At 60.2% G+C, this 115,343-nt stretch carries 98 protein-coding genes, 1 tRNA gene, 3 pseudogenes and 1 riboswitch (1 of these 103 only partly in view); of the genes and pseudogenes, 50 read left to right on the top strand and 52 right to left on the bottom strand.

The window, feature by feature from the left end:
• Positions 1–7: 7 nt before the first annotated feature.
• The 3 genes from KQ659_RS10950 to KQ659_RS10940 all read right to left on the bottom strand — a co-directional run bounded on the left by KQ659_RS10950 (position 8) and on the right by KQ659_RS10940 (position 2,390).
• Positions 8–367, bottom strand: coding sequence for a hypothetical protein (locus tag KQ659_RS10950; protein ID WP_216688762.1), 360 nt, complete (start codon positions 365–367; stop codon positions 8–10).
• Between the two features lie 60 nt (positions 368–427).
• Positions 428–1,744 (bottom strand): DASH family cryptochrome, encoded by a 1,317-nt coding sequence (locus KQ659_RS10945; RefSeq protein WP_216688763.1) that lies wholly within the window; start codon positions 1,742–1,744, stop codon positions 428–430.
• Positions 1,745–1,820: 76 nt separating this feature from the next.
• On the bottom strand, positions 1,821–2,390 hold the full coding sequence (locus KQ659_RS10940) for a hypothetical protein (protein ID WP_216688764.1): 570 nt from the start codon (positions 2,388–2,390) through the stop codon (positions 1,821–1,823).
• Between the two features lie 31 nt (positions 2,391–2,421).
• Between KQ659_RS10940 and KQ659_RS10935 the strand changes: the two genes are divergently transcribed.
• Positions 2,422–2,904, top strand: coding sequence for a hypothetical protein (locus KQ659_RS10935; protein ID WP_226929938.1), 483 nt, complete (start codon positions 2,422–2,424; stop codon positions 2,902–2,904).
• Positions 2,905–2,980: 76 nt separating this feature from the next.
• Positions 2,981–6,592 carry a DEAD/DEAH box helicase gene (locus tag KQ659_RS10930; protein ID WP_216688766.1) on the top strand — a complete coding sequence of 1,204 codons (3,612 nt, stop codon included), beginning with the start codon at positions 2,981–2,983 and terminating at the stop codon, positions 6,590–6,592.
• A gap of 88 nt (positions 6,593–6,680) precedes the next feature.
• On the opposite strand, the gene KQ659_RS10925 is transcribed toward KQ659_RS10930, so the two are convergent.
• The 3 genes from KQ659_RS10925 to KQ659_RS10910 all read right to left on the bottom strand — a co-directional run bounded on the left by KQ659_RS10925 (position 6,681) and on the right by KQ659_RS10910 (position 10,017).
• A complete protein-coding gene (locus KQ659_RS10925; protein ID WP_216688767.1) occupies positions 6,681–7,598 on the bottom strand; it encodes an FKBP-type peptidyl-prolyl cis-trans isomerase in 918 nt (305 codons plus the stop codon).
• A 75-nt stretch (positions 7,599–7,673) separates the two neighbouring features.
• Positions 7,674–8,984 (bottom strand): DUF2809 domain-containing protein, encoded by a 1,311-nt coding sequence (locus KQ659_RS21815; RefSeq protein ID WP_216688768.1) that lies wholly within the window; start codon positions 8,982–8,984, stop codon positions 7,674–7,676.
• Between the two features lie 31 nt (positions 8,985–9,015).
• The gene (locus KQ659_RS10910; protein WP_226915530.1) at positions 9,016–10,017 is read right to left on the bottom strand and encodes an IS701 family transposase; all 1,002 of its coding nucleotides are present in this window, start codon (positions 10,015–10,017) and stop codon (positions 9,016–9,018) included.
• A gap of 174 nt (positions 10,018–10,191) precedes the next feature.
• On the opposite strand from KQ659_RS10910, the gene KQ659_RS10905 reads away from it, so the two are divergent.
• On the top strand, positions 10,192–10,884 hold the full coding sequence (locus tag KQ659_RS10905) for a hypothetical protein (protein ID WP_216688769.1): 693 nt from the start codon (positions 10,192–10,194) through the stop codon (positions 10,882–10,884).
• On the opposite strand, the gene KQ659_RS10900 is transcribed toward KQ659_RS10905, so the two are convergent.
• A complete protein-coding gene (locus KQ659_RS10900; RefSeq protein ID WP_216688770.1) occupies positions 10,874–13,192 on the bottom strand; it encodes an efflux RND transporter permease subunit in 2,319 nt (772 codons plus the stop codon). The genes KQ659_RS10905 and KQ659_RS10900 overlap by 11 nt on opposite strands.
• 176 nt (positions 13,193–13,368) lie before the next feature.
• Between KQ659_RS10900 and KQ659_RS10895 the strand changes: the two genes are divergently transcribed.
• From KQ659_RS10895 to KQ659_RS10870, 6 genes are all read left to right on the top strand, one after another.
• Entirely contained in the window at positions 13,369–13,581 is a 213-nt protein-coding gene (locus KQ659_RS10895) for a hypothetical protein (protein ID WP_216688771.1), read from the top strand.
• Positions 13,582–13,697: 116 nt separating this feature from the next.
• Complete coding sequence (locus KQ659_RS10890; protein ID WP_216688772.1) at positions 13,698–14,801, top strand: type I restriction endonuclease; 1,104 nt, start codon at positions 13,698–13,700, stop codon at positions 14,799–14,801.
• 386 nt (positions 14,802–15,187) lie between these two features.
• Entirely contained in the window at positions 15,188–16,693 is a 1,506-nt protein-coding gene (locus KQ659_RS10885) for a cryptochrome/photolyase family protein (RefSeq protein WP_216688773.1), read from the top strand.
• 79 nt (positions 16,694–16,772) lie between these two features.
• Positions 16,773–17,567: a thymidylate synthase gene (locus KQ659_RS10880; RefSeq protein ID WP_216688774.1), complete on the top strand. Its 795-nt coding sequence runs from the start codon at positions 16,773–16,775 to the stop codon at positions 17,565–17,567.
• Between the two features lie 26 nt (positions 17,568–17,593).
• Positions 17,594–18,088, top strand: a complete 495-nt coding sequence (locus KQ659_RS10875) for a hypothetical protein (protein WP_216688775.1) — start codon at positions 17,594–17,596, stop codon at positions 18,086–18,088.
• A 131-nt stretch (positions 18,089–18,219) separates the two neighbouring features.
• Positions 18,220–18,654, top strand: a complete 435-nt coding sequence (locus KQ659_RS10870) for an energy transducer TonB (protein WP_216688776.1) — start codon at positions 18,220–18,222, stop codon at positions 18,652–18,654.
• On the opposite strand, the gene KQ659_RS10865 is transcribed toward KQ659_RS10870, so the two are convergent.
• From KQ659_RS10865 to KQ659_RS10840, 6 genes and pseudogenes are all read right to left on the bottom strand, one after another.
• Positions 18,644–19,462 carry an aminotransferase class IV gene (locus tag KQ659_RS10865; protein ID WP_216688777.1) on the bottom strand — a complete coding sequence of 273 codons (819 nt, stop codon included), beginning with the start codon at positions 19,460–19,462 and terminating at the stop codon, positions 18,644–18,646. The two genes, KQ659_RS10870 and KQ659_RS10865, sit on opposite strands and share 11 nt — an antisense overlap.
• Positions 19,463–19,548: 86 nt before the next feature.
• Positions 19,549–20,208: a T9SS type A sorting domain-containing protein gene (locus KQ659_RS10860; RefSeq protein ID WP_216688778.1), complete on the bottom strand. Its 660-nt coding sequence runs from the start codon at positions 20,206–20,208 to the stop codon at positions 19,549–19,551.
• 38 nt (positions 20,209–20,246) lie between these two features.
• Positions 20,247–20,968, bottom strand: a pseudogene (locus KQ659_RS10855) (IS5 family transposase); the annotation flags it as partial.
• Positions 20,969–21,009: 41 nt separating this feature from the next.
• Complete coding sequence (locus KQ659_RS10850; protein ID WP_226929937.1) at positions 21,010–22,800, bottom strand: delta-60 repeat domain-containing protein; 1,791 nt, start codon at positions 22,798–22,800, stop codon at positions 21,010–21,012.
• A 630-nt stretch (positions 22,801–23,430) separates the two neighbouring features.
• Positions 23,431–24,558, bottom strand: coding sequence for a DNA-processing protein DprA (gene dprA, locus KQ659_RS10845; RefSeq protein WP_216688780.1), 1,128 nt, complete (start codon positions 24,556–24,558; stop codon positions 23,431–23,433).
• Positions 24,559–24,567: 9 nt separating this feature from the next.
• Positions 24,568–24,921, bottom strand: coding sequence for a MerR family transcriptional regulator (locus KQ659_RS10840; protein ID WP_216688781.1), 354 nt, complete (start codon positions 24,919–24,921; stop codon positions 24,568–24,570).
• Between the two features lie 82 nt (positions 24,922–25,003).
• On the opposite strand from KQ659_RS10840, the gene alaS reads away from it, so the two are divergent.
• From alaS to KQ659_RS10805, 7 genes are all read left to right on the top strand, one after another.
• Positions 25,004–27,682, top strand: a complete 2,679-nt coding sequence (gene alaS, locus KQ659_RS10835) for an alanine--tRNA ligase (protein WP_216688782.1) — start codon at positions 25,004–25,006, stop codon at positions 27,680–27,682.
• A 23-nt stretch (positions 27,683–27,705) separates the two neighbouring features.
• Entirely contained in the window at positions 27,706–28,518 is an 813-nt protein-coding gene (locus KQ659_RS10830) for an energy transducer TonB (protein ID WP_216688783.1), read from the top strand.
• 46 nt (positions 28,519–28,564) lie between these two features.
• A complete protein-coding gene (locus KQ659_RS10825) occupies positions 28,565–29,491 on the top strand; it encodes an SPFH domain-containing protein (RefSeq protein WP_216688784.1) in 927 nt (308 codons plus the stop codon).
• Positions 29,492–29,822: 331 nt separating this feature from the next.
• A complete protein-coding gene (locus KQ659_RS10820) occupies positions 29,823–30,377 on the top strand; it encodes an energy transducer TonB (RefSeq protein WP_226929935.1) in 555 nt (184 codons plus the stop codon).
• A 331-nt stretch (positions 30,378–30,708) separates the two neighbouring features.
• The gene (locus KQ659_RS10815) at positions 30,709–31,557 is read left to right on the top strand and encodes an energy transducer TonB (protein WP_216688786.1); all 849 of its coding nucleotides are present in this window, start codon (positions 30,709–30,711) and stop codon (positions 31,555–31,557) included.
• Positions 31,558–31,686: 129 nt separating this feature from the next.
• Positions 31,687–33,141 carry an Asp-tRNA(Asn)/Glu-tRNA(Gln) amidotransferase subunit GatB gene (gatB, locus tag KQ659_RS10810; RefSeq protein ID WP_216688787.1) on the top strand — a complete coding sequence of 485 codons (1,455 nt, stop codon included), beginning with the start codon at positions 31,687–31,689 and terminating at the stop codon, positions 33,139–33,141.
• A 126-nt stretch (positions 33,142–33,267) separates the two neighbouring features.
• Positions 33,268–34,389: a TlpA disulfide reductase family protein gene (locus tag KQ659_RS10805; protein WP_216688788.1), complete on the top strand. Its 1,122-nt coding sequence runs from the start codon at positions 33,268–33,270 to the stop codon at positions 34,387–34,389.
• A gap of 175 nt (positions 34,390–34,564) precedes the next feature.
• Here the strand turns inward: KQ659_RS10805 and KQ659_RS10800 are convergent, their stop codons facing one another.
• The 5 genes from KQ659_RS10800 to KQ659_RS10780 form a co-directional block, all read right to left on the bottom strand.
• Positions 34,565–35,296, bottom strand: coding sequence for a hypothetical protein (locus KQ659_RS10800; protein ID WP_216688789.1), 732 nt, complete (start codon positions 35,294–35,296; stop codon positions 34,565–34,567).
• Between the two features lie 51 nt (positions 35,297–35,347).
• Positions 35,348–35,866, bottom strand: coding sequence for an acyl-CoA thioesterase (locus KQ659_RS10795; RefSeq protein WP_216688790.1), 519 nt, complete (start codon positions 35,864–35,866; stop codon positions 35,348–35,350).
• Positions 35,867–36,018: 152 nt separating this feature from the next.
• Positions 36,019–38,238, bottom strand: a complete 2,220-nt coding sequence (locus KQ659_RS10790; RefSeq protein WP_216688791.1) for a M43 family zinc metalloprotease — start codon at positions 38,236–38,238, stop codon at positions 36,019–36,021.
• A gap of 156 nt (positions 38,239–38,394) precedes the next feature.
• Positions 38,395–40,611, bottom strand: coding sequence for a M43 family zinc metalloprotease (locus KQ659_RS10785; protein WP_216688792.1), 2,217 nt, complete (start codon positions 40,609–40,611; stop codon positions 38,395–38,397).
• A gap of 141 nt (positions 40,612–40,752) precedes the next feature.
• Positions 40,753–41,415, bottom strand: a complete 663-nt coding sequence (locus tag KQ659_RS10780; protein WP_216690690.1) for a protein-L-isoaspartate(D-aspartate) O-methyltransferase — start codon at positions 41,413–41,415, stop codon at positions 40,753–40,755.
• A 159-nt stretch (positions 41,416–41,574) separates the two neighbouring features.
• Here KQ659_RS10780 and KQ659_RS10775 point away from each other — a divergent pair, with 159 nt between their 5' ends.
• Complete coding sequence (locus tag KQ659_RS10775; RefSeq protein ID WP_226915562.1) at positions 41,575–42,996, top strand: sugar transferase; 1,422 nt, start codon at positions 41,575–41,577, stop codon at positions 42,994–42,996.
• 15 nt (positions 42,997–43,011) lie between these two features.
• Here the strand turns inward: KQ659_RS10775 and KQ659_RS10770 are convergent, their stop codons facing one another.
• Positions 43,012–43,452: a transposase family protein gene (locus tag KQ659_RS10770; RefSeq protein WP_216679188.1), complete on the bottom strand. Its 441-nt coding sequence runs from the start codon at positions 43,450–43,452 to the stop codon at positions 43,012–43,014.
• On the bottom strand, positions 43,449–43,952 hold the full coding sequence (locus KQ659_RS10765) for a transposase family protein (protein WP_216679189.1): 504 nt from the start codon (positions 43,950–43,952) through the stop codon (positions 43,449–43,451). Before KQ659_RS10765 ends, KQ659_RS10770 begins: the two co-directional genes overlap by 4 nt.
• Before the next feature lie 221 nt (positions 43,953–44,173).
• Between KQ659_RS10765 and mnmA the strand changes: the two genes are divergently transcribed.
• The 5 genes from mnmA (at position 44,174) to KQ659_RS10740 (ending at position 49,208) form a co-directional block, all read left to right on the top strand.
• On the top strand, positions 44,174–45,328 hold the full coding sequence (gene mnmA / locus KQ659_RS10760) for a tRNA 2-thiouridine(34) synthase MnmA (protein ID WP_216690692.1): 1,155 nt from the start codon (positions 44,174–44,176) through the stop codon (positions 45,326–45,328).
• A gap of 134 nt (positions 45,329–45,462) precedes the next feature.
• The gene (locus KQ659_RS10755) at positions 45,463–46,272 is read left to right on the top strand and encodes a hypothetical protein (protein WP_216688793.1); all 810 of its coding nucleotides are present in this window, start codon (positions 45,463–45,465) and stop codon (positions 46,270–46,272) included.
• Between the two features lie 45 nt (positions 46,273–46,317).
• Entirely contained in the window at positions 46,318–48,015 is a 1,698-nt protein-coding gene (locus KQ659_RS10750; RefSeq protein WP_216688794.1) for a S8 family serine peptidase, read from the top strand.
• 143 nt (positions 48,016–48,158) lie between these two features.
• Entirely contained in the window at positions 48,159–48,482 is a 324-nt protein-coding gene (locus KQ659_RS10745; protein WP_216688795.1) for a hypothetical protein, read from the top strand.
• A 135-nt stretch (positions 48,483–48,617) separates the two neighbouring features.
• Positions 48,618–49,208: a riboflavin synthase gene (locus KQ659_RS10740; protein WP_216688796.1), complete on the top strand. Its 591-nt coding sequence runs from the start codon at positions 48,618–48,620 to the stop codon at positions 49,206–49,208.
• 110 nt (positions 49,209–49,318) lie between these two features.
• On the opposite strand, the gene KQ659_RS10735 is transcribed toward KQ659_RS10740, so the two are convergent.
• The 3 genes from KQ659_RS10735 to hemF are packed head-to-tail and all read right to left on the bottom strand — an operon-like array spanning position 49,319 to position 51,431.
• Positions 49,319–49,930: a flavodoxin family protein gene (locus KQ659_RS10735; protein WP_216688797.1), complete on the bottom strand. Its 612-nt coding sequence runs from the start codon at positions 49,928–49,930 to the stop codon at positions 49,319–49,321.
• 12 nt (positions 49,931–49,942) lie between these two features.
• The gene (locus tag KQ659_RS10730; protein ID WP_216688798.1) at positions 49,943–50,521 is read right to left on the bottom strand and encodes a phosphatase PAP2 family protein; all 579 of its coding nucleotides are present in this window, start codon (positions 50,519–50,521) and stop codon (positions 49,943–49,945) included.
• Entirely contained in the window at positions 50,514–51,431 is a 918-nt protein-coding gene (gene hemF, locus KQ659_RS10725) for an oxygen-dependent coproporphyrinogen oxidase (RefSeq protein ID WP_216688799.1), read from the bottom strand. Before hemF ends, KQ659_RS10730 begins: the two co-directional genes overlap by 8 nt.
• Before the next feature lie 177 nt (positions 51,432–51,608).
• Here hemF and KQ659_RS10720 point away from each other — a divergent pair, with 177 nt between their 5' ends.
• On the top strand, positions 51,609–53,801 hold the full coding sequence (locus tag KQ659_RS10720) for an alpha-ketoacid dehydrogenase subunit alpha/beta (protein ID WP_216688800.1): 2,193 nt from the start codon (positions 51,609–51,611) through the stop codon (positions 53,799–53,801).
• A gap of 129 nt (positions 53,802–53,930) precedes the next feature.
• On the opposite strand, the gene tamL is transcribed toward KQ659_RS10720, so the two are convergent.
• On the bottom strand, positions 53,931–56,555 hold the full coding sequence (tamL, locus tag KQ659_RS10715) for a translocation and assembly module lipoprotein TamL (RefSeq protein WP_216688801.1): 2,625 nt from the start codon (positions 56,553–56,555) through the stop codon (positions 53,931–53,933).
• 56 nt (positions 56,556–56,611) lie between these two features.
• On the opposite strand from tamL, the gene KQ659_RS10710 reads away from it, so the two are divergent.
• A complete protein-coding gene (locus KQ659_RS10710) occupies positions 56,612–57,370 on the top strand; it encodes an RNA methyltransferase (protein WP_216688802.1) in 759 nt (252 codons plus the stop codon).
• 210 nt (positions 57,371–57,580) lie between these two features.
• Here the strand turns inward: KQ659_RS10710 and KQ659_RS10705 are convergent, their stop codons facing one another.
• From KQ659_RS10705 to KQ659_RS10680, 6 genes and pseudogenes are all read right to left on the bottom strand, one after another.
• The gene (locus KQ659_RS10705; RefSeq protein ID WP_332875083.1) at positions 57,581–57,952 is read right to left on the bottom strand and encodes a transposase family protein; all 372 of its coding nucleotides are present in this window, start codon (positions 57,950–57,952) and stop codon (positions 57,581–57,583) included.
• Between the two features lie 7 nt (positions 57,953–57,959).
• A pseudogene (locus KQ659_RS10700) lies at positions 57,960–59,230 on the bottom strand (ISLre2-like element ISRsl1 family transposase).
• A gap of 99 nt (positions 59,231–59,329) precedes the next feature.
• Positions 59,330–59,821 (bottom strand): transposase family protein, encoded by a 492-nt coding sequence (locus tag KQ659_RS10695; RefSeq protein ID WP_216688804.1) that lies wholly within the window; start codon positions 59,819–59,821, stop codon positions 59,330–59,332.
• Between the two features lie 269 nt (positions 59,822–60,090).
• The gene (locus tag KQ659_RS10690; protein ID WP_216688805.1) at positions 60,091–61,245 is read right to left on the bottom strand and encodes an outer membrane beta-barrel protein; all 1,155 of its coding nucleotides are present in this window, start codon (positions 61,243–61,245) and stop codon (positions 60,091–60,093) included.
• 24 nt (positions 61,246–61,269) lie between these two features.
• A complete protein-coding gene (locus KQ659_RS10685; protein WP_216688806.1) occupies positions 61,270–62,382 on the bottom strand; it encodes a hypothetical protein in 1,113 nt (370 codons plus the stop codon).
• 4 nt (positions 62,383–62,386) lie between these two features.
• Positions 62,387–62,947 carry an RNA polymerase sigma factor gene (locus KQ659_RS10680; protein ID WP_216688807.1) on the bottom strand — a complete coding sequence of 187 codons (561 nt, stop codon included), beginning with the start codon at positions 62,945–62,947 and terminating at the stop codon, positions 62,387–62,389.
• Positions 62,948–63,326: 379 nt separating this feature from the next.
• On the opposite strand from KQ659_RS10680, the gene KQ659_RS10675 reads away from it, so the two are divergent.
• Positions 63,327–63,617 carry a hypothetical protein gene (locus tag KQ659_RS10675; protein WP_216688808.1) on the top strand — a complete coding sequence of 97 codons (291 nt, stop codon included), beginning with the start codon at positions 63,327–63,329 and terminating at the stop codon, positions 63,615–63,617.
• A 6-nt stretch (positions 63,618–63,623) separates the two neighbouring features.
• Here the strand turns inward: KQ659_RS10675 and KQ659_RS10670 are convergent, their stop codons facing one another.
• The 4 genes from KQ659_RS10670 to KQ659_RS10655 form a co-directional block, all read right to left on the bottom strand.
• Entirely contained in the window at positions 63,624–64,907 is a 1,284-nt protein-coding gene (locus tag KQ659_RS10670; RefSeq protein ID WP_226915563.1) for a voltage-gated chloride channel family protein, read from the bottom strand.
• A gap of 48 nt (positions 64,908–64,955) precedes the next feature.
• Positions 64,956–65,029: riboswitch (Fluoride riboswitch) on the bottom strand.
• A gap of 106 nt (positions 65,030–65,135) precedes the next feature.
• Positions 65,136–66,707: a hypothetical protein gene (locus tag KQ659_RS10665; RefSeq protein ID WP_216688809.1), complete on the bottom strand. Its 1,572-nt coding sequence runs from the start codon at positions 66,705–66,707 to the stop codon at positions 65,136–65,138.
• A gap of 321 nt (positions 66,708–67,028) precedes the next feature.
• The gene (locus KQ659_RS10660) at positions 67,029–67,388 is read right to left on the bottom strand and encodes a CoA-binding protein (RefSeq protein WP_216688810.1); all 360 of its coding nucleotides are present in this window, start codon (positions 67,386–67,388) and stop codon (positions 67,029–67,031) included.
• Positions 67,389–67,523: 135 nt separating this feature from the next.
• The gene (locus KQ659_RS10655; RefSeq protein WP_216688811.1) at positions 67,524–69,095 is read right to left on the bottom strand and encodes an NAD(P)/FAD-dependent oxidoreductase; all 1,572 of its coding nucleotides are present in this window, start codon (positions 69,093–69,095) and stop codon (positions 67,524–67,526) included.
• Between the two features lie 151 nt (positions 69,096–69,246).
• Here KQ659_RS10655 and KQ659_RS10650 point away from each other — a divergent pair, with 151 nt between their 5' ends.
• Positions 69,247–69,807, top strand: a complete 561-nt coding sequence (locus KQ659_RS10650; protein WP_226915564.1) for an MFS transporter — start codon at positions 69,247–69,249, stop codon at positions 69,805–69,807.
• A gap of 18 nt (positions 69,808–69,825) precedes the next feature.
• On the top strand, positions 69,826–70,566 hold the full coding sequence (locus KQ659_RS10645; protein WP_226929933.1) for an MFS transporter: 741 nt from the start codon (positions 69,826–69,828) through the stop codon (positions 70,564–70,566).
• 79 nt (positions 70,567–70,645) lie between these two features.
• Here KQ659_RS10645 and KQ659_RS10640 read toward each other — a convergent pair whose 3' ends face one another.
• Positions 70,646–71,332 (bottom strand): tetratricopeptide repeat protein, encoded by a 687-nt coding sequence (locus KQ659_RS10640; protein WP_216688812.1) that lies wholly within the window; start codon positions 71,330–71,332, stop codon positions 70,646–70,648.
• Positions 71,333–71,358: 26 nt separating this feature from the next.
• Positions 71,359–72,351, bottom strand: coding sequence for a tryptophan 2,3-dioxygenase family protein (locus tag KQ659_RS10635; RefSeq protein ID WP_216688813.1), 993 nt, complete (start codon positions 72,349–72,351; stop codon positions 71,359–71,361).
• Positions 72,352–72,622: 271 nt separating this feature from the next.
• Between KQ659_RS10635 and sdaAB the strand changes: the two genes are divergently transcribed.
• From sdaAB to KQ659_RS10600, 7 genes are all read left to right on the top strand, one after another.
• Positions 72,623–73,303: an L-serine ammonia-lyase, iron-sulfur-dependent subunit beta gene (gene sdaAB / locus KQ659_RS10630; protein WP_168672885.1), complete on the top strand. Its 681-nt coding sequence runs from the start codon at positions 72,623–72,625 to the stop codon at positions 73,301–73,303.
• A 73-nt stretch (positions 73,304–73,376) separates the two neighbouring features.
• Positions 73,377–74,924, top strand: coding sequence for a TolC family protein (locus KQ659_RS10625; protein ID WP_216688814.1), 1,548 nt, complete (start codon positions 73,377–73,379; stop codon positions 74,922–74,924).
• Positions 74,925–75,013: 89 nt separating this feature from the next.
• On the top strand, positions 75,014–76,420 hold the full coding sequence (locus KQ659_RS10620) for an efflux RND transporter periplasmic adaptor subunit (RefSeq protein WP_216688815.1): 1,407 nt from the start codon (positions 75,014–75,016) through the stop codon (positions 76,418–76,420).
• Between the two features lie 236 nt (positions 76,421–76,656).
• Complete coding sequence (locus KQ659_RS10615) at positions 76,657–77,646, top strand: NAD(P)H-dependent glycerol-3-phosphate dehydrogenase (protein ID WP_226915566.1); 990 nt, start codon at positions 76,657–76,659, stop codon at positions 77,644–77,646.
• 35 nt (positions 77,647–77,681) lie between these two features.
• The gene (locus KQ659_RS10610) at positions 77,682–78,092 is read left to right on the top strand and encodes a DUF4259 domain-containing protein (protein ID WP_216688816.1); all 411 of its coding nucleotides are present in this window, start codon (positions 77,682–77,684) and stop codon (positions 78,090–78,092) included.
• Positions 78,089–78,961 (top strand): glycosyltransferase family protein, encoded by an 873-nt coding sequence (locus KQ659_RS10605; RefSeq protein WP_216688817.1) that lies wholly within the window; start codon positions 78,089–78,091, stop codon positions 78,959–78,961. Before KQ659_RS10610 ends, KQ659_RS10605 begins: the two co-directional genes overlap by 4 nt.
• 4 nt (positions 78,962–78,965) lie before the next feature.
• Complete coding sequence (locus tag KQ659_RS10600) at positions 78,966–79,397, top strand: EamA family transporter (RefSeq protein WP_216688818.1); 432 nt, start codon at positions 78,966–78,968, stop codon at positions 79,395–79,397.
• A 67-nt stretch (positions 79,398–79,464) separates the two neighbouring features.
• Here the strand turns inward: KQ659_RS10600 and KQ659_RS10595 are convergent, their stop codons facing one another.
• From KQ659_RS10595 to pdxH, 4 genes are all read right to left on the bottom strand, one after another.
• Entirely contained in the window at positions 79,465–81,231 is a 1,767-nt protein-coding gene (locus tag KQ659_RS10595; RefSeq protein ID WP_216688819.1) for a hypothetical protein, read from the bottom strand.
• Positions 81,232–81,287: 56 nt separating this feature from the next.
• Positions 81,288–81,878, bottom strand: a complete 591-nt coding sequence (locus tag KQ659_RS10590; protein ID WP_216688820.1) for a Maf family nucleotide pyrophosphatase — start codon at positions 81,876–81,878, stop codon at positions 81,288–81,290.
• The gene (locus KQ659_RS10585) at positions 81,875–83,203 is read right to left on the bottom strand and encodes a DUF1015 domain-containing protein (protein WP_216688821.1); all 1,329 of its coding nucleotides are present in this window, start codon (positions 83,201–83,203) and stop codon (positions 81,875–81,877) included. The genes KQ659_RS10590 and KQ659_RS10585 overlap by 4 nt, the downstream gene beginning before the upstream one ends.
• A 120-nt stretch (positions 83,204–83,323) precedes the next feature.
• Positions 83,324–83,977, bottom strand: coding sequence for a pyridoxamine 5'-phosphate oxidase (pdxH, locus tag KQ659_RS10580; RefSeq protein WP_216688822.1), 654 nt, complete (start codon positions 83,975–83,977; stop codon positions 83,324–83,326).
• Positions 83,978–84,205: 228 nt separating this feature from the next.
• Between pdxH and KQ659_RS10575 the strand changes: the two genes are divergently transcribed.
• From KQ659_RS10575 to KQ659_RS22115, 6 genes and pseudogenes are all read left to right on the top strand, one after another.
• Positions 84,206–84,760 carry a YqgE/AlgH family protein gene (locus KQ659_RS10575; RefSeq protein ID WP_216688823.1) on the top strand — a complete coding sequence of 185 codons (555 nt, stop codon included), beginning with the start codon at positions 84,206–84,208 and terminating at the stop codon, positions 84,758–84,760.
• A gap of 89 nt (positions 84,761–84,849) precedes the next feature.
• Entirely contained in the window at positions 84,850–87,309 is a 2,460-nt protein-coding gene (locus KQ659_RS10570; RefSeq protein WP_216688824.1) for a DUF349 domain-containing protein, read from the top strand.
• A 121-nt stretch (positions 87,310–87,430) separates the two neighbouring features.
• Positions 87,431–87,503 (top strand) — tRNA-Thr (locus KQ659_RS10565).
• Positions 87,504–87,643: 140 nt separating this feature from the next.
• On the top strand, positions 87,644–88,771 hold the full coding sequence (locus tag KQ659_RS10560) for a hypothetical protein (RefSeq protein ID WP_216688825.1): 1,128 nt from the start codon (positions 87,644–87,646) through the stop codon (positions 88,769–88,771).
• A 669-nt stretch (positions 88,772–89,440) separates the two neighbouring features.
• Entirely contained in the window at positions 89,441–90,442 is a 1,002-nt protein-coding gene (locus KQ659_RS10555; RefSeq protein ID WP_216688827.1) for a cysteine hydrolase family protein, read from the top strand.
• 85 nt (positions 90,443–90,527) lie between these two features.
• Positions 90,528–90,770: pseudogene (locus KQ659_RS22115) on the top strand (SDR family NAD(P)-dependent oxidoreductase); the annotation flags it as partial.
• A 57-nt stretch (positions 90,771–90,827) separates the two neighbouring features.
• Here KQ659_RS22115 and KQ659_RS10545 read toward each other — a convergent pair.
• A complete protein-coding gene (locus tag KQ659_RS10545) occupies positions 90,828–91,283 on the bottom strand; it encodes a GNAT family N-acetyltransferase (RefSeq protein ID WP_216688828.1) in 456 nt (151 codons plus the stop codon).
• Positions 91,284–92,040: 757 nt separating this feature from the next.
• Complete coding sequence (locus KQ659_RS10540; protein WP_216688830.1) at positions 92,041–92,409, bottom strand: hypothetical protein; 369 nt, start codon at positions 92,407–92,409, stop codon at positions 92,041–92,043.
• A gap of 129 nt (positions 92,410–92,538) precedes the next feature.
• Between KQ659_RS10540 and KQ659_RS10535 the strand changes: the two genes are divergently transcribed.
• On the top strand, positions 92,539–92,748 hold the full coding sequence (locus KQ659_RS10535; RefSeq protein ID WP_216688831.1) for a hypothetical protein: 210 nt from the start codon (positions 92,539–92,541) through the stop codon (positions 92,746–92,748).
• Positions 92,749–92,837: 89 nt separating this feature from the next.
• Here the strand turns inward: KQ659_RS10535 and KQ659_RS10530 are convergent, their stop codons facing one another.
• On the bottom strand, positions 92,838–93,662 hold the full coding sequence (locus tag KQ659_RS10530; protein WP_216688832.1) for a phosphatase PAP2 family protein: 825 nt from the start codon (positions 93,660–93,662) through the stop codon (positions 92,838–92,840).
• A 362-nt stretch (positions 93,663–94,024) separates the two neighbouring features.
• On the opposite strand from KQ659_RS10530, the gene KQ659_RS10525 reads away from it, so the two are divergent.
• The 5 genes from KQ659_RS10525 to KQ659_RS10505 all read left to right on the top strand — a co-directional run bounded on the left by KQ659_RS10525 (position 94,025) and on the right by KQ659_RS10505 (position 100,067).
• Positions 94,025–94,828, top strand: coding sequence for a DUF547 domain-containing protein (locus KQ659_RS10525; RefSeq protein WP_216688833.1), 804 nt, complete (start codon positions 94,025–94,027; stop codon positions 94,826–94,828).
• A 69-nt stretch (positions 94,829–94,897) separates the two neighbouring features.
• On the top strand, positions 94,898–95,557 hold the full coding sequence (locus KQ659_RS10520) for an HD domain-containing protein (protein WP_226929932.1): 660 nt from the start codon (positions 94,898–94,900) through the stop codon (positions 95,555–95,557).
• 67 nt (positions 95,558–95,624) lie between these two features.
• A complete protein-coding gene (locus KQ659_RS10515) occupies positions 95,625–95,855 on the top strand; it encodes a hypothetical protein (RefSeq protein ID WP_216688834.1) in 231 nt (76 codons plus the stop codon).
• A gap of 224 nt (positions 95,856–96,079) precedes the next feature.
• On the top strand, positions 96,080–98,725 hold the full coding sequence (gene gyrA / locus KQ659_RS10510; RefSeq protein ID WP_216688835.1) for a DNA gyrase subunit A: 2,646 nt from the start codon (positions 96,080–96,082) through the stop codon (positions 98,723–98,725).
• A 184-nt stretch (positions 98,726–98,909) separates the two neighbouring features.
• Complete coding sequence (locus KQ659_RS10505; RefSeq protein WP_216688836.1) at positions 98,910–100,067, top strand: tetratricopeptide repeat protein; 1,158 nt, start codon at positions 98,910–98,912, stop codon at positions 100,065–100,067.
• A 221-nt stretch (positions 100,068–100,288) separates the two neighbouring features.
• On the opposite strand, the gene KQ659_RS10500 is transcribed toward KQ659_RS10505, so the two are convergent.
• A complete protein-coding gene (locus KQ659_RS10500) occupies positions 100,289–101,119 on the bottom strand; it encodes an IS5 family transposase (protein ID WP_216678791.1) in 831 nt (276 codons plus the stop codon).
• 619 nt (positions 101,120–101,738) lie between these two features.
• On the opposite strand from KQ659_RS10500, the gene KQ659_RS22110 reads away from it, so the two are divergent.
• A complete protein-coding gene (locus tag KQ659_RS22110; RefSeq protein ID WP_216688837.1) occupies positions 101,739–101,900 on the top strand; it encodes a hypothetical protein in 162 nt (53 codons plus the stop codon).
• Between the two features lie 649 nt (positions 101,901–102,549).
• Positions 102,550–103,608 (top strand): hypothetical protein, encoded by a 1,059-nt coding sequence (locus KQ659_RS10490; protein WP_226929930.1) that lies wholly within the window; start codon positions 102,550–102,552, stop codon positions 103,606–103,608.
• 1,000 nt (positions 103,609–104,608) lie between these two features.
• Here KQ659_RS10490 and hisIE read toward each other — a convergent pair.
• From hisIE to hisG, 7 genes are all read right to left on the bottom strand, one after another.
• Entirely contained in the window at positions 104,609–105,277 is a 669-nt protein-coding gene (hisIE, locus tag KQ659_RS10485) for a bifunctional phosphoribosyl-AMP cyclohydrolase/phosphoribosyl-ATP diphosphatase HisIE (RefSeq protein ID WP_216688839.1), read from the bottom strand.
• 35 nt (positions 105,278–105,312) lie between these two features.
• Positions 105,313–106,068: an imidazole glycerol phosphate synthase subunit HisF gene (gene hisF / locus KQ659_RS10480; RefSeq protein WP_216688840.1), complete on the bottom strand. Its 756-nt coding sequence runs from the start codon at positions 106,066–106,068 to the stop codon at positions 105,313–105,315.
• A 39-nt stretch (positions 106,069–106,107) separates the two neighbouring features.
• Positions 106,108–106,824 carry a 1-(5-phosphoribosyl)-5-[(5-phosphoribosylamino)methylideneamino]imidazole-4-carboxamide isomerase gene (locus KQ659_RS10475; RefSeq protein ID WP_216688841.1) on the bottom strand — a complete coding sequence of 239 codons (717 nt, stop codon included), beginning with the start codon at positions 106,822–106,824 and terminating at the stop codon, positions 106,108–106,110.
• A 32-nt stretch (positions 106,825–106,856) separates the two neighbouring features.
• A complete protein-coding gene (gene hisH / locus KQ659_RS10470) occupies positions 106,857–107,444 on the bottom strand; it encodes an imidazole glycerol phosphate synthase subunit HisH (protein WP_216688842.1) in 588 nt (195 codons plus the stop codon).
• Positions 107,445–107,525: 81 nt separating this feature from the next.
• Positions 107,526–108,632, bottom strand: coding sequence for a bifunctional histidinol-phosphatase/imidazoleglycerol-phosphate dehydratase HisB (gene hisB / locus KQ659_RS10465; RefSeq protein ID WP_216688843.1), 1,107 nt, complete (start codon positions 108,630–108,632; stop codon positions 107,526–107,528).
• A gap of 48 nt (positions 108,633–108,680) precedes the next feature.
• The gene (gene hisD, locus KQ659_RS21810; protein WP_332875064.1) at positions 108,681–111,080 is read right to left on the bottom strand and encodes a histidinol dehydrogenase; all 2,400 of its coding nucleotides are present in this window, start codon (positions 111,078–111,080) and stop codon (positions 108,681–108,683) included.
• An 11-nt stretch (positions 111,081–111,091) separates the two neighbouring features.
• Entirely contained in the window at positions 111,092–111,943 is an 852-nt protein-coding gene (gene hisG / locus KQ659_RS10450) for an ATP phosphoribosyltransferase (protein ID WP_216688844.1), read from the bottom strand.
• A gap of 442 nt (positions 111,944–112,385) precedes the next feature.
• On the opposite strand from hisG, the gene KQ659_RS10445 reads away from it, so the two are divergent.
• Positions 112,386–112,952 (top strand): Crp/Fnr family transcriptional regulator, encoded by a 567-nt coding sequence (locus tag KQ659_RS10445; protein ID WP_216688845.1) that lies wholly within the window; start codon positions 112,386–112,388, stop codon positions 112,950–112,952.
• 93 nt (positions 112,953–113,045) lie between these two features.
• Complete coding sequence (locus KQ659_RS10440) at positions 113,046–113,762, top strand: sterol desaturase family protein (protein WP_216688846.1); 717 nt, start codon at positions 113,046–113,048, stop codon at positions 113,760–113,762.
• Positions 113,763–113,774: 12 nt separating this feature from the next.
• On the opposite strand, the gene KQ659_RS10435 is transcribed toward KQ659_RS10440, so the two are convergent.
• On the bottom strand, positions 113,775–115,343 hold the 3' portion of the coding sequence (locus KQ659_RS10435) for a TonB-dependent receptor (protein WP_216688847.1). It continues 1,035 nt past the right edge of the window; only the last 1,569 of its 2,604 coding nucleotides appear in the window; its start codon lies beyond the right edge, outside the window; the stop codon is at positions 113,775–113,777.

Raw genomic sequence — 115,343 nt, 5'->3', positions numbered from 1 at the left:
CTTCAGGCTATTGAAAAAAGTCGTCCGGGTCGGCCTGGCTCAGGTACTTGCGCAGCTGCGGCAGCGTGCCGAAATAGGGGAGTACGCAGGCCAGAAACTGGTCGGCCAGGGCCGGGCTGCTGACGTAGGCCACGAAGGCGGTGCCGCTTTCGGTGAACTCCATCTCATCGAGCAGGGCGGGGCAATGCTCTTCCACGATGGTTTCGAGGTGCTCAGCCCAGGAAGCGGCCGTACCGCCGAAGCCGAAATGCTGAAATAGGGCGTAATAGTCCTCCAGCCCGCCCACATCGGCAAAAATCAATACTTGGTACTCGGGCGAAACGGGCACGGGGGCGGCCGTTAGTTGAAAAGGAAACGTTGCGGACATGGGCCAAAGGTACGGCCGGGCGTAGCGCCGCCTTGGTGTAGTGCAGGCGAACAGTCCGCACTACAAGCGCCAAGTGCGCACGTAACGGCCCTGCGGGTCGTAGCGCCGGGCCTGCTGGGGTACGTCGAAGGCCGTGTCGCGCACGTCGGTGCCGGTCCCGGCGATGTACTTCCAGTTGCCCCAGTTCGAAGCTGCGTCGTGGTCGATGAGCTGGTGCTCGAACCAGGCCGCCCCCCAGCGCCAGTCCTGGTGCAGGTCGTGAATGAGGTAGCTCGCCACGTTTTGCCGTCCCCGGTTGCTCATGAAGCCGGTGGATGCCAGCTCGCGCATGTTGGCATCCACAAAGGCATTGCCGGTACGGCCGGCGGCCCAGTTGGCAAACACGGTTTTGTCGGACTGAGCGGGCTTGGGCAGCTGGTCGCGCAGGCCGCGCCAACGGAAGAAATCCGGCCCGGCGCGGTGCGCCAGCAGGCGGAAGTAGTCGCGCCACAGCAGCTCCAGCCGCAGCTGCATGGCTCCTTTGCTGCGCGCGCCGTGGGTGGCATCGTACCCATCAATGGCCGCCCAAATCTGGCGGGCCGAAAGGCTCCCGTTGGCCAGCCAGGGCGAAAACTTGGTGCTGAAGGCCTCGCCCAGCATTTCATTCCGTGTGTCATCGTAGCGGCCAATGAGGTGGCGCGCTACCGCGTAGTCGTGCAGGCGGGCCAGGCCGGCGGTTTCGCCCCCGCCCAGCGCGGGCAGGGCCGAGCGGTGGTCGGGCAGGTGCCGCGCCGATGCCGGCAGGCCCAGCGCGGCGGCTAGCGCATCGGCAGTGGGCAACGGCGTGGGTACGAAGCCCGACGGCAATGGTGGCAGCTGGCGCGGTGCGGGCAGCGGCGGCCGTACCCGCACTTTCGCAGCCACATCAAACCGAAACTTGCTGAACGAGAGCGGCAGCCGCCCAATGGGAATAGGTAGGTCATCGGGGTGCAGCAGTGTCAGGGTTTCAAAACAGCGCAGGGACACTTGCGGGCCAAGGGCGGCGCGAAGGGCTTCTTCGGCCTCTTCCTCCTCGGTGGTGTGCTCGGTGCTGGCGTGCACGGCCCCCGCGTTCAGCTGCCGGGCTAAGGCGGGCAGCACTTCTTCGGGGCGGCCCACCGCGAAGTGAATGGCGGAGCCCAGCGCGGCGTAGCGCTGCCGCAGGTCGGCCAGGGTTTCGAGCAGGAAGGCGAGCCGGTGCGAGCCGGTGCGTGGCAGGCCCAGGTAGGCATCAGAACCCAGCGATACCGGGTCGAAGCAATACACGGGCAGTAGGGCGGTGGTGCCGGCCGGTAGCGCGGCCAGCGCCTCATTGTCGTGCAGGCGCAGGTCGTTGCGCAGCCAGTAGAGAACAGTCATGCAGGTTTTTGGGCGAGTGTAGTAGGCTAACACGCAACGCGGGCAGACTTCCCGCTGGCCCGCAAAAAACCTTGGGCTACCGGCGCCGGCGCAGTGCCACCACCATGCCCACGCAGGCCAGCGCCAGCCCCGCAATCAGGGCGTCGCGCACGAAATGGCCCTGCTTGGCCTCGGCTACTTCGGCTTCGAGGTCGCGCATTTTAGCCAGCTGCTGCTTTTCGCGCTGGCGCATGTTTTCGGTTTCGTTGGTGAGCTCCGAGAGGCGCTGGGCGGTGAGGTTGCGGTCGTCGCGCGAGCTGGTTTCGAGGTGGGTAGTGGTGGCGGCCAGGCGCACGGAATTGGTCTGGGCCGCCTGTGCAGTGCGGTTGAGCACGTCCACAATCTGCTGGTCCTTGTCCACGATGCCCTGCAGGGCATCCACCACTTCCTGGAGGTCTTTTTTGGAGGGCTTATTGCCGAACAGGCTATGGCGCTGGGCGCTGGCCTCGCGGTAGCGGTCGGTCAGGGATTTACGCTCGGCCAGCAGGCCGGGGAGGGGCGAATCGGCGGTGATGGCTGGCGTCTGGGCGGCCGTGGCCAACCCGCACAGCAGCCCGCCACTCAGGGCCAGGGCGCGAAAAACGGGGCGGGCGGCGGATATTTGCAAACTGTCAACCCAGGAAAAGAAGTGCGTACGCATGAATAAAAAACAACAAATGATAAAAGGTAGCCTCCTGATGTTCGGGGTGCTGAGCCTGTGGAGTTGCGAAACGGCCCGGCCAAAAACGCCGCCCACCTACGGCGGCGCTGTATCGCAGGGCCTGTACGAAAAAGGGGGCAGCGGCGTACTGCCCTTCCTGATTCAGGCCATCAGCCAGGACGCAACCTACGGCTTTACGGCAAACAACCCGGTGCGGGTGGGAGGCGGCCGCGAAGCCGGCCTGCGCAACCAGCAGCGCTACCTCAATGCCCTGCTCGGGCCCCGGGGCGAAACGCTTAAGTATGAGCACGAAGGCAGTTGCTGCGCTTTCAAAATTGCCGAAGTCGGCATCGACAACGAAGGCCAGCTCGACGTGTATTCGCTGACGTGGAAAGGCCAGCAGCAGCCCCTCAAGCTCTATCTGAATATGTACGAGGAAGGCACACTGACAGCGCCCGTGGGCCTGAGCACCGCCCGCTAACCCGGCCCGCAGCGGGCCAGCCGGACCCAGAAAACCGCTACTTTTACAGGCCCGGCCGCAAATTCTCTACCTCCTGATGCCCACCCGCTACTACTCCCGCCTCGCCGCCCTGGCCGCCGACCCCGCCGCTGCGCCCGCTGACCAGCTCCCCAAGCTGCGCAAGCTGCTCGAAGCCGTGCTGCGCGACGACTGCAAGGCCCGGGAGTCCCCGTTCATCGACCTCAGCCAGGCCATCGGTCAGGCCGCCCACACGCACGAGCTGCCCGCCGCCCTGCGCCAGCAGCTCCAGGCCCTGCGCCTGGCCGCCAACCTGGTGGTGCACGAAAGCTACCCCGGTACGCCCGCAGAAGTCGCCAGTGGCTTTGCAGCCGTGGCGGCGCTGGTGCTGCACCTCACCGGTGCGGCCTACGCCGGCCCCGCGCTACCCCAGCCCCTGGCCGAAGCCGCCAACGGGCCCGCCGAAACCGTTGAGATAGCCACCGCTGCCCATATTCCCGAGGCTGCTGCCAGCACTACCTGGCGCGTGCGGGTGCTGCACGCCGACCTAGCCACCGGTACCCTCACCGTCGAAATGGCCGCGCCCGCCGATGGCCGCCCCGCCGGCCCCTTCGGCCTGGTGCTGCCCGCCGCCTACGAAAACGTGCTGCTGCTGGCCGCCACGCTGCATCCCACGCTGCACCTCATCGGCCCGGTGCTGCTGGCCGATGGCAGCGTGCGCGCCCGCCGCGTGGTGCTGGAACCCGACTACCTCATCAGCGTCACCACCATTGCCGAGTGCGCCCAGCGCGACGGCACCATCCCCGAATGGGCGCTGCTGAATGCGTTTTTGCCCGATGAAACCTCGCGCCCGCTGGTGCTCGGAAACCTGGTGAACCTGCTGCTGGATGAGGAAGTAAGCCACGCGGGGAGGAATGAAGAAATAAGAATTAAGCACGAAGAAGCTGCCCGCAAACAGCAGCTGGAGCGACTGGCGAAGCTGGCCGGCCACGATAGTGCTACCGCCTTGCCGGAAGCCGTCGATGCTCCCCAATTCGAGCTTACTGCTGATAATGAGCAGCTGACAGCCAAGGACTTCGACCTGGAAGCCTTCTTTAAGGGCCGGCTTTTTCGCTCGGCACCGCTCTCGCTCAGCACGCTGCCCGAGTTCCAGACCCGCACCGGCGTGCCCGAGCTGCTGAACGACCTGCGCCGCCATCACCGCACCCTGCGCGAAACCCGCGCCCTGGGCTTTGTGGCTGCCAGCCGCACCGGCTACCAGCAGGAACCCCTGCGTCTGGCCGACTGCTTCCTCGAACCCACCTTTCTGTCGGCCACCTACGGCCTACAGGGCCGGCTCGATTTGCTGCACGAAAGTAGCACCGGCTACGACCTCATTGAGCTCAAAAGCTCGACCAAAGTACCCCACGCCGAGCCCTGGACCAACCACGCCGCCCAGGCCCAGCTCTACCGTTTGCTGCTCGAATCGGTGTTTGGGGCCGATGGGGAAACGGCCGGCCGGGGCCGCACCAGCATTTTGTACTCCAACGCGGCCAGCGGCCAGCCCGCCGTGCGCCGCGTCGACCAGGACCAGGACCTGATTGACCGCCTGCTGTCAGCCCGCAACCAGCTCGTGGGCACCGAATTGCAGCTGGCCCGCGCCACCGGTCCCCGCCAAACAGCCGTGCTGCTGGCCCCCGTGCTGCACCCCAACCTCATGGCCTTGCCGTCCTTCGGCAAAGCCAAGGCCGAAAAAGTAGCCAACGCCTGGGCCGCCGCCGACCCCGTGGAGCGCGCCTACTGCCTGGAGCTGGCCCGCTTTTCGGCCCGCGAAATGCGCCTCACCCTGCTCGGCGACGAAGCCCGCCCCGGCGATGCCGGCGGCCAGGCCGGCCTCTGGCTGCTGCCCCAGGCCCGCAAGTATCAAAATTTCAGCCTGCTCGATGATTTGGAACTCATCGAAGACCACAGCGGCGCCCCCGATGATGCCCGCAACGGCCTCGGCCCGCACCTCATTTTCCAACGCCTCGCCGGTGGCCGCGAAGTAAACTTCCGGGCCGGTGATACGCTCATTCTTTACCCGCGTAGAAAAGCTGTTAGCTCCTTAGGTAACGAAGCTAATAGCCAGCAGCTATTAGCTAATAGCTTAACGGTTCTCGATGCTCAGGTAGTCAAAGTCGTGCTGGCCGAAGACCTCGGGGCCGATGGCCGCGTGGTGCTCAGCGTGCGCAACCGCCGCATGGCCCCGCGCTACCTGCTGGGCCACTCGCACTGGGCGCTGGAGCCCGATACTTACGACACCTTCCGGCGCGAATGGGCCGGCCTTTCGTCCTTCCTTGGCCTGAGCTCCGAGCGGCGGAAGCGCCTGCTGGCCCGCACCGGCCCGCGCGAGCCCGAGGACTGGAACCCCGCCGCCGCGCCCGCTACCACGGCCACCGAAGTGGTGGCCCGCGCCCTGGCCGCGCCCGACTGGTTTGTGCTCTGCGGCCCGCCCGGCACTGGCAAAACCCGCAGTGTGCTGCGTGAGCTGGCCGAAAAACTTTACAAAGAAGATAAGCAGGTGCTGCTGGCGGCCTATACCAACCGCGCCGTGGACGAAATCTGCGAGCAGCTGGTCGATGCGGGCCTGCCGTTTATTCGGGTGGGCTCGCGGCTGGGCACCTCGCCGCAGTACCGGCCGTACCTGCTCGATGCCATGATTGCCGACTGCGCCAGCCGCCAGACCGTGCGCGCCCGCCTCACGGGTACGCCGTTCTACGTGGGCACGGTGGCCAGCCTGCTGGGCAAGCCCGAGCTGTTCATGCTCAAGCAGTTCGATGTGGCCGTGGTGGACGAGGCCAGCCAGGTGCTGGAATCGCCGATGCTGGCCCTGCTGGCCAAGGTGAAGAAGTTCATCCTGATTGGCGACCACCGCCAGCTGCCCGCCGTGGTGGCCCAGGAGCCCGAAACCAGCGCCGTAGCCGCCGAGGTGGCCGATTTACTGCGCGAAAACCTCGGCCTCACCAACCTGCGCAATTCCTACTTCGAGCGCCTGTTCCGGCGGGCCGAAGCCAACTGGCCGCACGCCCACGGCACCCTCGCCGACCAGTACCGGATGCACGAAGAGCTGGCCGTGCTCGTCAACCAGGACTTTTATGAAGGCCAGCTGCGTTGCCCAATGCCCTGGCAGGCCGCGCCGCTCGACCGCGCCGCCTGGCCCGCCGCTGCCGATGATTTTACCGCTGCGCTCCGCCGCCAGCGCGTGGTTTTTGTACCCACCCTGCGTCAGCCCGAGGACTTGTCCATGAAGGAATCGGCCCAGGAAGCCGAGCTGGCCGCTCGCGCCGCCGCCTACGTGGCCCAAGGCTACGGCCTGGCTTTCAACCCCGAAACCACGCTCGGCATCATCGCCATCTACCGCAACCAGGCGGCGCGCATCCGGGCCCGGCTGGCCCAGCTGGCCGTGGAGTTGAGCCTGCCGGCCCTGGCCCAAATCAGCGTCGATACCGTGGAGCGCTACCAGGGCAGCCAGCGCGAGGTCATCATCGTGAGCTTCTGCTGCCACCACGAGCACCAACTGGAGCTCATGGTGTCGCCCGACGAAACCGGGCAGGTCGACCGCAAGCTCAACGTGGCCCTCACCCGCGCCCGCCAGCAGTTGGTGCTGCTCGGCAACGCGGAAATGCTGAGCCGCGCCCCCCACCACGCGGCCCTGCTGGCCCGGGTGCGGTAGCGCGGCTCCGCGTTCTTTTTTCGTTCTATCGCCAGATTGCGGGAGTGAATGACCCCACTGAGGCTGTCGTTCACCCCCGCAATCTGAATTACTTGATGTCTACCACTTCCACCTCAAAGCGCAGGGCCGTATTGGGCCCGATGGTGGAAGCGCCCTGCACCCCGTAGGCCAGCGCCGAGGGCAGCAGCAGCTCGGCCTTGTCGCCTTTGTGCATCAGGGCAATGCCTTCTTCGAAGCCCGTAATCAGCTGGCCGCGCCCAAAAGTGAAGCTCAGCGGCGTGTTGCCGTTGAGGGAAGAGGCGTCGAACACCGTGCCGGTCGCATCCATCAAATGCCCGGTATAGAGCACCGTTACCGTGTTGCCAATGGCTGGCCGCACCGCATTGGCGTTGGTCGTAACGGGCAAAAAGTAGAGCCCGGAGGCCTGTTTTTGAGCAGTGGTGATGTTTTTGGTAGTCAGGTAGCTCTTAATCAGGTTGTCATCGTACGTCGGTACGTCCACTACCTCCACCTCGAAGCGCAGTACTGAGTTTGCCGGAATGCTGCCCCTTTCCGTCGAGCCATAGCCCCGCGCGGAAGGAATCAGGAACTCCGCCTTATCTCCAACGTGCATCAACGAAACACCCTCATCGAAGCCCGGGATAATTTGGCCAACCCCTTGCACGAAGGTCAGCAGCGGGTTGCTGTGCTTGGAAGAAGCATCGAACACCGTGCCGGCCGCATCCAGCAAATGGCCGGTGTAGAGCACCGCTACCGACGAGCCGGAGGTGACTTTGGGTGCCGCCGTATTCGTTCTAATGGGCAGAAAGTACACGCCGGAAGGCTGTTTCTGAGCAGTTGTGATGTTGTTGGTGGCCAGGTATTGGGTGATAATGTCCTGGTCGATGCCGCTGTAGTCCTTCATCGCGGGGTCGTCTTTCTTGCACGCGGTGGTAAACAAGCCAGCCGAGGCCAGCAGGGTGATGAAGAAAAGGCGCGTTAGTACGGCGGAAAAATAAGGTTTCATAGGCTGATTTTTGGAGTAAAAATAACGCATTAATGGTCGGCACAACACGGGATAGTTTTTCGGTGTTCGTGTTTTTTAGCGCGGCAAAGCGGCGGGCTGCCGTCGTCTCTGCCGGCAGATTGGGCCGATTAGGCGCTCAATGCCCAGCATCAGCCCTATTCCCAGCGTGTAGGCCAGCAGGTCGGCCCACTCAAAATGGCTGCCCAGCACGATGCGTGTCAGCCGCCAGTGTTGCCAGCCCAGCCAGGCAGGCAGCATTGCATATTGCAGTGATTCAATCAAATAGGATATAAGCAGAACGCCCAGCGCCACTTTCTTCGGCGGGGCGGAAAGCAGGCCCCGGGCAAGACAATAGAGAAAAATGGTGGCCAGAAAATCGCCGGCGTACGGCCGGATGATTTTATCGTGTGCAAACAGGGCGATAAGAATTTCCAGCAGGAATAATAAGCTGGCGACCAATAAATAGTGCTTTTGGATGCGAATCATGGGCTGGGTACAAGGCTGGTGCCGTACCATTTGAGCGGGCTGCCGACGAACAGCCAGCAGCCCGCCTGGTCGGATAGTCGCTAAGTGCACCGGGCAGCGGCGGGTGGGTTGGAATGCCACCGCTGGTTCGGCCAGCGCCACCGGCGCGGCATCCAGGGCCTGAATCCGGGCCCGATACGCCGCTGGCAGCATGGCATTCCGGGTCCACTGGCTCACCCGCCAGTGCCGCGTATGGCGGTAGAAAGCCACGGCTGGGGCTATATAAAAGCCGGCGGGCAGCTGCAAGAGCTGCCGTACTCCGGCCGGTGCCACCAGGCCCTGCACCAGGCGTAGCAGGTGATAGCGCGGGCCGCCCAGGTGCCTGCGGTATTGCACGTACAAGTCGGCGGTGTAGTGGCTGGCGGCTGTGTCGCGGGCAAGGTGCTGCTGGCGGGCCACCCGCCATTCCGGGTAGGATGTGGGCAAATCGGGCACGCCCATGCGCTGCCCCACGCGGCAGAACACCGTCACAATTTCCTCGCGCTCGGCATCGGTCATGGGCCGTTCCAGCACTTCAAACGCCCGCATGGAATAGCCGATGAGCATAAACAGCACGTCGCGGTAGGCCCAGGCCGGGATGGCCTGGCCGCGCCGCGCCTCCACAGCCGCGTGGATGGCGGCAATGCTGTCGATGGCCCGCTCGGCCCCGGCCCGGTCAGCAAACACGATGCGGCGGGCATAGTCAACCGTGGAAAAGAGCCGCGCCAGCGGGTCGGCGGGCAGGCGGCCGGTGAAGTAGAGCCAGTCCACGGCCTTGTTGAGCGCGAACTCGGCCGCTGCCCCGGCAAAGATGAACAGCACCGTATCGGCCGTACCCCAGATGCGGCGCACGATGGAATTGGGGGCTACGAAGTGATTCATATCGTATTTCTAATAGGACTTACGCACTCGACTATACAAGTGCTTGAATGATTGGCTTTTGGAGCAGCTGCCGCAGGTAGGGTGCCCATTGCTGTTGGTGCGCCTGATAAATAGTTTGCCCCATGCGGCGGGCGTGTTGACGCAGCGATACCCAGGCCAAGTAACAACAGGCCAAGTGGTTGCGTTGCGCCATCTCCTTTCGGCACTGGCACTTCTCTGACCCCGTCAACTGTTTGAAGCTGCGGTGAAACTCCTCGACCTGCCAACGCACCTGCACGGCTTCAATCACCATTTCGCGGGTCAGATGAGCAGCCAAGTGGTTGGTAATAACCCATTCAATGTCGCCGTTCGTGGCCACTAGCTTGAAGAGTTTTACGCCAAAGGGCACTTCTTTCAGGCGCACTTCCACGCCCTGACTCCAACCGCCGGGCGGCGGCTCCAGCGTAGTCAGGCCTTGGTAGCCGCTTTCTTTGGCCAGGCTCACCAACCGGTTGCTTTTCAGGGTCGTGAAAAACGTCCAACCGGCACGATGAATGCGTTTCAAATTCGTGCTGCCCGCATACCAGGAATCAAATAAAATGGTGCGTGCCAGTAGTTTGCCCTCCGCCACAACCTGGTCAAACATGGCCAGAAAATGGTCGTTTTTCGTCTGTTCGTCTTGGTCGGGCGCGTAGATGCGGTAATCCAGGGGGAGGAAATCCCCGGCTTCGCCGCTGCTATGCACCAAATTGACCAGCCCAATGCCGGTGACCATGCCGTGCACGTTGCCCGAATACTGCCGCTTGGCCAGGGCGATAAAGCGGCTGTAGCGTTTGTCTTGTACGCTGTCGTCGACGAGCAGAAAAGCCTCCGGCGAATCGTGGAGCAAGGGCTGAACTAATTCGCGCAACTGGTTGACTGGCAGTGTGCTCATGCGCAAAAATCGATTCACCTGGTCGTGGCTTACATCGGGCAGATGGGCGGCCAAATGCGTGCAGGTGTAGTTCGTGGGCGTACTGAGCAGGTACTCGCTGTAAGCGGTTTGGGTCAGCATGAGCGGGCGGTTTTGCTTAAAGTACCCCAAAATGCGTAAGTCCTATCTAAACAACTCCACTAAAAAACAAGTGTGAAAAGTCTGATTGTGTGAAGGATTGGTTTGAGAATGATGTGGCCTACGCATATTTTTGAGTATTCCTTTTCATACAGGCAAGCCAACCGTCCGCAACCTATGAAGCGCACTTTCCCCTCGCTGCTATGTGCCGCTGCCATTTTATGTGCTGGTTGCAAAAAAGATGAAATTGCGGAGCCTGCTTGCAATGACCATTGTACCACCATTAGCGGCCGCTTCACTACCGATAACCGGACTGCACCCATCGCCGGCCTCCCGGTGCAGATAATCTGGGTGAAGTGGGCCGGCGCATTTTCGGCCAAAACCCGCACTAAGGCTCACGCAACCACGAATGGCCAAGGCGATTACCGGCTCAATTTCTATCTTCAGGACGATGAACTGACAGACGGATATTTTGAAATTGTCTATTCAGCCGATGCTGGCAAATACGTGGTGGGACGCGACCAGATAGGGGCCTCGTGGCTTGAACTAAGCCGTGATACGACAATCATCAGTAATTGGCTGCTGCCGCGCAAAGCCTTCGTGCATCCCGTCATCACAAACGCGGCGCAGATTATAGGGGACTATTGGGGGGAGTATTCCTTTGCAACGGGCAGTTACCAGAGAGGCAGTCGCTTCACGTACGGCGTGGTGTTTACCTTCAATCATTTGCCTGTTTCCGATATTGAGGTAGCGGCCAACCAGCCCGTTGACTTGAAAACGTACAAGCAGGTGAACGGCCAATTGGTGACCGTGCACGACACCGTCAGGCTGGCACCGGGTGCTACTTATGAGCACCGCGTTACCTATTAAGCAGGTCCGGTAGCGGTTGTTTTGCCGTCGCCACCTTCGGCCGCTTGTAGAAATACAGTATCAGCAGGGGCAGGAGCGTCAGCTCGGCCACCACGCCGAAGAGCAGCGTGAGGCCAATGAGCAGGCCGACGTAGAACGTGCCGTCGAACTTCGAGAACAGCAGCGTGGAGAACCCGCCCACCAAAATCAGCGAGGTGGTGATAACGGCTTTGCCGGCCAGCAGGTACGTGTAGCGCACGGCCTTGAAAATATCCGGCTCCTTACCCAGCGTAAGTCGTAGCTTGCTGATAAAGTGAATGGTATCGTCAACCGCAATGCCGAAGGCGATGGTGAAAATGATACTCGTGCTCACCTTCATGTTCACGCCGGCCAGGCCCATCACGCCGGCCACGATGATGATGGGCAGCAGGTTGGGAATGAGCACCACCAGGGTCATGCGGAAGGATTTGAACAGCGCCAGCACAATGAGCGTGACCATGGCAATGTCGATGGCCATGCCCTGAATCATGTTGAGCGTCAGGTTCTCGTTGTTCTTGTCGATAAGGTTGGACGAGCCCGTGAGGCGGGTGCGTAGCACGGTGGTGTCGGTGCTGGTGCGCAGGTAGCGGCGCAGGGCAGCGTTCAGCTTATCGGCCCGGATGCTGCCCACGTCGGCCATGCGGCCGGTGAGGCGGCCGGCCGAGCCATCGGGTAGGGCCAGGGCGCTGAATTCAGGCTTTTTGCGGAACTGGCGGAGCTTGCTGCGCAGGCTTTTCAGCTCGAGCGTATCGGTAGGGAGGCGGTATTCGGCCAGGCCGCCACCATTTAAGGCCTTCCGCACTGATTTCACCAGCGTGACGGGCGAGGCGGCGAAGCGCAGGCCGTAGGTACTGGCCAGGTAGCCTTCGATTTGCTCGGTCTGGCGCAGCACGGCCAGGTCGTAGATATCGCGGCCGGGGGCTGGTTTCAGCTCCAGCTCAAAGGGCCGCACGCCGGCAAACTGCCGGTCGAAAAAAGCAAAATCCTGCCGCACGGGGTCGCTCTTGGAAAGGTCATCGAGCAGCGAGGAATTGATGTGCACCCGCGTGGCCAGCCCGATGGAAACCGCCAGCACCAGCCCGCTCACCGTGAAAATCAGCCGCCGCCGTACCAGCACCTGCCGGAACAGGCGAGAGAGCACGCCGTCCCAGCTGTGGCCCTGGCGGCGCGGCTCGCGCAACTGGGGCTTGCCCAGCAGCACCAGCATGGCCGGCAGCAGCGTGAAGCTGAGGATGAAGGCCAGAATAACGGCCACGCCCGTGAACAGCCCGAAGTTGTGAATGGGCCGGATGGTGCTGGTCATCAGCGTAAAAAAGCCCAGGCTGGTGGTGAGCGCCGATAGCCCCGACCCAAACCCTGATTCCTTGATGGTGATGCGCAGGGCATCCCTCTTGCTGGCCCCGTAGCCCAGCTCGCTCACGTAGCGGCTGATAATGTGGATGGTATCGCTCATGCCCACCACGAAGAGCATGAGCGGGAGCAGAGCCGTCATTAAATCGATGGTGACGCCAAACGCCGCCATGATGGCCAGGCCCCACGAAATGGCCCCCAGCACCACCACCAGCGGCAGCACCACGCCCCACCACGTTCGGAACGTGAGCCAGAGCAGCCCGGTGACGAGCAGTACCGACAGCGACATGAACACCACCAGCTCCCACTTCAGCCTATCCACAAACACGGACTGGGCCACTATGCGGCCCGCGAAATGCACCTGCGCGTCGGGAATGTGCAGGCGGGCCAGGCCGCTGCGCAGGGCCGTGAAGAGGGAGTCGCCGGGCGGCTTTTCGAGGTCGGGGGTGAGCTGAAGCACCAGCGTCAGGGCGCGGGCATCGGGGCTGAACACGTTACCGATGAGGCCCGGCGTGCGATAAATCAGGGTAGAGTCGGCGGCGCGGCGGGCGGGGTCGGCGCGGTAGGTTTCGGGGTGCAGGTAGGGCACGCTGAACACGCCGAGGCCCTCGACTACGGTGTTGGCCAGGGTGGTGGGAGAGGTGACGTGCCGCACGTCCTTTTGCCGGGCGGCCAGGCGGGTCAGGGAATCGACCTGGGCCAGGAAAGCGGGGTCGAACACGGTGCGGCCGGCGGGGGCTTCCACGCCCAGCAGTAGGTAGTCGTTGTCGTTGCCGAAGCGCTGGGTGTAGCCCTGGTAGTAGTCCAGGTCGGGGTCGCCGGCGGGGTAGAAGTCGTTGAAATTGTAGTTGAACCGCAGCTGGGCAACGAAGAACGCGCTCAGGGCCGTGAGCAGGCCCAATGCGAGCAGGGTGATGTGGGCGTAGCGGCGAAGGGACATCGGTGGGCCTCGCGCCCCGGCCCCGCCGGGCGGGACCCAGGCGGGCGGCAACTAGTGAGCAACAGGAGAAAAAACTTCCACCCGCCCCGCCCTTGAAAACAGGCGGCGGGTGTGTATCTTAGGGTTGAAAACCGTGCGTTTTCCCTTTTTGTTTCCCTCACCCCATTTCGTTTTCCATGAAAAAGACCCTGCTTGCCCTCGCCCTGTTTGCCTTCGCCGGCAGCACCGCTTTTGCCCAAGAAGGCCCAGCCAAAGCCGAAAAGAAAAATAAGAAAGAAGCTTGCGCCATGAAAGGCGGCATGGCCGCCGGCTCGTCGTGCTGCATGAAAGGCGCCAAAACCGCCGCCGTGAAGCCCGTCGCCAAGCCGGTGGCTGTCGTTAAGCTGTAGTTGCTGTCGGCTTCGGCCGCCGCTGACTAATAAAAAAGCCGCCTCGGGAACGAGGCGGCTTTTTTATTAGTCAGAAATTCATAAGTTTACCCACTTTTCTATCAACCCCTAAGTTCATGGAGCTTATTGACCAACTAACCAATCTGGCATCGCGTGCCCAGAAGCAGATTGCGCATATTCAGACCGAAGAAGCCACAAAAACGGCGTTGGTAATGCCATTCATCAATGCCCTCGGCTACAACGTATTTGACCCCACGGAAGTAGTGCCGGAGTTTATTTGTGACATTGGCACGAAGAAGGGGGAGAAGATTGATTATGCCATCATGCGCGATGGCAAGCCAATCATTCTAATTGAGTGCAAGCACGTTGGCAGCGACCTCAATATCAATCATGCCAGCCAGCTGTTTCGGTACTTCCACGTAACGGAAGCGCGGATTGCTATTCTTACCAATGGTCTTGTTTATCGGTTATTCACCGATTTGGAACAGGCCAACAAAATGGATGAGCGGCCTTTTTTGGAATTCGACCTCGCCAGCTTCAATGAAAACGATGTTGCTGAAATCAAAAAACTCAGCAAAGCTAGTTTCAATATTGAGGACATGCTTTTTGCCGCATACAACCTCAAATACATGCGGGCTTTTAAAAAATACTTCGATGAGCAATTCACTCAGCCTTCGGCCGATTTTATAAATTTCGTGTCGAAGCAAGTGTACGAGGGCGTGTTGACACCCAAACTCAAAGAGCAATTCAGTATTTTGGTGCACCGTTCGTTCCATCAGTTTCTGAATGATAAAATAGCTATGCGGTTGCGGTCAGCGATGATTGATACCAGTGGACAGAGCTTATTGGTGAACGATGTGCCAGCAGCACCGATAGTGCAAACGACTATTAGCGCTGACACCGACGGCAAGGAAAAGGACATTGAAACTACCGTTGAGGAAACGGAAGGATTCATGATTGTGCGGGCCATCCTGCGCAAAACTGTTCAAGTGAATCGGGTGGTGATGCGGGACGTGCAATCGTACTGTGGCATTTTGTTGGACGATAACAATCGCAAGCCCATTTGCCGGCTTCATTTCAACAGCAGCAAAAAGTATGTAACGCTGTTTGATATTGAAGGAGGTGAGCGAGTTGACATCACCTCGCTGGACGACTTATACGGCATGGCTTCCCGCATTCGAGCCGCTGTGCAAAAGCACGAAACGAAAGTGGCTGTTTAGTATAACATCCATCGAAGCTGTTTAGAAAGTCCCCGAACGGTCATGCTGCGCTGCGCGCAGCATGACCGTTCGGGGACTTTCTAATAGGACTTACGCACTTCAAAAGCTATGTAACCTGAAAATCAACGACTTGCATTCAAGACGCATATTTGTTATATTGCTGTTTTTCAGTTTGTTAGTGTTTCAACTGCGTAAGTCCTATCTAAACAACTCCATCATTTTCCACACAAAGCAAAGCTGCTCAATCGGGCAGCTTTCTTTGTTTTTGGGATTTTCATTCCATGCGCCAACATCCACGGCGACCCCGGCTCCACGCACGGCCACCAATGGCGCTTCTGAACCATCGCCCCGAAGGTTTGTAGCAATAGGGCCAATAACGTTGCTATATGTCTCTCTCGCCGGCCGAAACCCTCCTGCTTTTCCCCCATCAACTCTACGACGAGCACCCGGCTCTGCAACCCAGCCGCCCGGTGGTGCTCCTTGAAGAACCCCTGTTTTTCACCCACTTTCGGTTTCATCAGCAGAAGCTGGTGCTGCACCGGGCCAGTATGCAGGCCTACTGGCGGCGGCTGGAAGCGCGCGGGTTTACCTGCCAGTACGTGGAGGCGCGGCAGCCCGCCGCCGATGTGCGCCAGTGGATTGCCCAGGCCTCGGCCGCCGGATTGCGCGAGCTGCACGTCATCGACCCGGTGGACGACTGGCTGAGCCGGGGCATCTCAAAGGCGGCCCAACTGGCCGGAATCGACCTTACGGTGCATCCTAACCCCAATTTCCTGAATGAGCGGGCGGACGGTGATGCTTTTTTCGCGGGGCGTAAGAAGTATTTCCAGACCGATTTCTACGTGGCCCAACGCAAGCAGCGCCGCCTGCTGCTGGAACCCGACGGGCAGCCCACCGGCGGCAAATGGACGTTTGATACCGACAACCGCGAGAAGTTTCCCAAAACCGAAACCGTGCCCGCGCTGCCCTGGCCCGCGCCCACGGCCGAGGTGAGCGAGGCTATTACTTACGTTGAAACCCACTTTGCGGACCACTACGGCCGGGCCGCCGATTTCCGCTACCCCACCACCCACGAAGCCGCCCAGGCCTGGCTGGCTAATTTTCTGGCGCACCGGCTGGCCAAGTTTGGCGTGTACGAAGATGCCCAGGTGGCCCGCGAGCCGGTGCTCTACCACGCCCTGCTCACGCCCATGCTGAACATTGGTCTGCTCAACCCGCAGCAGATTATTGATGCGACGCTCGCCCACGCCGCCCGCCACGACGTGCCCCTGAACTCGCTGGAAGGCTTTCTGCGGCAGATAGTGGGCTGGCGCGAGTTCATCCGCCTCGTGTATGAGCGGGAGGGGCGCAAGCAGCGCACCCGCAACTTCTGGGGCTTCGAGCGCCGGATTCCGCCCGCGTTCTGGACCGGCACCACGGGTATCGGGCCGGTCGATATCGTGATAAAGAAAGTGCTGGCCGGTGCCTACAACCACCACATCGAGCGGCTGATGGTGATAGGCAACTTCATGCTGATCTGCGAGTTCGACCCCGACGAAGTGCACCGCTGGTTTATGGAAATGTACATCGATGCCTACGATTGGGTGATGGTGCCCAACGTGTACGGCATGACCCAATTTGCCGATGGCGGCCTGATGACCACCAAGCCGTACATCAGCGGTAGCAACTACCTGCTGAAGATGGGCGACTGGCCCAAGGGCGACTGGCAGGCCACCTGGGACGGCCTGTTCTGGCGCTTCATGCACGTCAACCGCGACTTTTTTACCACTAATCCCCGGCTGGGTATGCTGGTGAAGATGTTCGACAAGATGAGCGAAGCAAAGCGGGACGCCCACTTAGCCCATGCGGAGGCCTTTCTGGCGCAATTGGACGCCTGGAACGAAGAATCGTAGCGCAAAAAAATGACTAAGTAGGAGCCGGCCGGCATTCGCCCGCCGTCCGCCCCCGTCCGCGTTTTATCTTTGCCTCCCCATGATTCAATACCAAGCCCTCCTCCGCCAGATTCTCGATACCGGCACTCTTAAGACGGACCGAACTGACACTTGCACAATGTCTATTTTTGGGCATCAAATGCGGTTCAATCTGGCTGACGGCTTCCCGCTGGTCACTACCAAGAAGGTACACCTTAAAAGTATCATCCATGAACTACTCTGGTTTTTGAAAGGAGATACCAACATTGCCTATTTGCAGCAGAATGGCGTAAAAATTTGGAATGAATGGGCCGATGCCAATGGTGACCTCGGCCCCGTGTACGGTTACCAGTGGCGCTCCTGGCCCGACGGTCACGGCGGTCACATCGACCAGATTTCGCAGATTATTCAGCAGCTCCGCACCAATCCCGACTCGCGCCGCATGGTAGTTTCGGCCTGGAACGTGGCCGACCTGCCGGCCATGAAACTGCCCGCTTGCCACGCCCTGTTCCAGTTTTACGTAGCCGATGGCAAGCTCTCGTGCCAGCTCTACCAGCGCTCGGCCGACGTGTTTCTGGGCGTGCCGTTCAACATTGCCAGCTATGCGCTGCTCACCCTCATGGTGGCCCAGGTAGTGGGCCTGCAACCCGGCGAGTTCATCTGGACCGGCGGCGACACCCACCTCTACAGCAACCACCTGGAGCAGGCCCGCCTACAGCTGGAGCGCGAGCCCAAACCGCTGCCCCGGATGCTGATAAACCCCGACGTAACGGATATTTTCGGCTTTCAATATGAGGACTTCAAGCTGGAGAATTATGAGCCCTGGCCGGCGATAAAAGCGCCGGTAGCCGTATAGGCGGCATGAGAAACCGCGCGCTAAGGTTGGCATGGCTGGGTAGCGCGCTGTTGGCGGCCGGCACGGCGCATGCCCAATACGCCGCGCCGGGCTTTCCCATGCTGCCGCAGGGCCGCCTGCCCGTGACCAAAGCGGTAGCGAAGCTACAGTCGCCCATTCTGCCCCGTTTCTGGCACGAAGCCGACCCGGGCAAGCTGGCGGCGGGCCGCACGCAGTTTTTCGAATTTGTATCGGAACACGCCAAATTTCCGGAGGCCGCCCGGCCCACGCCCAACCATCCCGAAGTCCCGCTGCCCACCGGCCGGCTGCTGGTGCGCGTACTGGTGCGGCCCGACGGCTCGGTGCGCCAGCCGCCGCGTATCACCAAGCGCGAGCTGGCGCTGCCCGAAAGCGCTTACCCGCCTAGTGCCATTCAGGCCCTCGACGCGGAGGCGCAACGGGTGCTCGGGGCTTTGCGGTTCGTACGGTCTAAGTCGGTGCAGGATTCGCTGGTGGTACCCATACGGTTTATCGCGCAGTGAGCGTTAGGAGTTTAGGCGCGGCCTCGAATGGCAGTGAAATATATCTGATTAAGCTACTGTTACTTTTTTGTCTGATTTGGAGCTTTACTGTGCAGGCGCAGAGCAGCGGCAACTCATATTCTGCGCCGGGAATGCCGCTGCATTTGCAGCACGGCGTGCCAGTAGTGCCAGCGCGGTCCATAAGGAAGACAGCCGCTGCAGAACGACTCCATTCGGTGCCGAAAGCTTCACCCATACTAGCTCGTTTTTGGCACGAAACAGATTCGGGAGCCCGGCAGGCAGGATATGCTCAGTTTATTCGTACGATTCAGCATCTGACCAAGTACCCGGTTCCGGCGCTACGTGCTCAGACGGAAGGGCGCATTTTTGTCAGGGCCATCATTTCGGCCGATGGAATACCGGCAAAAATTGAGGTCGTTAAGCGAAATATGACTGCCGGAGCTTCTGAAGAATCATTGAGTTTGTTGGATGCGGAATCAATACGAGTGATTAAGTCGATGAAATTTGAACCTAAAGCCAACGGGGCCGACACGGTTACTGTGCCAATGGGGTACTTTATTCAGTAGCCTGACCCAAATTCATCAAAATGGTAATCAGTCCATTGTGAATAGGTTTGTAGGCTGTGCCAGCTACTGAATGTACTATTCTCACCGCCGCCACATTAGCCGTGAAAACGGCGTCGGCGGCCAATAGCTCTTCTCTAAAAAACAACCCTTCCCGGCACTCCATACCCGCCGCCCGCGCTGCCCGCAGCACCTGCGCCCGGCGCACGCCCGCCACGCAGCCCGTTTCGAGCGAAGGCGTAAACAGCACCTCATCTTTCAGCCAAAAAATAGCCGCCGCGCCCGCCTCTGCCACATGCCCGGCCGCATCGCAGAGGATGATTTCATCGAGCCCGCGCTGCTGCCGTTCGTGCGCGGCCCGCACGTAGAGCCACGACTGCGGGCCTTTGCAAAAGCTTAGCGGCGAATGAATAGAGTGGTTTTCGACGGCAAAATCAGCATTCGCGATGGCTGAGTCCTCAGGCAAGAAAGCTTCGGCGGTGGCCAGCCATTCGGCGGCGTCGGTGGTGGGGGTGTAGCGGCCGCCGCCGGTGCGCCAAAGCTGCAGGCGCAGGCGGGCGGCGGGTAGCTGGTTGGCGGTAGCGAGGCGGGTCAGGGTCGCTTCTAACGCTTCGGGGGTGGCCAGGGCGGCGGGCAGCGTGAGGTACAGGGCGGCGGCGGCCTGTTGCATGCGGGTGTGGTGGTCGGCGGCGAGGTGCAGGCGGCCTTCGGCAAAAATCAGGGTTTCGAAAAAGCCATCGCCAAAAGCCAGGCCGCGGTTGGGCAGGGGCAGGGTGGCGGTGGGCAGCAGGATATCATTCAACAAGAGCATAGGTGCAAGGTAGGACAGCTGCTGCCCGGACACAAAAAAGGGCAAACCTGCAGGTTTGCCCTTTTTTCAAAGAAGCCTATTGGCAATTACTGCACCTGAATGCGGCGCGTAACTGCTCCTTCGGGGTAGCTCACGCGCAACAGGTACGTACCGGTAGGCAAGCCTTCGAGGGCCAGCGTGGCCGGGGCCGCGCCGCTGATGGGTTGATGGCGTACGGTGCGGCCGAGCACATCGAGCAGGTCGAGGGCCTGCGGATGCGAGCTGCCATCGGGAGCCACGGTAAGCGTGCCATGGGCAGGCACGGGCCAGGCTAAAGTACGGTCGGCTAAAGCCTTAGGAGCAGCCGCGTGCAGCACGTTGGTAGCAACGATGCGAGCTGCCGCAATGCTTGGTGCTCCGCTCAGGCTGGAAAACGTACCGCCCGCCACAATGGCGCCATCAGGCTGCACCAGCAGCGTGTTTACGGTGCTGTTAGGTGTAGCAGTGGCCGCGTACGTGCCATCGGCGGCACCAGTGCTGAGCAACCGGGCCAGGTTGCTGGGCAAATTTGCACTAGAGAAGCTGCCGCCTAGCAAAATACGATTATTGGGCTGCAGCAGCACCGAGTAGATGGTGCCAGTAGAAGTAGGGGGCACAAAGCCGGCATCGAGGGTGCCGCCGGGGTTCAGGCGGACAATATTGGCACGGGCAGTACCGGCATAGGCCGTAAAGCTGCCACCTACCAGCACGTTGCCATCGGGCTGCACGGCTAGAGCGTGAGGACAATAAAAGATTTATTTATTTATCTAAGCCAATCTAGCGTAGCACCAATATACCAAAAGGCGAGGAAGGAAACGGCGGTTTTTTCGTAGCGGGTGGCCAGGCGGCGGTATTGCTTGAGGCGGCCAAAAAAGCGCTCGACTTTGTTGCGGTCGCGGTAGGTTTCTTCGTCCATTGCCAAGGGTTCTACCCGGTTGGGATGGCTGGGAATGACGGCTTCGATGCCCCTTTCGGTGCAATAGGCGCGGGTTGCGTCGCTGTCGTAAGCCGTGTCGGCCAGCACTTTGCCCGGCTGCAGGTCCGCCAGCAAGGGCAGCGCCTGCGGGCTGTCGCCCGCCTGGCCTTCGGTCGCAATCAGCCGCACGGCGTTGCCCAGCGACTCCACGCAGGCGTGAATTTTGGTGCCGATGCCCCCGCGGCTGCGTCCGAGGCACTCGGTGGCGGCGTTACTTTTTTTTGGCCCGCTGAATGCTGGTGCGCCCGCACGACGGTCGAATCGAGCATGACCCAGTCCAGTTCGGGGGCTTGCAGGGCCTGGAAGGCCCGCTCCCAAACCCCTTTGGTCGCCATGCGCCGGAAGCGCTTGCACACGGTGTTGAATTTGCCGAAGCGTTCGGGCAGGTCGGCCCACGGGCAACCGGTGCGCATTATCCACACGACCGCGTTGAAAAACAAGCGGTTGTCTTTGCCCGTTACCCCGCAATCCGTGGCTTTACCCGACAAAAGGGGACTCACCGCCAGCCATTGAGCATCGCTAATCTCATGTCTTCTCATAAATAATTTCTTCGTTATAAACGATTGCCAAAGCAAAGGTAATTGTCCTCACGCTCTAGGCTGCGAAGCGTAGCGCTGGTACTTGTGAAGGCGCTACCGGTGAAACTTGCATCGATTGCGCCGGTGCTCTCGAGGCGCACCAATGTCCGAATGGCAGTTGTGCCGCCTGCCGGAATCGCCGAGCCGGCAACCAGCAGCTTGCCGTCGGGTTGCTGGGCCATGGCCTGAAAGGCCGTCAGACGTCCCGAGCCGGTGGTGTTCAGCACAAAGGAATTATCGGGCGCACCGGTGGGCATTAGCCGAAACAGGCCCTGCGTATTAGCGGGTGCACCATTGAGGCTATAAGCTGACCCACCAACCAGAATGCGGCCATCGGCCTGCAGCAGCAGCCGGGTGAGGGTGCTGCCAGTCAGGCTGGGGGCAGTGAAGGTATTATCGGGGATGCCCGTGGCCAGGAAGCGTTGGACCGAAGCACGCGTAGCCGCCACAATACGTCCATCGGGCTGCAATGCGAGGTCAACAACGGGAGTAGAGATGCCCACCGAAGAGCTGAAAGTTGCGTCCAGCGTTCCGTTTACATTCAGGCGAGCCATGCTCCGGCTGACCTGGCCCCCGACCTCGTAAAATGAGCCCCCAATCACGAGTTTACCATCCGGCTGGCGCACCACGGCAGCTGCGATGCCATTATTTTGGAAAATGGGTTGAAAAGCCGGGTCAACTGCACCGGTGCTGGTGAGTTGCAGTAATTGCCGGTCTGTTACGCCATTAAAACTGGTAAAGGAGCCCCCGACCAGAATATTGTTGTTGGCCAGTACCCTCACGGTGCGGGAATTGCCGTTGGGGCCGGTGCCCATCTGGAAAGTGGCATCGACCGTGCCGTTGGGGTTGAGGCGGGCCAGCGACGGCAGAGTCGAGGCATTGATAGGAGCACTCAGTACCAGAATCTTCCCATCGGACTGCAGCGCAAAAGGCGAGGCAAAGCCGGAGTAGATGTAATTAGGGTACGGTGCGGTAGGCGTATACGCGAAGGTGTTGTCGAGGCTGCCATCGGGCATGAGGCGCAACAAGTTATCGTAGCTGCCACCGGCTACCAGAATCCGGCCATCGGCCTGCACGGCTATTTGGGCCGCTTCTTCGTTGGTACGCAGGGCGGCCGCAAAAGTGGGGTCGAAGCTACCGTCGGTGTTCAGCCGTGCAAGTCCATTAGCTGGATTTCCGTTATAGCTGAAAAAATAGCCGTTGATGAGAATTTTACCGGTGGGTAAAACCGTGATACCCTCAATTTCATCAGTGCTACCGCTGCCAGCATTAAAGGTGGCATCAACTGTCCCTGAGGCGTTGAGCCGCACGATGTTGCCTGTAGTAACGCCATTGAAAGCACTAAACGAGCCCACTACAATGAATTGGCCATTGGCAAGCTGGGCCGCATGGTTAATGTTCCCTCCCGCCGGGCCAGTGCCTGCATCAAAGGTGGCGTCGGCCGTACCGGTTGCGTTCAGGCGTAGTAGCCCGGTGCGTGTCACGCCATTGGCTATTATCGGGTTGCCAACTCCTAAGTAAGAAACCAGCATCAATTGTCCATTGCTAAGCGCCTCTACGCCGCGAGTAGTCACTCCCGTACCCAGGTTCTGCTGAAATGCTGCATCCAGCGTACCATTGGTATTTAAGCGCACTACGGAGCTCGTAGTAGTGCCATTGACCCGGCTGTAAGCGCCCGATACAACGAGCTTGCCATCGGCCTGCTGCAATGACGAGTACACATCACCGGAATTGTAAATACCTGCTGGCGTAAATACAGGGTCCACGGTTTGGGCTGTCACCGGCTGCCATAATAGAGCCATTGCACCAAATGCGTAGTTAGCGTTGCTATAGTTGAGCTAATATTCACAACGCATTGACCAATAAAATGCTTTGAACAAGGCAAGTTATGAGGAGGCTGTTGTAACTATTTGAGCAGCCAGTAAATCATTTCACTGAATCCTGGCGCTGGAAAGGGCCTTCCGATTCAGCAATCGACACATGTTTTTTTAAGCTCAACCATAGCAACGCTAACTACGCATTTGGTGCAATGACCCTATATAATTTATTGAGCAGTTTATAGACTCGATTAAGGTTAAGTAGATGGGGTTGTTTAGAAAGTCACAAAAGGTACTCAACCGGTCATGCAGCGCGCAGCGCAGCATCTTGCTCGCCTCGTTGAACGGGCCTGACGATGCGAGCAAGATGCTGCGCTGCGCGCTGCATGACCGTTCGGGGACTTTCTAAACAGCTTCGATGAATTGTATTGAAGCTGTTTAGAAAGTCGGGTCTTTTGCGGGTCTATCATTCTGAGCGCGGCGAAGGACTTTCTTACACTTAAATGAGGCTATGCAGCCGCGATAAGGTCCTTCGCCACGCTCAGGATGCCCATAATATTGACTTTCTAAGAAGCTTTATTACACCAACGCAAACTTCTTGCCCGGCAGCGCCCGCACCACGCCCCGAAACTCCAGCCCCAGCAGCAGCGAAGCCACGGCGTGAATGGCCAGCTGGGCTTTCCAGGCCAGGTCGTCCATCTGGGCTTCGCGGCCCGTGGCCGCAGCCAACACGCTGATGAGGGCAAATTCCTCGACCGTAAAGTCATCGGCCGAGTAAGAAGGCGCCGGCTTAAACTTGCCGGACTGGTGCAGGGCCGCGTCCCAGTTCAGGAGCTGCTCCAAATCGAGCGGCTCCTGATAAAGCGCTGCTTTGTTGCTCTTGATAAGGGTATTGCAGCCTTCGGAGGCGGCCGAGCCCAGATTGCCGGGCACGGCCAGCACGTCGCGGTCGTAGCTCAGGGCCAGCTCGGCGGTGATGAGGGCGCCGCCCTTTATGGCCGCTTCCACTACCACCGTGCCATCGGATAGCCCGGCAATGATGCGGTTGCGGGCCGGGAAGTTGTAGCGGTCGGGCGGCGTACCGAATGGGAATTCGGTGAGCAGGCCGCCCTGCTCTCGCATTTTTTCGGCCGTTTTGCGGTGCGCGGCGGGATAAATAATATCGAGTCCGGTGGCCATCACGCCCACGGTATCCAGGCCTTCCTGCAGGGCAGCGCGGTGGGCCATGATGTCAATTCCGTAGGCCAGGCCGCTGACTACCAGTGGCTGATGGGGCAGCAGTCCTCTCACGATGCGCTCAGTTTGCTCGCGCCCGTAGTCGGTGGCCTGGCGGGTGCCCACGAGGGCCACAATTTTTGGCGCGTTTAGGTCGGCCGTGCCCTGGTAGTAGAGGATGGCGGGCGCATCGGCAATCTGCTTGAGGCGGCTGGGGAAGCGCTTGCTGGTGTAGAACAGAATTTCTACGCCTTCTTTTTCGGCCTTTCGCAAGTCCATTTCGGCCTTGCGGAAGGCTGCTTCGCGTGCATTGCCTGTGAGGATAGCCACGGTGGCCGCGCCCACACCAGGAATGCGGCGCAACTTGCCCGGCGGCATGGTAAGCACGGTTTTGGCCGCGCCTCCGTAGCTCATCAATTGCCGCGTGAGCTGTGGGCCAATGCCGGGTAGCAGCGTGAGGGCCAGCTCGTGGAAAAGGGTGTCGTTGGTCATCGGGTAACCTTACTCGGGCCGGGCCACGTCGAGCTCCTTCTTCAAACTCACCAGAAAGGCCCGCACCTTTTCCAGGCTCTGCACCACATCAATCTTCTCCTTCAGCTGCGGGCCTTTTTGCTTGAGCATGTCGCGGGCACCAGGAATGGTGTAGCCGCGCTCCTTCACAAGGTGGTAGATGGTACGGAAAATCTCAATATCCTGCGGCGTGTAGAGGCGGTTGCCCTTCTTGCTGCGGCGGGGATGCAGCTCGTCGAATTCGGTTTCCCAGAAGCGCACCAGCGACTCGGCCACCTTAAACTGGGCGGCGACCTCGCCAATGGTAAAGTACTGTTTCTCGATGCTGCGCTCTTTATACGGCATATGGCTACCTTTGCTATTCAGCCGAAAAGTACCTAAAAAAACCGCATCTGCCGCTATTTCGGCCGCTGTGCTCCTCCATAATATGTCACTTCCCACCGCTTCCCACGTCCGCCAGCAGTTTTTGGACTTCTTCGCTTCCAAAGGCCACCACATTGTGCCATCGGCCCCGATTGTAGTGAAGGACGACCCCACGCTGCTGTTTATCAACTCGGGCATGGCTCCGTTCAAGGACTATTTCCTGGGCAATAAGCCTGCTCCTTATAAGCGCATCGCTGATACGCAGAAGTGCCTGCGCGTGAGTGGTAAGCACAACGACCTGGAGGAAGTAGGCTACGATACGTATCACCACACCATGTTCGAGATGCTCGGCAACTGGTCGTTTGGCGATTACTTCAAAACCGATGCTATTGCCTGGGCCTGGGAGCTGCTCACTGACGTTTATAAGCTTGACAAAGACCGGCTTTATGTAACCTATTTCGAAGGCGATGAGGGTGATAAGCTCGCCGCTGATTCGGAAACGCAAAATCTTTGGCGGCAATACACCACCGACGACCGGATTTTGCCCGGCAATAAGAAGGACAACTTCTGGGAGATGGGCGAGACTGGCCCCTGCGGCCCCTGTACCGAAATTCACATCGACCTGCGCTCCGATGAGGAGCGGGCGGCCACGCCCGGCCGCGACCTTGTGAACGCCGACCACCCGCAGGTAGTGGAGGTGTGGAACAACGTATTCATGGAGTTTCAGCGCCTGGCCGATAAGAGCCTGGTGAAGCTGCCGGCCCAGCACGTTGATACCGGCATGGGCTTCGAGCGGCTGATGATGGCGGTGTCGGGCGTGAAGTCTAACTACGATACCGACGTTTTTCAGCCCCTCATTCAGTTCATTGCCAAGGAAGTAGGGGTGGAGTACCACGGCACGGCCCCGGCTAAAGTGACCGACCAGCCGACCACCGAAAATGAGAAAACCGACATCGCTATTCGGGTAATTGCCGACCACATCCGTACCATCGCCTTCACCATTGCCGACGGTCAGCTGCCCAGCAACGTGAAGGCCGGCTACGTCATTCGCCGCATTCTGCGCCGGGCCGTGCGCTATTCCTTCTCGTCGTTGAATCAAAAGCAGCCCTTCCTGTTCAAGCTCGTACCCGTGCTGGCCGAGCAGATGCGCAACATCTTCCCCGAGCTGAAAGCCCAGACGGCTTTCGTGCAGCGCGTGATTGAGGAGGAGGAAATTGCCTTCCTGAAAACGCTGGAAACCGGCCTGCGCCGCCTCGACGCGCTGGAAGAAGCAGCCCGCGCCAACGGCGGCATTATCGACGGTAAAACCGCCTTCGAGCTGTCCGATACGTTCGGCTTCCCGCTCGATCTCACCGCCCTCATCGCCCGCGAAAAAGGCCTGACCGTGGACGAGGAAGGCTTCCAGAAGGAGCTGGCCCAGCAGAAAAACCGCAGCCGCAATGCCCAGGAAACCGAGCAGAGCGACTGGGTAACGGTGGCCGATTCGGAGGAGCAGCCCGCCTTCGTGGGCTACGATTTGGACGAGGCCCCGGCCCGCATCCTGCGCTACCGCAAGACCACCGCCAAGGGCAAAACCGAGTATCAGCTGGTGCTCGACCAAACTGCCTTCTACGCCGAAAGCGGCGGGCAAATTGGCGATACCGGCTACCTCGAATCGCCGCTGAGCAAGGTGCGCGTGATTGATACGAAGAAGGAAAACGACCTCATCGTGCACACCGTGCTGGAGCTGCCGCAGGACCTGACGGCCGATTTCCTGACCATCCCCGACGCTGCCCGCCGCACCCAGATTCGCCAGAACCACTCGGCCACGCACCTGCTGCAGGCCGCCCTGCGCGAGGTGCTGGGCAGCCACGTACAGCAGAAAGGCTCGCTGGTGAACGAGAAGCTGCTGCGCTTCGACTTCTCGCACTTCACGAAAGTGACCGAGGCCCAGCTGCGCGAGATTGAGCAGCTGGTGAATGCCCGCATCCGTCAGCAAATTCCGCTGGTGGAGCGCCGTAACGTGCCCATCGCCGAGGCCAAAGACCTGGGCGCCATGGCCCTGTTCGGCGAGAAGTACGGCGAGTTCGTGCGCGTCATCACCTTTGACCGCGACTTCTCGGTGGAGCTCTGCGGTGGCCTGCACGTACCCAACACGGGCACCATCGGCTACCTCAAAATCACGGCGGAAAGTGCCGTGGGCGCGGGCGTGCGCCGCATTGAGGCCGTGACCGGCCTCGGGGCCGAAGCCTACGTCGACCAGCAGCTCGACCTGCTCAACCAGGTGCGCGAAACCCTCGGCAACCCCCAGCACCTGCTCACCAGTCTGGAGAAGCAGAACGAGGAAATTGCCACCTTGCGCAAGCAAATTGAGCAGTTTGCCCAGCAAAGCATCAATCAGCAAAAGGACCAGCTGGTGGGCCAGGTGAAGGAGCTGAACGGCGTGAATTTCCTGGCCGCGCAAGTGCAGGCCGGCTCGGCTGAATCCCTCAAAACCCTGGCTTTCAACCTGCGTCAGGCCGTGCCGAACCTGGTGGCCATCCTCGGCGCTGAAATCGACGGCAAGCCCCAACTAGCCGTGATGCTGGCCGATGAAATTGCCCAGGCCGGCAAGCTCAACGCCACCACGCTGGTGCGCGAGCTGGCCAAGGAAATCCAGGGCGGCGGCGGCGGGCAGCCGTTCTTCGCCACGGCCGGCGGCAAGAACGCGGCCGGGCTGGCAGCGGCTATTGCCAAGGCGGAAGGGTTGATTGCCGCGAAATAGTGAGCAACTAAACTCCGTAAGCAATGAAATTTAAATGGATTGCCTGCTGTGTTGCGGGGCAGTTGTTGGGGGCTGGCCTGGCGTTGGGCCAGACCAGCCCCACCTCGGCGACCAGCCCCACCCGAGAGAGTGCGCTCGGGGCAATCCCGCCTAAGCGCGTATCGTACATTGGGGCCAAAGGTCAGAAGGTTGCCTCGGCGGAGAAGGCCGACCACCGCGAAGAACTGGTGTATCGCGACAGCATCGGGGGCAACCTGCGCGTTTACTATCCGTCGGGTAACTTGCGCCGGGTGGTCCCTTATCTGCACTTCGGGCGGGGCGTGAAGTACGGCGTAGAAACCAGCTTCTACGAAACGGGCGAAGTGAAGAGCCGGTGCGAATACAGAGTTTTGCCAGTGGGTGCCTACGAACAGTTTTACCGCGATGGTAAAATTCGCTCGCGTATCTATCTGGCTGGCGACTCAACTGGCAAAGCCGTCAATAGTGAGGGGTATTTGCCAGATGGTACGCCGGCAACGGAGAGCACGGCAGTGCCGGAAAAAATGCCCACCTACCGGGGCGGCGGCAGCGATGCTATTGTGGCGGCTATTCAACAAGGAGTACGCTATCCGGCAGCGGCATTAAGGGCGCAGGTACAGGGCAGGGTATTTGTGACTTTTATGGTGGATGATGCGGGTTTTATTCGCAATTCCCAAATAGTCACATCACCTTCCCCGCTTCTGAATGCCACTGTTCTGCAATCAGTGGCCTCGCTGGGACGCCTCACGCCGGGCGAGATTTCCGGCGATACGGTGGACGTGTTTTTCACTGTTCCGATAACTTTTTCGATTCAGTAGGAAAAAAGCAATACTTTTCAAGCGTCTAAACTGACTCTTCAGCCTCATGTCCACCTTCGCCCTCATTCTGCTCGGGCTTATTGCCCTCACGCTGTTTCTCTGCTACGTCATTGTGCCGCAGGGCACGGTGGCGGTGGTCACGGTATTCGGCAAGTACCGGCGCATTATGTCGCCGGGACTGAATTTCAAACTGCCGTTTATTGAGGCGGTGTACAAGCGGATTTCCATCCAGAACCGCTCGCTGGAACTTAATTTCCAGGCCATTACCATCGACCAGGCCAATGTGAATTTCAAGGCCATGCTGGTGTACGCGGCCTTCGACCAGAGCGAGGAAGCAATCAAGAACGTGGCCTTCAAGTTCGTGGATGAGCAAAGCCTGATGCAGGCGCTGGTGCGGACCGTGGAGGGTAGCATCCGGGCCTTTGTGGCCACGCAGCGGCAGGCGGCGGTGCTCAGCCTGCGCGGCGAAATCGTGCTCCACGTGAAGGACCAGCTCGATGCCACGCTCGAAAGCTGGGGATACCATCTCATTGATTTGCAGCTCAATGATATTGCCTTCGACGAGGAAATCATGCGCTCGATGGCCAAAGTGGTGGCCTCCAACAACCTGAAAGCCGCTGCCGAAAACGAAGGCCAGGCCCTGCTCATCACCAAAACCAAAGCGGCCGAAGCCGAGGGCAACGCCATCAAAATCGCGGCCGAAGCCGAGAAAATCGCGGCCCAGCTGCGCGGCCAGGGTGTGGCCCTGTTCCGCGAGGAAGTAACCAAGGGCCTGGCCCACGCCGTGGAGGAAATGACCAAAAACAACCTCGACCCGGCGATGGTCTATTTCTCGATGTGGACCGAAGCCATCAAGCACTTCGCGGAGCAGGGCCAGGGCAACGTCATTTTCCTCGACGGCTCGAACGAAGGCATGAATAAAAGCCTGCAGCAGATGATGGCCATGCAGCAGCTCCAGCGGCCGCTGAAGTAAGCGGCTGCGGTCCTGAATCTACCCGTTTTCTCCCGCTGTAGCTGCCGTATGTTGTTGTTTGACAAGAAGGGTTTGTTGTAACTGCCGCTTTGGTAGGTGGGGCTTTTGGCGCATCTGGCCAAACTCATCCTCCGGCGGCCCCGCCGAAAGTAGCCATTTACCTGACGGCTACCGGTAAACAACTGCCAAACTCGGTTGGTGCCGACCATTGGGCCCAGATAGCCATGCGTGACAGCGTGAGCGGTATTATGCGCGAATATTTTATCCCTCGGGCAAGCTCTGGCGGGTTATCCCGTTTGCCAATGTTCGGCTGGGTATCCGGCATGGCGTAGTGTTGAGCTATGACGAGGCCGGAAAGCTGTACCGGCGGGAAGATTTCTCTGGCGGGCAGCGGCAGGGCGAGCTACAGCTCTTTGACGCCACTGGTGCCTTGAGCCGGACCATTGTGTACGCCCATGATAAGAAAGTGAGCCAGCAATGCTTCACTGCCGCCGGGCTGACCAGGGAATGCCAACCCGATAAACAGCTGCCACAGTACCCGAGGGGTACCGCCGGGCTGATTGCGGCGATTGAGCAAGCCGCCGTGCTCCCCACCGAAGAGGTGCTCAGACATGGTTTCGGGACCGTTGTCATCAAACTGTTGGTTGATGCCGAAGCCACCATTATCGGGACTACCGTGGTGCGCGCTCCAACTGCCCGCATGGGCCAGGCCGTGCTGGATGCGGTGAAAGCAATAAAGCCTTTTGTCGCCGCTGGAATGGTGGACCAGGAGCCGGTTTCGGTGTTGTATTACCTGCCCATTAAAATTGGACACCCTGTAAATGGCTGGGCCATGACTAACGCTTACGACGATGCCCCCAAAGTCACCTTCCTGGCGGCCGAGTAAGCTATTCGTATGGGAAAAAGGAAACAGTGACAACTACTCCAGCAGCCGCTGAGTTAAGTAGTTGCTGGCGTTTTGCCGACCAGTATGTAATTTCGGAGAGTTGAGAGTCCGGCACTGCTTTTTCGTCCTTACCCAAATCTATTTGTCTACTGTTTAATGGCGAGCTGGTGCGCCGGTCAGACCGCCCCAGGCGGTCTGACCGGTTGTAGTGAGCACGATTTCGCCCTGCCGACAACCGCTCAGACCGCCTGGGGCGGTCAGACCCGCGCAACGGTTTTGGGCAAGGACAAGTAATGTTTCCCGGGTTATCAGCTCCTTTTTTTCTTGTCTGGTGAATACACGGTTATTTTATCTGAGCCTTTTGCTGGCGGGGTCGCTGGCCGGCCGGGCGCAAGCGCCCCGGGCAGCTACGCCCAGCCCCATCAGTAGCTTTTTCACGCCCGACTACCAGCCCGCCAATTCCTCTGATACCACGGCCATATGCGCCGAAACGACGTTCCGCGACAGCCTCAGCGGCACCACGCGGCTGTATTATCCTTCGGGCAATCTGAAGCAATACATTCCTTACGCCAACGTGGCGCGGGGCGTGCGCTACGGCTGCGTCACCACCTGGTACGAGAGCGGCCAGATGTGCACCAAGGAGGACTACGTGCGCGGCGTGCGCCACGGCGACCTGCTCACGTATTATCCCGACGGCACCCTCAAGCGCCGCGAGCATTGCCAGGACGGCCGTTGCGGCGTGGGTACCTGCTACGATGCCAACGGCTACCCCGTGCCCTACTTCGCCTACGAGCAATTGCCGTTGTACCCCGGCGGCGAAGAGCGCCTGCTAAAGGAACTCACCAAGGCGGTGCGCCTTAATAGGCAGGAGCTGGCCGCCGCGCGCCGCGCCGTGGGCCACCTGCCGGACATGGTGCAGTATGGCTGGCGGCGCGAAGTAGACGTAGAGCTGGCCGTGGCCCCCGACGGCCGCATTGCCCACGCCCGCGTGGTGCAGTCCACGGCCGGGTTCCTCAATAGTGCCGTGCTGCGGGCGGTGGCCAGCCTCCAGCGGCAGTTTGTGCCCGGCCGGCGCGATGGGCAGGTGATGACCAGCTACCTCACCGTGCCCCTTTTTTACACCCTCGAGGCCCCCACGCGCCAGCCGTATTACGGCGGCTACCGAATACGACAGCGCTAGAAAATGGGCCGGCCGGTTGCCGTTATGCCGAGAAATCGGGGCTGGGCTACCCCGCTATGCGGGCCAGCTTCCGCCTACCCGTTACCTTTAAGGCTGAATACCTAGTAAGACCCCGCGTTTTTTCAGAATATGGACGAAGCCACCCTTGCCAAATACCAGCCCGTTATCGGCCTGGAAGTTCACGCCCAGCTGCTCACGCACAGCAAAATGTACTCTTCCGATGAGAACGAGTACGGCGTTGCCCCCAACACCAACCTGTCAGTCATCACCCTCGGCCACCCCGGCACCTTGCCCAAAGTGAACCGCACGGCTGTGGAATTTGCCATGAAAATGGGCCTGGCTACCAACTGCCAGATTCGGCGCGACAACCTGTTTGCCCGCAAAAACTACTTCTACCCCGACCTGCCTAAGGGCTACCAGATTACGCAGGACAAAACCCCGATTTGCTACGACGGCCACCTCGACGTGCGCGTGGGTGAGGAGGTGAAGCGCATCGGCATCACCCGCATTCACATGGAGGAAGACGCCGGGAAGTCGATGCACCTGGCCGGTGAAACCGAAACCCTCGTGGACCTGAACCGCGCCGGCGTGCCGCTCATCGAAATCGTGAGTGAGCCCGACATCCGGACCGGCGACGAAGCCTACGCCTACCTCACCGAAATTAAGAAGCTGGTGGAGTACCTCGGCATCTGCGACGGCAACATGGAGGAAGGCTCGCTGCGCTGCGATGCCAACATCTCGGTGATGCTGCACGGGGCCGCGCAGTTCGGCATGAAGGTGGAGGTGAAGAACATGAACTCCTTCCGCAACGTGCAGCGCGCCATTGCCTACGAAATCGAGCGGCAGATTGCCATCATCGAAGCCGGCGGCGAAGTGGACAGCGAAACCCGGGGCTTCGACGCCCCCAGCGGTACCACCAACGGCCAGCGCAGCAAGGAAACCCTCAACGACTACCGCTACTTCCCCGAGCCGGACCTGCCCCCGCTGGTGATTTCTGACGAGTGGCTGCACCGCGTGGCCGCCGAATTGCCGGCGCTGCCGCAGCAACTCTACTCGCGCTTCGTGGGCGAGCTGGGCCTGAACGACTATGACGCCTCCGTCCTCATCGACCAGAAGGAAGTGGCCCTGTTCTTCGACGACCTCGCGCGCCTCACGCCCAACGCCAAAGCGGCTGCCAACTGGGTGATGGGCCCCGTGAAGTCCTACCTCAACGAGCGGGCCCTCACCATGGCGGATTTTCCGCTCGACGCCGCCCAGCTGGCCGGTATCATCGAGCTGATTGACGCCGGAAAAATCAACTATTCGGTGGCCAGCAAGCAACTGTTTCCGCATTTGCTCGACCATCCGACGGCCAACGCGACCGGCGCGGCCGAAAGCCTGGGCCTGCTCACGCAGGCCGACAACGGCGAGCTGGCCGGTCTGGTGCAGCAGGTGCTAGATGCCAACCCCGCCAAAGTGGCCGAGTACCGCGCCGGCAAAAAGTCGCTCACCGGTATGTTCATGGGCGAGCTCATGAAGCTCACCGGCGGCAAGGCCGACCCCAAGCTGGCCAACCAGCTGCTGCGCGCCGGGCTGGACGGGTAAGCAAGCTTTTGTTATCCAGAGCCTCTCTGTCATCCTGAGCTTGCGAAGGATGACAGAGAGGAACAAACCATCCACGGCCTCGCGTTGGCCATTCTGATTCACAAGTTCACGCACATGCCTCACCCAATGATAAAATCTGTTTTCCTGGCTGCCACCGTGCTGGGCATGGCCAACGCCTGCCAGAATGCCGCCGCCGCCGATGGCTACGAGATTTCGGGCCAGCTGAAAAACGCCCCGGACGGTACCGTGCTGCACCTTTCGGAGCTCAACTCCAACCAGTTTGTAGAGAAGGTCACCGCCAAAACCGATGCCGCCGGTAAGTTTACCCTGAAAGGTGCCACCGCGACCCCCGGTATCTACCAGCTCAAGCTGGACGATGCCAACCAGGTGCTGCTGCTGCTCGATAATAAAACCCGCGTAGAGCTCAGCGGCGACGCCAAAAGCCTGCCCACCACCTACAGCGTAAAGGGCAGCAAAGATGCCGAAGTACTGCGCCAGCTCACGCAGGTGATGGAGGGCAGCAAGGGCCAGCTTGAAGACATCAGCAAGCGCTACGGCGCGGCCGGGCAGGCCGGCAAAACCGAGGAGATGAAGGCCATCGAGAAGGAGTATTACGCCATTCAGGGCAGTAATACGGCCAAGATTAAGGCCCTTGTCCGGCGCAACGTGACGTCTGTAGTGGGCGGCTTTGCGGTGGGCGCTTTCATCAATCCCGAAGAGGAGTTCATGTTTGCCGACTCCGTGGCAACCATTCAGCGCAAGGCCAACCCCAATTCGCCCTTCACCAAGGAGCTCACGGCCCGCCTCGAGCCGATGCGCGCCACCGCCCAGGGCGCCATGGCCCCCGAAATCAACCTGCCCCAGCCCGACGGCTCCAAGCTGGCCTTGAGCAGCCTGCGTGGCAAATACGTCCTTATTGATTTCTGGGCGAGCTGGTGCGGCCCCTGCCGCCAGGAAAACCCCAACGTGGTACGTTCCTACAACCAGTTCAAGGACAAGGGCAAAGGCTTTACCATCTACTCCGTATCGCTGGACCAGGAGAAGGGCAAGTGGGAAAAAGCCATTGCCACCGACGGCCTCACCTGGCACCACGTTTCGGACCTGGCCGGCTGGCAAAGCGTAGCCGGCGCGGCCTACGGCGTGAAGGCTATCCCGCAGTCGTTCCTGATTGACCCGCAGGGGAAAATCATCGCCAAAAACCTGCGCGGCGAAGCCCTGTCGGCCAAGCTGGCTGAGGTGCTGAAATAGGCATATTAGCAACCAACAAAAACGGCCCGTCTGATTTCAGACGGGCCGTTTTTGTTGGACCAGGGGTAGGATTCGAACCGCCGGAGGAACCGCTAAAAGCTTCCTCCGGCGGGCTTACGCACGACGGCAATCTCCACTCTGCCACCTTGGTCTTTAGTTGAAAATAAAACAGAAATCACCCCAGAAACATGCGCTGCAAGCCGGGCCAAAGGCGCTTTTTCAGGCTGACATCGTACTCCACCAAATCGACGGTAGCCGATGCGAGATAGGAGAGGCCCAAGCTGGGAAACTGCACCGGCTCGTAAATCTGGGTGTTGCGGATAGTGGTATCGAGCAGGTTTTTGCCGAAGGCCACGATGCGCGTGGCGGCCAGCTCCCGGCGCAGGTTCACCAGCGCCACGGGCAGGTCCGACTCTACGTTCACCAGCAGCACGTCGGCCATCACTAGGCTCAGGGCCTGAAGCATCTTGTTTAGAAACACGTTGCGGTGCATCTTGAGAAACTGGTCCGACGGCAGGCGGAACAGCAGGATTACGCCCTGCGCATTATCGCCCATCACCGTGAACGGCGTGCGCATAACCGGCGGCACGGCCGAAGCAGCCGGGGCCGGGCGCGGTGTTTCCGGCGCGGGCGGCCCCGGCGCCGCTACCGGGTGCAGGGCGCTGGACGTGAGCCGCTCCAGGCCGGCCGAGGGCTTACTGTAAGCCATGGGCGGCATGCTGGAGGTGCGGGTTGGCGCGGGCGGCTCGGGTTTTGGGGCCGGCGGTGGCGCGAGCGCGGGCTGGGCGGCAACTGCCGGCGCAATCGGCGCGGCGGCAACGGGCGCTTCGGCAGCCGGCTCGGCGGGCACGTAGAGCGTCACATCAGTGTAGAAGTTTTGCAGAAAGGCCAGCTTTTCGGCAGACATGGCGCGGTGGTTGGGGTGAGAAAAAACAGGCTGATTGGGCAATTATGCCCGCTATTTCAAATCGAAGAGGGCTTTGAGCTCTTGGGCTTCGGCGGGCTGCATGCGGCCGGCCAGCACCAGGCGCAGTTGCCGGCGGCGCAGAGCCCCGTCGAAAAGCCGGATTTCCTCCTCGGTTTCGGGCACGGCATCGGGTACGTCGATGGGCCGGCCGCTCTGGTCCACGGCCACGAAGGTGAAAAACGCTTCGTTGGTTTTGAGCTTGGTGCCGTTGGGAATGTCCTCGGCCCACACATCGATGTGCACTTCCATGCTGGAGTTGAATGCGCGCGTCACCTGGGCCTGGAGCGTGACCACGTTACCCAGCCGGATGCTGTCGCGGAACGACACGTTATCGACCGAAGCCGTGACCACGATGCGATTGGAGTGCTTCTGGGCCGCAATGGCGGCGGCAATGTCCATGAGGTGCATCATGCGCCCCCCCATGAGGTTGTTGAGGGTGTTGGTATCGTTGGGCAGTACCAGCTCGGTCATGATGACGAACGAGTCGGAAACGGGTTTTTGCTTGCGCATGGAGAAAAAGTAAAACGGCCTGCAGGAGGCTGAAAATAGTGGCATAAAGGTACGGCCTGCAGGACGCGAAGGCCTGCGGGTAGGCCCAAAAAATACCCCGTCCGATTTCGGACGGGGTATTTTGAATCAGCAAGAAGCTGCCGGGCGCGGGACTATTCCACGTTGAGCTTGCTAGTGAAGGTTTCGCCATCGAGCGAGATGTGCACCACGTACATACCAGCCTTGAGGGTCTGGCCGCCGCTTTGCAGCGATACGCTCTGCTGGCCGGCGCCATACATTTTGGCGGGCAGCGATACCACGTTGCGACCCAGCACGTCGGTCAGGCGCACCTGCACCTGCGTGGCGGTCGTGAGGTTGAGGTGCACAGCCGTTTCGTTGGTCATCGGGTTGGGGTACACGCTGATGCCGCGGCTGGCCAGGGCATCGGCCTTGGTAGCCAGCGGGCCGGCAATGCGCAGGTTATCGAAGTAGAAGTTGTTGCCGGCGGTGGTACCGTTCACCATCTGGAAGCGCACTTTGAACAAGCCGCTGCCCTGGAACTGGGCCGGAATGGCCACCGTGGTGGTCTGCCAGCTGGCGCTGCTGGTGGGCACGTAACCGTCGGTGGGGGTGAGGCCCTGGGTGGTGAGCGCCGTGACGTCGAGCACGGTGGGCGTCGACCAGGTTACGCCGCAGTCGCTGCTGAACGAAATGCGCAGCTGCTCGTTGCTGGTAATCGTGCGTAGGGCAAAGGCCCGCGAGAAGCTCAGCGAAGCCGGGCGGGGCACCGAGGCCAGGTTGATGTTGGGCGTGATGAGCTGGGAGGTAGCACCCACCGGAATCACCCGGTCCTGCACAATGAGGTAGCCGGTGCCGGTGGCGGCGGGCACGTTGGCCTGCCGTACCCAGCGGTAGTTTGGGGCCGCAACCCCGGTGCTGGTAAAGCCCGAAGTGATGTAGTTGCGCAGGGTGGGGTCGGCAAACAAGTTCGGGAAGTTGGCATCTTCAAACGACTCCGCGTAGGGGGCCACTTCGCCGCCCGTCGGGCCTTCTACCCGAATGTAGTTGGTCACGCTGCTGGTGCTGCTACCCGAGGTGTTGCTCACCGTTTCCGTTACGGGGTAGAAGCCGGCCGCCGCGTACGATACCGAAACCGAAGCTCCGGTTGCCGTAGCAGGCGTGCCGCCGGGGAACGACCAGGCGTAGGTGATTGCACCGCCGCCCGACGAGAAGTTGTAGGAGTAGTCGTTCAGCGTGACGGGCGTGTTGATGCACACGCTGGTGCTCACGCCGGCGGCGGGGGCAAAAGCGGCCACGGGGGCGCAGCTGGCGGGGGCGATGTAGCCGTCGTTGGTGCCGGTGGCCACCAGGTTGGCCTGGGTGGTGAGACCGGTACGCTCGGGGCGCAGGGCCAGCACGTTGCGCATCAGGGTCTTCTGGCCCTGCGTGAACATGGTGGGGCACGACGCGTAGTCCATGATATTCTGCACGTTGGCCAGAATGCGCTGGCCGGTAGCCGGGTCGGTGCAGGGCGAGTACGTCAGGTCGCAGTTGAAGGTGCCGTCGGTGGTGGGGGTATCGGCCACGCCGTCGTCGCCGCTGCAGTTGCCGGTGCCGGGGTTGTTGGTCTGGCCCCAGGGGTGGCTCAGGCCGAAGTAGTGGCCGATTTCGTGGGTGGCGGTGCGGCTCTGGGCGCGGGCGGGCGAGCTGGTGCCCTGGTTGCCGAACCAGTCGCCACGGGCCACAAAGCCGTCGCGCTGGGCCGTGGAGTTCTGCGGCAGGTTGGAGTAGCCTAGCACAATGCCGCCCCCCGACGTGGACGTACCGATGCTGCTCACAATCCAGATGTTGAGGTAGCGCTGACGGTCCCAGATAACCAGGGACTGCACCGAACCGCTCTGGTCGTCATTAATCAGGCTGGGGGCGTAGTGGCGGGTGATGCCTGTGGTGCAGTTGCCGTTGGGGTCCTTCTTGGCCAGCCGAAACCGGAAGCCGATGGAGGCCGCGCGCGCCCGGAAAACCGGTACCGTGTTGGCCGTATCCGGGTTCAGCTTCTGGTAGTCGGTATTGAGCTGGTCGATGGCGCTGTTAATCTGCCGGTCGCTGATGTTCTCAGGGCCGCTGGCATGAATGATGTGCACGACCACGGGAATGGTCACATCGGTTACGTACGACACTCGGTTTTGCTGCGTGGCGGCCAGCGCTTCCATCTGCTTGTACATGGCGCGCTGGGCTTCGCGGGCACCGGGGTGCTCGGCGAAGTAGCGCTCCTGCTCGGCCACGGCCCCGCACCAGTTGGGGCTGCGTTCGCTAATTAAGTTTTGGGCGCTGGCACGCAGTCCCGTCAGGGCCAATGCCAGGGTCAGCGCCGTGGGTAATAGTTTTTTCAACATGAGAAAATTTAGGAGAAAGCGTAGGTTTATTAGAAAAGAGGGGAGAAAACGTGCGGCTGGGGCCACATAAAAAAACAAGCCGATGACTGGACTTTCAAATTTACCTAAAAACCCTGAATCCAACACGTTCCAGTGGTAGAACGGGTGAGTTATTAATTAGGGGATTACGATTTTGCTGGTCGAACGCCCAACGCTGGTTCGCAGTTCAACCAGATAAATGCCGGGGGCCGGGCGGGCCGCTCCGGTCGGCAGCAGCGGCAGCGTTTGCAGGCCGGCCCGGCCGGTAGCCCGCGTAGCCGCGCCCACCGGTCGACCCAGCAAGTCGGTCAGCCGCAGCTCAACCGGGCCGGGAACGGCCAGGGTAAACTCCACCACCGATTCGGCGGTGAGCGGGTTAGGGTACACCCGTGCCGGCAGGCTGCCGGCCCTCAGGCGCGTGGCCAGGAGCGGCGCCGCCCCCACGGCCAGGTGGTCGAGGTAGAAGTAGTTGCCGCCGTTGCTCTGCAATGTGAGGCGCACCTGGAAGTGGCCGGTCAGGTAGCCGGCCGGGATATCTACCCGCAGGCTTTTCCACTCCGAAGCGGCCAGCGGCGTGTAGCCGTAGGTGCGCAGCGTGTCGCGGGTATTAAGTACGAGCGAGAAGAAGCTGCGCTGCGTGGCCCAGGTCTGGCCGCAGTCGTTGCTGAACTGGACAGCCAGCGACTCATTGGCTTGGCCCGCCCGCAGGGCGTAGGCCCGGTCGAAGGTCACGGCCGGCTGGTCGGCCACCGTGAGGCCGCTCAGGTTGATGTTGGGCGAGGTAAGCATGGTCTGGGTGCCGGCCGTCAGCACCGAGCTGGCCACCAGCACGCAGGCCGCGCCGTCGCTCACGGCTAGGCCGCCGGGCGAGCCGGCCCGCCGAATCCACCGCGCCGCCGTCGAGGCAGTGTTCGAGGAATTAGTCCAGTTGCGCAGGTCGGGGACCGTGAAGTTGGCCGGAAAGCCGGCGGCTTCAAATGACTCCGCTACCGCGCCCACCAGGGCAGAGCCAGGCCCCACTACCTGCACCAGGCCCGTGCGCGTGGTCATGCCCATGGCGCCGCCGGCCGTCACGGCCAGCGTGGCGTTGTACAGGCCGCCCGTGGGGTACGTCACCACCGGGTTGCGCAGGGTAGAAGTGCCGGGCACGCCGCCCGGAAACTGCCACGCGTAGGTAGCCGCCGTCAGGCTGGCGTTGTAGGAATAATCGGTAAAAGTCACCGTCGAGCCATCGCAGACGGTGGTGGCCGAGGACTGGAACGCCACTATCGGGGCGCAGTTGGGGGCCGCGTAGCCATCGTTGGTGCCGGTGGCCAGCAGGTTGGCGGCGCTGGTGAGCACCTGCCGGCAGCTCAGCTGCAGCGAGGCGCGCATCACGGCGCGCTGGCCCAGCGTGAACATCCGCGTGCACGAGGAATAGTCCATGTAGTTTTGCACGTTGGCCAGCGGGCCGCAGGGGTTGAAGCTGGTGAGCACCGTGCCCGTACCGTAGGCCGCCGAGCAGCTAGTTTGCGAGCCCGTGGTATTGGGCGTGTCGGCAATGCCGTCGTCGAGGCTGCAATTGCTGGCCAGGCCCGGCGTGTTGCTGCCGCCCCAGGTATGGGGCAGGCCAAAGTAATGGCCGATTTCGTGGGTGAGGGAGCGCACCGCCAGGTTGCTGCCGCCAGAGGTGCCAACGCTGCCAAACTGAGCATTCCGAATCACAATGCCATCGGCCGCGCCGCCCGAGCACGGCAGGTAGGCGTAGCCGCCGGCCCCGTTGGCGCTGGTGCACACCCAGATGTTGAGGTACTTATCCTGCGGCCAGGTAATCAGGCTTTTCACCCGGTCGTCGCCAATGTTGGTATCCGTCGAATACGTGCGGGTGATGCCCGTGGTGCAGTTGCCGCTGGGGTCGCGGCGGGCCAGCTTCATCCGAAAGCCAATGTTGGCATACAGCGCCTGGAAGGCCGGAATCACGTCGGCCGTATCGCGGTTGGTTTTGCTGTAGTCTTCGTTAATAACCCGGAGGGCATCATTCACCTGCGCGTCCGAAATATTATTGCTGCCGCCGGTGTGGATGATGTGAATCACCACGGGCACCGTCACGTCGGGGGTGGCCAGCAGGCGCGCCTGGGTGGCGGTGGGCATGCGGGCCACGTCCTGCAGAAAGGCGCGGTAGGCGGCGGCCGCGCCCGGCTGCCGCGCAAACGCCGCCTGCTGGGCGCTGTCGAACGCGCAGCGGTAGCCGGTTTGGTGCTCGGGGTATTGGCGCACCACGCCTTCGGGCGTTTGGGCCAGGGCCACGAAGCCACCGCCGAGGGCAAAGGCCACAGCCAGCAGCCCACTTGTAAAAGAGCGTAACATTTTTATCATAAGCAGAAAATTGGAGAAGCGGGAAAGCGGGGGTGAGAAAAAAATACCCCCGGCGACCTTGCCGCTGGGGGAGCAAGAGCGCCGGGGAATAATCGCAGGCAAATTACACCCGGGAAACTGGGAAAAGAACGAAGCGAACTCCTACGAGCGCCAGCCCCCGGCCCCGAGCAGCGGCACGAACCGGAACTCCTCAAATTCTTCGCGCACAAAGGCCTCGGCCCCTTCGCGGGTCACGCGCACCATGCGTTGGGTCTGGCTGTCGCCCACGGGTATCACGAGGCGGCCACCCACGCGCAGCTGGCGCAGCAGGGCCGGGGGCAGCCCCGGCGCACCGGCCGTAACGAGGATGGCATCGAACGGGGCGCGGTCGGGCAGGCCCACCGAGCCGTCGCCGCAATGCAGCCCGGCCCCGCCGGCCCCCAGTGTAGCCAGCAGCTGCCGGGTGCGGGCAAACAGCACTTCGTTAAACTCTATGCTGTCGACGTGGGGCGTGAGCTGGAGCAGCACGGCGCACTGGTAGCCCGAGCCGGTACCCACTTCCAGTACCCGGTCGGTGGGCTGCAGGTTGAGCAGCTGGGTCTGGTAAGCCACGGTGTAGGGCTGTGAAATCGTCTGGCCCTCGCCAATGGGAAACGCCTTGTCCTGGTAGGCGTGGGCCTCGAAGGCGGGCGCAAAAAAGAGGTGACGCGGCACGGTAGCCAGGGCCTGCAGCACCCGTTCGTCGTGAATGCCGCGCAGCCGCAGCTCGCGGGCCAGCGCCCGCCGCTGTCCCTGGTGGCGATATGAATCCTGAAGCGGTGAGATGATAAAAGACTGAAAAAAATGAATAAAAGCCGGACGTAGGGGTCCGGAGGCACATTTGCCAACCCAAAAAGAAGCCGCCGGACAACTACCGGCTTTCCCTACCTTTGCCGGGAGCGGTATGTCTCCACAGGCCGCGAAAATACTACCCCGCCCACCGTTTTGCAGTTAATTCGTCGCTTTCAATATATCAAGCTAGTGGCCGCCGATTTTGGCGCGGCGCTGTTTGCCTGGATGTGTTTTTATCTCGTGCGCAAATATTTGCTCAACGAGCTGACCGGCTATCACTTCACCGAAGGCGTGCTGTTTGACCTCACCGGGTCGGCCATATTCATCGCCATCTTCTGGACGGTGCTTTACACGCTGGTGGGCGAGTACCGCGACATTTACCGCAAGTCGCGCCTCGGCGAAATTCTGCGGCTGGCCCGCGTGGCCATGCTGGGCGCAGTGGTTATCTTCTTCACCCTGTTGCTCGACGACCAGGGCGTGGTGAACTACCGAGCTTACTACAAGACATTTACGGCCTACTACCTGCTGCATTTTTTCATCACGGCCATTTTGCGCACCTTAGCTGTGAGCAGCGTGCAGCGCCAGATTCGCAAGCAGCGGATTTTCTTCCCCACGCTGTTGGTGGGCTCCAATGCCCTGGCCTTGAACACGTTTTATGAGCTCTCGCGCACCAGCCGGCACCTGGGTCTGCGCCTGGTGGGCTTTGCGCCGGTGGGCGATACCATTGATGAGACCCTGGCCGCCGAGCTGCCCGCGCGGGGCTCCTACCAGCGCCTGCCGGCCCTGGTGCGCGCCCTCAAAATCGAGCAGATTGTCATTGCCATCGAGCCCAGCGAGCACCTGCTCATTCAGGATATTCTGGCCCTGCTGGAGGGCACGCCGGCCCGCGTGAGCATCCTGCCCGACCTGTACCAAATGCTGCTGGGCTCGGTGAAAGTCAATCACTTATTCGGCACGCCGCTCATCGAAATCAAGCAGGACCTGCTGCCCGTGTGGCAGGTGGTGCTCAAGCGGGTGATTGATGTGGTGGGCTCGGCGCTGTTTATGCTGCTGGCCTGCTGGGTCTACGCCTTCACGGCCGTCATGGTGAAGCTGTCGTCGCCCGGGCCGGTATTTTACCGGCAGGAGCGCATCGGGCGCGACGGCCACCCGTTCCGCATCATCAAGTTCCGGTCGATGTTCACCGATGCCGAGAAAATGGGCCCGGCCCTGAGCTCCGACCACGACCCGCGCATCACCAAGTGGGGCCGTTTCATGCGCAAGGTGCGCCTCGACGAGCTGCCCCAGTTCTGGAACGTGCTGAAAGGCGATATGAGCATCGTAGGCCCGCGCCCGGAACGCCAGTTTTTCATCGACCAGATTGTGAAAATAGCGCCCCACTACCGGCACCTGCACCGCGTGCGCCCGGGCCTCACCTCGCTGGGTCAGGTAAAATATGGCTACGCCGAAACCGTGGCCCAGATGGTGGAGCGGCTCAAATTCGACATTCTCTACATCGAGAACATGAGCCTGGCCATGGATTTTCGGGTGCTGCTCTACACGCTCAAGATTATTGTGGAAGGGCGGGGGAAGTAAGAAAACTTATGCGGCTTAATTAGCGGGATTCGCGCGCTCGTGTGCTAGATAAGCCCGGTGTGGGCTGCGGACGCGCAGGTTATGCAGCCCGCAGGCCACCACCATGACCGTATCGCGAAACCAGTCGCCGCGGACCCGCAGCTTGTCGCGCACCATGCGCAAGCGTTTGATGCCACTGTGCACGTGCTCAATCACCACGCGTAAGGGACTCAGCAGCTGGTTGTAAAGTTTCTGGGAAAAGGTCAGTTCGCCCTTCGGGGGCTTCTTGTGCGGCATCTCGACCAGCACCCCCGGCGGGCGATGGCCGAGCAAACCCAAATCCTGCCGCAGCACGCTGCCCGCCGGCAGGTGCAAGGGGTATTCGTCGGCCACTTTTTTGTCGTGCATGCGCCCTGATTCCGTGGGCGAGAGGTAGTGCAGATACTGCGTATCGTCGCACAAGGTGTTGTTTTTCAAGGTATGGACTTTTTTTTAGCACTATACTCTTCTTCTTGCCCTTCCCGGTCCGCGTTGCGCGGGATACCGCGTTCCACCCCGTCGTAGGTAAAGATCTTATCGGGGTGCGCGGCCAGGCGCTGGGCCAGTTGCGCGCCGTCGCGCACGGGCGACAGGCCGCGGGCGGCCAGCGTTTGGTTGAGCACGTTGAGCAACGGGCCCGTCAGGCGGCTGACGCGGGTCTGCGAAACGCCAAAGCTGGCGGCTTGGTACTCTTGCAACGAATTGGTTTTGAGATAGGTCAGCAAGAAGAAAAGCTTCGTGTCGGTACCGGACAAGGTCGCATTGGCCCGCTCCCGATGGGCCGGGATGCGCCGCCGGGTGCCGTCGAGGGTGTGGTAGCGCTGATGCCGTTCCCAACGGGGCGCAAAGTCGGTGAGCAGGTCGTCAAATTCGGCGGGCAGCAGACTGGTTAAGGCCAGAAACTGCGTCGGCCGCTCGCGTAGGGCCAAATAATTCATCCCCAAAAGTACGGCCCGGTCTCACGCACCAGTATAGCTAACTTTGCCGCATCAGCACTAAGGTGAGGTGTGAACTGGTGAGTTTGATGTTTGGACTGCGCTAAATGCGCAATTGGAACATCAAACTCACCAGTTCACACCTCACCATCTCACCGCTCGTACCTTTGTAGTTGCCGGCCGGAACCTTTCAAGCTCCGGGTGAATTGCAAACCACTATGAATATCGAAGTAAAAGGAAGAGTCCTCGTCGCGATGAGCGGCGGAATTGATAGCAGCGTGGCCGCCGTGCTCCTGCACGAGCAAGGCTATGAAGTGGTGGGGATGACCATGAAAACCTGGGATTACGCCAGCGCCGGCGGCTCCAAAAAGGAAACCGGCTGCTGCTCGCTCGACAGCATCAACGACGCCCGCGACATTGCCGTGCAGCTCGGCTTTCCGCACTATATCATCGATATCCGCAACGAGTTCGGCGATTTCGTGATTGATAACTTCACCGAAGAATACCTGGCCGGCCGCACGCCCAACCCCTGCGTGCTCTGCAACACGCACATTAAGTGGGATGCCCTGCTGCGCCGCGCCGACCAGCTCGGCTGCGAGTTCATTGCCACGGGCCACTATGCCAATATCCGCAAGGATGCCGAAACCGGCCGCTTCGTGGTGAGCAAAGGCCTCGACGAAAACAAGGACCAAAGCTATGCCCTCTGGGGCGTGAGCCAGGCGAGCCTGAGCCGCACGCTGTTTCCGCTGGGCGGCATGCGCAAAACCGAAATTTATGACGAAGCCCGCCGGCGCGGCTTCACCGAGCTGGTGAACAAGCCCGAGAGCTACGAAATCTGCTTCATTCCCGACAACGACTACCGGGGCTTCCTGCGCCGCCGCGTGCCGGGCCTGGAGGCGCGCGTGGCCGGCGGCAACTTCGTGACCAAAAACGGCCGCGTTATCGGCAAGCACGAGGGCTATCCGTTCTACACCATCGGACAGCGCAAGGGGCTGGGCGTGGCCCTGGGCTACCCCGCGTTCGTGCTCGAAATTCGCCCCGATACCAATGAGGTGGTGCTGGGCAACTACGAAGAGCTGGCCAGTACGGCTACCGTGGTGGGCAAGCTCAACATGGGCAAAGAAGCCACCCTGCTGGGGCGTGGCCTGGTGCCAGCCGTGGTGAAAGTGCGCTACAACCACGACGGTGCAGCGGCTTTCCTGGAAGAAGTGGATGGCAAAATCCGCGTGTACTTCGAGGAGCCCGTGCACGCCATTACGCCCGGGCAGGCTGCTGTGTTCTACGACGGCAACGACGTGCTGGGCGGCGGCTGGATTGAGCGCCACGTCATCGGCGAATTCCCCTTACCTTTTGCCGCCACGGCCACCGCTGGCCTCTAAGTAGTCAGTCATCAGTAATCGGTAGTCAGACAGAAATCAATTGACTGATTTTTAAACAGCTGAAATCTGATTGCTGACTACTTATTACTAACTACCTACTTATTTCCTTTCTAATCACCCGCTGCGCACTGCTCATGCAACGACTGTTTTCTTCCTGGAATTTGCCGGTGGCTACCCGCCGGGCTGGTCTGGCCTTGGCTGCGGGTGCCCTGGCAATGGGTTTCGGCGGCTGCAAAAATACGGTGGAGGCCCTGCCCGATGCGGGCCTGGGCTACTACCCGGTGGCCGTGGGCAACTACTGGATTTACGCCGTATCTGACACTACCTGGAGCCGGGCCAACGGCCAGGGCTCTCAGGTTACGCTCAGCGTGCCCACAGTTAGTGCTTTCCAATTTAAGGAAACCATTGCCAGCGCATTCGCCGATGCGGCCGGCAAAACATCCTACCGGCTGGTGCGCTCCAAGCGCCTGACGGCCGCCGCCGCCTGGGTCGACGACAGCGTGTTCACCCTGAGCCCGTCGGCGCAGTCGGTCATTCTCAACCGCGACAACCGGCGCACGCTGGAGCTGATATTTCCGGTGCGCGAAGGCCGCCTCTGGAATTTCAACGCCTACAACAACAATTCCGCAGATACGGTGACGGCCGAAACCCGCCGCTACCGCCGCGTGGGGGAGCCGTTCAGCACCGCCGCCAATGGTACCTCGAAAACCTACCCGGCCACGGCCACTACCACCAACGAGGGCCTGGCCCAGGCCGACGACGCTTACTATGTGAACACCTACCAGCAGGTGTTCGCGAAAGGCGTGGGGCCGGTATTCCGACGGAAGAGACGCTTTTCCAACTTCTATTATGTCGGTTCCGGGGGCAATGTCGTCTTCGTGCCCAAGTCATACACTTTCGGCTATTCGCGCCGCGAAACCCTGATTGAATACAAAGTGAATTAAGCCACCCGCGGCTGATTTTATTCCCCTCGCTGTTCCTCGCAACCTATGGTGCCACTTTCGTTCAAATGGGTAAGCCTGGCCTTGGTGGCCGGCGCGCTGAACGCCCTGGCCGCCGCTCCGGCGGCGGCGCAAGGCACTGTGCGCCGCCATCTGGTGTATTTTCGGGATAAGGCGGGTACGCCCTTTTCGGTGGCGCAGCCGCAAGCGTTTCTGTCGGCCCGGTCGCTGGCGCGGCGCACCCGGCAGGGCATCGCCGTGCTGCCCCGCGACCTGCCCGTGAATCCCGCCTACGTGGTCCAGATTCGGGCCGTGAGTGGTGGGCCGCAGGTGCTCTACACGTCCCGCTGGTTCAACGCGGCCGTGGTTTCCTGTGATTCCCTCACGCTGACCCGCATTATGGCCCTGCCCAAGGTGAGCCGCGCCAGCACCCTCAACCGAAGTTACCGGGCACCGGCCCCGTTCACCGCGCCCGCGCAGCTGCCCGAGCCGGCCGCCCGGGGCACCTTGGCCACCCGCGCCCTCTACGGCCCGGCCTACCGTCAGAACCAGCAGATTGGCGCGCTGGCCATGCACGATGCCGGTTTCCGGGGCGACGGCATGCAAATCGCCGTATTCGACGCCGGCTTTCCCGGCACCGATACTATTTCGGCTCTGCGCCCCCTGTTCCAGGAGCAGCGCCTGGCCAGCACCCGCAACTTTGTGGACGGCGGCACCAGCGTGTATGGCCGCAGCGACCACGGTACCAATTGCTTATCGACGATGGCGGCCAATAAGCCGGGCTTCTTTATTGGTACCGCGCCCAAGGCCACGTTCCACCTCTGCATCACGGAGGATGTGTATTCCGAGCATCCCATCGAAGAAGCCAACTGGCTGGCCGCCGCCGAATACGCCGACTCGGTGGGCGTGGACGTCATCAGCTCCTCGCTGGGCTACACGGATTTCGATGCGCCGTCGGTGTCCTACACCTACGCCGACCTGACCGGCCGCAACGCCATCAGCTCGCGGGCCGCTACCATGGCCGCCCGCGTGGGCATGCTGGTGGTGAGCGCCGCCGGCAACGAGGGCAACCACGCCTGGCGCTACGTTTCGGCCCCCGCCGATGCCGATTCCATTATGTCCGTTGGGGCCGTGGATTCGCTGGGTAACCACGCGCTTTTTAGCTCCTACGGCCCCACGGCCGATGGCCGCATCAAGCCCACGCTGTCGGCCATGGGGCAGGCCACGGCGGTACTCTCGCCCAATGGCGGCGCTTACCGGGGCAATGGCACCTCCTTTGCCTGTCCCGTGCTGGCGGGCATGGCGGCCGGTTTCTGGCAGGCCAATCCCACGCTCACGGCCCAGCAGGTGATTGTGGCCCTGCGCAGCACCGCCACCCAGGCCATTGCTCCCGATAACACGCTGGGCTACGGCATTCCGAATTTTGTGACGGCCTATAATGCCCTGCATCCCATGGCTCCGCTGGCCACCAGTCCGGCGGCGGCCGGTGCCACCGATGCCCTCCGCCTGTACCCCAACCCCATTGGGAGCGGCCTGCTCACGCTGGTGCTGCCGGCCGCGCTGCGCGGCCAGCCGCTGAAGGTGCGCGTGCTCGACGCCCGGGGCGCGGTAGTGGCGCAACAGCAGCTGCCGGCCGCCGATGGCGACGAAGCATCGCTCCGCCTCGCGCCGCTGGCCAAAGGCAATTACAGCTGCGAAGTGAGCACGGGCAGCATCCGCCGCACGGTAAAATTTGTGCAGCAATAGGCAGATTCTCAGCTACTAAAAAAAGGTGCTTCGCGGCACCTTTTTTTGTGCGGTTTTCTCAGGATATCGACTTGTTTTTGAGGGTGATAATTCGTAATTTTAAAGCATTAATTAACCCCTTTTATTGCAGTAGAATGTTGCAAATGATGACGACTAAGCGCATCGGGCGCCGCCAGTTTCACTTTACCGTGCAGGGCAATAACTTTCACGAAACGGTGGCCGAATACGAGCGTTTGAGCTTCGCCGACGTGGCGGCCTGCGGCATCTGCGGGTCCGACAATCTGGACCTCACCAGCCGCGTGGCCCAGGGCAAGTTCAAGTACACTTCGGTGCGCTGCCTGGAGTGCCGGGCCGACGTAACCTTCGGCAAGCGGGAGGACGACGACCAGACCGTATTCCTGCGCAAAAAGACCGGCGGCCTGCCCGGTGAGCTCGACTGGCGGCCCTTCGAGAAAGGTGATAAATAAGCGCTGCGCATAACCCCGCCCCGTACCGGGCGGTTACAAGCAGAACGGCTCTACCGCGTGGTGGAGCCGTTCTTTGCATTATGGGCGCAGCATTGGCCTGCGCGAACTCCGAAAAACCGACTAAATCCGCGATTCATGTTTACTGGAATTATTGAAGCCCTGGGGACCATTACCGCCGTTGAAGACCAGGGCAGCAACCGCCATTTTACCGTGGCCTCGCCCTTTGCGGCGGAATTGAAAATCGACCAAAGCGTGGCTCATGACGGCGTGTGTCTCACCGTGGTAGCCGTGGACGCGGCGGCCGGTACCCACGTTGTCACGGCCATCGATGAAACCATGCGCGTGACCAACCTGAGCCAGTGGCAGCCCGGCCGCCACGTAAACCTGGAGCGCTGCCTGGCCGCCAACGGCCGCTTCGACGGCCACATCGTGCAGGGCCACGTCGATGCCACGGCTACTTGCCTGAGCGTGACCGACCAGGACGGCTCCTGGCTGTTCCGGTTTGGGCACGAAGCCGGTCCCGGCCGCCTAACCGTCGAGAAAGGGTCCATTTGCGTGAACGGCACCAGCCTCACCTGCTTCGAGAGCATCGATGCGGGCTTCACGGTGGCCATCATTCCCTATACCTACGAGCACACCAGCTTTCAGCAGTTGAAGGCTGGCGAAACGGTGAACCTGGAGTTCGACATCGTGGGTAAGTACGTGGCGAAGCTGCTAGGCCGGTAGGCGGGGGCAGGGCCTGAGGGTGTTGTCATTCCGCCGAAGGAGGAATCCAGGTGTACTCTTTAACGTACAGTTCTCAGGTTTCTCCTTTGGCTGAATGACAAGCTGCTGGTTTATTTGGGAGGGCAGCTGATTAGCTGGTCAACGGTCGGGCCGGTTGGGGCTGTGACTTCTGCCCCGGTGAAAAAAGATTTGGCTCGGTGCTGGGCCAGCCCATCTAATTGAATGTCATTAGGCCGTGAGCCGGTGCCGAACAGCAGACCGCCCCAGTGCATGTGCAGGTAGTTGGCCGTCAGGGTCAGCGAGTCTTCGAGGGGCTGGGCTTCGGCGCGTTCGCCGCTGCTCACGGTGATGGCCCACAGGGTCTTGCCCTTCATGCGCTCGCGAAAATTGATGCTTGGGGTGCGCAGCCAGGCACTCCAGTGGTCGAGGTACAGCTTGGCGGGCGCGGGCAGGCTGTACCAGTAGAGCGGGGCCACCAGCACCAGGTCGGTGGCATGGAGCGTGGCTTCGAGCAGCAGCTGTGCATTGCCGGTAGGCGGCTCGAATGAGCCACTGTGGCGCAGGTCCAAGAAGTCAGACAGGGGAAAATCGAGCAGGTGCCGCCATTGCTGCTCGGTGCCCGGGGGCAGCGGGTGCGCGGCGCAGTAGGCCAGCTGCTCGCTGTTGCCCAGCCGGCGGGTGCTGCACAGCAGGAAAAGAAAGCGCCGTTTTGAGTGGCTCATAGTAGAGGTAAGCTACGCCTGGGCGGGCCACCAGCGCAGCATCCAGCGCCGGTAGGCCACGGCCGCCAGCCAGCCCATCAGCGCCCCTACGGCAGCTCCGCCCAGCACGTCGGTGGGGTAGTGAGCGCCAAGATACATGCGGCTGTAGGATAACAAGGCAAACCAGCCAAAAACCACGATTTTGAGCCCGCGAAAACGCCTCGGCGGCAGCACCACAGCCAGGAAAACCGCCAGCGCCATGGAATTGGCGGCGTGCGAGGAAAGGAAGCCGAATTGCCCGCCGCAGCCATCGGGCAGGTGCAGCAGGTGGGCCAGGGAGGCATCGTGGCAGGGGCGGGGCCGCCCGAAATACGGCTTGAACAGCCGGCTGGTGATGCTGTCGGCCAGGCCCACGGCGGCAATTACGAGTGGTAGCAGCAGGGCCGCCCGCCACCGGAAATGATACATCAGCCAGCCAATGAGCACGGCGTACACCGGGAACCAAACCAGGCGGTTGGAGGCAAAAGCCATCACTGCATCCAGCACGGGGTGGTGGGCGTGGTTGATGGCCAGTAGCAGCTGCCGGTCAAGGTATTGGATGGCTTCAAGCATCGGCCAGCCAGTCTACGCCCTTGCGGAGCCAGGCCAGGGTGCTAGCCTCGGGGGTGCCGGGGGCGGGCAGCGCGGGGTTGTAGGCCCAGCCGGTGCGCGGAGGCAGGCTCATGAGTATGGACTCGGTGCGGCCGCCGGTTTCGAGGCCGAAGCGCGTGCCCCGGTCGAAAGCCAGGTTGAATTCGGCATAGCGGGCGCGGCGCTGGCTTTGCCAGGCTTCTTCGCGCTCGGTGAAGGGCAGGGCGTGGTTTTCGGCCATGAGCTGGGTATAGAAGGGACCGAAAAGCTCGGCCACATCGCGCATAAAGGCGAATAATTCCTCAACGGTGCCGTCCTGGCCTATGGTCAGCCGGTCGTAGAAAATGCCGCCCACGCCGCGCGTTTCCTGGCGGTGCGGGAGGTAGAAATAGTCGTCGGCCCAGCGCGTGAACTTGGGGTAGTAAGCCGGGTTGTGGCGGTCGCACACGGCTTTCAGCTGCGCGTGGAAGCGGCGGGCCTGGGCTTCATCCACATAAATCGGGGTCAAGTCGATGCCGCCGCCAAACCAGGCTTCGCCGTTGCCGGCCTCAAAATACCGCACATTCATGTGGATGATGGGGATGCGCGGGCTGCGCGGGTGCAGCACCACGCTCACGCCAGTGGCGTAGAAATGCGGGTCGGGCATGTGCAGCTGCCGGGCGGCGGCCTCGCTCATCTCGCCCCACACGGCCGAAAACCCCACGCCGCCTTTTTCAAGGATAGCGCCGTGCTCCAGCACTTTGGAGCGGCCGCCGCCGCCGCCCTCGCGCTGCCAGGCATCGGTGAGAAAAGTGGCGGGGCCGCCGTCGGCGGTTTCGAGCTGCTGGCAGAGGCGAAGCTGGAAATCAGCCAGCCAGGCTTCAATTTCGGGGCGGATGGTGGGAGAGGGCATTGTGTGAGTTGGCAGTTAGGAGTTGGGAGTTAAGAGTTATGAATTAAAAGGTATTAGTGAGCAGTTCGTAATTATCAACTCATAACTTTTAACTCCTAACTCTTAACTCACAACTGCCCAAAGATACGGACGAGGGCGCGGGGCGTACTTTTGCAGTCTCACTCCGCCCTGCTCCCAATGTCCGATTTTGCTGCTCCCGCCGCTTCCGATACCACTGACTTTGCCAACCCCCGCGTAGCCGCTGCGGCTGCGGCCGCCGCCGAGGCTTTCACTGCGCCCGCCACCGCCGTGCCCGCGCACGATGCCAACTTACTGCGCCGTACCTACCGCCTGATGCACACGGCCGCCGAAATGGCCACGCTCTTCGAAGAAGAAAAGGCCACCGCCTCGCGTTATGTGCATGCCACCGCCCGTGGCCACGAGGCCGTGCAGCTGGCCGCCGCCTTCCTGCTCACCGGCAACGATTACGCCGCCCCCTACTACCGCGACGACGCCCTGCTGCTGGGCCTGGGGCTGCGCCCGTATGAGCTTATGCTCCAGCTATTGGCCAAGGCCGATGACCCGTTCAGCGGCGGGCGCACGTATTATTCGCACCCCTCGCTGCGGCGGGCGGGCATCCCGGTTATTCCCCACCAAAGCTCGGCCACGGGCATGCAGGCCATACCGGCTACGGGCATGGCCCACGCCATCAGCTACTTCGAGAAGCAGGGGTTGGCGATTGTGTCGTTGAATAAATCGGCGGGCTGGCTGGCCGAGAAACCGCTGGTGCTGTGTTCCATCGGCGACGGGGCCATGACGGAGGGCGAAGTGGCGGAGGCCCTGCAAATGGCCATTCTGCACCAGCTGCCCATCGTGTACCTGGTGCAGGATAACGACTGGGGCATCTCGGCCACCGGCCGGGAGATGCGCGCCATGAATGCCTACGAGTTTGCCGCCGGCTTCCCGGGCCTGCGCCGGATGCAGGTGGACGGGGCCGATTTTGAGTCGTCGCACACCGGGCTGGCCGAGGCGTTTGCCCACGTCCGCGCCCGGCGCGGGCCGGTGCTGGTGCATGCTAAGTGCCCGCTGCTGGGCCACCACACCAGCGGCGTGCGCCGCGAGTGGTACCGCAATGATTTGAGCACCCACCAGGAGCAGGACCCGCTGCCGCGCCTGCACCAGCGCCTGCTGGCGCTCGGGGTTTCAGAGGAGGAATTGGACGGACTGCGGGCTGAAGCCCGCACTACGGTGCGCGCCGACTGGGCCGCAGCCCTGGCCGCGCCCAACCCCGACCCCGCCACTTTCGCCGACCACGAGTTTGCCCCGCCCGCCGTGACCGAGGAGGCCGGCGAGCGCAGCCCCGCCGGGGCCGAAAAAGCCCTGATGGTGGATGCCGCCCTGCACGCGGTGGACGACATCCTGCAGGAATTCCCCGAAGCGCTGTTCTACGGGCAAGACGTGGGTGGCGAGCTGGGCGGCGTGTTCCGCGAGGCCGCGCTGCTGGCCAAGAAATACGGCGAAGCCCGGGTCTTCAACACGCCCATTCAGGAAGCCTACATTGTGGGCAGCACGGCGGGCATGGCGGCCGTGGGTGCCCGGCCCATCGTCGAAATTCAGTTTGCCGACTATATCTGGCCCGCCCTGAACCAATTGGTGGAGGAGCTCAGCAAATCCTGCTACCTCACCATGGGCAAGTTTCCGATTCCGGCCCTTATCCGCCTGCCCATTGGGGCATATGGCGGAGGTGGGCCGTACCATTCGGGCTCCATCGAAAGCACGCTGCTTACCATTCGAGGCATTAAAGTGGTGTACCCCAGCAATGCGGCCGACATGAAGGGCCTCATGCGCGCTGCCTTTCTCGACCCCAACCCGGTTATCATGCTGGAGCATAAGGGCCTGTACTGGAGCAAGGTGCCCGGCACCGAGGAAGCCAAAACCGTGGAGCCGGCCGCTGGCTACGTCATTCCGCTGGGCGTGGCCGCCATCGCGCAGGCCGCCGATGCCGAGCAGCTCGCCCGGGGCAACACGGCCCTGGTCGTGACCTACGGCATGGGCGTGCACTGGGCCAAAGCCGCCAGCCGCGACTTCCCCGGCCAAATCGAAATCCTCGACCTGCGTACCCTCAACCCGCTTGACTTTGATGCCGTGACGGCCGCCACCCGCCGCCATGGCAAGGTGCTCGTCCTCACCGAAGAACCGCTCATGAACAGCTTTGCCGAAAGCCTGGCCGGGCGTATTCAGCGCCACTGCTTCACGGCGCTGGATGCGCCGGTGTTCACCCTCGGCGCGGCCAACCTGCCGGCCATTGCCCTCAACGTGGAGCTGGAGAAGCAAATGCTGCCGAGCGCGGCCAAAGTAGCGGTGGCGCTGGGCGAATTGCTGGGGTATTAAGTGGATTAGTGGAGTGGTCAATTTGTAACCAGCGATTCGCCCAACCCACGGCCAGCGGGGCCAGCGGCTAGCCGTGGAGTGTTCAATCTACAAGCAACAGTTTGTCTACTCCACCAATCCGCCACTCCTCTAGAACGGGTAACCGATGCCCAGATTGAAGGAAACGGGGTTGGCGCTGGTGTCGAAGTTGCGCAGTGCCCATTTATCGGCGGTGGTAGGTGCCGTGGGGTCGTAGATTTTGGTGGCGATGTCGAGGCGCAAAATCAGGAACGTGAAATCGAAGCGCAGGCCAAAGCCCGAACCCACGGCAATCTGGCGGTAGAAATTGTTGATTTGAAACTGTGCGCCGGGGCGGAGGTAGTCGCCGGTACTGGGGTCTTTTCTTTCCTGCAGGCCCCACACGTTGCCAAAATCAGTGAACAGCGCCCCTTTGAAGAAGCCGTATATCGGGAAGCGGTATTCGGCGCTGCCTTCCAGCAGCAGCTCGCCGGGCTGCTCGGTGAGGTAGTCGCGCACCAGCTGGCCGTTGCTGGGGCGCAGGGGCGTGTAGCCGCCCGGCCCCAGGCGGCGCGGCTGCCAGGCCCGCAGGCTGGTAGAGCCCCCGGCAAAAAACGACTTATCGTAGGGCACAATGTACTGCGGGTCGTTTTCGGGGGTAGTAGGGTCGTTGGTGCGGTTCAGGGCGTGCACGGCCCCGCCGTTGAGGCGCCACACGAAGTATGTTTGGGGCGTGAGGCGGTAGTAGCGCCGGTAATCGACACTAATGCGGGCAAAGTCATACACGTTCAGACGCGTGCTCTCGAAAAGGGCTTTCTGATAGAGCCCACGCGTGAGGCCTCCGACTTCGGCAAACAGCCGCAGGTAGTAAGCATTGCGGGTTTCGTTGAAATCGTTGGAGTTATAGAGCGACGTGAAGCTGAAGCTCGGCTCGACCTGCTTGCTGAACGACCGGTAGAGCGAGGACCCCTCCGTGAGCTGAAGCGCTTTGAGACGCGCCTCGAAGGCCGGGCTGGTATAGGGCGTATTAACCAGGGTGATAACCACCGGCGAAAACACGTATTGATGGAACGGCGAGCGCTGCCAGATATAGTCCCAGGCAAACTCGAAGTTGGACCGGATGTATTCCGGGCGCTTTACGTAGGTTTCGGAGAGCGAGAAACGGGTTTTGGGATTGTAGCGGGTGAGGAAATAGTTGGTGCGGAAGGGCACCAGAAACTGCGGCAGTACCAGCGCCGCCGTGGCCCCCAGCTGGGTCGTGTACACGTTGTCCGTGGTGTTGCCCGTGGTGTCGCTAATGCTGGCCACGCGGGTGAGCTGGCCCTCGAAGCCGGCCCGCACGCCAAATTCCAGCACCTCGGCCCCCCCGAAGGGATTGCGGATTTTCAGGCGATAATTCAAAAATGGCCCCGGCAGGTAGGCCACGTAGGTAGCGCCCACTTCCACGGTCTGCGAGAATTTGGGCGCGGGCGAGGCGTTGATGACGGCTACTAGCTCGCCGGTGCTGGGGGTGCGGCTGGTGCTGTCGGTGGTGGGTGGGTCGGGCAGCTTGCGGTAGTTCACGGTATTGAACCGGAACATATCCAGGTCGGCCAGCAGGCGCTGGGTTTGCAGGGTGTTGGCCAGGCTGTAGTGCTGCTCGGGGCGCACCCTCACCTTGTTGGCCAGCAGGTCGGTACTGAATTTCTGCTGATAGGCGGCAAAGCGAATCGAGTCCGTGACCACGGTATCCATCCGCACGCCCAGGCTGGGGCGGGCGCGCAGCGCGCCGGGCGTGCCAGCGCGGCGCAGGGTGTCGCCGGTGGCGCTGCGCAGGGTGCGGCCCACGCCGGCATCGGTGATGAAGCGCACCTGGCGCAGCGTGTACAGCCGGTGGCCCTGGTCCGGCCCGGGGTTGGCGATGAAGGTGCGCAGCCGCACCGTGAATTTCTCGTAGCTGGTATCGGCTTCGAGGGTGATGTACTGCTGGCGGAAATCAAAGTAGCCCGCGTTTTTCAGCAGGGTTTCGAGGCGGGTGCGCTCCTGGCCGATGAGGGCCTCGTTGTACCGGTCGTTTTCGTGCAGCAGCGTGGCCGACTGGCCCTGGCGCACCATGGCCGCCACGCCCGAGTCGGGAATGCTGGGGGCCTGAAGGCGATACAGAAAAGGCTGGTTTTCGGTGATGTTATAGGTCACCGTTACGCGGCGGTATTGCTTGGCAGCATCGAGCGAATCGGACTTGCCGGAAAAAACCGACCCCACCGCATTCAGCGCCCGAAACAAGATGCTGCGCTGGAAGCGGGCCGTGTCGGTGGCCGACACCCGCGCCCGGAAAAAGCCCTGCGAGCGCAGGTAGGTGGTCATCTGCTCTACCGAGCGGCTGGTAAGGGCCGAGTCGTAGATAACGGGCGGCTCGCCCAGGCGCATGATGGCGTTGCCCTTGTCGAGCACCAGCTGCTTGCGCTTGATTTTGCGCTCGCGCTGGGCCAGCAGCTTGCCCAGCTGGGCCGAGTCGGTGCCGGCGGCCTGCATCTTGGCCGCGTAAGTCGTTTCAATTGCGCGCAGCTTGCTTTTGATGCGCGCCGAATCATAAAAGCCAAAGCCTAGGTGGTAGATGTCCAGCTTGGGCGGAATTCGGGTGTTGGGCTTTTGCTGGGCCAGCGCGGTCAGCCGTTCTTTGTCGGCCTGCTCTACGCCCTTGATTTCGACGCGGCTGAGCAGGCGCTGGTTGGGCCGCAACAGCCCAAACGGTGAGCACGCCGCCAGCCCCAGCAGCATGAGTAGCGGTCCGAGCCGGTGCGCAGGCCGTAGTTTTGGCAAACAAGTAACGAGTAATGGTTTCAAAAGCACTTGGCAAATACGTGCAGTCGCTGCACCAGAAGAAGTACCGGCACCGCCACGGGGCGTTCCTGGTGGAAGGGGGCAAAAGTGTGTTAGAGCTGCTAAGTTCCGACCTGGAAGTCGAACACGTACTGGCCACGGCCGAATTTATCGACCAAAACCGTGCCCACCTGCCCGCCCGGCTGCTGCTCAGCCCCGCCACCGAAACCGAGCTCACCCAGCTTGGCACGCTGGCCACCAACACCACCGCCCTGGCCGTGGTGCGCCTGCCCGCCCAAACCCCGCTGCCCCTAACGCTGCCCGAAACCGGTTTGTTGCTTGCCCTCGACGAAGTGCGCGACCCCGGCAATCTCGGCACCCTGCTGCGGCTGGCCGACTGGTACGGCCTGCCCGGCGTGGTGCTCAGCCCCGGCTGCGCCGATGCCTACGCCCCCAAAACCGTGGCCGCCAGCATGGGCGCCTTCGCCCGGGTGCGCGTCTGGGAGCGCGACCTCACCGAGTGGCTGCCCACGCTGGCCCCCGCCGTGGGCATCTTCGGAGCCGATTTGGCGGGCGACAACGTGCACCGCCTCACCCTGCGCCCCGCCGGCGTGCTCGTGATGGGCTCTGAATCGCACGGCCTTACGCCGGGCGTTGGGGCGGCCCTCACGCGCCGGCTGCATATTCCGCGCGGGGCCGGCGGGCAGGCCGAAAGCCTGAACGTGGCCATTTCAGCGGCTATTCTGCTGGATAATTTCTTTCGGAATCAGTAGCAGCCTTCTTGCGCGAGGTTGAATATATTTAGGAAGTTAGTTAAACCTGCTGGAACGTCAAGCTGAGCTTGTCGGAGCATCTCTAGCGCTTCATTGACGGTTCGTATGAAGCGCTAGAGATGCTCCGACAAGCTCAGCTTGACGTTCTATTGATTTCTTAAAGAGCTTCGTTGGAAAAATATTTATATTAGACTTGTTGCGAGCTATTAATCAAAGATTTAAGCTGAAATTCCACAAGCCCGCACACACTCCCAGCACATCATTGTACAGGTTCAAATTATGCAAACGTAATCGGTCTTCCAAAATTCGATAACGTTTCAATCCGCCAATGCTATGCTCTACGGTAATTCGTTCACTTGCTTGTTTTGTATTTATTTCTCGTTGTTCATCGGTGAGTTCTTTCCCTTTCGGCTTTTTGATAGGAATAAAAACTTTCCGGCAAACGTAGTCTTTCGCGAAGCCCAAAAACCCCAGGTCCAACCGCACCTTGAACTTTTTAAACCACTCTTTATCAACTGGCAAAATGCTTTTTAGTACACTATAGTCGTGGTGTCTTCCGCCGTAACAACGGGTGCAACCCAAATTGTCGCTATGCCTGCCTGAGTGAGTTGCAGGGTTCAATGCGTTGTCGTACCAAGTGCCACCGATTACTCATCGCGCAAACGCGCAGGGTCAAGACCCGCTGTGCGCCGTTGTTGCTCCAGCGTTGCCCCGCCCGCTTTAAGCGCCGTTGCATCACCGTGCGGTGAGCGGATTCGATGGCCCCCGAGCCAATCAACAACCCGCGTTCGCGGTACGATTTATAATCCATCCGGTCGCGGTTTGATTGCAGGTACGCACCGACGGAATGGCGCAAGGCAGGGGCTATTTTCAACTGCTGGAGGTTTGCCAATACTTCGTATAACTTACTGTCTGATAGTAATTTGCGTTGTATATCAAACCAGTACGCAGCCGCTTGTCCGGTCCCAAGACCCGCCTTTCCGGCTTGGCCAATGTGTTCCATGGCGTGGTAGAGGTCCAAAATCAGCGTTGCCTGCGGACACGTTTTTTCCATCAGCTGACGCAGCCACAGCGCCCCGTCGCTGATAAAAACCAGGTCGCGCCCCCGGCCGTTGTAGGGGGCGAGTTGCGTCGCTAATTTGACCCCAAACGCCGCCGCATTCCCTAGATGGCCCACAAAAACGGATGAGGCAATGTGCCCGCCCCGCTCCTCTACGGCGCTCGTTTGCAGGGCTGTAGCCGCAAAAATACGGCCCAGTTTCACTTCTTTGTAGCCTTCGTCAGTCAGCAGCATGGCCCCGTCCGCCTGCGCGTAGACGACCCCCACGGCGGCGGCATCGGCGGCGGCATCGGCGGCGGCATCGGCGGCGGCATCGGCGGCGGCATCGGCGGCGGCATCGGCGGCGGCATCGGCGGCGGCCAGGTCTATATCGTCGGCGATGGCCCCGCCGTAAAAGTGCGTCAGGCGGTCAATTTGGCTGGCCCCCACGGATAGGCCCAGCAACATTTCGACCAACGCGGCGGCCTGTTGATAGACCTCGAATTGCCCCAAAAAAACCAGTTTCTCCTGTAGGTAGGGGCTGATACCAAACCCGTTCGGATGATGGCTAAATGCCTGATTGTTCGCTATGTGAATCTGACCAAAGCGGGTCGTCATCTTTTTTTACGGCGGTCAGCCGGCACAACGCCGACGTTGCGCTCCAACACTTGACGGCCCAAATCCATCCAGATGGCTTCAAAGGATTTCTCGTAACCGTAAAACGTTGGCTGGGTCGCAAGCGCCTGCAAATCGTCGTATTTTTGCTCGGCCAATGCCAGATATTCAGCCTTGCTCATGGCGGTGGTAGGTGCTGTTGTCATGACACAAGTTAATCCGAATTTAGCGACAATTTGGGTTGCACCCGTAACAACGGCTGATAAAACCAATCCAGCGAATGGTCGTTGAAATAACTATCTCTTTTACGGCGTGCATTTTTTTTTACCGCTATAGTAGTCTTTTTGCATCTCTTTATTTCCTGGTCGTTGCTTGCGTTGCTCCGTTCCATCGACCAATAACGTCTCGTGTTCCTGAAAATAGGCTTCAAATTCGGCCACTGTCGTAAATTCCCGCTTTGGCGCATGCCCGGTTTGCTCCAGCGCTTCTTGGAGCACCGTAATGCCTAATTCCTGGTTGCGTTTCGCGTTGGAACCGTCCATCCCACTGACCAATCCCAACAAATCATACGTCAAGTTTGCTTTGAAGCTGAATAGGGTGAAAAGCAGTAATTCTTCTTCTGTTTTAAGGGCTACTTCATACGGCGCAAAAGCCCTACGTTCAATCATATCTGTTCCATTCAACCGAAAATACGCCTGCTTAAAATGCGCCAAAAGCTGCGCAAAACGCTCCGCCGTGAGTCCCGTGGCAGCACGCCATTTACGCGAAGTAGTGAGGTTTTTTACGGAAAAGTTCATGTTCTAAATTTAAGTACAGTTTGTCGAAAATTCCGCACTTCACTCACTTCACTCACTTCGCAACAAGTCTATTAGGATGATTAGCTGATAGCTTATGAAGCTGTTTAGAAAGTCACAAAAGGTACTCAAACGGTGATGCAGCGCGCAGCGCAGCATCTTGCTCGCATCGTCAGGCCCGTTCAACGATGCGAACGGTCATGCAGCGCGCAGCGCAGCATGACCGTTCGGAGACTTTCTAAACAGCTTCTATGGCTGTGATGCGCGTTGCTTTAGTTGAGGCCGAAGATGCGTATACCGAAGCTGAGCACCTGAGTGTCGGGTCCAGCGCCCGCCTTAAACAGGCCATTCATGTTATACTTCCCAAAGAACTCTAGCCCCCGATAGCCGATGGTGCCTTGCAGGCCATACTGGAAATTTTCCAGGTTGTAGTTGTCGTGGTTTTTGTCTTTGTAAGTCGTGCCCTCGGTGGTATACTTGAGTTTGGTCCAAGACGAGAGCCGATAGCCTACGAAGCCCCCCGCACCTAGGGTGAAGGTCGGTTTGTAGTGCGCGTCGCGCAGCTGGAGGTTAATCATGAGTGGTACATTGATGCTGGATGTAGCCAACTTGGTTTTCTCAAACTGGCGGCCGCTGATTTCGCGCACGACGTCGGTACGGCCATTGGTAATCACCCACTTGTCATTGCCATTCAGCATGTAGTTGTTGAAGGAAAACTCCGGGCCGATAGAGAAAAGCATCGGGCTACGCTTGCCAAAAAGACGGGCATAGGTGATGAGTCCAATGCTGACGTAGCGCGAGCCCCCGGGGCGTAGGTCAACGGTTTCAGGCTTGCCTTCGGCTGTGAAATATTGCTTTTGGTTGACAAGGGAATTCAGGCCCAAATCAAACACCAAGCTGGTGCTGATGCTCTTCCGTTCAAGCTCCTTTAGGCGGGTCGAGTCGCGCTTGGCCTGCCGCTGCTCCTGGGTTTTGGTATTGGCCGTATTGTAGGACTTTACGCCCTTTTCGTCGGTAGTGACGGTCAGGCCGAAGGCCTTGTTCAGCACAACGTCCACTTTGCTGGAGTTCTCTGTTTTCTTATGGGTGGTGATGCGTACCTGCTCGGGGAGATTTTTGCCGGGCTGGTCTTTGTCGGGGTAAAATTCCATGGTCACCTGGTCGGTCGAGGCGGTTTTGGCCGCCGTTTCGGCCCGCGTGATGTAGGTGGCCAGCTGCGAGGTAAGGGAGTCGAGATGGTAGTTCTTGAGTTGGCGCAACTGGGCTGCGTCGCGTACCGTCAGGGTGAGGGTAGCGCGGTTGGGCAGCCGTACCACTATGGTGTCTTTCACCGTGGCAGGGATGCGCAGGCCCGTGGCGCGGGCCACGTTCAACCTGCCCACTAGCATCAGCATCAGCAGAAAAAAGGGGAGAAAAGCGCGTTGCATGATTTCTAAACAGAAAAGGGTGAATTATAATTGAATGGATTTGCTGACGCTATGGCCGGCAAAGGTGGCCCGGAGCGTCACGTTTTCGGGTAGGCCGGTTACTTCGGCCAGGCTCACCCGCTCGCCCCGCACCAGGCGGCCGGCCTGCTGCAGCAGGCGGCCACCCAGGCGGCGTTGTTCTTCGGGGCCCTCCACTGCCGCCAGGGCCGAGGAAACGAAGCGCGCGGGCCGACTGGTGGGGGCTGCGCCATTGCGTACATCCACCGTTATGAGCTCGGTGGCGTGGGCCAGGGCAGGATTCTGAATGGCGCGGATGATATCCGGTGCCGGTTGAGGAGTGGCGGTGGCCACCGTGGGGGCAGTAGGGGCCGGGGTGAGATGCTGCTCGTCAGCAGCGGTGGGCCGGGCCGGCGCGTGGGCCACGAGCGGGAGCGAGGCGGCAGCAGCGTCCGGCTGCCGATGGCTTCCCAGCAGGTGGCGCGGCGACTGCTCGGCGGCGGTCATCCTGGCCTTTGGTGCGGTAGATGCCAGGGCATCGGGGCGGGTTGCCTGCAAAAAATGTTTTTTTTCAGCTACCGCTGCCGAAGTGCCTGGCATGCGCGGGGCGGCAGCGTCGGGAGCCGCTTTATCAGAAGCTGAAGCAACTGCCGGTTGCTGCTTATCGGCGGCTATGCTATTGTTATCTGGGCCGGTGGTACCGTCAGGCGTAGCAGATTGAGGCGAGCCACTGCGGGCTTTACGGTCGGCGTCAGCGTTGGGGTGCTGTGCCGGGTTCGAAGCAACGGTGGTTTGTTGAATATTGCCAGTCGGAAAGCCCAGCCACAGGCCCGCGCCGCCCACCAGTAGAAATAGCACTACGGCCGCGGCCAGCGTCATGGGCCACCACGCGGCGGCGCGGCGCTTGTGTGGGTGCAGGTGCTCGTCTTCGAGGCGTTCCCAGAGCTCGCGGCCGGGCGGGGTGGCGTGGGCGTGTAACCGGTTTTGGAAAAGCTGGTCGAGGCGGTTGGCTTCGGGCTCCGGCTGGGCGTCGGGCGCGGTGGGGCCGGCTTGCAGGCGGGTCCACAGGTCGTGGCCGGGCGGCGTTTCGTGGCCGTCCAGTTTGTCGCGGAATAAATCGTCAATATTTTCGGGTAGCATAAGGCTAGTTGGTCGTTATAGTAGAAAACTGAACGCGCCGCTGGAGCATGGCGCGGGCCTTGCTCAGCTGCGATTTGCTGGTGCCTTCGCTGATGCCCAGCAGCTCGGCAATTTCCTGGTGGCCGTAGCCTTCCAGGGCGTAGAGGTTGAAGACGGTGCGGTAGCCGGTGGGCAACGTGGCCAGCAGGTTCATCAGGTCTTCGGCCTGGAGCTGAGTATCGGCGGTGGCGGCGGTGGTGGCCAGGTTTTCAGGCTGGGCAAAGTCCTCAAACGACACCGTCATCAACTCGCGCTGGCGCAGCTGCATCAGGGCCTCGTTCACCATGATGCGGCGCACCCAGCCCTCGAAGCTGCCTTCGAAGCGGTAGTTGGGCAGGGCCCGGAACATTTTGGCAAAACCCAGTATCAGGGCTTCTTCGGCATCTTCGCGGCGCTTGAGGTAGCGGCGGCACACGGTGAGCATCAGCCCGGCCAGCTGGTCGTAGAGCTGGCGCTGGGCCCGGTGCTCGCCCTGCACACAAGCAGCGATGAGGTCGGCTTCGGTCGTCACGGTAAGGGTGGGCACGGGAGCAGAAAGGATGGTGAGTTAGGGCGGCAGATGCGGAAAGTGCGGGAAAGGTTGCCTGGAGGAGGAAGTTTTTTGCCGCACCCCGTTTGTTTGATTCGAATCAGTAGTTTCGCAAGCGCTAATCAATACTATTGTGCAAAAACTGCTACCATTCCTTGTGTTCTCGCTGGCTGTCTCACGACTGGCGGCGTAGCAGGCCCCCATTCAGCCCGCTATCTATCGAGACTACACCGTTACCCTGGGCATTTTGGGAAACCCCAAAGTGCTGGGCGTGCAGGCGGAAGGTCGTTTTGGGTAGCATTTTGGCGGGCGGCTGGTGGCCACGCAGGTGTTTGATTCGCACCGGCAAAACGAATTTAGTGCCGGAGGCCTCGGTTTGCTCACCTATTATATTCCCCTGAAAAACCCGCGCCTGGAACCAGTCGTCGCAATCGGTAGCGCTTATTCGCTCTACCATTGGGACCTTGGCTACAACAAAGGCACCCTGACGGACTTCAACGTGGGCGGCGGCATGGGCCTGAACCTGCGCTTCAGCAATGACTTTCGGGCAGGTATCAACGTGTTGTTTACCAACGGATTCGTAGCTGATTATCAAGCCGATGATATGCGCGTCGTGCGTCGGAAGCTGCTCGTGATGCCCGCCCTTACGTTTGATATTCTGCTGTAGGCCCGTTTAGGGCAGCTCGTTTAGCGGGCGGCCTTGCTGCCGTCCCAGGCGCAAATGCTTGGCCTGCCCCACCACTTGCGACCCATAAATACCGTGGTGGCCTGAAAATAAATAAGCCACCACGCAGGCCAGCGCCAGGTACACGCCAGCATGCGCCCCGAATAACTCCAGCCCCATGAGCGTGCAGGCCAGGGGCGTGTTGGCCGCGCCGGCAAACACGCCCACGAAGCCCATGGCCGCCAGCAGCGCCACCGGCAGCGGCAGCACCACGGCCAGCGCGCTGCCCAGCGCCGCGCCAATAAAAAACAGCGGCGTGACCTCGCCCCCCTTGAAGCCGCAGCCGAGCGTGAGGGCCGTGAGCACCAGCTTGAGGGCCCAGTCGGTGGGCGCGAGCGGGTGCTGAAAGGCCTCGACGATAACCGGCACGCCCAGCCCGCCAAAGCGCACCGGTCCCACGGCCCACAGCAGCCCGGCCACCAGCACGCCGCCCACCACCGGCCGCAGCGGCGGGTAGGCAATGCGGCTAAAAACCTTGCTGATTGTGTGCGTGAGCGTGGCAAATGACCTGGCCGCCAGCCCAAACAGCGCGCCCGCCACCAGGGTGCAGCCTAATAGGAGTGGCGTGAGCGGTAGCTCGCCCAGGGTGGGGTAGTGGGTGTGGCCCACGCCCCAGGCCCGCGTCACAAAGTCAGCCATGACAGCCGCCAGGAAGCTGGGTAGCACGGCTTCGTAGCGAATGGAGCCTAGCAGAAAAACTTCAAGCCCGAATACGGCCCCGGCCAGCGGCGTGCCAAACACGGAAGCAAACCCCGCGCTCATGCCCGCGATGAGCAGCAGGCGGCGGTCGCGGGGGCGCAGTCCCAGCCAACGGGTGAGCTGGTCGGCCAGGGCCGCGCCCATCTGCACGGCCGTGCCCTCGCGGCCCGCCGACCCGCCAAACAGATGCGTAGCCAGCGTGCCGCCCAGCACCAGCGGCACCATGCGCAGCGGCAGCCGCTGGCTGGGGCGGTGGATTTCATCCAGAATAAGGTTGTTGCCGCGCACCACGCTATTGCCGAAATAGTGGTAGGCCCCGCCGATGAGTAGACCCGCTACCGGCAGCAGCGCCAAAACCCAGAGATGCGCTTCGCGCCAGCGCGTGGCCCAGTCGAGGGCCACCAGAAACCCCGCCGAGGCGGTGCCGGCCATTGCGCCAATCAGGCCGCAAATCAGCAGCCATCGCAGTAGGAAAAGGAGGGTGGCGGTGGTGCCGAGGGTGCGCAGGCGGGCGAGGGCAAAGCGTGGGGTCACGGGGGCGAACGGTATGATGAGCTATGCGGCGCGGCCCCGGTGGCCGCCCGTTTCGTAGGAATCATCAGCGCGGGGCGCGGGGCTCCGGCGGTTCGCGGTGGCAATCCATCACCGTATTCTGGGGGCAAATATAAACGGCGTTTGTCGGCATTGCATTGGCCTCGGAGTAAACAAAAAAGCAGCGCCAGGACTCGGGCGCTGCTTTTAGATTCTGACCGGTTATCAGCGCTACATTTTCATGCCCTTCATGCCCTTCATGCCCTTCATGCCGCCGTGCTTCATGCCGCCGTGGCCCATGTTCATGCTCATGCGCGGAGCGATGAAGCGCAGGTATACTTCAAAGGAGAGCGGGTTTTTGCCATAGGCATTTAGCAGCGCGGTGTTGTCGGTATTATAGGTATTGAGGGTGCCGGTGAGGCCGAGGTCGAGCCAGCCGGCTTTAGTTTTGGCGATGTATTTGGACGCGCCGAGGGTGAAGGCCGATACCTGCCGGTTCGCGTGCCCGGCTTCGTCGGTGGCGGCCGGCAGCAGCAGCTCGCCATAATTCAGCTGGAGGGTTTCGAGGCGGGTGAACAGATTGAACTGGCGGGCCTGCAGGTTGCTTTCCAGTAGGAAGGAATTGGAATACGTCGTTTCCTCGCCACTGCCGTCGTGCCGGTTCATGCCCCACACGAAGGTGGAGGACAGGATGCTCCCCTTGCCCACATTCGCATTGTGCAGCACCGAGGCCGTGGTGCGGTCCACGTTGTCGTTGGGTTCCAGCTCCTCGGGGCTCTGGAGGTGGGCGGCCGAAACCTGCAGCGCCAGATTATCCGAAGGGTTCACCGAGAGGCGCCCGCTGTAGGAGTCGAAGCGCGGCTTATCGAAGCTATAGCGGTTTTCGTTGGGCTCGCGGCCGGTGAAGAGCGAGCCTTCGAGCTTGGCGTTGCGGTAGCGCACGCCCAGCGTGGCCACGCCGAACTGAATGTGGGTGGCATCCTGCCAGTGGTGGCCCAGCGGGGCCGCCGGCAGGTTGGCCGCCGAGGGCCGGTGCATGAACACGGGCGGCCCAATGGCCGGCTCGCCGGGGTAGCCCAGGTAGGCGGTCAGGTCCACGTCGGTGCTGGCGGCGTAGGTGTAGCCCACGGCCAGGGCGCTCACGAGGTCGTGCGGGTGCTGGTGGTCGTGCAGCTTCTCCCCCTTCCACGACTCGCCGGTCTGGAACAGCAGCGGGTAGCCCGCGCCGCCCACCGTCAGCGCATCGGCCGACACCATGGCCTGGATGCTGAACAGCCCGCGCTGGCCCACCAGGTGGTTGGCCATGCCCATTACGTAGGTGTTAGCGCGGAAATTAGCATCGCCACGTAGCTGGCTATGGTTGAAATTCTGACTGGTGTAGCGTAGGAATGCGGAGTACATCAGCATCACGTCCCAACCCTTCGATTGGTACATCTGCATGTACATGGGCGAGGAATCGGGGTGCCAGCTCGTGCCCGAGCCCTGGCGCGTCATCGGCAGGTTTTTAGAGAACGAGTTGCGCATGTCCATCATCGTGTCGCCGCTGCTGTCGGCGGCCGTGCCCATGTTCATGCTTGGCATTGCAGACATGGCCGGCGCGGGTGGAGTAGTCGGCGTGGCGGTCGGGGCGGGTATGTTCATGCCGGGCATATTCATTTCCGGCATGGCCGGCGCGGCCGACTTGGCCTTTGCCTTGGGTGCGGGCATCGGCGTCGACATATCCATGCCCGGCATGTTGGTGTGCTGAGCAAAGGCCGAAGTGCCCAGCAACAGGCCCAAAGAAGTGAGAAGAAGCGGTTTCATAAATAGAGTGAGTTGGCAGGGTTGACTAATCGTAGGCACTTACGCTGTTTGGGAGCTATACTGCTTGGCAGGCCAACCACCCTGGAGTACGATGTACTACTTAACTATGAGGAATAGGTATTTGCGCGGGCTGCCGGCATTTCGGATAGCCTCAGTTTGACGGTACAAAATTCGGGCGCAATAGCCCCGGCTACGATACGTAATCAGGCCAAAAAGATGCAGCATTAGACCCTTGCCAAGTGCCTTTGGCAAACCCATAAAAGCAGTCGTACCCCCCGAAACTGGGTTTCGGGGGGTACGCGATTCGAAATTTTGCTTCTATTAATACTGCCCAATCGAGAGCAGTACCAACGTGCAGGCTTCCTCCGTCTGGATGCCGCGCTGCTGGGCCAGGCGTTCCAGCTCGGGGTTTTCGGTGCCGGGGTTGAAGAGGATGCGCTTGGGCTTCAGGTCCAGAATGTAGTCGTACCAGGTGGGCTGGTTTTGCGGGCCCACGTAGAGCGTCACGGTATCGATATCCGTTTCTTGGGGCCGGTCGGTGTGAATGTCGAGCCCGGCCACCTGGCCTTTGCGAATGCCGACGGGCACTACCTCGTGGCCGTGGTTTTTGAGCATGTGCGCCGCCCGGTACGAGTAGCGGGCCGGATTATCGGAGGCGCCGAGAACAAGAGTCTTTTTCATAATTGGATAGTAACGGGCACCCGGCGGGCGGGTGCGGATTGTTGAGGTAAGTTCAGTAGTACGAAAAGGCCACCGCATCGGCCAGCCTAACGCGCGGGCCCGCCGAAGGGTGCCCGTTTGGCTGAGCAATAAAGGCTAGCGGCGCACCGCCGCCCGCACGGCCTCGGCGCAGCGCTCGCCGTCCATGGCCGCCGACACGATGCCACCCGCGTAGCCCGCGCCCTCGCCGCACGGGTACAGCCCCGCCACCACCGGGTGCCGCAGCGTATCCTTGTCGCGCGGGATGCGGATGGGGGCCGAGGTCCGGCTTTCCACGCCCACAATCTGGGCGGCGTTGGTGGCGTAGCCGGGAATCTTCCGGCCAAAGTCGCGGAAGCCCTGGCGCAGGCGCTCGGCCAGCACCGGCCCCAGCACGTCGTCCATCTGCACCGACACCAGGCCGGGCTGGTACGACGTTTCGAGCAGGCTGCCGGACTGTTTGTTTTTGAGAAAGTCGCCGAGCAGCTGGGCCGGGGCCCGCTGCGTGCCGCCCGCCGCCCGGCAGGCCAGCTGCTCAATCTGCTGCTGAAAGTGCAGGCCGGCCAGCGGGCCGTGCTGCTTCACGTCCATGTCGGCCAGCTCCACGGCGGCCACAATGCCGGAGTTGGCAAAGCGCGAGTCGCGGCGGCTCGGGCTCATGCCGTTCACCACTACCTCGCCCGGGGCCGTGGCTGCCGGCACTATGAAGCCGCCCGGGCACATGCAAAAGGAGAACACGCCGCGCTGCTCGCCGCGCACCTCCGTTTGGTGCACGAGCGAGTAGGAGGCGGCCGGTAGCAGGCCGCGGTCAATCCGGCGGTACTGGGCCTGGTCAATCAGCTCCTGCGGATGCTCGACGCGCACGCCCAGCGCAAAGGGCTTGGCCTCGATGAGCACGCCGCGCCGGTGCAGCAGCTCGTAAATGTCGCGGGCCGAATGGCCGGTGGCCAGAATGGTGGCCTCCGCCTCGATGGTCACGCCGGTAGCCGTGACCACGCCGCGCAGCTGGTTATTATCGAGCAGCAGGTCGGTCACGCGGGTTTCGAAATGCACCTCGCCGCCGGCTTCGATGATGGCCTCGCGCAGGGCCTGCACCACAGCCGGCAATTTGTTGGTGCCGATGTGGGGGTGAGCGTCCACTAGAATGTCGGGTGTCGCGCCGTGCTGCACCAGGCGGCGGAGCACGCTGCCCACATCGCCGCGCTTGGTGGCGCGGGTATACAGCTTGCCATCGGAATACGTGCCGGCCCCGCCTTCGCCAAAACAGTAATTGGAATCGGAGTTTACCAGCTGGTCTTTGTTGATGGCAGCGAGGTCGCGGCGGCGGGCGCGCACGTCTCGCCCGCGCTCCAGCACAATCGGTTTCAGACCCAACTCCAGGCAACGCAACGCCGCAAATAACCCCGCTGGGCCCGCCCCGATGATGAGAACCCGGGGGCTATTTACTTTCACATTTGGATAAACAAACCATGGTCCAAATAGCTCACTCGGTGGGGCGCTCCTGTAGATGTCGGCGCGTAGTCGTACCAGGGGTTGCCGGCCCCGGGCATCAATAGAACGCCGGCGTAAATGCACAAAATCGGCTTCGCCCGGGGCCAGGCCGGCCTGTTGTAAAATGGCTTCGTAGCGGGCCAGCTCATCAAACGCAACTTCGGGGGCAAGCAGTACTTCTAGTTCTTGTTTTAACATTTGTGTAATATGAAAGGTGGCTATCCTTTTGGGTATAGGCTTGTTATTGCCCGGCATGGCTGCAAAGTTACGGCCGCTGGAGCAGCGTCGCCGGCACACAAAAAATCAGGCGGCCTCAGCCATCGCGGGCCGCGAATCGTTTATTTGCCCCATGACTACAACTACCCTCTCTGCGCCGGTGTCGCGGTTGCGCTCCATTGTCAGCGGCTCCATTGGCAACCTTGTCGAGTGGTACGACTGGTATGCTTACTCAGCTTTTGCCCTCTACTTCGCTCCCGTGTTCTTCCCGCAGGGCAGTGCCACGGCGCAGCTCCTGAATACGGCCGCGATTTTCGCGGTGGGGTTTCTGATGCGGCCGCTGGGCGCCTGGGTACTGGGCGCGTATGCCGACCGCCACGGCCGGCGGGCGGCGCTGTTGCTCTCGGTGCGGCTCATGGCGGGAGGCTCGCTGCTGATTGCGGTCGCCCCGGGCTACGCTACTATTGGAGTGCTTGCGCCGGTGCTGCTGCTGCTGGCCCGGCTGGTGCAGGGCATCAGCGTGGGGGGCGAGTACGGCACGTCGGCCACCTACCTGAGTGAGATGGCCGGCGCGAAGTACCGGGGCTTTTGGTCCAGTTTTCAATACCTCACCCTGATGGGTGGGCAGTTGCTGGCGCTGGTGGTGCAGCTGGGTTTGCAGCAGGTGCTCAGCCCAGCGCAGCTCGGAGCCTGAGGCTGGCGCGTACCGTTTGTGATTGGGGCGCTGGCGGCGCTGGGTGCCCTTTACCTGCGCACGCACATGGGCGAAACCGCCGCTTTCGAGCAGCAGCAAAACGCCCTTTTAGCCGACCCCGAAGGCGAGGGCAGGGCACCCTCGCCCAGCCAGTTTCGCATGCTGATGCAGCACCCGCGGGCTGTGCTCACCGTGGTGGGCCTCACGCTGGGCGGCACGCTGGCCTTCTACACCTTCACCACCTACGCCCAGAAATTCCTGGTTAATACCTCCGGTTTTTCCAAGGAGCAGGCTACGTTGATTTCGTTCGGGGTGATGGCGGTGGCCCTGTTGTTTCAGCCCTTGCTGGGTGCTCTTTCCGATAAGGTTGGGCGCCGGCCGGTGCTGCTCATGTTTGGCATTGGGGCCACGCTGGGCACGGTGCCGCTGCTGCGGCAGCTGGCCCACACGCAAGATGAGTGGGTGGCGGCGGGCCTGCTCATCGCGGCGCTGTTTGTGGTGAGCGGCTACACGTCCATCAGCGCGGTGGTGAAGGCGGAGCTGTTCCCCACCGAAATCCGGGCGCTGGGCGTGGGTCTGCCGTTTGCCCTCACGGTGGCCATTTTTGGCGGCACGGCCGAATACGTGGCCCTCTTCGCCAAGCAGCACGGCGTAGAGGAGTGGTTTTACTGGTACGTAACGGGCTGCGCGCTGCTTTCGCTGCTGGTGTACTGGCGCATGGGCGAAACGCGGGCCGAGAAGGGCCGGATGGCGGAGTAATAACCGTTCAAAAATGAAAACCGGAACCTGCCGCTAGCTACAGCTGGAAAGGTTCCGGTTTTTTGTTAGGCGCTATTGCTTATCGTGGGGAGGCTTTCTGAAGCTCGGGTATAAATTCCCAATTGTGCGTGGCCGTTGCATCCAGGGTACTGGCTGAGTCCACGTATTCCCAGGCATTTCTGTAATCACGCTTAAAAAAATAAGCTACTGCCATTTTCATATACGCATCGGTGGTGCCCTTGGTATCACTTGTATCTGCCAGATACTCCTGAAGCCTGGCTACGGCCGTATCCAAATCCGGCGAGTGATGAGTTACATCATATCGACTGAGTAGCGCCTGAGCCATATCAATTAATAAGCGCCGATTAGCGGGATTGTGGCGCCGGCTGATTTGGAAATAGCGCAGAGCATCGGCAGGGTGTTGGCGTTGGCCTTCAACTACTCCGAAGCCCCAATAAGCAGACGCATTGGTGCTGTCCAATAGCCACGCTTGGTTGAACCGTTTGATGGCCGTTTCGGAGTCTTTGGCATAAAAGAAATCCCAGCCTTTTTTTGAATGATAGACTGAAGCCTCCTTGCGAGTGGGAAAGTTTTGGTCACAAAAGGCCAGAAACGTTGCATCAGCTTTTTTCAGGGACCGGCTTTTCTCCAATCCGCCATACAGGGGGAGCTGGTTAATATTACCGTTGCTCGCAACCTGGGCTGCTGCGCTTCCGAGTTTAAAAACCAGCACGACTGGCAGCGCAAGTTTAATAAACTGTTTCATAATCAGTAGTTACGGCAGCCATTGGTTTACGCGCCGACCGTTTCCTCCAGCACACTATCCACCCAGCCTTTGCCCCATTCTTCCAGCTCCTGGGCGCTCCAGAGCTGGGGGTAGAAGATGCGGCGCTGGAACTTGGGGGGCAGGTAGCTGCGCCAGTTGGTGCCACCGGTGGCGGCCACGTCGGTGGGGTTGCGCTGCAGGTAGCGCACCGCCGATTTGAAGTGCATCAGCGGCCAGTTCACATTTACGCTGATGTCGAGCTGGCGCAGGGCGCGCAGCAGGCGCGGGTGTTGGCGTTCTTCTGCGGGCAGGCGCTGCACCACGGCCCACACGTTGCGGTGGTGGTAGGCCTCGGCGTGGCGCACGAGGTCGGCGGTGTATTTACGCTCGAATTCGATGAGGGTGAGGGCCTTGGCTCCGCTGGCTTCGACGGTGGCCCCGGCCTTCCAATAAATGCAGCCCAGCAGCTCGTCGTAGTCGTAGTCCGAGGCCTTGCCCAGGGCCTGGCGCTTGGCCTCGTCGGTGAGGTTTTCGAGGCTGGTGCTGGCAATCTCAATCATGCGGTACTGCACGCTCTGGAAGCCTGAGGCGGGCATCAGGGCCATGCGGAAATCGAGAAACTGCTGCTTGTCCATGCCATCCACCATGACATCGAACGAGTCAATGAGGTTGTCGAAATAGCGGTTGATGCGGCCCAGGCGCAGCACAACTTCACTCAAAGTCGGTTGCGGGAGGTTGCCAATCTGTTCGTATTCACAGAGGCAGAGCTTGAAATACAGCTCTGAAATCTGGTGATACATGATGAAAATCCGCTCGTCGGGGATGTTGGTGAGGGGGCGCTGGAGAGAGAGTAGGGTGTCTAGTTTGATGTAATCCCAGTAGTTAATGTATTTAGCGTGGTAGAGACCTTCGAGGTAGGCGGCCAGGTCTTGGCCGTCGGGGGCGTATTTCTCCTGAAGTCGGTGCAGCTGCGCCAGCACGGCGGGAGAAAAATCCTCCTGGGTGGGAGAGGGGGACATGAAGAGGGGAGTGAGATAGGAGGGTGGGAAAAGGCTGGGTGGGCCCGCAACAAATATCGTTAAAATACTGAGTTTGTAAAGCGCGATTTCAGGTGGCGGGCCGAACCATTCGCAACCAAAACGGTTGAAGCGCATCTTTGTCGCTGAGTTTCGGAAGAAAAGAATTTGCGCCGGAAAATTTCTGCGCGCCAAGCACCAGGCTGAATAACGGCGTGGTCCACTGCGCAACCGCTACTTTTAGCTTTCCAAACCGCACCGAAGGCATCTACCCATGGCTGAAAAATCCAGCATTTTTGATATGATTGGCCCCGTGATGATTGGGCCCAGCTCATCGCATACGGCCGGCGTGGTGCGTATTGCTCGGGCCGCCATTCGCATTCTGGGGGCCGTGCCTACCGAGGCGGTGGTCACGTTCTACAACTCGTTTGCCCGTACCTACGAGGGCCACGGCTCGGACCGCGCCATTGTGGCCGGCCTGCTGGGCTACGCGCCCGACGATACCCGCATCCGCACCGCGTTCGACCATGCCGAGGCGGCTGGCTTGCACTATACCTTTCAGAGCGTGGGCAATGCCTCTACCATGCATCCCAATACCATTAAGCTGAATTTGCTGGATGGTGCCACCGGACACCGCGTGGAAGTGGTGGGCCAGAGCCGGGGCGGGGGCGTGATTCGCATTGTGGAGGTGGACGGCTTTCCGGCCGATTTTTCGGGAGCGCTGCACACGCTCATTATCGATGCCAACGACGTGCCCGGTTCCATTGCCTTCATCGCCTCGGTTATCGCCCACGACCAGTGCAACATTGCCACCATGATGGTGAGCCGCAAGGGCCGCAACGATGCCGCCCGGCAGTTCATCGAAATGGACAGCCCGATTAAAGAAATAACCCTGGCCTATCTGCGTCAATTAAGCTGGGTGCAGGGCATCACCTACATTCCAACGCTGGAATAAGGCTGGGGCATGTAATAAAATGCCCGGCCCACCGATTATACCACCTCCACAGAAGCACCAATTTTTCTGCGCAATGAAACGAAGGAATACGCCATTTTTTCATCGGGTGCGGCCCCGGCCGCTGGCGCTGATGGTCGGCGTGGTGCTGGCCACGGCCAGTGCCCAGGCCCAGACCACGCCCGCGCCCGCGCCACCGCCGGCCCTGGGCCAGCCCGCGGCGGCCCCCAGTGGCCCCTGGACGCTGCAAGCGGCCGTCGAATACGCCGTGACGCACAACCTGACCGTGCGCCAAAGCGAGCTGACCGCCCAGCAGCAGGTGGCCGTAACGCGCCTGAACCGCGCCGCGCTGCTGCCCACGGCTGCTCTCAACGGTAGCCAGAGCTTTAGCTTCGGCACCAACAAAGACCCCTTCACCAACCAGTTTCAGGCCGTGAATGTGCGGGCCAACAACTTCTCGGCCCAGGGGCAGGTCACGCTGTTTTCGGGCTTTCAGCTGCGCAATACCATCAAGCAGGGGCAGCTCGACGCGCAGGCTACGCGGGCCGACGTGGAGAAGGCGCGCAACGACTTGTCGCTGAACGTGGCCTCGTCGTTTCTGCAGCTGCTGCTGGCACAGGAGCTCATCCGGGCCTCTGAGGCGCGCATGGGCACCGTGCGCCAGCAGGTGAGCCGCAGCGAAAAGCTGCTGAAAGCCGGGGCCGTGGCCGAAGGCAACCTGCTTGACAGCCGCGCCCAGCAGGCCGGCGAGGAACGCACCCTTGTGACGGCCCAAAACCAGCTGGCCCTGGCCCAGCTGGCCCTGGTGCAGCAAATGAACCTCGACCCGGCCAACGCCCGCCGCTTTGAAGTGGTGGTGCCCACCCTGCCCGACCCCGCCCAGCTGGCCATTTCCGATGCCGAGCTGGACCCTAACGCGACCTACGAAATGGCCCGCCAGAAGCTGCCCGAAATAAAGGCGGCCGAGCTGCGCGTGCTTAGCTCCCAGCGCAACCTCGAAATTGCCCGGGGCGCTTACTATCCGCGCCTGACCATGGCCGGAGGCGTTTCGACGGGCTTCTCGTCGGTACGGAACCAGCAGACGCTGCGCACCGACCAGTTTACGAAGGTGCCGGTTTTTGAGCTTTCGCCTTCGTCCCCGACCGGAATTGTGCCCTCGAACTTTGTGACGGTGCAACCCGCCTTTGATGTACTGCCCTACAAATTTCTGGACCAGCTACGCGACAACCGGGGCGAGTTTCTGCAGTTTAACCTCACCGTCCCCCTCCTCAACGGCCTGCAAACGCGGGTGGGTGTGCAGCGGGCCCAAATCAATATTCAGCAAAGCGAGGTGCGGGCCGAGCAGGTCCGGCTGCAGTTGCGCCAGTCCATCGAGCAGAGCTACGCCGATGCGTTGGCGGCCCAGCGCCGGTTCGCGGCCAGCTCGCGGCAGGTAGATGCGTTGGCCCTGGCCTTTCGCAATGCCGAAATCCGCTTCAACAACGGCTTGCTGAACGGAACCGATTTCAACATCGCCCGCAACAATCTCACGGCCGCCGAGTCGGATATGATTCAGGCCAAGTACGAATTTTTCTTCCGCCGTAAAGTGCTCGATTTCTATCAGGGCAAGCCGCTGACTCTCTAATCATCTAACAAGTAACATTTGTCATTTAACAGCTGCGCGATTACACGTGAATTGTTAAGTGTTAATTGATAAATGTTAAATGAAACCTTATGAAAAACAACCGTTTACTGTATATTCTGCTGGGTTTGGTGCTCGTGCTCATCGGGGGCTACATTGTGGCAAAGAAAAAAGGCTGGGTGGGCAAAACCCCCGGCGTGGAAGTGCTGATGGCCAAGGCCGGCCCCACTAATATTGTAGAGAAAGTGAGCGCCTCGGGCAAGGTGCAGCCCGAAACCGAAGTGAAAATATCGCCCGACGTGTCCGGCGAAATCATTGAGCTTTATGTGCAGGAAGGCGATTCTGTGCGCAAGGGCCAGCTGCTGCTCCGCATTCGGCCCGATAACTACCAGGCCCAGGTAGCGGTGCAAAGTGCCCAGGTGGGCACCCAGCGCGCCAACGTGGGCCAGGCCCAGGCCCGCCTCCAGCAGCTCCTGGCCTCGGCCAAGCAAACGGAGCTCACGTTCCGTCGCAATTCCTCGCTGTATAAGCAGAAGGTGATTTCGCAGGCCGACTACGAAGCCAGCCAGGCCGCCTACAATGCCTCGCAGGAGGAAATTAACAGCGCCCGCCAAACCATCCGGGCTTCGCAAAGCACCGTGAGCGCGGCCTCGGCCTCGCTGGAGGAAGCCCGCAAAAACCTCAACAAAACCACGATTTACGCGCCCGTGAGCGGCACCGTGAGCAAGCTCAACGTGAAGAAGGGCGAGCGCGTGGTGGGCACCACCCAGATGGCCGGCACCGAAATCATGCGCATTGCCAACCTCAACAACATGGAGGTGCGCGTGAACGTGAACGAGAACGACGTGAACAACGTGAGCATCGGCGATTCGGTGGAAGTTGAAGTAGACGCGTACAGCAACAAGGACGAGAAGTTCCGGGGCCTCGTGACCAACATTGCCAATACGGCCAAGGATGCCCTCACGGCCGAAGCCGTGACCGAGTTTGAAGTGCGTATCCGGCTGCTGCCCGAGAGCTACCAGCACCTGCTGCGTAACGTGCGCGGCCACATCGTGGTGCCGTTTCGTCCGGGCATGACGGCCTCCGTCGACATCATCACCGAACGCAAGGGCGGTGTATTGAGCGTGCCGCTGGCCGCCGTAACCACCCGCTCGGACTCGGCCAAAACCGATGATACCAAAAACGGCCCCCGCATGGGCGGCCGGGTCAGCGGCACTGCCACCGCCGTGGACCCGAGTGCAAACGCGAAAAAGGTCGATATCCAGGAAGTGGTTTTCGTGATTAAGGACGGCAAGGCGGTGATGACGCCAGTGAAAACCGGCATCAGCGACTTCCAGAACATTGAGATTCTGAGCGGCGTGCCGGCCGGGGCGCAGGTGGTGACCGGGCCGTTCCGGGCCGTGGCCAAAACCCTGAAAGACGGCTCCGTCGTGGAAATCAAGGATGCCAAATCGCTCAATAAAGAAGCGCTGAAGGACGACCCTGAAGCGGGTAAGTAAGCACGAAAATCCCCCTCCTTTTTTAAGGAAGGTTGTTTTCATTAAAGCTGAAATTGGGGTGGCTGGCCTCGTTGAACGATACCCGAACGATGCCTTGCGCGAGTCGTTCCCGCATCGTTCAACGGGTTCACCACCCCAATTTTTTTTCTGCAAAATGTCCCCTCCTTAAAAAAGGAGGGGAGTTTCCGTTCTTTGACGCTTCAACTTCCCACCGCAACACTATTCAGTCACCCACTTTGGAAAAAATTGCCATGCTCGGCGGCGGCTCCTGGGCCACCGCACTCACCAAAATCCTCAGCGAAAACGGCTCCCGCGTGGATTGGTGGCTGCGCTCGAAAGACGATGTGCAACACCTGTTGCGCACCCGCCACAACCCGCGCTACCTCTCGGCCGTGCAGCTCGACCTGAACCGCGTGTACCCCACCACCGACCTGGAAGAAGCCATTGAGGAAGCCGACTGGCTGGTGCTGGCCGTGCCGGCTGCCTTCGTGCAGCCCGTGCTTGACAAGCTGGACCGCGATGTGCTGAAACATAAAAAGGTGATTTCGGCCATCAAGGGGATGATTCCGGGCAAAAACCAGCTCGTGACCGACTACGTGGCTGAGCGGTTCCGGCTGCCGCGCACGCAGCTTGGCGTGATTGCCGGGCCGTGCCACGCCGAGGAAGTGGCCCTCGAAAAGCAGAGCTACCTCACCATCGGCTCGCCCGATGCGGCGCTGGCGCTGGCTTTTTGTGAGCTGCTGCGCAACCGTTTCGTGAGCGCCCACCCCGCTACCGACCTCGACGGCATCGAGTACTGCGCGGTGATGAAAAACATCATCGCCCTCACCGGCGGCATCGCCCACGGCCTGGGCTACGGCGACAACTTCCTGGCCGTGCTGGTGAGCAACGCCGTGCAGGAAATCCGTCGCTTTTTGCAGGCTATCAACCCGCAGCCGCGCGACCTTTCGGCCTCGGCCTACCTCGGCGATTTGCTGGTGACAGCTTACTCGCAGTTCTCGCGCAACCGCACCTTCGGCAGCATGGTGGGGCGCGGCTATTCGGTGAAATCGGCCCAGCTGGAGATGAATATGGTGGCCGAAGGCTACTACGCCGTGAAATCTATCCACGAGTTAAACAAGAAGCTCAAAGTGAACATGCCGATAACGGATGCGGCGTTCAATATTTTGTATGAGCGGATTTCGCCGGCCGTGGAGTTAGAGATTTTGAAGGAGAAGTTGCGGTAAATAATCTGCATTTAACTAATTAAGATACAGCGTTTATGGGAGCTTGGGGACATCAGAATTTTGAAAATGATTCGGCAATGGATTTTGTCGGTGAATTCATAGAATCGCCGAATCTTGACGTTATCAATGAGGCGCTTTCGGTCGTTATCGAGGCGGGTGCGGAGGAAGAATACATTGAAGTAGATGAGGCTTCAGCAGCGTTAGCAGCAGCAGAGATTGTCGCTGCTGCTTTGGGCCAGGCTGCTACTGATGTGCCGGAAGAGTTGCCAGCTTCAATCCAAAAAATAGGGTTGACAGTTGACGATAAAATGTTAAAAAAAGCTCGAAAAGCTGTCAAGCAAGTACTGCGGGAATCGGAACTTCAAGAACTATGGCAGGAAGGCGGTGAGCCTAACGAATGGCAACAGGTGCAGGAAGGACTGTTGAAACGACTGGGCCAGGTATGAAAGTAGTCGGTTTCACCTTCGTCCGCAATGCCATCAAGTACGATTACCCCGTGCTCGAAAGCATCAATTCCCTACTGCCACTTTGCGATGAATTAGTAGTAGCCGTAGGTAATTCAGACGATGATACGCTGGGGCTGATTCAACGAATCAACTCCCCAAAAATCCGTGTCATCGAAACCGTGTGGGACGATTCCTTGCGCGAGGGCGGCCGGGTGCTGGCCGTGGAAACCGATAAGGCCCTGGCCGCCGTGCCGGCCGATGCCGACTGGGCCATCTATTTGCAAGCCGATGAGGTGCTGCACGAGGCCGATTACGCGGCCATCCGGGTCGGAATGGAGCGCTGGAAAGATGATAAATCCGTGCAAGGCCTGCTGCTGAACTACCGGCATTTCTACGGCTCTTACGACTACGTGGGCGATTCCTACCGCTGGTACCGGCGCGAAATCCGCATTGTGCGGCCCGATATTGGCGTGGCTTCTTACCGCGACGCGCAGGGCTTTCGGCTGGCCGATAACAGCAAGCTGCGCGTAAAGCTGCTCGATGCCACCGTGCACCACTACGGCTGGGTGAAAACGCCCGCCGCCATGCAGCGCAAGCAGGAAACCTTCAATAAGCTGTGGTATTCCGACGAGTGGGTGGCCCAGAACGTGGCCCCGGCCGAGGATTTTGATTACAGCCAGGTTGACTCTCTGCAGCGCTTTACCGGCACGCACCCGCAGGTAATGCTGGCCCGCATCCGGCAGCAAAACTGGCGCTACGAGCACGACATGAGCCGCAACCAGCACCGGCTGAAAGACCGTTTCAAGCGTGCCTTGGAGCTGCTGACGGGCTACCGAATTGGCGAGTACCGCAACTACAAGCTCGTATAAGGCGATGATGAACTGGCTGCCGCTGGCGCTTCTCACGGCCCTGTGCCTGGCGCTCTACAACTTTTTCATCAAGCTCGCCGCCGACCATGTGTCGCCGGCCGTGGGCGCGGTGGTGCTACAGCTGGTCGCTGCCGCCCTTGGGGCCGCGTGGCTGCTGAAACTGAAGCTGCAGGGCCAGCCGCTGGTCGTTTCTGGCAAGGGCCTGGCCTGGGCGGTGCTCGCCGGGCTGGGCGTGGGCCTGGCTGAAATCCTCACTTTCGTGGTGTTTCAGCGGGGCGTGAATTCCTCCGTGGGTACGCCTGTGATTGTGGGCGGCTCGGTGCTGCTCACGGCCATATTAGGTCTGGTAGTGCTGCGCGAGGCCCTGACGCTGCCTCAGGCCGGGGGCTTGCTGCTGATTGTGGCCGGTATTGCTCTGCTGGCGCGGGGGCATTAACGGTCATCCCGACGCAGGAGTAATCTGAGATAAATCGTGCTCAGATTCCTCCTGCGTCGGAATGACATTATTCCATCAAGTGCCAATAGGAGGGAAGCGCCCCTGCCGCGCTGGCCGAATCGGCCACGGCAGGATTTAGTTGGTAGATTTCAACCAGCTCGTTATGAAAAACGGGTGGGAAGGTGAACCCCGGTTGAAACCAACCGTGCAAATCGGGAAAAGCCAGCACGTACGTGTAGCTGATACCCGGCTGGGGAATATGGTCGATGGGCCAGCGCTGGCCGGGGTGCTCCGAGTGCAGGTACATTCGCACAAACAGGCTGTGGGTTGATTCGGGCATAAGCGTGCGGGCCTTGGGGTGCTGGTCGAGCCATTGAAAGGCTTGGTACAGGGCCGCGTTGCGATGGCGCGGGCGCTGGTTGTCGCGCCACAGGCTGTTCACTTCGTAGCCCAGCCAGATTATTCCCATCAGGCTCAGCGCCGCGTGCAGGCCGCGCTGCCAGCGTTTGGGGGCCGCCTGCAGGAGCCAGTCGACCACCAAAGCCAGCAGTAGAAAGAAGAAAAATGCTTTATACAGTACCGCACGGCTGGGAGCAAATACCCGCTGCGCGGCCATCATGGCGTAGGGAAAAGCCATGAACCAGAGCGCCGCCGGAACCAGCCGCTGCAAGGGCAACCGCTGCGTCGTCGGCCACTGCGTCCCGCGCCGCCACAGCAGCAGGACCGCCGCCAATACCGCGAGTACCAGCAATCCGCCTACTTTGCCCTGACCCGCCAGAAAGCCTTCCGTTTCCCACAGATAGGCCGGCAGGCCCCGCCAGAACACTCCTAATGGTTGCGGGGCGACGAAACCATTGCTGAAGAAAATGGCCGGCCCCGATACGAATATCAGCGGCGTATAGAGCACTAGGCTGCCCGCGGCTATCACCGCCCCCAGCACCGCCAGCCACGCAATGGCCCGCCAGTCGTGCCGTCGCAAGTAGCCCAGCCCTAGCCACGAAAAAGCGGACCCCAACACCAGCGCAAAAGTGGGTACGGTGTAAAGGCCCAGCACGCCACCTACCACCAGCCCCGTCCAGGCGGCGCGGGGCTGCCGGGTGCCATCTGCCAGGGCCAATGACCCAAAGAAGGCCATTACCCCCATCAGCGTCAGCAGCCAGTAGCCACGGCCCACGGCCACATGGTACAGGCTCAGCTGCGCCAGGCTGAACAGCAACGTGCTCAGCCATGCCACCCGAAAGCTGGCCCGTGCCCACAGAAGGCCCAGAAACAGCAGCCCCGTGGCCATCGTGGCGGCCAGCACCACGGGCAGCCGCATGGTGAACCAGAACCCCGGGTTCACCTGATAGAATACCCAGTCGATGGTATTGGACAGCACATGGTTATTAGGCACCGGATAGTAAGCCGAAACTGCCAGCAGGCTCTTGCTGGCAAACATTTCGTACGACGGCACGTCATCATACCCCGGCGTCACGGCCGGAATACTGGCTACCAGCCGGAAGGCGGTGAGGGCGAGCAGGAGCAGAACCGCGCCGCGTTGCTGCGCTGTGGGCAAGGCTCTAAATGCACTGCTAAGGCCCCGCAGCACGGCGCGCAATTCGCTGCCCCACTGGTGGCACTCGGCGCGACCGGCGGGTGCGGCAATCAGGATAACGGCCGGCAGGGCTAGAACTACGGCTAAGCCCGTTAGCAGCTGCCCGGCCTGGGCAAACTCAGCGGCGGAAAATAGCCGGATGCGCCATTTATAAAAGGGGAAAATAGCATCCAGCTGCCGCGCTTCGGCCCAGGTGGCGCTGTGCAGCATGAGCGCCGCGTAGCCTGCGCAAAGGGCCAATAGCCCAACCGATAGAATGCCGAAAAAGCGCACTCCCGGTAGCTTTACCACCGGGCTCATCGCGGCTGAGTGCTGCCGGGCAATGCCCCGAGGGCTTCCAGCTCGGCCCACACACGGTGCGTGGGCAGGCCCATCACGTTGAAGTAGGAGCCTTCGAGCCGGGTGATGGCAGCCATGCCCAGCCAGTCCTGCGCCCCATAGGAGCCGGCCTTGTCGTAGGGCTGGCAGGTGTCGATGTAGTAGCCGATTTCGGCCGGGTTCAGCGAACGGAAATGCACGGTGGTCTGGTCCGAGAACACGACCTGGCGGCCGTCGCCGGCGCGCAGGCACACGCCCGTGAAAACGTCGTGGGCGCGGCCCTGCAGGCGGGTGAGCATGGCGGTGGCTTCGGCGCGGTCGGCGGGCTTGTTCAGCACGTCGTTTTCGAGGCACACGATGGTGTCGGCGGTTATCACCAGCTCATCGGGGGCCAGGTCGGGGGCGTAGGCGGCGGCTTTGTGGGCGGCGAGGTATTCGGCCACTTCGCCCCGGCGCAGGTGGGCGGGGAAGTCCTCGTCTACTTCGCGCAGCCGGATTTCGTAGGGCAGGCCCATATCCGTCAGCAGCTGGCGGCGGCGGGGCGAGTTGGAAGCTAAAATGAGTTTCACTTGGGGTTGGCCTGGAAAAGCTCGGCGAAAGCGTTGCCGGCTTCTTCATCGGCAATGCTGCTGAAGAGAAAACCGCCGATGGTTTTGGGATAGAAAAAAGTTGATTTGGGCGGCATCACGGCCCCGGAATGGCACACGGCTTCCACTTCGGCCATGGTCACCTCGTTTACGATGAAGGCCCCCCGGGCCTCGCCCCGGTCCACGCGCTGGAGACATTCGGTGAAATTGCGCACGTAGGCCACGCCCGGCCACGCCCGTTGCGCGTCCGGCCCCACAATGCCCAGCACCTTTTCCAATACAAAAAAGTGCAGCACCGTAAGGTCCAGCGTTTTTACTTCCTCGGTCGTGTCCCAGTCCAGCTGTCCATGCACTTCGGGCCGGAGCCGGATTTTGAACGACTGCCCATCCACGTACAGGCCGAATGCCCACTGCTTTCCGGTGATGATTTCGGGCAGGTCGCTGGCATCATCAGTGGGCAAAACGGTGAAGTAGGGGGCCAGCCGGTCCAGCAGCTCGCCGGTGTTTAGTTCGGCGGGTAGGTCCAGCAGCAGGCGGTGGGTGGGCAGAATGCGCAGGTCGTCGGCCGCCGCGTTGGTGAGGTACATGAGGTGGTAGTTCCAGGGCTCGCGGCCGGTGGCGCGGCCGTCGGCGGCCAGCTCGCGGGCCTGGCGGTAGGCCAGGGAGCCTTCGTAGCGGTGGTGGCCATCGGCCAGAATTACCTCCCGCTTGGCCAGCACCTCCTGAAACCGTCGAATGATGGCCGCATCCTGAATCACGGCCAGTACGTCGCGCGCACCCTGGTAGTCTTCCTCGGTTTCGAGCAGTGGCGCGCGCATGGCCTCGTCCAGGTAGGTTTCCAGCTCAAAATCCTCGTCGCGGTACAGCCCGTGCGTGGCGCTGGTCTGAAACTGGGTGCGGGCCAGTAGCTCGGCCCGGTCGTTCACCGAGGCGGGCAGCGTGTTCTCGTGGCGTAGTACCACGTTTTCCTCCCAGTCATAGGCCCGAATGTGGCATATGAACCCCTTGCGGCAATATTTGCGGGGGCTTCCGGGCAGCTGGAAATACTGGTAGTAGGCATAAATGCCCGGCAGTTCGTCCTGCCGCAGTACGCCGCTGGCCTGCCATTCGCGCAACTGCAACAGCGCCGCCTCGGTTGGGTCATCGCCCCGGGGCACCGACAAATGGATGGAGTTGAGTGGATTACGGTAAAGCGCCTCCCGCTGCTTCGCCGATACGACATCGAACAGCGGTGAAACATAGGCATCGATGTTGGCGCTCAGCGCCGCATTGTAGCGCCAGCCGCGCAGGGGTTGAATTTCAGCCAAAACTTTTCATTTAACAATTATCATTTAACATGCTAACAATCATTATTTACATTTTCGCTCGATGCATGTTTCACGCAGTTTCGATTGTTAAATGATAAATGATAAATGTTAAATGAAATCTCACGGGGCCAGGCGGCTGCGCTTCCAGGCGGCGCCATCCCACTCGTACACAATGCGGTCGTGCAGGCGGCTGGGGCGGCCCTGCCACAGCTCCAGCCGCGTGGGCCGCAGAATGTAGCCGCCCCAGTTGTCGGGGCGCGGCAGCGGGTTTTGCTCCCCAAACTCCTCGGCTACGGCTTCTTCGCGGGCTTCAAGCTCTTCGCGGCTGCCGATGACCTGGCTTTGGGGCGAAGCCCAGGCCCCGAGCTGGCTGCTGCGCGGCCGGCTTTGGAAATATTCGGTCGACATCGTGTTCGGAGCCTTTTCTACGCGGCCTTCCACGCGCACCTGCCGCTCCAGGCCGGGCCAGAAGAAGTTGAGCGCCGCCAGTGGCTGCGCGGTCAGCTCCTGGCCCTTACGCGAGTCGTAATTTGTATAAAACAGAAAGCCGGCGTCATCGGGCAGGCCTTTCAACAGCACCACCCGCGACGATGGCTGCCCCGTGGCGGCCGCTACAGTACTCACGGTCATGGCCGTGGGCTCGTCGAGCCGGGCAGCTATGGCTTCTTCCAGCCACGCCCGAAACTGGGGCACGGCCTCTGGCAGCACATCGGCTTCGGAAAGGGTGCGCTGGGCGTACGTTTTGCGCAGGTCGGCAAGGTGCAGGTCAGTCATTAGGGGAATTTGAGAGAATTATAAATAGGCGTCATTGCTGCCAGGGCCGGAACATGGTACTGGGGAACAATTTTGCGGCTGATGCAGTCTTATTGCACCATACTTTGGAAGCTAAATGGCCTTGGCGGTGCAAGGTACTACCATCTGTAAAGTCCGTCTTGCTGACTTTCTCACAGCGGTTCGCAATGCCATTTATAATTCAAAAAATAATTTATAATTTCTCTTCTCATGCGGCCCGGTACTCTGCTCATTTCCAAGCCCTTCCTCGGCGACCCCAATTTCGAGCGCAGCGTGGTGCTGCTCTGCCGCGACGAACCTGCCGATGGCTCCTTCGGCCTCGTGCTGAACCGTCTCACCAGCCTCGTGCTCGACGACGTGCTCGACCTGCCGCCCGAGGCCACGGCCGCCGCCATGGTGCCCATCTACGTGGGTGGGCCCGTCGAGCCCAACACGCTGCACTACCTGCACCGCCGGGCTGACCTGCCCGGGGCTACCGATTTGGGCCAGGGCGTGTATTGGGGTGGCGATTTTGAAACCCTGCTCGGCTTACTCGGCAGTGGGGCCCTCGAAGCCGGTGATGTGCGGCTATTTGCTGGATATTCGGGGTGGTCGGCGGGCCAGCTGGCCGGCGAAATGCAGGGGCAGAGTTGGATACGGCACCCCGCAAGCGCTGGGAAAGTGTTTACTTTGGCATCTGATGCGTTCTGGCGGGAAATTCTGCGGGAGAAGGGCGGCAAGTTTAAAGTCCTGGCCAACTATCCCGTCGACCCCCGGCTCAACTAATGAGGTTTTTGTCCGGACCTTTGTTTTATTCCCACTTTTTTTGCTCTCCCCTCTGGCCCCCTGCTCCGGGCTGGCTTTTACGAAGATTTATGGCTGCTGAAGAAAACCCCACTGCTCCGCTCGCGGGCGGCAACGACCCGGCCGGCGAAGACCGGATGACCATTTTGCAACGCCGTCTGGCCGAAATTCAGGGCAAATCGTCCCCGGCCGATGATGCTGCGCCTTCCACTACAGCCACGCCCAACGCGGCCGGCGAAACGCAGGTAGAGCTGCCCGCCCAGGGCACCCCCGATTTGGCCGCCGGCCAGCCCGAGGGTGCTGGCACAGCCGAAACACCCGGGGCCGCTGTTATCGCCGCCGACCTCGGCCCAGTCGTGCCCACGCCCGGCACGCCCGAAGCCGCCGCCGCCGCCGAAACTGCCCAGCACGTTTCCCATCCCGTAAGCGTGGATGGCAGCGATGTTTCGGCTCCGCAGGCCCGCGCCATTGAGCACTACGGCGAAGTAATGGCCACTACACCCAATCCCGAAGCCCTGCCCGCTGCCGAGCACATCAACAGTGCCACGCCCGCGCCCATTGCCGACCCCGAAACGCTGAGCGCCCCAGACACGGCTGCCACCGTCGAAGACCAGGCTCCCGCGCTGCCCACTGTGGACCTGCACGATGCCCCGGAGCTGGAAGCCGCGCAGGAGCCGTTGGCCACGCTGCCCACCTCGTCGGAAACCCCGCTGAATGCGGCCCCGGCCGATGTTGCGGCTATTGATGCTGGCGAAGAAGCAACCGGCGTGGAAGGTGAAGCAGCTACTGAAACCGCTGCTCCTGATTTCACTGCCCTCGACCTGCCGGCCCAGGCCAGCTACCTGGTGGGCTTGTTGCGCAGCCCCAACGCTGGCAAAAATCGCAAGCAGATTTCAGACCTCACCCGCCAGTACGAAACCAACGTGGGTCTGGTCCGCACCGCTGCTCGCGAGAAATTCGCCGCCGGTGGCGAAGGTGTCGAAGCCTTTGCTTTCCAGCAGCCCGAAGGCCAGCAGGAGCTGAACAAAGCCCTGCAGGAGTTCCGCGAGAGCCGCGCCAAAGATGCCAAAGCCGAGGACGCCAGCCGTGGCGACAACCTCAGCCGGAAAAAAGCCCTGCTCGACCAGCTCCGTACGCTGGTTGACGCCGCCGAAACCAAAGACAGCTCCGGCAAGCTGAAGGCCCTGCAGGCCGAGTGGAAAGCCACCGGTGCGGTGCCCCAGGGCGACAGCCAGGGTATCTGGGATACATACCACGGCCTGCTCGACATCTATTACAGCAAGCAGGGCCAGTTCCTGCAGATGAAGGACCTGGACCGCCGCCGCAACCTGGAGGCCAAAGAGGCCCTCATCAAGCGCGCCGAAGCCCTCGGCTCGGCTTCCGGCATCAATAAAGCCCTCGATGAGCTCACCAAGCTGCACGAGGACTGGAAGAACATCGGCCCCGTGCCCAACGACCAGCGCGAGCCGCTGTGGCAGCGCTTCATTGCTGCTTCGGATGTGCTGCACCAGCGCCGCAAGGAGTTCGTGGACCAGCGCTCGACCGTGGAGAAAGCCAACCTTGTGGTGAAGCAGGCCCTGTTGGAGCGCGTGCTACCCTTCGCTACCTTCGAAACTGACCGCGTAAACCTGTGGCGCTCGAAGACCGATGAGCTTCAGGAAATCAAGACCGAGTGGGAAGCTGCCGGCCTTGTGCCCCGCGCCCAGGCCGATGCCCTGAACAAGCAATACTGGGCGGCCTACAAGGCTTTCTTCAACCGGAAGAACGACTTCTTTAAGTCGCTCGATAACGAGAAGTCGGCGAACGTGAAAGCCAAGCAGGCCCTTATCGACCAGGCCGAAGAAGCCGCCAACAATGCCGACGGCGACGCTGCCCGTCAGGTAATCATTCGGGTGCAGAAGGAGTGGAAGGACGTAGGCCGCGTGCCCGATAAGCTGGCCGATAAGCTCTGGCACCGGTTCCGCGCCGCTTGCGATGCCGTGTTTGAGCGTCCCAAGCAGGAATCCCGCTTCCGCGAGGAGAAGGTGCAGCAGTCGTCGGCTGAGCAGACCGCGCACCTCGATACTATCGCCGAGCAGGTTAATGCTCTCAGCGTTGATGCACCGGGCTCGCTCGAAGGCTTCCGGGCCATCCTGGCCGGCTGGGCCACCGAGTTTGATGCCAACGACGAGCAGCCCGGCCGCGGCACCGCCGACCGCAGCGAAGAGCAGCTGTTGTCGCTGCTCGGCAAGTACCTCGACCACGTTCCCGGCCTGGGCTACGCCGACCGTACCGATTTATTGTTCCAGACCGAAGTAGCGCGCCTCAAAGCCCGCCCGCAGGCTCAGCAGCAGCTCACGCGCAAGGAAATGGCCTTGCGCAAGGAAATTAACGAGCTGGAAAACGACCACTCGACCCTGCAAACCAACCTCGATTTCTTCGCCCGCTCCAAAAATGCTTCCCAGCTCCGCGAGGAGTACCAGGGCCGCATCGCCGAAGGCCAGAAGCGCATCGAAGCCCTGAAGAAGCAGTTGCGGATGATTCGCAGCTAATTAGCTCTTCTAACCAAGGCTAAGCGGGCCGGCTTCGATGATGCCGGCCCGCTTTTTTTGCTAAATGTGGCCCAATTGCTGGGAATACGGTGTTGGCTGTTTACTTTTGCATCACCAACCCGCCGCCTTAGCTCAGTTGGTAGAGCTTCTGACTTGTAATCAGAGGGTCGTTGGTTCGAGTCCGACAGGCGGCTCATTTATCCTTTACCGGAACACCCGGAAAACTGCTTCACACGTCGTGGAGGCCGTTTTCCGGGTTTTTTGCGTCTAGGGGAATCGGTACTCCTGGGTGCGAATCTTTCACTTTACGGTGGGACAGACGCCCCCCTTTTGTATGGTTACCCAATTCGTTCTTCGCACCGACAAGAAAGATAGCGTGGGCCGGTGCCCCGTGCACCTGGTCGTTTATTTTGATGGGGTTCGCCTCAAATGTGCCACCGGCGAAAAATGTAAGCCCGCGGACTGGAACGCAACCCGGCAGGAATTCCGGAAGTCGTATCCGCTGCCGGATGATGCCAACGCCCTGCTGGCCCGGCTAACGAATGATGCGCTGGCGTGGTGGCGGAAGCTGCGGGCTGAAGGGGAGGCCCCGACGGTGGCCGGCCTGCGGGTGGCGCTGCGGCCGGCCCCGGTGCCCGAGGCGGTGGTGGTCGAGCAGGAATCGGTGACGGTGTGGTATGACGACTACCGCAAGTCGATGCTGGCGCGGGGCTATGCCAAGGAAACGTTGCGGCACCACTTGGTGACGCGGAACTGGATGGTGGGCTTTGAGAAGTGGGCCGGGGTGCTACTGGACCCAACGACCTATAGTCTGGAGCTGCATGACCGGCTGATGGTGTATTTGCGGGAGGAGCGCAAGCTCGGGCCAAACTCGGTAGCTACGGCGCTGAAGGATTTGAAGGCGTTTTTGCGGTGGCTGCGCGATGAGCGAGGAGTGACGCTGGGGCTGGAAATCCGTAAAATCACGATTAAGGGGTTTGATGTGCCGAAGCTTTACTTGTCGGCGGAGGACCTGGGCAGGATGGAAACGGCGATGCTGCCGGCCAACCTGGTGCCGACGCGGGATATTTTTCTGTTCTACTGCTACACGGGGCTGCGCTACTCAGACGTATCGGGGCTGCACCGGGGCAACCTGCACGAATGGAACGGGGGGCGGGTACTGCGGCTGATGATGAGCAAGACGCGGGCGGGGGTGAGCATCTACCTGACTGCTCCGGCGGCGGCTATCATTGACAAGTACGCCGATGCGGAACGGCTAAAGCTGCTGCCGGTGCATCCGAATCAGGTGATGAATAAGTATCTGAAACGGGTGTGCAAGCTGGCCGGTCTGCTGGGGGCGGCCGACCTGGTGAGTTATGTTACGCAGTGCTTGCCGCCCTCCCCGTTCGCCTTACCCCCTGGCCCCTCTTCGAAAACGAGAACTGACTCATCGCCTTTAGCGCTAAAAATCAATAACTTTTAACCAGGGCCATTACTACGAGCTGACCTACACTTTCATGCTCATCAACAAGCATGATTCGAGCGCACCATGAAGCAGGGCGACAACCTGACTATCCTGGTCAGCATCGATGGGGGCACGGCAGCCTCGGAAATTGCCTGCTCCATGCTGCTTGCTGAATGGCAGAAAAGTCAGGAAGGCGACTGGTCGGGGCGTCGATGCGCAGGCCGTGCCGGTGTACGTTATCGGTGAATAGCGCCATTCCCGGCCTTAGACTTGATGAGCACTCTCAAAGTCACAGGGCTGGGCCGTTGCTCGATTCCCCGGTGGATGAGGTAGTTCGGCATGGTTCAGGGGAAAGCACCCCGGCGCCCCTCACCAAGTGGACCAAGACAAAACGCTGTTTTTCCCCGCCGGTATTAAAGCGTGTTAGCTCCTGCTTCCCGGACACTCCTGCACTGCCAGTACAATGGCTTATAACCCATAAAGACAGGATTAAGGCGCTGCTGGAACCTCATAACGCCCCTGATAACGCCTTGAACAGGGGGTATGCCCTGCCTTTTATTATACAACGATTGGTAGTAGGGGAGCGTAGTAAGTACAAGTCCTGTACTGGGGCTGGACATGCCAACGCCAAGCGGAGGCCGGCCCGCCGACTCGACCCGTTCTGTTTCTCTTAACCCAACGCCCGCTATGGAAAATACTCCCCGCCCCCAATCCGCCGCAACCTATTTGCCCAAGGGCGAAACCGGTCGCAGTTTGCCCGCCGACCGCACCGTGCTGCTGGTGATTGACCCCGTGAACGACTTTCTCTCCGAAGGCGGCGCGGCGTGGGAGATGACCAAGGGCACGGTGGAAAAGAACAACGTCATCCCCAACCTGAAGCGGGCCATCGATGGCGCCCGCGCCCAGGGCATCCAGGTGCTGTTCGGGCCCATGGCCTACACTGAGGAGGATTACGCCCAGCACAGCCTGCAGAAGCGCAGCGGCATCAACCGCCTCATGTTTGAGAACAAGATGTTTCTGGCCGGTAGCTGGGGCGCCGACTTCCACCCCGAGCTGCAGCCTCAGGCCAGCGACATCGTGCTGCTACCCCACAAAAGCTGCGACGTGTTCCAGACCGACTTGGCCGAGCACCTGGAAAGCCGCGGCATCACCCACCTGGTCATCGCCGGAATGACGGCCAACCTCTGCTGCGAGAGCACCGGCCGCCACGGCACCGAAGCCGGCTACGACGTTACCTTCATTTCCGACGCCATCGGCGCGGCCGGCCTGCCCGAATACGAGGCAGCCATCCACATCAACTTTCCCCTGATTGCTAACGGCGTCATCACCGTCGACGACTTTCTGGCGAGCATCGAGCACCCGCCCGTGCCCGCGGTGGCAGTCGGCGACACGGTGCATGGCTCTGGCGACGGCAAGATTGGCACGGTCGATAAAGTGGTGAACGACGGGGACGGACCGGGGTATATGGTAGTCAAGCAGGGGCTGCTCAAGAGCGACGTCTACATTCCCTTCGACGCCGTGGTGCGGCGTAGCGGTACCGACGTGTTCATCAACCTGCCCAAGCTGATTGTGGGCAAGATGCCCTGGACCGAGCCGCCCACGGCTGCCGCCAACGAGGCTAAGCAGGGCCCACCCGCCGCGCAGGTCGATAAGCTCTACGGCTCCTACGCGCCCACCGGTAGGTCCTAGGCCCGCTTTATTCTCCCGGTTTGCATCCGATAGATATACTAGCCAATGGCTGCCCCAAGGCAGCCATTGGCTTTTTTGCTTTTCATTGACAGCGCGCCATAACCCGATTCAAAAAAACTGTCTGGTTACGGGCGGTAGCTTGGACATCGGCAAGACGACCTCGTTGTGGCTGGCTGCGAAGGGCGGCAAAGTGGCCACCCTGAGCCGCATCCGGTCGGAAGGCAACGCGGTGGTGGCGGCAATTGAAAAGGCGGGCGGCACGGCCTTGGTTATCCAGACCGACACGGCTACTCCCGACGAGCTGCCGGCCGTCCGTGGACGTATCGATGCCCAGGTCCAGCGCCACGAAAGGCGGCTACCCACTCCGACCTTTTTCCAGGCGTACTCATTCCTTGCCCGGAACCGCCCCGCTCAGCCAGGCCAGGTTGCGCCGCTCATCGTCCACGAAGCCCACGGACTCGTAGAGGCGCTGGGCGCGGGCATTGTAGGGCTCGGTTTGCAGGTACAAGGCCACTAGGCCTGCGGCCCGGGCCTGCTGCTGCAACAGGAGCAGCGCGGCGCGGCCCACGCCCCGGCTGCGGGCCGCGCCGGCCATGTACAGTTCATCGACGAGGGCGTAGCGCCCGCCCCGCTCGAAGGTGAAGTAGGTGATGCCAGCGTAGCCCACGGCCTGGCCGGCATCATCGAGCAGATACAGCGCCCCCCACTCGGGATGGGCTACGCCCACGATGCGGCCAGCGCCTGCTGCGCGGCCGCGTCGTGGGCGTAGCCGAAGTGCTGGTAGAAGTCGGCCAAGGGGCAGCCGCGCGGCCAGGGTAACGGGGCGAAGGATTAGGGTCATGGGTAAATAAATAGTGCGAAAGCAAGCACACGGCTGGGCCGGGTGGGCGGCAAGCCTTCCTTCGCTACTACGGAAATACCATCCGCCAGGACCGGCGCTACGGCTACCGGCCCTGTACGCCTCGACGGCCGTACGCGCGCACCAGGTGGCGGCCGGGGCAAAAAAAGATAGTCCCGTCGGCCAGGCGCTCGGCCTTAGCCGGGGTGGTTTCACAACCAAGCACCACCTGAGTTGCGACGCCCACGGCCGGATTTGCGCCCTGGCCCTGACCGCGGTGGCCAAGCCGGCGATTGCCCGCAAGTCCCGGGGCTGTTGCGGAGCCACCTGCGGGCGGGGCAGGTCGTCTTGGCCGACAGCGCCTACGACGCGGACTACGTGCGCGTCCAGATAGGACAAGCCGGAGCCGGGATTCCCAGCAAGAAAAACTGGACATTATCCCTCGAACACGATGCTGAAATGTATAGAACGAAACCAGATTGAACGAGCCATCAATGGCTTAAAACGTTTTCGGGCCGTGGCAACCCGCTTTGATAAGCGGGCCCCCAATTATTTTGCCACCTGTTGCTTGACTGCCGCGCTAACGTGGCTCTAACTGTAAACCCCCCTAGCTCATCGGTGGGCGTAAAAGGCCCCGCAGGGGGCTTCTGCGCATCCCCACATACTAAGTAGTGGTACTGGCAAGTCCGACAGGCGGCTAATCGTGTATTAGACCCCATGCAAATCAAGTGTTTGCATTGGGTTTTTTTGTGGCCGGCCTTTAGTAGCGAAGACTGCTCCAGTGAATGAGCTGGCCCACGAAAGGCAGCCCGTGGTAGCCGTCCAGGAATTGCAGCAGCAGCCCGGGCGATTCGAACCCGTCGCGGTGGGTAAACTCGGTGAGTTCCGGGGCCGACAGTTGGCGGCCGTTTATTTCGATTACCGGGGTTCCGTGACTTACTTCCACTCGAATGTTCTGAACATTCTGCGCCACTCCGTCGGGCCAGAACTTACGCATGCCGTCCTGCCCCACGTTCACATAAAATTTAATAGACTGGCCGGCGCTCCAGCGGTTGCCGAAGCGGATGGTATGGACTTTCACGCCCGTAGTGATTAGCGGAATGAAATCGGTTTGAAATTCTAAAATCATGCTGTTGAAGTAGGGGCGGTACCGCCACACTGACCATCGGGGGCGGGTAGTATAATGCATTTCACCGGAGTATTGCCGGCGGTTACCCAAAATAATAGCCGTCAGGTCACCAGTTAGCGTAGGCGATTCATGGACCCGAATCAAACGCCTCCCAATCCGGAAGAGCAATCCGCTCCCGACGACCACCTGCTCGACCACCTGCTCGAAGACCTGGTTGCCGCCACCGGTCTTTTCAACCCAGCCCAAATCTGGCAGCGCGAAGTCGAGCTGGAAGCATTGGATGAGCAGGCAGATACTGGCACCGATAATGCGGAGCGTGCCGAACTTCCGATAGTCTAACGCATAAAGCCCGCTCAAACGTCATTCGGCTCGCCGGAACATATTGTTTCGACGGGCCGAATGACGTTTATCCAGAGGCTCTTCGGCTGCTATTTCGGCCGCCAGGTGAAGCACAGGCCCGTGGCGCCCGCCGGGGTCCACATGGGCATGAAGCTGGTGTCGCCGATGCCGCGGCCCGTGGGCTTGTGGCCCCAGCGGTTGCGGTGGGTCAGGTAGGCCACGTGGGCCGAGAGAATGCCGAAGCCCGCCCCGGCCACCACGTCCGACTCCCAGTGCTTGTTATTTATCATGCGGAAGGCAGCCACGCTCGTAGCCAGCGTATAAGCCCCGATGCCGTACCACTGGCTTTTGTCGCGGAACTCGGTGTGCACAATGCTGGCGGCCAGAAAGGCCTGCGCCGTGTGCCCCGATGGAAACGATAGACTATTGGAGCCATCGGGTCGCTCGATGCGGGTAAGGGTTTTCACCACATACACTGAGGAAAGCATAATCAGCTCACTTTTCACGATGACGAGCCCGAGGTTTATCCGGTCGCTGCGCGACTCCACGCCGGCCAGCAGCACCACGGGAATCTCTAGGTAGGGCGCCCATTGTAGGAAGTCATCAATGTGGTTGCTGTAGTCGCCAAACGTGTGGTGAATGTCACTCTTGGCATCGTAGGAGCTGTAAAAGCCATTGCCGTTGATGGTGCTGATGCCGTAGCTAATCAGTACCGCCGGCACAATGCTGGCCCGAAACCCTTTGCTTTTGAAAAAAGACTTTTTAATCAGTGAGGACACCCCGGCGGGGTTCTGGTACTTGTGCGTGGTATCTGCTGGCGCGGGGGTGGCCAGGGGCACCTGCGCGGCCGCCAGCTGCGGTGCCGACGCCAGTGGCAGGAGCAGGGCCGCCGAAAGGAGATAACGGGAAATCATAGAAATGGAGCTTTATAAGGCGAAGAAACGGCAGCTAACTGTAATCGCAGTGAATTTCTTGGGTTGAACCCATCGGGAGCGGGCCCGCTGCCCGGGTGGTATGCCGATACTCCGCTCGCGTAGCAGAAATGGTAAATGAACCAACTTATTCTGATTTCTTCCGGTACGCCCCGGTACGCCCCGGTACGCCCCGTGGGGCTGTTGAGTAATCCGAAGTGTAGTCATTTGACATCACGCGCAGGATGACGTACCGGGTGTGTCGCTAAACAGCGTATGAAACTGTTTAAATCGTGTCTGGCTGCGTAAGTGCTTTTTGTCAGGGCATCAAGCCCGACATCACCACTCTTTTACGAACCTGCTTCATGCGCTTAATTCCCCGTTTTACGTTCCTGTGCCTGTTTGCGCTGGTTACGGCTTTCACCTCTGGCTGCGGCTATATCCGCTACCTTATTCCCCTCAATCCTACGGCCAAAACGGCAACCACGCCGCCCACCCACGCCGCTTGGGATAGCCAGCTGAAAAAATACGTCAACAACCAGGGACTGGTCGATTACAAAGCGTGGCAGGGCGACAGCCTCGCGCTCAATGCTTATTTGCAAGACCTGTCTGCGCACCTGCCCAGCAAGAGCTGGACTTCCAACAATGAGCTGGCCTACTGGATAAACGCCTACAATGCCTTCACCGTGCAGCGCATTCTGCGCGCCTATCCGGTTAAGAGCATTAAGGACCTGGGCGGTACTAAAATCTTCGTTGATACGCCTTGGGACCAGCATTTTATCAAGCTCGACGGCAAAGATTATTCCCTCAATGATATCGAGCACCGCATCATCCGCAAGAACTTTGAGGACAACCGCATCCATGTGGCGCTGGTGTGCGCGGCCATGTCGTGCCCCCGCCTGCGCAACGAGGCCTACGTCGGCCCGCGCCTGAATGCGCAGCTCGACGAGCAGGGCCGCGACTTTGTGAACAACCCCGCCAAAAACAAGCTGACGCCCGCCGATAAGCCGCAGCTCTCCTCCATCTTCAGCTTCTACCCCAAGGACTTCACCAAAAACGGCAGCACTTCCATCCAGGATTTTGTGAACCGCTACGCCACGCAAAAAATCAAGCCCGATGTGCCCCTGACCTACCTGAAGTATGACTGGGACCTCAATGAACAGAAATAAGCCCGTACTTTTGCCCGCTTCCCGGCGGCCGCTCCTCATGGGTTGCGGCCGCTTTTTTAATACCTCATTTTGACAGTTCTCTTGGACGTAATCGCCACCACCGCCCGCTTTATCGAAGACAAGTTTGCCAACGAAGGCAGTGGGCACGACTGGGCACACATCCGCCGCGTCTGGCTGATGGCCCGTCGCCTCGCCGCCGCTCATCCCGAGGCCGATGCGCTGGTGACCGAGCTGGCTGCCCTGCTCCACGACATCGCCGACTGGAAATTCCACGGCGGCGACTACGAAGCCGGTCCCCGCGCCGCCCGCGCCTGGCTGCACAGCCAGCAGGTAGCCGAAGAAGTTGTTGTGCGCGTCGAAACCGTTATTCGGGAGGTTTCCTTCAAAGGCTCGGGCGTAGCCACGCCGGTTTCGAGCATCGAAGCTGCCCTGGTGCAGGACGCCGACCGGCTAGATGCCATCGGGGCCATTGGCATTGCGCGGGCGTTTGCCTACGGTGGGCACGCCGGCCGGCCGCTGCACGACCCGGCCATTGCGCCGATGGTGCACGACAGTTTTGCCAGCTACCAGAAGAATACGGCCCCTACGCTCAACCACTTCTACGAAAAGCTCTTCCACCTTCAGGACCGGCTAAATACGGATGGTGCCCGCGCCGTGGCCCGCGGGCGCCATGCGTTTATGGAAGCCTACGTGGCCCGCTTTCTGGCCGAGTGGGACGGCGAGGACTAAAATCGGCTAGCCGCCGTGTGGCCCAATGCGGGCTGTTGCCGCCTTTCCTATGCGTTACCTTTGTGCCATGAAGCTGCTTTTTCGCTCGATATTCTGTACGCTGCTCGTGGCCTTAGCCAGCTGCCGTACCTGTCCCATCGAATCGTGCCACGTGCGCAAGGTGCACCTGCACAGCGGGGTGAAGTACCGGGGCCAGCCGCTCTGGAAGAAGCAGAACCCCGCCATCGGCGAGAAAATCAAGACCACGAATTCCAAACCCGCGCAGCATGACAACGACCGCAGCAAGTCCATTCGCTAAGCCGGCGGCGGCGGTGGGAGGGAAGGCCCTGGTTTGGTGGTTTTGAGGGTTGGTACCGGCCGCCGGCCACCTTTCGATAGTTTCTTCAATAAGTCTATAAAAGGCCGCAGCGCTTGTCGTTGCGGCCTTTTTATTGTATCTTCGCACGCATATAAAGAACCATTCACCCTGCGGCTTAAAACCACCTTATTTGGGTTTTTTCAAGTCGCCTATCAACCCCCTCAATGGCGGAAGGCGAAAAAATCATTCCGATTAACATCGAAGACGAGATGCGGGGCGCCTACATCGATTACTCGATGTCGGTTATCATCTCCCGGGCCCTGCCCGATGTCCGCGACGGCTTGAAGCCCGTGCACCGGCGCGTGCTCTACGGCATGAGCGAGCTGGGCGTGGGCTACAATAAATCCTACAAAAAATCGGCCCGTATCGTGGGCGAGGTGCTGGGTAAATACCACCCGCACGGCGACTCTTCGGTGTATGACACCATGGTGCGCATGGCCCAGGACTGGAGCCTGCGCTATCCCCTGGTAGACGGCCAGGGCAACTTCGGCTCTGTCGATGGCGACTCGCCGGCGGCTATGCGTTACACCGAAGCCCGCCTCAAGCGCCTTTCGGATGAAATGCTCGGCGACCTGGACAAGGACACCGTCGATTTTCAGCCCAACTTCGACGACTCGCTTGAAGAGCCCAGCGTGATGCCCGCCAAGTTCCCCAACCTGTTGGTGAACGGTACGACGGGCATCGCCGTGGGCATGGCCACCAACATGGCCCCGCACAACATGACGGAAGTCGTGAGCGGCATCATTGCTTACCTCGAAAACCCCGACATCACGGTGGCCGAGCTCATGCAGTACGTTACGGCGCCCGACTTCCCCACCGGTGGCATCATCTACGGCTACGAGGGCGTGAAGCAGGCGTTTGAAACCGGCCGGGGCCGCGTGGTCATGCGCGCCAAAGCCTCGTTCGAAACCTCCAAAACCGGCAAAGAGCAAATCGTCGTCACCGAGATTCCCTACATGGTGAACAAGGCGTCGATGATTGAGAAGACGGCCGCGCTCATCAACGATAAGAAGATTGAGGGCATTTCCGACATGCGCGACGAGTCGGACCGCGACGGCATGCGCATCGTTTACGACCTCAAGCGTGATGCCATGCCCAGCGTGGTGCTCAACAACCTCTACAAGTACACCCAGCTGCAAAGCTCCTTCGGCGTCAACAACGTGTGCCTGGTCAAAGGTCGCCCGATGACGCTGAACCTCCAGCAGCTCATCCAGTACTTTGTCGAGCACCGCGCCGAAGTCATCGTGCGCCGCACGCGCTACGAGCTGGCCGAAGCCCAGAAGCGGGCCCACATTCTTGAAGGCCTGCTCATTGCCCTCGACCACCTCGACGAGGTGATTGCCCTCATTCGCAGCTCGCGCGACCCTGAGGTGGCCCGTGGCCAGCTCATCTCGCGTTTCGCGCTGAGCGAAGTGCAGGCCCGCGCCATCCTGGACATGCGTCTGCAGCGCCTCACCGGCCTGGAGCGCGACAAAATCGTGGCCGAATACAACGAGCTGATGAAGCTCGTCGACTACCTGAAGTCGGTGCTCGAATCGGATGTACTGCAGCGCGGCATCATCAAAACCGAGCTGCTTGATATCCGGGAGCGCTACGGCGATGCCCGCCGCACGGAAATTAACTATATCGGTGGTGATTTCTCGACCGAAGACATGATTGCCGACGAGGCCATGGTTATCACCATCTCGCGCGAAGGCTACATCAAGCGTACTAACCTAGACGAATACCGGGCTCAGGGCCGGGGCGGGGCTGGTTCGCGTGGGGCCATCTCCAAGAAGGACGATTTCACGGAGCATCTCTTCGTGGCCACCACCCACGAGTACCTGCTGTTCTTCACCGAGCTTGGCCGCGTGTTCTGGCTCAAGGTGTACGAAGTGCCGGAAGGAGGGAAGGCCACCAAGGGCCTGCCCCTGCAAAACCTTATCGAGATTCCGCGTGAAGACAAAGTGCGTTCCGTACTCAATGTGCGGGGCCTCAAAGACCCGGATTATCTGGAAAACACCTTCCTGATGTTCTGCACTGAGCAGGGCACCGTCAAGAAAACCCCCCTCGAAGCATACTCGCGCCCCCGTACGGCTGGCATCAACGCCATCACCATCAACGAAGGCGACCGCATTCTCGATGTTCAGCTGCTCGCGCCGAACTCGGAAGTGGTGCTCGCGCTCCGTTCGGGCCGCGCCGTTCGCTTCAACGAAGGCAAGGTTCGCTCGATGGGTCGGGCCGCCGCTGGTGTGCGCGGCATCAGCCTGTCCGACACGCCCGGCGACCGGGTTGTGGGCATGGTCTGCCTCGCCGACCCCACCCAGGAATTACTGGTGGTGACCGAGAATGGCTATGGCAAGCGCAGCTCGCTCGATGAGTACCGCGTGACCAACCGGGGCGGCAAGGGCGTTCGGGCCATGAAGATTACCGAAAAAACGGGTAATCTGGTAGCCATCAAGGATGTTAATGATACTGACGACTTGATGATTATCAACAAGTCCGGTATTACCATCCGTCTTCGCATGAGCGATTTGCGCACGATTGGCCGCGCTACTCAAGGCGTGCGGTTGATTAAAATCAGCGCCAACGATGAAATATCTTCGGTAGCTAAAGTGGCCGCCGAAGAAAAGGAGGAGGAAACCGAAGCCGTACTCGTCACGACCACCGAAGAAGGTGGGGCGCAGGTGGTAGTTGCTCTTCATGGTGCTGAAAACGAATCGCTTGCCGATGACGCCGGCGAGGCTGTCGAAACCGACAATGAGTTGGAGGACGACAGCGAAGATGAAGCAGATTCGGAAGATGAATCCGAATCCGACGACTTGGCATAATTGCTGAAGTAGTAGCGGGGCGGTCCATTTGGGCCGTCCCGTTTATTTTTGACGAACCCAAGGCCATAACCCATCGTTTCCGGTTTCGGTCCTTACCCCAAAAATTCACTTTTTTCATTTTTCCCGCCGTTATCAAGTCGGGTGATTTTTACTCAGACTTGAATCCCGGCCAATTCCCGAACTCATGAAGAAGACCTTTCTGACGATTGCCGTCGCCGTTGCTTTGGCCGGTGGGTTGCCCTCGCTGGCTTTCGCCCAAACTTCAGCCGTCACCAACGCCATTCTGAACCAGCGTTCCGGCTTGTTGGATAAAGCTCGCACGGACATTGACAAAGCCATTGTAAACGAAAAAACCAGCGGCAAAGCCAAAACCTGGTTTACCCGTGGTCAGGTTTACGAAGGCATGCTGGAAAGCCCCATCTACGGCAAGCAGCTGCAGCCGGGCGAGGGCCTCCAGAAATCGTATGAGTCTTATAATAAGACCGTTGAACTGGATACCAAAGATGGTGAATTCGGCAAGCAGGCCGTTGCCAGAATGGATGGCCTATATGGTCGTGCTTTCAACGACGCCGTGAATAGCTACAATGCCAAAGAATACGATAAGGCAATTGAGAGCTATAAACTGGCTTCGAGAATCAAGCCACAGGATACTACGGCAGTGCTTTATTCGGCCTATGCTTCCGAAGCTAAGCAGGATTTTGCGGGCGCAAAAGCCAGCTACAATCAGTTGCTGGGTATGAACTACAAGTCGGTGACTTTGTATTCGCGCTTGCTTCAAATGGCCAAGCAGCAGAACGATAACGCTGAAGCCGCTAAAGTCGTGCAGCAGGCACTGGCTGCTTATCCCAACAATAAATCCTTCATGCTGGAGGATTTGAACATGTCGCTCGCCAGCGGTAAAGGGGAAGATGCTCTTGCCAAAATCAACAAGGCCATCATTGCTGACCCCGGCAATTCGAACCTTTATGCAGTGCGTGGTTCGATGTATGACCAGCAAAAGAAAAACGAGCTGGCTGTTGCTGACTATAAGAAAGCAGTTGAGTTGGAGCCCAACAATTTCGACGCGCAGTTTAACCTTGGCGTCTACAATTACAATAAAGCCGCTGATGCCTACACCAAGGCTAGCAAGATGGATTTGAAAACTTACCAGGTTTCAGGTAAGAAATTTGAGACTGAGGGCAAAAAGTATTTTGAAGCCTCGGTTCCTTATTTTGAAAAGGCGCTTCAGTTGCAGCCCGATGACCGTAATACGCTGGTTTCTTTGCAAAAAGTTTACTTCCGTTTGGGTCGTAATGCTGATTCGGAGAAGCTTAATGCAAAGCTTAAGACTCTGACGAAGTAGGGATCAGGCTTGCTGTTATGATGATTGAAAAGGCCCGCTTGAAAGTGGGCCTTTTCGTTTCCGATCCTCTACTTAACATAATATAAATTATAAGACAAATTGTATTGTGTAGTTAGGTTCGCTCTGGAAGGTTATCTAATACTCTTTTGGCTTAAGTGATTTTTGTTTTGTGTTGACTGGCTTTTATGAAGTACGCCTTGCGTTGGTGCTATTGAAGCTGTTTAGAAAGTCGGCTTTTGATTAATTTTTCGCAAAAAGATGACGACGAAGGCGAGCCAGTGCCAGGCCAGCCAATTGCCGACGCTGGTTTCGTAGCGCACGAGCAAGGTTTTAAAGCCGTCGAGCCAGGCGTTGGCGTGTTCGACCACGACGCGGCGGCGGTAGAGTTCGGGGTCGAAAAAGGTGTCGTCGTCGGTCTGCCAGTCGGCGGCGCGGCGGTTGCGGGGAATGTTGGCCTCGATGTCGCGCCGGGCGCATTCCTGACGAAAGCCTTGGGTGTCAAAGGCTTTGTCGGCGTTCAGAAACAGCCCGGCGACGGGAATATTGGCCGCTTCGAGCGAGGCGCAGATTTCCCCGAACAAGGCGTTGAGCTGGTGGGTGTCGTGGTGGTTGCCCGCCTGCGGGCTGGCGCAGGCCAGCGGTTGTCCCCGGTTATCGGCCAAGAAGAGGGCTGTGGTGGTACGGGCTTTCTTGCGGCCCTGATAGCCGACGGCCTCCCCGCCGTTCTTGGCGGGCGTGTGGCTGCCGTCGAGTTGGACGCTGGAACAGTCCAGATGGGCCCCGTTTTCGCGCAACAAGCGGAGCCATACCCCTTGCCAGGACCCGTCCTTGCGCCACGCATTAAAGCGGGCGTACACGCCCTGCCAGGTCAGCGATGCGCCCGTAAAAAACTGTTTAACAGGCAATAATCGCCATTGACAGCCGCTTTTGAGTTTGTAGAGAATGGCTTCCACCAACTCGGCCGGCTCCACGACCGAGGGGCGGCCATGGGCGGAGAAGGTGAGCGCGGGCAGAATCCATTGGCGAATCATATCTTTGGACAGGACTTCCATTAAAATGCGAAAAAAGGAGTGTTACACCTCAAATTTCGCGCTTTTTTGGGAGTCCTTTGACTTTCTAAACAGCTTCATTAATAGAGTGCACCCTGAGCATATTCTACTTTTAATTGTACAGCAGATTTAGGGTCATTGCACCAAATGCACAGTTAGCTTGTAGTACTCCCCAAAAGCTGGATAGGTTAAGCGGGTTTGCTTTGCTCGATTATGACCCCAACACGCACCCGTCGCTACACGGCTGAGTTCAAAGCCGAGGTGGCACTTGCCGCCCTCATCGAGCGTTGGCCGCTGGCCGAGCTGGCCGCCCATTACCAAACTGGCTACTACCCAAATCACACGCTGGAAGCTGCAACTGCGCCATCAAGCCGCTTAGGTCTTTGCCGAAGCGCCCGTTTCCGTTGCAGCGGTGCCGGATGTGGAGTCCCTTTACGCCGCTATCGGCCGGCTGCAGATGGAGAACGCGCTGTTAAAAAAACGCTGGGGTCATGTCAGTATTCCAGCAACGCGTTCTGGCCGTGCAGGGCGACGGGTGGCATTTGGTACAGGCCTGCTGTTAGGTTCTGGGCCTTCCGCGTAGTAGCTTCTATTACCATTCCTGTGGGGGAAGCTCCATCTCATGCGTTTGCTCGAAGAGGAGTTCACCGCCCATAACTTCAAGGGCGTGCTGGGCCTGCGTGACCACCTGCGCCTGACGGGTACGCTGTCAATGCCAAGTGCGTGCACCGGTTCCTATCTGTTGCGAGACGGCTCGGTCACCGCTCCGAATGAGTTCTGGTAGCACGGACATCACCCACGTGGTCATCTATTTGGTCTCGATTTTGGACTGGGATTCGCGTTATGTGCTGAGTTGGAACCTCTCCAATGTGAACATGCTTGATAAATAATTGATAATATAAAGTATAAAAAAGTAGAAAATACTGTATTTTATATACTTATAATTACTAATAATATTATCTCCCTCTCCTATTATTATTTAAACTGTGCAAACTTTATTATACAACAGATTCATCTAATATATTATGGAGTTGTTTAGAAAGTCACAAAAGGTACTCAAACGGTCATGCAGCGCGCAGCGCAGCATCTTGCTCGCATCGTCAGGCCCGTTCAACGATGCGAGCAAGATGCTGCGCTGCGCGCTGCATGACCGTTCGGGAACTTTCTAAACAACTTCTATAGATACACAGAACATTATACTCAAGAAAGTTTCTAAAGAATCTGAGCTCCTAAAGAAACTAATGAAACAGAGAGTTCTACACTACGTATGTGCTAGAATATGGTAATTAAACCCATGTACCATACGCATTGGATAAAAGTTCAAAAATAAAAAATCACCATCAAAAGCTTATAAAAGTATATAAAATAAGGGATTTTATATACTTTTTTTGACTAGTTTTGTAGATCATATAACAAACCCTCTTCGCCCCAATATGCCAAAACTAATAGACTACCCAAGGACTAACTACACCGGTGCGTGGGAACTAGCAGAGATTACCGATGACACGGGCGGAAAGTGCACAATAGAAAACGCGGCGAGAAAACTGAACAGGAAGGTCAGTGGGTCATTCAAAGCCATAATAGGCTCCGCAGTAAAGTTTGGACTAATAACTAGCAAACGCGAACTACTAACCACAACCACACTGTTCAAGAGAATCAAGCATGCCTATGACAAAGAGGAGGAATTAACCTTCCACCGCGAAGCATTTCTTACCCCGCCCCTATTCACGCAAATCTGCCGCAAATTCCGCTCAAGAGAGCTGCCGGTACAAATGTTGGATGTGATGCTAATCCGGGAATTTGGTGTGGAAGAAATAAATGCACCAGGAGTAGCCAAAGCATTTGTGGACGGCTGCCACATGGTAGGTATTCTCGATGAACAAAACATCATCGCCGATATAGATGCTTTTAAAGCAGCACAGAATTCCAGACGTGAGTTAGCTAGCCCGCAACCCCAAACCAACGTATTCCAAGGGTTATCGGGAATCGACAACCTAATGCTCCAAGAACAAACTAACGGAGACTCAGATTTGAACGCTGCAACAACGATTGATACAGACGCATTGCAGAACGTTAGAAAATCCGACATCATACCAAACGAAAGCACCAATAATAAAACAAACAACCATGAAGGCGCAGATGCAGTTGCTAGCCTATTTGGATTCTTTGAGCCAACGCCAAAACAGGAGACGACCCTCAAAATAAAAAAGCTGGAAGAACCTGATGATATGCGCAAAAATGTGCGGCACCAATCACCAGAAGTCCACGTAACACCTCCAATAGCCGCTTTGCCGATTACCGACCATAAAGAATACCAATTACAAGTTAGCGGCCCTGGGATAAACACAATACTCTCAATTACAGAGGAAGAAGACGTCGCCATAGCCATGGCGCTGCTGGAGAAAATAAGACGACAGCTAAAAAACCAGAAGCTGGGATGGTCCGAATCGCAGAAGATGCAATTCGATCCATCCCAGCTTAAGAAATTGTGAAGAAAGCAGATTAATTAATCAGCAGTATTGGATGTACTACTAGAATTAATTGTTTCAATCGCTATAATAAAGCTATTTAGAAAGTCCCCGAACAGTCATGCAGCGCGCAGCGCAGCATCTTGCTCGCATCGTTGAACGTGAGGATGCGAGCAAGATGCTGCGCTGCGCGCTGCATAACCGGTTGAGTACCTTTTGTGACTTTCTAGACGGCTTCTATGTAAAGTCCTTTACTCAATTGGCAAATAGCTACCTTATTCTGGCTCGTTATTGACACGGTAATCAGCACATCCTTGCCTTGTGAGTTTCTGATGCTAACGGTGCATCCCGCTCCTGCTGAATCAATTATCAGATAGTCACTGGCGGAATTTAGATAGAAACGAGTTCCATTCGCTGCAGTGGTTACAGCTGTGACCAGGATTGCGCAAAGGTTTGGTCTAAAATGGCCCTTAAGCCAATGGGGAGGCTCCGTGATGCTGGCAGGACACGACCATCACTACGAACAGATTTTGGTGGACAAAACGCCCTACGTAGTGAATGGCCTGGGTGCCCGCAACATTTACCGCGTAACCATGCAGCGCCTACCCCAGAGCAAAACCACGTTCAACGCGGACTTTGGGGGGCCATGCTCATCAATGCCAAGCCGACAGCCTCTCCCTGCAGTTCTATACCCGCCACCAGGTGCTGGTGGGCACCTAAGTGCTGTACCCAACCCTGAGCACTGTGACCACCCTGTTTCCCGTGAATCCCAATCCCTTCGAGGAAAGCACGAAAGTATTGTTCTCGCTACCCAGCGCGGCCACCGTTCAATTGCAGATGCTTAACGCCATGGGCCAAAAAGTAACCCGCCTGTTTACCTCAACTATGATGGTCCCGCCCCCGCCAGGTAGCATCGGCTCACGTGGTCGCGCAATGCCTTGGCACCAGGGGCCTATTACCTGCAACTGTTGGGAACCGGCAAGCGACAGGTAACACGGGTAGCCGTTTTATAAACCTTCTGCGTTTATCCTTCCGTCAAATGCCGGGTGTTGGGCAGGCGGTGGCGCTCCTGCAGCACCTCGATAACTTCAGCCATGGAAACGCCCGAGGCCACGAGCAGCACGAGCAGATGGTAAAGCAAATCAGCTACTTCGCCCGGCAGGGTTTCGCGATGGCCGGCTACGGCATCAATAACCGTTTCAACGGCCTCCTCTCCTACTTTTTGGGCAATTTTGGGCAGGCCTTTGTTGAAGAGTGAAACAGTATAGGACGTGGGGGCACGCTCCGGAAACTGCTGCCGCTCCACAATCAACCGTTCCAACGCGCCCAGAAAGCCGATTGGCGCGGCTGGTGCCTGCAGTTGTTCCGGCTGCACAAAGCAACTCACCGTACCACGATGGCACGTCGGACCAGCCGGCAGGGCCCGAACCAGCACAGTATCCGCATCGCAGTCGATATGCGTGCTAACTACCGTGAGATAATTACCGCTGGATTCGCCTTTGGTCCAAAGGCGGTTTTTCGACCTTGAAAAGAACGTGACACGTCCCTCCTGCTGCGTTTTGGCCCAGGCTTCGGCGTTGAAGTACCCAAGCATCAGCACCTGCCCGGTATCAGCATCCTGAATAATGGCCGGGGCCAAACCGGTAGATGCATCAAACTGAAGACTAGTGGGCGAGGTGGAAGCAGCAGACATAAACAAGAAGTTAGAAAATATTATATACACAAATGTTACAGGCGCACGGCAATTCCTGCCGTGTGCAGATATTGCTTCAGCGCCGGCAAAGCGGTTTCGTTAAAGTGGAAAATGCTGGCCGCCAATGCCGCATCCGCCCCGCCAGCTTCGAAAACAGCGGTAAAATCAGAAGGCTGGCCAGCACCACCGGAGGCAATGACAGGAACGGATACGGCGTCGCTGACCGCCCGGGTCAGTTCCAGCGCGAAACCGGCCTTGGTGCCGTCGTGGCTCATTGACGTGAGCAGCAGCTCACCGGCCCCCAAATCGGCGGCCATGCGGCACCAGTCTACGGCCTGGCGGCCTGTGGGCGTAGTTCCGGCGCGGGTCATTACCTGCCACTCTTGGTCCACCAACCGGGCATCGACTGCCACTACTACGCACTGGGAACCGAAACGCCGGGCTAAATCCGATATGAAAGCGGGACGAGCCAAGGCGGCGGAGTTGATGGAAACCTTATCGGCACCGCTCAGCAGCAGGGCTTCCACGTCGGCCACGGTACTGATGCCGCCGCCCACGGTGAAAGGAATATCCAGCACGCGGGCGATGTCACGCACCAGCTCCGTCAGCGGCTGCCGACGCTGATTGGTGGCCGTGATGTCGAGAAATACCAGCTCATCGGCTCCTTCGAGAGCGTAGCGGGCCGCCAGCGCCACAGGGTCTCCGGCATCACGCAGGCCTTCAAATTGAATGCCCTTTACGGTACGACCGTCGCGGACATCAAGGCAGGGAATAAGTCTTTTCTTAACCACAGAGAGGGATATTTACTAAATGCTAGGCATCAAAATCTACTACAGGAACCGCTGCAAATCGGCCAACGCAATGGTGCCCTCGTAGAGCGCCTTGCCGATGATGGCTCCGTGCATACCGGCCTCCACAAGGAGTTCCAGGTCGCCAATGGTGGTCACGCCGCCGCTGGCAATAAAGCGCGCCGTAGGAAACTGCTCCACCAGCAAACGGTAGGTGGGCAGCGATGGGCCTTGCAGCAGGCCGTCTTTGCTCACGTCGGTGCAGATAAAGGTGGTGCCGCCGGCCGCCAGGTAATCGGCCACGAAGCCGGTCAGTGTCAGGTCGCTCTGGTCAACCCAGGCATTGATAACGATGTGGGCACCTTTGTAGTCGGCTCCGAGAAAAATAGTATCGGACCCGTACTGCGCCAGCCAGGCCTGCACGGTGGCAGGCTCGCGAACGGCCAGGCTGCCAGCGGTAGCGTGGGCAGCCCCGGCACCCAGCACCTGCACCAAAGCCGCCGCCGTTTGAATTCCCCCGCCGGCGTCAATATCGAGACTGGTTTGACTGGCAATGGCTTCCAGTACGGCCAGGTTGACCGGCTGGCCGGCGCGGGCACCGTCGAGGTCGACTAAGTGCAGGCGGCGCAGCCCCGCATCGGCAAAACGCCGGGCAACGGCTACGGGGTCGGCATCATAGGTGGTTTGCCGGGCAAAATCACCGGCACTCAGCCGGACGCACTGGCCGTTGATGAGGTCGATAGCAGGGATAATCTCCACTGGGTAGGTTCTTGTTTGAGGATGAACGAATGCTACAGCGCCAGAAAATTGGCCAGAATGCGCGTGCCCACGCCCCCGCTTTTCTCGGTGTGAAACTGCACGCCGTAGAAGTTGCGGTGTTGTACCGCCGCGCTAAATGGGGCGGGATGCTCGGCCTGCGCAATGGTATATGGCCCCACGGGGGCATAATAGCTGTGCACAAAGTACACGTGGTCGGCCTCGGTAAGCCCAGCCAGCAATGGCCCGCGTAAATCCTGCAGGTTGTTCCAACCCATATGGGGGACTTTGTGGTCCGCGTCGGCGACGAACCGCTGCACCTGAAAAGGCAGCAGCCCGAGCATGGGCGTATCGTTCTCATCGCTGTGCGTGCCCAGCAGCTGCATACCCAGACAGATGCCCAGGAACGGCTGGGTGAGGGTGGGCAGCACCAAGTCGAGGCCCGACTCCTGCAAGGCCTGCATAGCCGATGAGGCTTCCCCTTCGCCCGGAAAAAGCACCTTATCGGCGCGCCGCAATACTTCGGGGTCGGCGGTAAGAATAGATTGCGCACCCAACCGCTCCAAAGCAAAGAGTACTGATTGCACGTTGCCCCCTTTGTAATCTACTACTGCGATTTCCATAATCGATTCCTGATTAACCCAAATGAATAATAATTTTTTTTACTCATTTGGATATACAATAAATTGCCTAGCTATGCGCTGCTACAATATTCCCTTAGTGCTGGGAATAGCCGTAGAGGCATCACGCACCAACGCCATTTTAATGGCCTTGGCTACAGCTTTGAAAATAGCTTCAATCTTATGATGCTCATTATCGCCCTGGCAGGAAATGTTGAGTGTAGCCCGGGAGTTGTCGGTAAAGGACTTGAAAAAGTGGAAGAACAGCTCGGTAGGCAAGTCCCCTACCCGCTCGCGCTTAAATTCAGCGTCCCACACCAGCCAGGGCCGTCCGGCAAAGTCGATGGCCGCCTGGGCCAGGGCTTCGTCCATGGGCAGCAGGAAACCATAGCGGGCCAGACCGCGCTTGTCGCCCAGGGCCTGAGAGAAGGCGGTGCCAAGAGCCAGAGCCGTATCCTCAACGGTGTGATGTTCATCAATGTGTAAATCGCCTTTTACACTTATGTGTAAGTCGACTCCGCTGTGCCGGCCTAGCTGCTCCAGCATGTGGTCGAAGAAACCGAGGCCGGTGTGGATATCCGTCTGGCCGGTACCGTCCAGGTTTAGGCGGATGGCAATCTGGGTTTCGTTGGTGTTGCGCTCGATAACGGCGATGCGGGCCGGGTAGCGCAGGAAATGGTAAATGGCATCCCAGCTGGTGGTGGTGAGGGCGGCGCGGGGGTCGGGCTCCTCTCCTATCAGAATGGCCTGGCTGCCGAGGTTCTCGGCAAGCTGGACATCGGTCAGCCGGTCGCCGATAACATAGGAATTGGGCAGGTCGTAGCCGTTGGCGGGGTCGAGGTACTCACCGAGCAGGCCCGTGCCGGGCTTGCGGGTGGGCAGGCCTTCGTGCGGAAAGCTGCGGTCGACGTGCTCGGCGGCGAAATGAACGCCTTCGGTGGCCAGAATATCGCGCATGAGCTGATGGGCCGGCCAGAAGGTGTCTTCCGGGAAGCTGGCGGTGCCCAGCCCATCCTGGTTGGTTACCAGCACCAACTCGTACTCGGGTAAATCGCGGGCAATGCGCGCCAGCGCACTGATAGCCCCGGGCAGGAACTGAAACTTATCGGGCGTGAGGCCGTCGATTTGCTGACTGGGCTGGGGCTCGACGAGGATAGTGCCGTCGCGGTCGATAAAAAGCGCCTTTTTCAACTCAATGGGATTAACGAGGTACAAGAAAAACGGGGGTCAGCCCGGTACTTATTGGATATTGGACGCGGCAATCGAAACCTGGGTTTCGGCCCCGATTTCTGCGAGCGCCTGTACGAGCTGGCTATTTTCGGCCGTGGTGCCCACCGTGAGGCGGAGGCAGCCGGCACAGCCGGGCTGCGTGGTACGGTTGCGCACCACGATGCCGCGGCTGCGGAGCTGGTCGTACACGGCAGTGGCATCGACCGTGAAGCGCACCAGCAGGAAGTTGGCATCGGAAGAAAAAATATGCTCCACGATGGCTACTTCGGCCAACTGCGCAAACAGCCAGCGCCGGCCTTCCAGTAGCTCCGTCCGCATTTCGGGCAGGCGCGGCGCGGCGGCCAGGGCCGCCAGCGCGTGCTGCTGGGTAGCGGCCGAGATGTTATAGGGCGGCTTGATTTTATCAAGATAGGCAATGAGCTCGGCCGAGGCGTACGCCACACCCAGCCGCAAACCGGCCAGGCCCCAGGCTTTGGAGAAGGTCTGCATCACGACCAGGCGCGGAAACTCGGCCAGGCGGGTAATCCAGCTGGGCGCATCGGCAAAGTCGGCGTAGGCTTCATCAACAATCACCAGACCCCGGAAGCTGCGCAGAATGGTTTCAACGGCTTCCTGCGCGAGCAAATTGCCGGTGGGGTTATTCGGCGAGCACAGGAAAACCAGCTTGGCATTGGAAGCCGCGAGTTTTTCGGCGGCATCGGCGGGCAGCTGAAAATCGACGGTCAGCGGCAGGCGCTCCACGCGCACGTCGTTGAGGTTGGCAGCCACCTCGTACATGCCGTAGGTGGGCGGGCAGATGACGATGGCATCCTGGCCCGGCATACAGGTGAGGCGCACGAGCAGGTCGATGGCTTCGTCGGAGCCGTTGCCGAGGAAAATCTGGTTCGGCATCACCCCTTTCAGCCGAGCCAAATCGGCCTTGATGGCGCGCTGGTGCGGGTCGGGGTAGCGGCTGAAATCGTCGGGACCCACGGAGCCCAGGCTGTTCTCATTAGCATCGAGCATGACCGGGGCCATGCCCTCAAACTCATCGCGGGCCGAGGAATACGGCTGCATCCGCACTACGCTGGGGCGAATGAGGCCGGCGTAGGGATTGGCGGGAGCAGTGGTTGGATTGTTGGCATCCAGCGATGCCAGTCGCAGGGTTACGGCGCGGGCGTGCGCGGCCAAGCCTTCGGCTTCGGCCATGGTCTCCACTACCGGGCCGATGGCTTGCAGGCCTTCGGCGGAGAGGCGCTGGAAGGTAATTTTCTTTACGAATGAATCGAGCGACACGCCGCTGTACTGGCGGGCGTAGCCGCTGGTGGGCAGCGTGTGATTGGTGCCGGAGGCGTAGTCGCCCACGGCTTCGGGCGTAAGGTGCCCCAGGAAAACGGAGCCCGCGTTGGTGACCTGGGCGGCCAGCGCGTCGGCGTTGTCGGTGGCCAGAATAAGGTGCTCGGGGGCGTACTGGTTGGAAAACTCCAGCATGCGGTTGGCATCGGCCAGCAAAATGGCACGGCTACTTTCCAAAGCCTGGGCGGCTACGTCGCGCCGGGGCAGCAGGACCAGCTGGCGGGCCACTTCGGCCTGCACCTGCTCCAATACCGCGCTGGAATCACTCAGCACCACCACCTGCGAATCGGGACCGTGCTCGGCCTGCGACAGCAAGTCGGCGGCCACGAAGGCTGGGTTAGCGCTGGCATCAGCGATAACCAACACCTCCGAGGGGCCGGCGGGCATGTCGATGGCTACGCCGAACTCGGCAGCGGCCAGCTGCTTGGCGGCGGTCACGTAGCGGTTGCCGGGACCAAAAATCTTATCGACAGCCGGCACGCTGGCCGTACCCAGCGCCAGAGCCGCTACGGCTTGCGCCCCACCGGCTTTCACCACTTTATCGATGCCCAGCAGCTGCGCCACGAATAGAATAACCGGGCTCACCGAGCCATCGGCCTGCGGCGGAGTGCACACCACTACCTCGGGGCAACCAACCAGGCGGGCCGGCACGCCCAGCATCAGCAGCGTACTGAAGAGCGGAGCCGAACCGCCGGGAACGTACAGACCCACGCGCTGCACCGGCACGGCCCGGCGCGAGCACATCACGCCCGGCATGGTTTCAACCCGCAATTCGGGTTCGCGCTGGGCCGTGTGGAATGCTTCAATATTGGTTTTGGCCTGGCGGATGGCGGCTTGTAATTCGGCCGGAACCTGCGCGGCGGCGGCAGCGAATTCAGCTTCGGAAACCAGCAGGCTGGTCAGCGTGGCTTTGTCGAGCTCAGCGGCTAAGGTCAGCAGCGCGGCATCGCCGCCAGCGCGTACCTGCTCAAAAATGGCCCGGACGCGGGCGGCAACCTGGGGGGCTTCGGCGGCGGCGGGGCGCTGCTGGAGCGTGGCCCACAGGCTGGGGTCGGGATAGGAATATAGCTGCATGGCGAACCGGGTTAGGCAATCATCTTCTCAATGGGTAACACGAGGATGCCCTCGGCACCCACGGCTTTGAGTTGGCTGGTGATGTGCCAGAACTCATCCTCCTGCACCACCGACTGCACCGACACCCAGCCGGCCTCGGCCAGCGGCGTGATGGTGGGCGACTTGATGCCCGGCAGCAACCGGCGCACTTCCTCCAGGGCCGACACGGGGGCGTTCAGCACAATGTATTTGCTGCGCTTGGCGCGGCGCACGGCCTGCATCCGGAACAGGAGCTGCTCCAGCAGGTCCTGCTGCTCGGCCGTGAGATTGGGCTGGGCGATGAGCACGGCCTCAGAGCGGAAAACGGTTTCGACTTCGCGCAGACCGTTGCCGAGCAAGGTTGAGCCGCTGCTCACGATATCACAAATAGCCTCGGCCAGCCCGATACTGGGCGCAATTTCGACCGAGCCGCTGATGGTGTGCAGGTTGGCCTGCACGCCATGCTCGGCCAGGTAGCGGCCAAGGATATTGGGGTATGAGGTGGCGATGTTCTTGCCCTGCAGCACCTCAATGGACGGGTAAGCATCGGCGCGGGGCACGGCCAAGCTCAGGCGGCACTTGCTGAAACCAAGGGTTTCGACTTCCAGATTGGGGTAGCCGGCTTCCACCAGCACGTTCTGGCCTACGATGCCGAGGTCGGCCACGCCATCTTTTACGTAGCCGGGAATGTCATCATCGCGAAGAAACAGGATTTCGAGCGGAAAATTGGTGGCTTCGGTCTTGAGCTTGTAGGAGGTGCTCAGGAAATTGATGCCGCACTCGCGGATGAGGGCAAGGGAGTCCTCGCTCAGACGGCCGGACTTTTGAATAGCTAAACGGAGCATGAAATGGGGTAACTGGCGGGCGCTGCCCAACTAGGGCACAGACGTTGGATATCGCCCCAACGCAACCAAGGTGGCGCAAGGCTGAACTTCCCGCAAAATGAAACAGTGAAGCCCGGGGTACACACCCCGAACGCGGCGGTGGAGACTCGGGCAACCGGTGCTAAGCTAGCAACCGGCACACAGCCCGGCCTCCCACAGATGGTGATGATGATGCACGCCCGCAACTGCCCGACGGCCCGTGAGCGGGGCAGCGGCAACAGCGCAAAGAAGGGCGGTGAAGATGGTCATCGGGCACAAAGGTAAAACGGAAATAGTATCGGTTGGCACAAACCGGCCTTATTTTGTTTCTGCTGCCACTACCCCGAAGCGAGGCGAAAGGTTTGGTACGGGTCAAAAGATATTTTTCAGCCTACCAGCGCACTTACCGCAAAATCCGCAGCAAATGGTCCCATTCCTTGCTTTTATTGATGCTATTCAGCCGGTTAGTCCTGCATTGGCGCAGGCCCTGACGGCTGTAGTAAGGCGGGAAATACTGCCGGCCCGTCACCTGTTGCTGCGGCCCGGCGATGTGGCCCGGCGCGTGTACTTTTTAGAAACCGGACTGGTGCGGGGCTACACGCTGCTGCACGGCCGAGAGGTTTCGTCGTGGTTTATGCAGGCCGGCGACTTCGTGATTTCAATCCTGAGCTTCTTCGCGCAGCAGCCTTCAGCCGAATACCTTGAACTGCTGGAGCCCGCCGTGGTGCACTCCGTTAGCTACAACGAGCTGCAGCAGCTGTACCACGATTTCCCCGAGTTTAACTACGTGGGACGACGGCTGCTGGAAAAGTATTACGTGCTCAGCGAGCAACGGGCCCAGAACCTGCGCTCGCACACGGCGGCCGAACGCTACGAACTACTGCTGCGCGACTTCCCCACGGTATTTCAACGGGTGGCACTGCAGCACATCGCCTCGCACCTGGGCATGGCCCCGGAAACACTGAGCCGCCTGCGCAACAAAGCCACCTGATGCGCACCGCAGGGCGAAAATGACAATTGTCATGAAAGCAGCCGGTCCTGGCCGGGACTTTTGAGGTATTCATTCACCTCAAAAATCCTCGTCATGCTCGTCATCATTTTTGCCGTGTTCGCCGGCTGCTTTCTACTCGAACGCCTCATTCCGGGTTGGAAGCTGCCTGCCGTGCCCACCTGGACCATCCGGGTGCTGGCCGTCAATTTCGTGCAACTACTCGTGGTTATTCTGGCGGGCCTGAGCTGGGAAAAATGGCTTTCGGCGTATTCGCTCTTTCATCTGTCGCGGCACGTACCGTCCTGGGCGGGCGGACTGCTGGCCTACTTCGTGGCTACGTTCGTGTTTTACTGGTGGCACCGCTTGCGCCACACCGTCGACTTCCTATGGCTGCACTTCCACCAGATACACCACAGCCCCCAGCGCATTGAAGTTATCACATCCTTCTACAAGCACCCAGTGGAGATGACGGTCAACTCCATCATCGGCGGGTTGCTCATTTATACCCTGTTAGGGCTGAATGCCGAAGCAGGCGCGATTTATACGCTTTGTACGGCGCTGGGCGAATTTTTCTACCATACCAACGTGCGTACGCCGCGCTGGATAGGCTACATTTTTCAGCGGCCCGAGATGCACCGCATTCACCACGAGTACGAAAAGCACACCAATAATTACGGCGACATCGTATGGTGGGACATGCTGTTCGGCACCTACCATAACCCCGAAAAGTTCACCACTTCCTGCGGCTTCGACCCACCAAAGGAGGAGCGTCTACTTGATATGCTACGTTTTAAGGACGTGCATAAGTAGGGGAATAATGCGCTAAAACCGCGCAATCAGCCGCAGGTTCACGATGCGCTGCGAAAGGTAGCTGGGCACCGAATACGTCACGCCGTTCACATCCTGCAGATAGCTGTAGCCGGCTACGTTATTGGCGGCAAACACGTTGAGGATTTCCAGGCCCAACCAGAGGCTCTCGAAGCTGTAGAAATGGTCTTTGGGGGCGTTGTTGTTTTTCAGGCCCACCACTTTAGAAAAACCCAAATCGACACGGTTGTAGCTGCGGGTGAGGTCAGCGGTGCCGCGCAGGTCGGGCAGGTTGGGCGGGCTGAATGGCAGGCCCGTGCCGAACACGAAGTTGACGTAGCCACGCACCGAAGGGTTATCCGGCAGGTGGTCCTGGAAGAAAATGCCCACGTTCAGACGCTGGTCCTGCGGGCGGCGAATATAGCCTTTGGGCTCGCGGCCAGTCACTTTGCCGCTGGCATCCACCACGTTCAGCGAGTCGCCATCCACGTTTTCGCGGGTGGTGAGCACACCGAGGCTGAACCAAGATTCGGCCCCCTTCACAAACTCGCCGCTGATGCGGGTATCGAAGCCAGCGGCGTAGGCACGGGCATTGTTCTTGGCGAAGTAGCGCAGGCGCACGTTATCCACGTCGTAAGGCACCACGTCGGTGAGATACTTGTAGTAGGCTTCGGCCGAAAACTTGAAAGGCCGGCCATACTGCCGGAAGTTGATTTCCTTGCCCACGATAAAGTGGTAGGATTTCTGGGCGCGCAGCTCCACGTTTAGGTTGGCGGTTTGAATCAGAGGCTGGCTGGGGTCGGTACGGTCGCCGGCCTGATTGCGCAGCTCGCGGTAGAACGGCGGCTGGTAGTACACGCCCACGGCCGCCTTAAACGAGCGGTTGGGGTGCGAGCGGCTGATTTGCGAGAACTGCACCCGGGGGCTGATAACCAGCTGGCCGTTGGTGGTCCAGTAGTGGGCCCGGGCCCCGTAGGTGAGGGCGGTTAGCGAATCGAGGTTCCAGGTGTCCTGCACAAAACCCTGGGTGCGGGTGCTTTGCAGGCTCAGGTCCGACAGCAGACGGGTACGGCGGGCATCGGGCACGTAATCGGCCGAGTCGGCAAAGCTGTACTCGTCGAGCTTATCGGTGATTTTTTCGCGGCCGATTTTAGCGCCCCAGCGCACAGTGTGGTTGGCGGCGGGAGCCCAGCGGCCCCGGGTTTCGGCCGTGAAAATCTGCGCCGTGAGGTTATTGCGCGAGTGCTTGAACTGCGAGCCGATGTTGCGCTGGCGCACGGTCTGGTTGAAATCGGGCGAGGTCGGGTCGCGGTTGATTTCAGCGAAGGTGTAGGCCGCTTCCACGTCGCGGTACTCAAACTCACGCGAAATCAGGGCCGAGCCCAGCAGCTCCATCTGCAGCTTCGAGGAGAAGTCATGCTTCAGGTTCAGGCCCGTTTGGTAGGTGTCGAACTGCATCCGCTCGCGCCCATCGTAGGCGATGAACACGCGGGTGAACTGGTTGGTGCCGGTCGAAAACGTGGCCTGGCCGGTTTCGGGCGAGAAGCGGTAGTCGTTGTGCGCCACCACCCCCAGCAGGCCCAG

This window comes from Hymenobacter siberiensis (genome assembly GCF_018967865.2).
Classification (GTDB): Bacteria; Bacteroidota; Bacteroidia; order Cytophagales; family Hymenobacteraceae; genus Hymenobacter; species Hymenobacter siberiensis.
This window is presented reverse-complemented; position numbering and strand designations above follow the sequence as displayed.

Coding starts and splice junctions, on each gene's coding strand:
- KQ659_RS10950 (WP_216688762.1), bottom strand. CDS start 367: ATGTCCGCAACGTTTCCTTTTCAACTAACGGCCGCCCCCGTGCCCGTT.
- KQ659_RS10945 (WP_216688763.1), bottom strand. CDS start 1,744: ATGACTGTTCTCTACTGGCTGCGCAACGACCTGCGCCTGCACGACAAT.
- KQ659_RS10935 (WP_226929938.1), top strand. CDS start 2,422: ATGAATAAAAAACAACAAATGATAAAAGGTAGCCTCCTGATGTTCGGG.
- KQ659_RS10930 (WP_216688766.1), top strand. CDS start 2,981: ATGCCCACCCGCTACTACTCCCGCCTCGCCGCCCTGGCCGCCGACCCC.
- KQ659_RS10925 (WP_216688767.1), bottom strand. CDS start 7,598: ATGAAACCTTATTTTTCCGCCGTACTAACGCGCCTTTTCTTCATCACC.
- KQ659_RS21815 (WP_216688768.1), bottom strand. CDS start 8,984: ATGAATCACTTCGTAGCCCCCAATTCCATCGTGCGCCGCATCTGGGGT.
- KQ659_RS10910 (WP_226915530.1), bottom strand. CDS start 10,017: ATGCTGACCCAAACCGCTTACAGCGAGTACCTGCTCAGTACGCCCACG.
- KQ659_RS10905 (WP_216688769.1), top strand. CDS start 10,192: ATGAAGCGCACTTTCCCCTCGCTGCTATGTGCCGCTGCCATTTTATGT.
- KQ659_RS10900 (WP_216688770.1), bottom strand. CDS start 13,192: ATGTCCCTTCGCCGCTACGCCCACATCACCCTGCTCGCATTGGGCCTG.
- KQ659_RS10895 (WP_216688771.1), top strand. CDS start 13,369: ATGAAAAAGACCCTGCTTGCCCTCGCCCTGTTTGCCTTCGCCGGCAGC.
- KQ659_RS10890 (WP_216688772.1), top strand. CDS start 13,698: ATGGAGCTTATTGACCAACTAACCAATCTGGCATCGCGTGCCCAGAAG.
- KQ659_RS10885 (WP_216688773.1), top strand. CDS start 15,188: ATGTCTCTCTCGCCGGCCGAAACCCTCCTGCTTTTCCCCCATCAACTC.
- KQ659_RS10880 (WP_216688774.1), top strand. CDS start 16,773: ATGATTCAATACCAAGCCCTCCTCCGCCAGATTCTCGATACCGGCACT.
- KQ659_RS10870 (WP_216688776.1), top strand. CDS start 18,220: ATGCCGCTGCATTTGCAGCACGGCGTGCCAGTAGTGCCAGCGCGGTCC.
- KQ659_RS10865 (WP_216688777.1), bottom strand. CDS start 19,462: ATGCTCTTGTTGAATGATATCCTGCTGCCCACCGCCACCCTGCCCCTG.
- dprA (WP_216688780.1), bottom strand. CDS start 24,558: ATGACCAACGACACCCTTTTCCACGAGCTGGCCCTCACGCTGCTACCC.
- KQ659_RS10840 (WP_216688781.1), bottom strand. CDS start 24,921: ATGCCGTATAAAGAGCGCAGCATCGAGAAACAGTACTTTACCATTGGC.
- alaS (WP_216688782.1), top strand. CDS start 25,004: ATGTCACTTCCCACCGCTTCCCACGTCCGCCAGCAGTTTTTGGACTTC.
- KQ659_RS10830 (WP_216688783.1), top strand. CDS start 27,706: ATGAAATTTAAATGGATTGCCTGCTGTGTTGCGGGGCAGTTGTTGGGG.
- KQ659_RS10825 (WP_216688784.1), top strand. CDS start 28,565: ATGTCCACCTTCGCCCTCATTCTGCTCGGGCTTATTGCCCTCACGCTG.
- gatB (WP_216688787.1), top strand. CDS start 31,687: ATGGACGAAGCCACCCTTGCCAAATACCAGCCCGTTATCGGCCTGGAA.
- KQ659_RS10805 (WP_216688788.1), top strand. CDS start 33,268: ATGATAAAATCTGTTTTCCTGGCTGCCACCGTGCTGGGCATGGCCAAC.
- KQ659_RS10800 (WP_216688789.1), bottom strand. CDS start 35,296: ATGTCTGCCGAAAAGCTGGCCTTTCTGCAAAACTTCTACACTGATGTG.
- KQ659_RS10795 (WP_216688790.1), bottom strand. CDS start 35,866: ATGCGCAAGCAAAAACCCGTTTCCGACTCGTTCGTCATCATGACCGAG.
- KQ659_RS10790 (WP_216688791.1), bottom strand. CDS start 38,238: ATGTTGAAAAAACTATTACCCACGGCGCTGACCCTGGCATTGGCCCTG.
- KQ659_RS10785 (WP_216688792.1), bottom strand. CDS start 40,611: ATGATAAAAATGTTACGCTCTTTTACAAGTGGGCTGCTGGCTGTGGCC.
- KQ659_RS10765 (WP_216679189.1), bottom strand. CDS start 43,952: ATGAATTATTTGGCCCTACGCGAGCGGCCGACGCAGTTTCTGGCCTTA.
- KQ659_RS10755 (WP_216688793.1), top strand. CDS start 45,463: ATGCAACGACTGTTTTCTTCCTGGAATTTGCCGGTGGCTACCCGCCGG.
- KQ659_RS10750 (WP_216688794.1), top strand. CDS start 46,318: ATGGTGCCACTTTCGTTCAAATGGGTAAGCCTGGCCTTGGTGGCCGGC.
- KQ659_RS10745 (WP_216688795.1), top strand. CDS start 48,159: ATGATGACGACTAAGCGCATCGGGCGCCGCCAGTTTCACTTTACCGTG.
- KQ659_RS10740 (WP_216688796.1), top strand. CDS start 48,618: ATGTTTACTGGAATTATTGAAGCCCTGGGGACCATTACCGCCGTTGAA.
- KQ659_RS10735 (WP_216688797.1), bottom strand. CDS start 49,930: ATGAGCCACTCAAAACGGCGCTTTCTTTTCCTGCTGTGCAGCACCCGC.
- KQ659_RS10730 (WP_216688798.1), bottom strand. CDS start 50,521: ATGCTTGAAGCCATCCAATACCTTGACCGGCAGCTGCTACTGGCCATC.
- hemF (WP_216688799.1), bottom strand. CDS start 51,431: ATGCCCTCTCCCACCATCCGCCCCGAAATTGAAGCCTGGCTGGCTGAT.
- KQ659_RS10720 (WP_216688800.1), top strand. CDS start 51,609: ATGTCCGATTTTGCTGCTCCCGCCGCTTCCGATACCACTGACTTTGCC.
- tamL (WP_216688801.1), bottom strand. CDS start 56,555: ATGCTGCTGGGGCTGGCGGCGTGCTCACCGTTTGGGCTGTTGCGGCCC.
- KQ659_RS10710 (WP_216688802.1), top strand. CDS start 56,612: ATGGTTTCAAAAGCACTTGGCAAATACGTGCAGTCGCTGCACCAGAAG.
- KQ659_RS10695 (WP_216688804.1), bottom strand. CDS start 59,821: ATGAACTTTTCCGTAAAAAACCTCACTACTTCGCGTAAATGGCGTGCT.
- KQ659_RS10690 (WP_216688805.1), bottom strand. CDS start 61,245: ATGCAACGCGCTTTTCTCCCCTTTTTTCTGCTGATGCTGATGCTAGTG.
- KQ659_RS10685 (WP_216688806.1), bottom strand. CDS start 62,382: ATGCTACCCGAAAATATTGACGATTTATTCCGCGACAAACTGGACGGC.
- KQ659_RS10665 (WP_216688809.1), bottom strand. CDS start 66,707: ATGAAACCGCTTCTTCTCACTTCTTTGGGCCTGTTGCTGGGCACTTCG.
- KQ659_RS10660 (WP_216688810.1), bottom strand. CDS start 67,388: ATGAAAAAGACTCTTGTTCTCGGCGCCTCCGATAATCCGGCCCGCTAC.
- KQ659_RS10655 (WP_216688811.1), bottom strand. CDS start 69,095: ATGTTAAAACAAGAACTAGAAGTACTGCTTGCCCCCGAAGTTGCGTTT.
- KQ659_RS10650 (WP_226915564.1), top strand. CDS start 69,247: ATGACTACAACTACCCTCTCTGCGCCGGTGTCGCGGTTGCGCTCCATT.
- KQ659_RS10640 (WP_216688812.1), bottom strand. CDS start 71,332: ATGAAACAGTTTATTAAACTTGCGCTGCCAGTCGTGCTGGTTTTTAAA.
- KQ659_RS10635 (WP_216688813.1), bottom strand. CDS start 72,351: ATGTCCCCCTCTCCCACCCAGGAGGATTTTTCTCCCGCCGTGCTGGCG.
- sdaAB (WP_168672885.1), top strand. CDS start 72,623: ATGGCTGAAAAATCCAGCATTTTTGATATGATTGGCCCCGTGATGATT.
- KQ659_RS10625 (WP_216688814.1), top strand. CDS start 73,377: ATGAAACGAAGGAATACGCCATTTTTTCATCGGGTGCGGCCCCGGCCG.
- KQ659_RS10620 (WP_216688815.1), top strand. CDS start 75,014: ATGAAAAACAACCGTTTACTGTATATTCTGCTGGGTTTGGTGCTCGTG.
- KQ659_RS10610 (WP_216688816.1), top strand. CDS start 77,682: ATGGGAGCTTGGGGACATCAGAATTTTGAAAATGATTCGGCAATGGAT.
- KQ659_RS10605 (WP_216688817.1), top strand. CDS start 78,089: ATGAAAGTAGTCGGTTTCACCTTCGTCCGCAATGCCATCAAGTACGAT.
- KQ659_RS10600 (WP_216688818.1), top strand. CDS start 78,966: ATGATGAACTGGCTGCCGCTGGCGCTTCTCACGGCCCTGTGCCTGGCG.
- pdxH (WP_216688822.1), bottom strand. CDS start 83,977: ATGACTGACCTGCACCTTGCCGACCTGCGCAAAACGTACGCCCAGCGC.
- KQ659_RS10575 (WP_216688823.1), top strand. CDS start 84,206: ATGCGGCCCGGTACTCTGCTCATTTCCAAGCCCTTCCTCGGCGACCCC.
- KQ659_RS10570 (WP_216688824.1), top strand. CDS start 84,850: ATGGCTGCTGAAGAAAACCCCACTGCTCCGCTCGCGGGCGGCAACGAC.
- KQ659_RS10560 (WP_216688825.1), top strand. CDS start 87,644: ATGGTTACCCAATTCGTTCTTCGCACCGACAAGAAAGATAGCGTGGGC.
- KQ659_RS10555 (WP_216688827.1), top strand. CDS start 89,441: ATGGAAAATACTCCCCGCCCCCAATCCGCCGCAACCTATTTGCCCAAG.
- KQ659_RS10545 (WP_216688828.1), bottom strand. CDS start 91,283: ATGACCCTAATCCTTCGCCCCGTTACCCTGGCCGCGCGGCTGCCCCTT.
- KQ659_RS10540 (WP_216688830.1), bottom strand. CDS start 92,409: ATGATTTTAGAATTTCAAACCGATTTCATTCCGCTAATCACTACGGGC.
- KQ659_RS10535 (WP_216688831.1), top strand. CDS start 92,539: ATGGACCCGAATCAAACGCCTCCCAATCCGGAAGAGCAATCCGCTCCC.
- KQ659_RS10530 (WP_216688832.1), bottom strand. CDS start 93,662: ATGATTTCCCGTTATCTCCTTTCGGCGGCCCTGCTCCTGCCACTGGCG.
- KQ659_RS10525 (WP_216688833.1), top strand. CDS start 94,025: ATGCGCTTAATTCCCCGTTTTACGTTCCTGTGCCTGTTTGCGCTGGTT.
- KQ659_RS10515 (WP_216688834.1), top strand. CDS start 95,625: ATGAAGCTGCTTTTTCGCTCGATATTCTGTACGCTGCTCGTGGCCTTA.
- gyrA (WP_216688835.1), top strand. CDS start 96,080: ATGGCGGAAGGCGAAAAAATCATTCCGATTAACATCGAAGACGAGATG.
- KQ659_RS10505 (WP_216688836.1), top strand. CDS start 98,910: ATGAAGAAGACCTTTCTGACGATTGCCGTCGCCGTTGCTTTGGCCGGT.
- KQ659_RS10500 (WP_216678791.1), bottom strand. CDS start 101,119: ATGGAAGTCCTGTCCAAAGATATGATTCGCCAATGGATTCTGCCCGCG.
- KQ659_RS22110 (WP_216688837.1), top strand. CDS start 101,739: ATGCGTTTGCTCGAAGAGGAGTTCACCGCCCATAACTTCAAGGGCGTG.
- KQ659_RS10490 (WP_226929930.1), top strand. CDS start 102,550: ATGCCAAAACTAATAGACTACCCAAGGACTAACTACACCGGTGCGTGG.
- hisIE (WP_216688839.1), bottom strand. CDS start 105,277: ATGTCTGCTGCTTCCACCTCGCCCACTAGTCTTCAGTTTGATGCATCT.
- hisH (WP_216688842.1), bottom strand. CDS start 107,444: ATGGAAATCGCAGTAGTAGATTACAAAGGGGGCAACGTGCAATCAGTA.
- hisD (WP_332875064.1), bottom strand. CDS start 111,080: ATGCAGCTATATTCCTATCCCGACCCCAGCCTGTGGGCCACGCTCCAG.
- hisG (WP_216688844.1), bottom strand. CDS start 111,943: ATGCTCCGTTTAGCTATTCAAAAGTCCGGCCGTCTGAGCGAGGACTCC.
- KQ659_RS10445 (WP_216688845.1), top strand. CDS start 112,386: ATGGTCCCATTCCTTGCTTTTATTGATGCTATTCAGCCGGTTAGTCCT.
- KQ659_RS10440 (WP_216688846.1), top strand. CDS start 113,046: ATGCTCGTCATCATTTTTGCCGTGTTCGCCGGCTGCTTTCTACTCGAA.